Raw genomic sequence first — 115,343 nt, forward strand, 5'->3', positions numbered from 1 at the left:
GCGACTCAATCTGCTTGCTCTCGGGCATCTGGCTCAGCACGTATTCAACGCTGGTGTAGCCAATTTTCAGCGGTGCGGCCGTTTGAGCCATAGAAGCCGTAGCCGTGGTGAAAGTAAGAGCGGCAACAGCCAGTGCAACGCGGAATTTGTTCATGATGGTCATTAAAAGAAAAAAGGTCAGAGAGTAAGATAGTACAAAGTTACTTTTTCCGGCTTGCCGGACGCGTGGTGGTGCGAGCGGGGGCTTTGGGCCGAACAGGAGCATCATCGGTTACTGTTTCTTCTGCACCAGCGGGGGCCTGTGGCGTAGTAACAGAATTCACCGTGCCTTTCTGAGCTGCTTGATTACGCTCAGGAGAAGCTAGGCCTAGCTCTTCCAACACAAACTCCGTGTAATCGTGAGCAGGGTTGGTATACAGCATGGTTAAGTCACCTGACTTATCAAATACAATGGCCAGCTGCTTCTTCTTGGCCACCTTCTCAATGGCTTCAAATACTTGGTCCTGCACTGGCTTTGTCAGCTCTTGCCGCTTCTTAAAAAGCTGCCCTTCAAAACCGAAGATCTTGTTCTGGTAGGCCTTGATATCCTGCTCCTTCTTCAAGATTTCGTCTTGTCGCTTCTTCTTCATCGGCTCTGTCAGAACGACTTCTTCGGCCTGATAATTCCGGTAAAGCTTATCTAAGTCTTTTTTCTGACTTTCAATGTCTTTCTGCCAATTCGCCGACAACGTATTTAGCTCCTGCTGAGCCTGTCCATACGCTGGCAACTTGCCCATAATGAACTCAGAGTCAACATACCCAAACTTCTGGGCCTGAGCCACCGGAGCCACTACACACAGCAGCAAGGCTGCCATCATCCACGTCAGTAACTTACGCATTGAGAAATGAAGGATAGAGAGCCAGCTGCTGTTTCGCCGGGCTTAGCGAATCTGCTGACCGATGATGAAGTGAAAGCGCCCTGATGTCTGCTTCTGACCAGAGGAGTAGACGGGTACATTATCGAAGCCCCAGCCGTAGTCAAAGCCAAGCAAACCAAATGCCGACATGAAGATACGAGCTCCTAGGCCAGCTGAACGGTACAACTTGTAAGGATTGTAGTCGGTGTACTTCTCAAATGAGTTGCCTGCCTCCGCAAAGCCTAGAACATAGACCGTTGCAGCAGGGTTCAAGCTCACAGGATAACGCATTTCCAGCACGTACTTATTGTACACTACGCCACCATTCGAGGTCTGCCGCGAGGCGGGCAATGACTCAGTACCGTTAGGATCATCATAACCACGCAAGCCGACGTATTCGGTACCTACCAAGAAGTTGGAAGCTCCGCCATATCCTAGGCCAGAACCGCCCAACTTAAAGCGCTCGAATGGACCAATCTGACGGCTGCTGTTGTAGCTGCCGATGAAACCGAAATGCGCCCGTGTATTCAGCACCAGTTTGCCAACCAACGGCGAGAACCATGAGGCATCGAACATCCACTTATGGAATTCAACCCATTCGTTTACGCTTGGGTGAGAACCCTTAAAAATGGAATATGGCGGCGTTAGGTTCACGCTCAAGGAAAGCGTTGAGCCCCGACGAGTAAAGGTGGGGTTGTCAATGCTATTGCGCGCCAGCGTGGTATTGAACGTGAAGTTATTCGCGTTACCGTTGTTGAAATTCTCGAAGTAGGTGTAGTTCTGCAGCTTGTACTGACTGAACGACAGCGAGTTGCTGAGCGTAAAGTAGTCATCTGGCCAGCGCAAGCGCCGCCCCAGACTTACTGAAGCACTGTTCACCTTGATGGAGCTACCCGTCTTGGGGTCAAAGTTGGTACCCAGACGCTGAATGCTTTTGTTCAGGCTGAAGGAGAATGAGTTTGGCTTGCGGCCACCCAACCAAGGCTCCGTGAAAGAGAATGAATATGCTTGGTACTGCAGACCGTTGGCTTGCACGTTAAGTGCCAACCGTTGCCCATCACCGGCCGGTACTGGTGTCCAGTTACGCAGGCTGCTGGCTTTACGGAGAGAGAAGTTATTAAACACCAAGCCTACGGTGCCAATAAATCCAGCGTAGCCACCCCAACCGCCCGAAAGGGTAATCTGATCGGAAGGCTTTTCCTCAACCGTGTAATTGATATCTACCGTACCGTCGGCCTGGTTTGGTACGGGGTTCATACCAATCTTCTCCGGGTCAAAATAGCCGAGAGTAGCAATTTCACGCTGAGAGCGAATCAGTTGCTCCCGGCTAAACTTGTCGCCAGGCAGCGTATACAGCGCCCGACGCACTACGTGGTCAGACGTTTTGGTATTGCCGGCAATGTTAATCTCTTTGATCCGAGCCTGCACCCCCTCAGTGATGCGCATCTCAATATCAATTGAGTCGCCTTCTACCTTGGTTTCTACAGGCTCGATCTGGAAGAACAAGTAACCATCATTCATGTAGAGCGACGTTACGTCCTGACCCGTAGGGTTGTAGTTCAACCGCTTATCCAGCGTCTCCTTACTGTATACGCTGCCTTCTTTGATGGCAAGCACCGAGGCCAGCGTTTTGTCATCGTAGAGGTAGTTACCGTTCCAGGTGATGTGGCGGAAATAATACTTCGGCCCTTCATCTACCCGTACCGTCAAAGTAAGGCCCTTATCGTCACGCGCCAAAGAGTCGGATACTACGACAGCATCACGGTAGCCCTGCGCATTGTAGAAGTCAATAAGCTTCTTCTTATCCTCTTCAAACTCCGTACGCTGGAATTTGCCTGAGTTAAAAAACTTCGGAAACTTCTTCTCTTTAGTCTTTTTGAATTTTCCTTTCAGCGTACCGTCTTTGAAAGCCTCATTGCCTTCAAACACAATATCATGAATGCGGACCTTCGCTCCCTTATCTACGTTGATGTTGAGGAGTACGCTATTAGACAACGATGAATCGGGCACCTGCACAATATTCACCTTCGCGTCCAGGAAGCCTTTGTTCGTGTAGAACTTACGCACCTGCGACTTGGTGTTGCTAAGCAGAGCATCCGTTACCACCTTACCCCGAATAAGCTTGATCTTATTCTTTAGCTCGTCTGCTTGGCTTTTACCAATGCCAGTGAATTCAAACTTCGACAGGCGTGGCCGTTCTTTCAGATTGAAATCAAGGAATACCCGTTGCCCTTCAATGTGGTCGATGCTCACACTTACGTCGCCCAGAATGCCTTGGTCCCACAGCTTACGAATAGCTTTTCCTACCTCTTCGCCAGGAATTGTAATTGGGTCGCCGATCTTAAGCCCAGTTAAACCAATAAGTGTGTTTGCATCGAGGTAACGTGCTCCACTAATTGTAATTCCGCCCAACGTATAGCGCTTAGCATCTCCTTCAGCCGCTGCCCCAGGTGTAGTCTGCGCCAAGGCAGCTTCACTGGCAGCTACTCCTAAGGAGAGGGTTATAGCTAAGGCCCGAAAAATCTTATGGTACGAAGAACTCATTTTCTGCTATTACGAAACGGTTAGCTGCTCACTGGTTTTGCCGAAGCGTCGCTCGCGCTGCTGATACGCCAGTAGAGCGTCGTAGAAGTGCTCACGCCGGAAGTCAGGCCACAGCAAATCCGTGATGTATAATTCGGTGTAGGCCAGTTGCCACAGCAAAAAGTTACTAATGCGCTGCTCACCGCTCGTACGGATAAGCAACTCCGGATCGGGAATGCCAGAGGTAGAGAGGTAACCTGCTATGGTTTGCTCCGTAATACCAGAGGCCTCTACCCTACCGGCTGCCACATCGGCAGCTAGCTTCTGCGCGGCCTGGGTAAGATCCCAGCGCCCACTGTAGCTAAGAGCCAGTACCAAGGTCATTTGGTTGCCTGCCTTAGTTAATTCAATTGCTTCTGCTAGTTCGCGCTGGCAGGAATCAGGCAAGCTGTCAATCTGCCCAATGGCTTGCAGCCGAATATTATTCTTTAGTAGCGTAGCAGTTTCCTGGCGAATGGTATGCACCAGCAACTGCATCAGGGCCATAACCTCATGGGCCGGACGAGCCCAGTTTTCCGTAGAAAACGCATAGAGGGTAAGGTACTGCACACCTATTTCAGCCGCAGATTCTACGGTTTCACGTACTGCCTTAATAGCGCTCTGGTGGCCGAAAATACGGAGACCACCTTTCTGCTTGGCCCAACGACCATTGCCATCCATGATGACGGCAACGTGCACGGGAATATTCTGGGAGTTAATCTCGGACCGAGAGGCCATTGTTACTTTTTGCGTAAAGAGGCTGCAAGGTACGCAAATGGTTGCATAAGCTTGGGCCCTTCCTATAAACGTTAACTGTATCTATCACATTGCACTAAAGCCCCTGACACTTCAGCATTGATTGCTGCATGTCAGGGGCTTTAGTTTATGCGCTTCTTACGAGGCCTATTTATTCTTCTTGTTCTTCTGGATGTCTAGCGTACCCTCTGGGCACCGTATTTTATAGAAAGTATAGGAGACGGTCACACCATTGTAGAAGTACCAGTCTTTGTCGTTCGGGTTGCCAAGAACCCGCACATCTGTACTGGCTGCAGGCAAGTCTTTGCCATTATACCGGTCGATGTCGTCCGTGAATGCTTTACGAGCTCCGGCCTCTAGCCCAAGGTTCCAATGCCGGGACAGTGCATACTTAAAGCCTAGGCCAGCAGGTATAGCTATTCCTACCAAGCTATTGTACTCACTATTGGTGATGCCGCGGCCTATTACTCGTGTGTTTGCATAAAAGCCCGCAATTCCTACAAACACGTAGGGAGTAAAATGTACTTTGTCTTTCCGATTATGAAAGTCAAAGAAGTTATACTCTAGCGCCCCCGAAAGCTCCCATAGACTACCCTTCAAGTTAGCATTTCGATACGCGGCTAGGGGGGCTGTATTGTCATTTACCCCTTTGACTGTTTCATCGGCTGCGCGCAACAAGCCGCCGGTAAAAGCCCCTCGCAGTGTAACGGGCGCCGAAATATCCTTGCGGTAAAACGCGGTGAAGGCCGGCCGATTGTTTTGGAACTGGTATTTGGGAGCCAGTTCTCCCTTATAGCTGAGTCCGCCGATACCTATACCTACTTCACTGGTATTTTGTGCTTGAGCTGATTGAACAAAAAAAACACTCCCTGCTTGCGCTAGGCAAACAAGGAGTGTTTTGAAAGGAGTCGATTGCGTCATTAGACTGGCTGTTGGTTGAGTAGGACAGCCAGTATCTGCTGGCTATCGGAATTTGGGGCTTTTTACTTTCGGAGCCAAGATATAGTTTACTGATACACCCAAAGTAGTGTACCAGTCCTTCTCGTTGCTCTTACCGCGCATCTGGCCAACTTGCTGGAACTCATCATACGTGCCTGGTACTTGGGCGGTGCCCTTCGTGATAGTGCTACCGAAGTAGAGAGCATCTGCCGAACCAAGTTTTGAAGGATCCGTGTAGTTGCCGCTTACATCATCGAGGTAATCAGTGAATGTCTTGCGGAAACCCAGTTCGAGACCGATATCAAAGCTTCTGTTGAGCTTATACCGCGCTCCAGCACCGAAAGGAATTACGATTTGAGTTAGGCTGTACCCGCTAGCCTGCCCTTCTGTCTTTAACGGCTGAAGAGCTACATAATTGCCTGCTTCATTAAGTCCTTTAGGATTGTGGTGAATAACACCCACACCACCAAATAGGTACGGAACGAAGTCAGGGCGCTTCAAATAGTTGTTCCGATTCTCAATCAGGTCGAAGATACCAACTGCCGACAGTTCCAAGATGTCGTTGCGGAAGTTCATATTCCGGTTAAAACGAAATTTTGCATCCGAGTCGTTCTGATCAGCAGCTTTAGAGTCGTCACCAGTGATACGGCCATAGGCCAGTGCAGCGCGCACCGAAATACGGGGAGCAAAACGGCGAGTGAACGATAGGCCTAGGTTAGGACGAGTAGCACCCGCACGGAAGCTAGGAATGCTGGGCTTCGGCGTAATGTCGCCGAAGTAGTTCATAGCGTTAAGGCTAACTCCAACGGAGTTGTACTGCTTCCGCTTACTGAATTGCTGCGCACTCGCATCCGTAGCTACCAGTGCCAAGACCAGTAACAGGGCCAAAGTGTGTGTGAAGAATTGCTTCATATTGAGCGAGAGTTAGAAATATTCTGAGGTAGCTGAAAGCAAGTTGTCAATTGGACACGGTCGCAGTCAGTGACAAAAGTAGAGGTTGAAGGGAACTAAAAAAATATTAAGATGAAAAACTATATTATTAAACCGGGATACCCGCCGGATTTCGGCGGTCTAGCCCCCAATTTAGCTTACTACGTAAGGTACTCAGGAAGTTGACATGGTTGAGCTTCACCAATCGGGCATTAAAATTCTCCCGGCGTACTGCAATCTGCACATTGGCTTCTACCGTGACGGAGCGTGAATCAAGTGAGAGCAAAAAGTTGTTGCTCCGACCTTCGATTTCGAAGGATATTACGCTACGGTCAGACACAATGAGAGGCCGGACGTTCAGATTGTGGGGGCATACGGGAGCAATGATAAAATTGTTCGTTTGCGGCAGCATTACCGGCCCTCCGCAACTCAAAGAATAGCCCGTTGAGCCGGTAGGTGTAGACACGATTAGTCCATCGGCCCAGTATGAATTAAGATACTCGCCGTCGATATACGTGTGCACAACGATCATGGACGAGGTGTCGCGCTTCAGGATACTGAACTCGTTGAGCCCAAAATTGATAGCACCAAAAGCTTCCGGATCAGTATCAACCCTAATGAGACTGCGATCTTCTAAGACAAAATGCCCTTTAAACAAGGAGTCAATAGCCTGTGGGATATTTTCCGGCGCAACAGTAGCCAGAAAGCCTAGCCGCCCGGTATTGATACCCAGTATGGGAATTTGGAGACTCCCGACGTAAGTAACGGTATCGAGCAGAGTGCCGTCGCCGCCAATACTTAGCACAAAGCGGACTCCGTGCAATGAGTCACCCCGACGGAAAGTGGTAATGCCCGCCGGTATTTGCACATGCTGGCTTAGGTAAGTGTAGAACGCTTCAACAATTATGACCTCCGATTGCCGCCGCACTAAGTCTTCTAACAGAGCTTGCAGAAACGGAGCCAGAGAATCATCGAACGGCTTACCAAGAATGGCTATTTTCATAACAGAAAGTTAACTCACCTACACCACGAGAGTTGAGTTATATCGGAAACTGGGTACGAAAGAAGAAGCCGCCTTGGCCTTGTATAGTGCGGGTGTACTCCAGCGTAAATACCCAGTCGTAATACGTGGCTACATGCACCCCTAGGCCACTAGAAGCCAGAGTACGGTTGGCTAGCCGGTTTGTGACAGAGGCTACGGACGGATTCCGGACGTACCCTACGTCAACAAAGGTATTTAAATACACCACCAACGGGATGGAATTGATTTTGGCATTGTTGATCCCACGTAGCTTTACTCGCCCCGCATCGAACAACCGGTAGGTTACGCCCTGTTGTATTAAGCCATACTGGCGCCCCTCAATTACGTAGGCGTCATAACCACGCACTAATACTTCATACCCAAAGGCGCGGTTATCCGCGTAGGCCACTTGTCGTGCTAAGCGGGCTCTCCCCTGTACCCCTACGCTATAATAAAATGGCCCACCAAGCGCTACGTATTTGGCGTACCGCCCCCACAGCGTAGTGATGGGTGGACTGCCGGCCGTCAAGAAACCTCGGTAGGCCACTCCCACTTCCGCAAACTGCCCGGTCAGCGGATAGGCAAATGTGTTGCGCTGGTTGAGCGTGCTCACAAGGCTGATTTCAATGTACTGGCGCCGTGGCCCGCCTAAGTAATAGCTAGGATTTCGGTCATAGAGGGAATCTGATACCCTTTCCCGGTGGTAGGATACGTCTAGCGCGGTACGATGCTGTACGGTACGGCGCCAGCGAATACCTGCTGTGGCATATTGGCGCTCAATTGGGAATCCATCTTCCTGCCGAAAGTTGACGAGCCGGTCGCGGAGCGTGATATAATCAAGGGCGTGGCTTTGATAGTACGATATACCTCCTCCAACCCCAATACGTCTGCGCTTGCCATAGCCGGGAGCCTCATAAAAGAGCTCATACTTGCGGTTGAAGCCCAGCTGTATGTTAGCAAGAACCTGCTCATTCCGGCCCCGAAAGTTGCGCCGAACAATATGCACGCCGTAGTCTAACCGGCTCCACCGGTCGGAGCGGTCGAGCCAAGAGCGGAAGTTGCGGTCGGCGAGGGAAAAGATGGGTATGGGGAATGTATACCACCGCTCCTGCATGCTGAATAGCACTGTAAGCGTGCCCTCCCGGCATACGGCCTGGACCAGCACCTGATGAAAAAGCTGCAGGTTGAACAACCGACGGCGGTTAAGTTCTAGCCGGCGGGCTAGCGCAACAGTAGTGAGCGTATCGCCTTCCTGAAAATCAAGCTCAGCCCGTAATACCCGCTCCTTGGTTACAGCATTGCCAACAAACAGAATGCTGCCAATGCGCACAGTGGTATACTCTGGGCACTGTACGCGAAGCAGGCTATCTAACGCGGTGCGACGTAATGAGTCGGGTGGTAGGCCACTACGGGCGCTAACCATGCCAACGCTTCCCAGCCAGAAAATAAGTAAGCACAACAGTCTTCTCACCCTGAAGAAGGAGTAGGCTGACGGAGGCTCTTCGGGCATTAGAGGCTCAGATACTTAAGCAAGGCATCGAAGCGTTCCTGCTCGTCTTCGCTAACTTCAGCAGTACCACTAAACTGAGCCGTGATGGAGTAGCCAAATCGTTCTAATGTGGCGATGATTCGGGTCAGATTAGGCGTATTGAGCTTCAGAGTCAGGCGGATCTTATATTGATCGTGCTCGTCCTGAGCGACGTGGGCGCTCATAATCTTGGCGTTGTTTTCCTCTACGTAGCGGCTGATTTGGCTGAGCGAGTAATCTCGCTCTTCCATGGCCAACACCAAGATTCCTTGCTGTCCGGTAGCCACGGGCACTTTACCAAAAGCCGCCAAGGAGTCACTTACAGTAACCACCCCTAAATACTCCTGCTGATCATCCAGCACCGGCACTAGCTGTACACGATTTTGAACGGCCACCTCTATGATGGAGTAAAAATGCTGGTCGCGCTGCACGTGCACCTCCGAGTAGCCGAAAGGCACATCAGACAGCAGCTGGTCAGGCCTGTCTTGGTCAATTAGGTCAGCTTCGGTAATAAGGCCCCGAAACTGGCGGTTTTCCAGTACGGGCAGTTGGCTTACGTGGAATTCTTCCAACCAGCGGGCAGCCTTTTCCGTCGAGTCCGTCAGCTTGAGTGGCGGAATCATCTGGTTAAGCAAGTCTTCGGCAATCATGGAGTGCATCGGGGCAGGCGGGAAGAGAACGGAAAACAAGAACCAAGTAGTATCTGCCTACAACGCGTTAGGAAGTTACTGAGAAGAGAAAAATAGACCAAGCCAACTAGAAGAGTAACGTAAGCGGCTGATGCGTTGCATGAGTCGCCCAAGATCTGGCACTGGCCTACCTGACTTTCCTAATCAACGACTTTTACTGAGGTCTGGTTTTTAACCAAGAACTGCCGCAGCAATTGGTTGAATTCCTGGGGGCGCTCCATCATGGGTGCGTGCCCACAATGGTCAAGAAAGCGCAGCTCAGCACTAGGCAACAGGCGGCTGAACTCATGGGCTACCACCGGCGGCGTGATGGTATCGTTTAGCCCCCACACAAGCAATGTGGGTACATGAATTTTATGCAGATCCTTGGCCAGGTTATGCCGCTGAGCTGAACGCGCAATACTGATAATACGCAAGCACTTAGCATTGGAATTCGTAACGTTAAATACCTCATCTACCAGCTCCCGGGTAGCTACGGCGGGGTCGTAGAAGGTGTAGGCCACTCGCTCCTGCACGTAGCTGTAGTTGCCTCGCTTAGGAAAAGAGCCGCCCATGCCATCTTCAAACAACCCGCTGCTTCCGGTGAGCACCAGCCGACTTACGCGGGCCTGATTGCGCAGGGCATACACCAGCGCAATGTGGCCGCCCAGGGAGTTGCCCAGCACCGTGCAAGGTTCTGATAGGCCTATTTCAGCCAAAAAATCTTCCACAAACTGCACCAGTCCTGGTACGCCGGCTTTGGTGAGCGGCATATCATAGATGGGGAGCAGCGGAATAATTACCCGGTAATCAGAGCTAAACTCAGTTACCACGTCTTGCCAGTTGCTTAGCGCGCCAAACAGCCCATGCAGGAGCAGAAGCACTTCACCAGTGCCTTCCTCCACGTACTGAAATTCGTTCTTTTGTTTTATCTGCAATTCCATCTGGTCAGGGGTGGCCGTTGGGGGGAACAGAGGCCGACCCGGTCTGTGCAATGATACAACTCTTGACCCAATTGCCGAGCAAAGCTAGGCCGTGGGGGGTGAGTAAGGCCTCGGGGTGAAACTGCACCCCGCACAAGGGTAAGTACCGATGGCGAAAAGCCATGATTTCCTCGTGTACGTCGGCGGTGCGTGCCAGGACGTCAAACGCGGCGGGCAGGTGCTGTAGTATCAGGGAGTGGTAGCGCGTTACGGGCATGCGCCGAGGTAGACCTTGCCAAAGCGCATCAGGGTGGGCCCACTCAATTTCGGACACTTTGCCGTGCATAGGCCTAGCGCCCCGCACCAGCTCAGCCCCGAAGAACTCCCCGAGTGCCTGATGCCCCAAACACACGCCCAGCATTGGCACGCGCTGGTGCCACGCCGCAATAACGGGCATCAGAATACCGGCCTGCTCTGGCGTACCAGGCCCTGGCGAAAGCACGATGCCATCAAAAGTCAGTTCCTCCAGTGATGCTAGCGGCACATCGTTGCGCCGAACAATTACTTCGCACCCAAGCTGCCGGAAGTAATCTAGCAGGTTGTAGGTAAAAGAATCGAAGTTATCGAGCAGCAACAGACGCATACACTTCTGGGCGGGCTGGTTTTGTACGGTGTAAGTTGACCAGGGCACTCAATGTTTAGGCCCTTAGGCTAAAACACCGCTCGTAGCTTTTCGAGCAGGGTACCGGCAAATGGCAGTACAAAGCCCACTATTTCCAAGGCTAGTGGTGTAGCTTGTTGCACCACGGGCAGTACCTGCGACTGTGCCACTAGTCCCGGAGAAATCAGGTTAAGCCCAGCTAGGCCTAGGCCGTGCAAGAGTAAACTCAGGCCCAACACCCACTTCAACACGCCACAAGCGGCTCCGCCCACATTATCTAGTAAGCCAAGTGGTGTAAGGTGCACGGCGGTCTTAATGAAAGTACTCACCAAGTGTACGCCCCACACAATGAGGGCAAACACCAGCAGAAACGACACCAACGGCAGCAGCCCGAAGGCTTCGCCCACGTAGTTCCGCACCAACGGAATGGCATCATTCAGGAGCGCTAGGCCCCCTATCACCCCCAGCACAAAAGCCAGCAGGGAGGCCACCTCTAGCACCAGCCCCCGGCGGAAGCCCTTCACAGCACCAACACCGAGCGCCAGCAACAGCAGCAAGTCGAACGCAGACATGCGGACAGAGACGAACCCGAGAAGAGAGGGCAGAAGTGAAGTGGGTAAACCAGCTCGGTCTAGGCCACCTACCTCCTCCCTTCTTCTCGCTTGTTCACCGTTTATACGTTAGTGTTGTTGAGCAGATTGTTCACGGTCTGCGAAATGGCACGGCCATCGGCTTGACCGGCTAGTTCGCGGGCGGCTACACCCATTACCTTGCCCAAATCTGAGGGGCCAGTGGCTCCTACCCGCTGAATGATGGACACCAGCTTCTCCACCAAATCGGCCTCGGAGAGCTGCTGCGGCAAGTACTCCTCAATAATGGCCAGCTCCGCCAACTCTACTTCTTCCAGGTCGGAGCGGAACTGCTTCTGGTAGGTTTCGGCGGCTTCGCGGCGCTGCTTGGCGGCTTTCGTCAGGAGCTTGATTTCGGCGTCGGGCGTGAGAGCCGCGCCATGCTGCCCTTCGGCGGTTTCGGCCAGCATAATCTGCGACTTAATGCTGCGCAGGGCCGTCAGCCGTACTTTATCCTTGGCCAGCATGGCCTTTTTAATATCTGCGTCGATGTTTTCTTTCAGAGCCATAATATAAGGAAGAATGGAGGTGCAAGATTACGGGTAATTCCCGACTCTGGCAGCGCTAGGCCACCCTGGCGCAGGTCAGGAAGCAGCGAATAGATGAAGGAGTTTATCAGACCTACTATACCCGTCGTATCCTTTTAAGGTACGAAATAAGCCAGAGCAGTGTCGCAGCAAGTTGTCGCAAGCCAGCACAGAGCGGATAACCGGAAAGTGAGGCAGCCTGTTTGAGAGTGTATCTTTGACACCTAACCTCCCGTTCAGCTCACCCCAAGATATGACGAAGCTCAGCGTTAACATAAATAAAATAGCCACTCTGCGGAACGCCCGCGGCCACAACCGCCCCGATTTGCTGCAAGCTGCCCGCGACTGTGAGCGGTTCGGGGCCCAAGGCATTACGGTGCACCCGCGGCCCGATGAACGCCACATTCGTTACCAAGATGTGCGCGACCTGAAAGCAGTGGTAACGACGGAGTTTAACATTGAGGGCAACCCCACTCCTGATTTCCTGGACTTGGTGCGCGAAGTACGGCCCGAGCAGGTTACGCTAGTGCCCGATGCCCCCGACGCCATTACCTCCAACGCCGGCTGGGATACCATTCGGAACCAAGAGTACTTGCAAGGCGTGGTGCGAGACTTGAAAGAGTTAGGCTGCCGCGTGAGCATTTTCCTCGACCCAGACCTGGAAATGGTGCGCGCTGCCGCTACTACCGGCACCGACCGCATTGAGCTTTACACCGAAGATTACGCCCGCCAGTATTCCCAAGACCCCGCCGCCGCTATCCGGAGCTACCGCGCCGCCGCTGAGCTGGCTCAAGAGCTAGGCCTGGGGCTTAACGCCGGCCACGACCTCGACCTTGACAACTTGGCTTACCTGCACCAGAACCTGCCGGGCCTAGCCGAAGTCAGCATTGGGCACGCCCTAATTTGCGACGCGCTCTATCTGGGCCTCGAAAACACTATTCAGCTTTACCGCCGCCAACTGACTGGCAGCCCTGCCCAGTAGTATTGAACAATGAGCCCCTGTTTGGCCGTTAATGCAGTGCGCTACCTGCACTAACGGTAGTTGCTCCTTGTTATACCCTTCCCATGCCCCGCCTCCCCCTACCCGACTTCCTGCAAAACCCCTCCGCCGCACCCATTCTGGATGTGCGGGCTCCCATTGAGTTTCAGCACGGTCATATCCCGGGGGCAGTGAGTTTTCCGCTGTTTACGGACGAGGAACGGGCCCGCATTGGCACTACCTACAAGCAAATCAGCCAGGATAAGGCCGTGCTGCTGGGGCTGGATTTCTTTGGCCCCAAAATGGGTGAGCTGGTAAGGCAGGCCAAGAAACTGGCCCCGAACAAGCAAGTGAGGGTGCATTGCTGGCGCGGGGGTATGCGCAGCGGAGCTGTGCTATGGCTGCTGGAGCTGGCCGGTTTTCAGGTGCAGCTTTTGGATAAAGGCTACAAAGACTACCGCCGGTGGGTGTTGCAAGAGTTTGAGCGGCCTAGGCCACTGCTGGTTCTGGGAGGCCTTACGGGTTCTGGCAAAACGGATGTGCTGCACGCGCTGGCCAGTCAGGGCCAGCCTATACTTGACTTAGAAGGATTAGCCCGGCACAAAGGCTCGGCGTTTGGTAACATTGGGTTGCCAGCGCAGCCTACCCAAGAGCAGTTTGAGAATGATTTGGCGGGCGTACTGGCGGGGTTGCCCGAGGCAGGTCCCATCTGGGTGGAAGACGAAAGCCGCACTATTGGTGGTGTGCACGTACCCTCTCCCTTGTTCGGGCATATGAGCACGGCCCCCTTACTTGTGCTGGATATTCCGCGGGAGGTACGGGTGCGCAAGCTGGCCGAAGAATACGGCCGCCAAGACCCTGCCGCGCTGGCTGCCGCTATTCTGAAGATCCGGAAGCGCTTGGGTGGCCTAGTGACCAAGGACGCCCTAGCCGCTATTGGCGAGGACGACATGGAGAAAATGGTAAGCTTGGTGCTCGACTACTACGACAAAACGTATAGCCATGGCATTGAGAGCCGCCAGATTACCCGCGTATCTTCATCTACTTGCGACCCGGTGGTGAATGCAGAGCTGGTATTACATACACTGGCTACTTCTGGCTTGGCCAGCATCTTTCAAACCGTGGCACATGGTTCCTAAGCTAAGGGTGGCGCGGCCCACTTCTGACTTGGCTCCGCTAGTGCGGTTTTATTGCAATGGGCTCGGTCTTACTGAGCTAAGCTCATTTACCAATCATGACGGATTTGATGGTGTAATACTAGGCCACCCTCACGCGCCGTACCACCTTGAGTTCACAGTGCAGCAGGGTCATCTGCTGGTCTCCTTCCCCACTCCCGAGCATCTGCTCGTGTTTTACATACCCGAGCATTCGCAGTGGCTTTCGGCCGTTGAGCGAATGCAGGCACACGGCTACGACCCGGTAGTGGCCTCCAACCCTTACTGGGACCGGCTGGGCCGCACCTACGAAGACCCCGATGGGTACCGCGTAGTGCTGCAAAATGCCGCCTGGGAATACTAATTATCTGTAACATCTTTCTGCCCTATGTCCCTTGCCCCCGACTCTACCGACCAAATTCGCCTAACCCAGTACAGCCACGGCGCTGGCTGCGGCTGTAAAATTGCGCCCAAGGTCCTCGATCAGATTCTACACACCAGCATTCCGCAGCCCCATGATGCGCAGCTGCTGGTAGGTAACTCCTCCCGCGACGATGCGGCCGTGTACGATATCGGCGGCGGGCAGGCCATCATCAGCACCACCGACTTCTTCATGCCGATTGTGGATGATGCTTACGATTTCGGTCGGATTGCCTCTGCCAACGCCATTTCCGACGTGTATGCCATGGGCGGGCGGCCCGTTATGGCTATTGCTGTGCTGGGCTGGCCTATTGATAAGCTAGCGCCTGAGGTAGCCCGCCGCGTAATTGAGGGCAGCCGCAGCATATGCGCCGAAGCCGGGATTCCGCTGGCCGGCGGCCACAGCATCGACTCACCCGAGCCAATTTTCGGGCTGGCCGTAACGGGCCTGCTCGACATCAACAACCTCAAGCAAAACGATACTGCCACAGCTGGCTGTGAGCTGTACCTAACCAAGCCCTTGGGCGTGGGCATGCTCACAACGGCGCAAAAACGCGGCATTTTGCGCCCCGAGCACGAGCAATTGGCCCCCCAAAGCATGATGCAGCTCAACAAAATTGGGCAGGAGCTAGGCCAGGTAGCTGCCGTGCGCGCCATGACTGACGTTACGGGGTTTGGGCTGCTAGGCCACCTTTCTGAAGTATGCGAAGGCAGCAACCTCACGGCGGAGGTTGAGTTCAGCCAAGTACCCCTGATTGCCGCAGCCGAAGAGTACCGCGCGCAAGGGGCCGTGCCCGGCGGCACCGTCCGCAACTGGGACTCGTACGGGCACAAGATTGGCAACGTAACCGATGAGCAACGCCAGTGGCTCTGCGATCCGCAGACCTCTGGCGGGCTGTTGGTGTGCGTGGAGCCCAGCGGCCGCGATGAGGTGCTAGCCATCTTTGAGCGCCATGGTCTACACTTGGAGCCCTTCGGGCGGCTGCGTGAGCATGAAGCCGGTGAACCTTGGATTTCTGTGCGCTAGGCCTCTGTGAAGCTACTTCCGTTTTTGCGGCCGCTGCTGGAAGCAGCGGCCGCTATTGCGCTCATGGTGGTAGGCTTGCGCTTTATCACCAACTTCTTTGCCAGCAAAAGCCGTGTGTACCGGCCTACGTTTCTGCGGCAATTTGCCCTGGCATTCTGGCCGCTGCTGTGCTTGGGAGTAGGCCTGCCTTTTCTGGCCTCCTTCTTCTACCTGGGTGCTATTCCCGCTTACGAACAGGTATTGCTGGCGGCTCTGACCCTATTGATACTAGGGTTTTCAATGCCGGCCCTGGTACTGCACGCGCAATACTATGCTCGCAACTTCCATACTACCCTTGTGTTTGACCCCAAGCACAATGTGCTGGAAGTGTACGAAGGGCGAGTCCGGATTCCTTTTGGCAAGAGCGATTTGGTTCGGGTCGAGCACGTGACGTGTAAATCGCGGCGCATGTTCTGGAGTAACTACAACTACATCAAGCTTCATCTGCGCACGGGCGAAGTGCTGACGCTCACTTCCCTGCTTACCCGTCTTCAGCCAGTGGCAGAATTTCTTCGTAACACCCCACTAGAGCATCAGCAGCGGTGGTTTTGCGTTGCGTAGGCCTGTACGCAGCGCTGTAAGAGTTTCCTAGCCGTTGGTCGCATACTACTGTTCAGGTATCGGCGTTAGGTAAGCAGCTATATGCGTAGTTCGCTGCATAAGTATTCGATCAAACTAGTTTTATACCCGGTAAAGCTCGGAATCAGGCATTTACCTTTGCTTTTTCTATGGGCTTTATCTAAGCTAATGCAGCGAATAGTGCTTTTATGGTTGCTGCTGGCTGCATTCCCCGTCTTCGGACAGACAAATGAGGAGCAAGCCGAAGTAGAGTTACTTCGACAAGTAGCCACCCAACCCGCCGATACCGGCCGGGTGCGACTGCTGGCCTCACTGTGTTACGTTTTGCACGACTCGGCCCCCACCAAAGCCATTCCGTACGGCGAACAAGCTGTTCGCCTAGCTCGTCGGTTACATGATGATCGGGGCTTGTTGCGCAGCTTGCTAGTGCTCAGCAGCTCGTACGCGAACATTTCTGACGGGCCCCACGCGCTACAGCTGCAACGCCAAGCCCTGGTATTAGCGCGGCGCTTGCACGATACTAATGGCATCGTTCGGAGCTATACGGGCATGGGAGGCGTGCACCATGAGCGCGGCGACACGGCTACTGCCCTGCTTAATTACCACCGCGCCCTCGACCTGGCCTACCGACCCGGCGTGCAGGTAAGCACCCAGATAATGCTGTTTGGTAACCTGGGCAACCTGTATTTCTACCTCCAGAAGCACCAAGATGGCTTGTTGTTTACCCGCCGGGCGCTGCAACTGGCCCGTCACACCCACGATGTGGCCGGCGAGTCGTTGTACCTCGCTGAGCTGGGCTCCTATTATTTGCAGTTGAATCAGCTTGGCACGGCCGAAGGCCTGTTACGGCAGGCCCTTACTCTGGTACAGCCACTCCATCAGCCCCGGTTTGAGGCGAGCCATTTGCAGCAACTAGCAACTGTTCTGTACCGGCAAGGCAACCTCCACGAAGCTGAGGAGCTGACGCTACAGGCAATAGGCCTAGCCCGCCCAATCAAGTACTACGAGCAGGTACTGGAGGCCTACAGCCTGCTGACTGATATTTACACCAAACGCAAAGAGTATCAGCAAGCCCTCACTTGGCAACAGCGATTCCGTACGCTGAATGATAGCATCAATAACCTCTCCCGCCTGCAGGCGCTCACGGCCTTACAGGCCCGGTATGAGACAGCGGAAAAAGAAAATCAGATTCGGTTTCTGACTGAGCGCAGCTATATGGCGCAGCACCGCAACCGGGAGCTCTGGACGGTGGTAGCCCTGCTTCTGTTGGCACTGGGCGGCATGGGCATCATGTATGGGCAGTTGCGGCGCAGCCGGGCGGCTCTGGCCGAAAACAATGCTACGTTACAAGAAGCCACACTGGAGCTGCGGCAGTTGGCCGCCTCCAAAGACCGCCTGTATTCCATTGTAGCGCACGATTTACGGGGCCCGGTAACCTCTTTTGCTGGGGTGACAGAGTTGATTGATTTTTATCTGCAGCGCGGCGACGAGGAAGGTCTGCGCCGCCTGCCTGACATTGTGCGGCAAGCAGCCCAAAACCTTAATAGCCTCCTTGACAATCTGTTGAACTGGGCCGTTAGCCAGACCGGTGAGTTGGCTTTTCAGCCCGAGCGGTTGCCCGTTCTCGACCTGCTCACTGAGCTGGCTGGCCTCTATAGCACGTCGGCTGAAGCCAAGCAAATTACCATTCAGGTCGACTGCGCCCCCACCTTAGCTATCTGGGCCGATCCGCACATGACGCGTACCATCCTGCGTAACCTCATCAGTAATGCCCTCAAGTTTACGCCCACGGGTGGTACTATTTACCTGAAGGCTGAAGCCCTTCCCAAAGGGCTTGTGCAGCTAAGCATTACGGATACTGGCCTAGGAATGCCTCCCAACCAAGTAGCAGCTCTACTTGACCCTGCCAGCCTGGTCATGCCTACTCATGGTCCTCGTTCGGGCACTGGCCTAGGCCTGTTGCTATGCCGGGCCTTCACGCAACGCCAGGGCGGCACGCTGCAGATTGAAAGCACCGAACAGCAGGGCACTACTATTTCGGTTACGCTGCCTAACGCCCAGCGCTGAACCTAACCGCGCGCATGTGGCGCCATCTTCCGACCTTTGCCGAATTCATCACTTGTACTTTCGGCTATGCTTCTTCACTTCCGCGAAATGGGCCAGGGCGCGCCTCTGGTAATTCTCCACGGCTTGTTCGGCAACTCTGACAACTGGCAGACGCTGGCTCGGCGCTGGTCAGAAGCGGGCCACCGGGTAATTGTAGCCGATTTGCGTAACCACGGCCGCTCTTTCCACACCCCTGAGCATTCCTACGAGTTGATGTCGGAAGACATCCTAGGCCTGTTTAACCACCTGCAGCTTGATGCCGCTACTACTACCCTGCTTGGTCACAGCATGGGCGGCAAAGCCTCCATGCGCTTCGCCCTCGACCATCCCGAGCGGCTGGCTCGACTGGTGGTGGTAGATATTGCTCCTCGCGCCTCCGACATGGCCCACCAAGACGATATTCTGGCTGGCCTGAATGCCGTGCCCGTCTCAGCTTTGGAAACCCGGCAACAAGCTGAGGATGCGCTTGCCCAGCATATTCCGCAGCCCAGTGTTCGGCAGTTCTTGCTGAAAAACCTCTACCGACTAGAAGACAACTCGTTTGCTTGGCGGCAGAATCTGGCTGCCCTCAATGAGCACATGCAGGCCATTGGCGCCGAGATTACCAGCGAGCAGCCTTTCCTCAAGCCTGCCCTGTTCATTCGCGGCGGCAAGTCTGACTACATTTCCACGGAGGACAAGCTCTACGGAATTCCCGCACTCTTCCCTAATTCACAAGTAGAAACTATCGTGAATGCGGGCCATTGGGTCCACGCCGAAGCTCCCGATGCGGTGTTTGGGTTGGTAGATGCCTTCGCCACGCAAGGTTAACTTCTGGTCAGTAGCGCTAGCGCTAAGTACAGGCCTAGCGTAGGCCTGTACTTAGCCTGTTTTCACTTCTTACTCTTCTGCTTTGAAAGGCACGCTGTTTCTCATCCCCACCATTCTAGCCGATGATACTGCCGCGCAAGTGCTGCCACCGCAAATAGGACGGCACGTGGCTGCCCTCTCCTATTTCTTGGTGGAGAATGCGCGCACCGCACGGCGCTTCATTAAAAGTGTCGCTCCCCAGCACGTCATTGAGGAATTACGCATCAGTGTGATTGATAAGGACAGCACGGAGGCTCAGATTCAGGCGGCCCTCGAGCCAGTGCTTACTGGTCAGGATGCGGGGGTGATTTCGGAGGCGGGCTGCCCCGGCATTGCCGACCCTGGCGCCGAGCTGGCCCGCCGTGCCCACCAGCTCGGTATACGAGTAGTGCCCTTGGTAGGCCCCTCCTCTCTGTTGCTGGCCCTGATGGCATCGGGTATGAACGGGCAAAGCTTCGCCTTCCATGGCTATTTGCCCATTGAGCGGGCCAAGCGCGTAGCAGCACTCAAGAATCTGGAGAAACAAGCGCTGGCGCAGCACCAAACCCAGCTATTCATCGAGACGCCCTACCGCAACATGCAGCTACTCGAAGACTTGCTCACGACTTTGCATCCCGGTACTCGCTTATGTATTGCGGCAAGCTTAACCGCCGAGAATGAGTATGTGCGCACCGACACAGTAGCTGGCTGGAAGGGTAAGCTACCAGAAATTCATAAGCAGCCAGCTGTCTTCTTAATCGGCAAATAGCCCCACCAGCATAACATCAAAAATTCGCAGAGCGCGTACCAACACTAGCCGAAGTGGCCTACGTGTGGTACGCGCTCTGCGAGTTTTTGGCCTTCTGGCACTTCCCCTTACTTCATTAATTGATACACCAGCAGTGCTGAGAAATACGCTAGGCCAGTCATGTACAACAGCTGCATCAGGGGCCACTTCCAGCCCTTGGTTTCGCGGTAGGTGGCAGCCAGTGTACTCATGCATTGCATGGCAAACACGTAGAACACGAGCAGAGAAAAGGACCGGGCCGGAGTGAAAAAAGGTTGGCCGTTGGCGTCTTTTTCAGAGGCCAGCTTTTGCTGCACCGTCTGCTGGTCAGCATCCTGGCCTACGCTATAGATGGTCGACATTGTCCCCACAAAAACTTCCCGGGCCGCAAAAGACGTAAGCAGCGAAATCCCGATTTTCCAGTCGAAGCCCAACGGCCGGATGGCTGGCTCAATCAGATGGCCAAAGTGTCCTGCGTACGAGCTTTCTAGCTTTTCCGAGGCTATGTGCGAGTCAACCTCAGCCGCGGTGAGGCCTTTTGCTTCTGCTTCCGTCTTAGCCCGCTCTTCCGCCTGCTGCATGGCCTCTGAGGGGCCGTAAGACGCCAGCACCCACAGCAGAATAGAAATGGCCAGAATAACTTTACCGGCCTGAAAAACGAAGGCTTTGACTTTTTCTACAATGGTGATGCCCACGTTTTTCCAGCGCGGCCAGCGGTACACCGGAAACTCCATAATGAAGTAACTCCGCTCCTTGGTTTTCATCAGCACTTTCATAGCCCAAGCCGACAAAATAGCCGCTACAAAGCCAAGCAAATACAGCCCCATCAGAGCAAAGCCGCGCAGGTTGAAGATGCCCAAAATCGGCTGATCTGGTACCACCAACCCAATCAGCACCGTGTAGACCGGAATTCGGGCTGAGCAGCTCATCAACGGCGTGACGAAGATGGTAATCATCCGGTCTTTCCAGTTCTCAATGGTGCGAGCACTCATGATGGCTGGCACGGCGCAGGCTACCCCCGAAATCAGAGGTACCACGCTTTTTCCGTTCAAGCCAAATTTGCGCATGATGCGGTCCATCATGAACGTAACTCGTGCCATGTAGCCGGTTTCCTCTAGCACAGCAATGAAGGCGAAGAGCAAAGCAATCTGAGGAATGAAGATCAACACACCGCCTAGGCCTGCGAGCACCCCTTCCGTAAGCAGGTTGATGAGAGGCCCATCAAAATTGCTTTGAATGAGGCTATTGATCCAGGCTACACCCTGGTCAATCAGGTCCATGGGGTAGCTGGCCCAGGCAAACACCGCCTGAAACATCAAAAACAGGACCCCCAGGAAAATAAGGTACCCCCACACCTTGTGAGTCAATACCTTGTCGAGGCGGTTGCTATATGGCTCGTTGCGCTGGGTGCGCGTCACCGACACGGTGTTGAGCAATATGTCGTTGATGCTGGCGTAACGGGCAATGGTTTCCTGGGCTTGCTGGGGCGTCGCCTCAAACCCATATTCCTGCACCAGTTCCCCGATGTAGGCCCGGTCGTCGGGCGACAAGAAGCCTATCTGGCGGTACTGGTGCGCGTAGTGCAGGGCCAGGTAATCGTTGTGCAGGTTGAAGTAATAGCGGATCTGCCGGATCATGGGCAGCAGCTCCTCCTCAATCTCGTAGAAGTGCGTAGTGGGCGCATCTAGCATCTGCGCCATCACAATCTTGAGGGCCGCAATACCAATGCCTTTGCGAGCATTCATCGGGATAATGGGCACGCCCAATTCCCGCTGCAACGCTGCAATATCAATGTTGACGCCGTGCTGGGCCGCCACATCCATCATATTGAGCGCTAGTACTGCCGGCAGGCCTAGGTCAGCTAGTTGGGTAAACAGCAACAGGTTCCGACGCAGGTTACTAGCATCGGCCGTTACCACCACAAAGTCGGGGTATTGGTCGCTCGACCGGTCGTAGAGTAGGTCGGTAATTACCTTCTCGTCGAGGCTCTTTGGGTAAAGCGAGTAAGTGCCGGGCAGGTCGATAATTTCAGCCCGAAGTTGCGGTGTCAGCTGACTAACGCCGGTTTTACGGTCAACGGTAACGCCCGGAAAGTTGCCAACCTTTTGATTAAGCCCAGTGAGCTGATTAAATAAAGAAGTCTTACCCGAGTTAGGGTTGCCAATCAGCGCAATTCGGGTGAGGGCACCAGGGTGCCGAGGGGCAGCGGCTTCTAGTATCGCGGCCGATGCGCCCGCGCCGGCTCGACCGGCAACAAATTCCACCCCTGCCATTCGCCTAGGTTATTTCAAAACAATAGTTGCTGCCTCGCTCACCCGCAACGACAGCGTGTAATCCTCACTTTCCCCTACTACCACCGTAATGGGGCAGCCAAGTGGGGCCCGGCTGTTGAGCCGCACCTGAGTGCCGGGTATGCAGCCCATTTCCAAGAGCTTGAGCGCCATTTCAGGATCTTTCAAGCAGCAGATAGTCCCACTCTCGCCTAAGCGTAAATCTTTCACGCTACGAGGCATGGCGGGCGAAGCAGTAGTGGGACGGATGGACACGGGCAGGTGGGATTATTTAGATTCTCTTTAAACAAAGGTACCACCCTTTTAGGTTTCGGCCAAAGTCCATAAATGTCTACTTCGGGTGCATAGAAAATCGTCACAATCAACCTTATAACTATTCTTCCAACAAATTGCACAATTATAAATATTCTATGAGGTATTGCTTTTAGTGCCCAAAATGATTGTAATTTTGGCATAGTCTTACTTGTCTGTCTATGCTCCAACGCGTACTCTCACTTCTCTTCTTGGCCTTGCTTCTCCCAGCCTTAGGTTTTGCTCAGGAGAATAAAATATCAGGCCGCATCGTGGACGAAAAGTCCAAAGAGCCCATTCCATTTGCCTCGATAGGCCTAAGGGAAGAACAAACGGGTGCTCTTACCAACGAGTATGGGTACTTCCAGCTGGCTATGCCAGAGAAGAACCCTCAAGACTCTCTCATAATCAATGCGTTGGGCTACTTCCGTAAGGCGGTACTCATCAAGCCCGGCATTAAGGTGCAGGATATGATCATCGAGGTTCCGAAGCGTGCCATCGCGCTGAAGGAAGTGAAGGTGGTGAGCAGCGCCAAAATCAAGAATATGGAAATGGGCTCGAAATCTTCCACTCCGGGAGAGGGAATGATTCAGGGGATGCCCGGCAGCCAGTACGCCTTCTTCGTAAAGAATGACAAGAACAAAAACCTGGGCAATGTGCGCTCAGTGTCGTTTTACATTGGTGAAAATGGCTTCCCGCGCGAACCATTCCGGGTGCGCCTGTATAAAGCCGATGGCAACTACAACTCGCCCAATACCGATTTGCTAACCGATAACATTGTGGTATCGGCTCCTAAAGGCGGCGAGTGGTATACCATTGATCTGACGCAGTACAATATTGAAGCACCAAAAGAGGGCTTCTTTGTAGCCATGGAATGGATTGTGAGTGGTGACAAGTTTTACACCACCAACTTCATGGATAACTACACGCCTTACGGTCAGATTCTGCGTCCTACGTTCGAATTCAAAGAAAGCCGCACCTGGAACTACACCATTGGCCGTGGCTGGAGCCTGATTACCCTCGCCAGCAACGGGCAGCGCTACAACGCCATGATTCGGGCCGAGGTTGATATGATTAAAGACTAAGTCTTTACCTATATAACTGGAGCAAGCTTGTGCTAGGCCAGTTTCCCGTAAAACCAAATCGGCCGACCCTGTTTAAGGGTCGGCCGATTTGGTTTTACAGCTACTCTTATGCAGCTCAGCAAAGGCAGCTAAACAGCTCAGGTGGCCTAGATGACCACGCCGCTTGAGCCGAAGAACTACTTACGCACGGCAATTTCTACCCGGCGGTTTTCCTGGCGGCCAGATGCAGTGGCATTAGAGGCCACCGGCGCCGATTCGCCAAACGACTCGATGCTCACGTTGGCGGCGTTCATCTGCCCATTGGTAGTCAGCCAATTTTTAACGGCTGCGGCGCGCTTAGCCGCCAATTCCCGGTTGTATGACTTGTCGCCGCGCGAATCAGCAAAGCCCAGAACGCGCACCTCTTTACCACGGAAACGTTGTGCCACGGAAGCACTAATTTCAGACAAGGCACGCGTAGCGGAAGGCTTGATTTCAGCTTTATCAGTATCAAATAGAATCTTTTCTTCGATACCATACACGTTGTACTGGTCGTCGCTGCGTACGGAAACTTCCGGCAGGTCAATCTCTTCCAGCTTCACGTCAGACAGCTTAGCCTTGGTCATGTCCCAGGCATTGCTAACGGCTGCACCTGCTTTGTCAGCAGCATTTTCAATTTTGTCGCCGGCCGTACCCGCCGCATCAGCAGCAGTTTCGCCGTTGCGGTACACTACAGCCGTATCGGCAGTGGCCTCTTGTGGCTGGTCTTTGGTCTCGGGGTTCTTTAGGTCGCCGCAGGCAGTAAGTAGGGCCGTGGCAGCCAGAACAGAGAACAGTTGCTTTTTCATAGAGAAAAGGGAGAAAAGATGAGTTTTTCGCTTACGCAAAAGGGGGCCGAATGGCTAAGCTCATTCGGCCCCCTTTGCTGATGTTACGAGATTAAAAAGTCTACTTTTTGACTTTATCTTGTTGAGTTTGCTGCACTACCCATTCGCGAATGGCTTCTTGGGCTACCGGCGAAAACGTAGGCTTCTGCTGCCCATTCACCAGCGGCCATTCCTTCGGGTCGGGTTGGAATAGGTGGTTAACCCCGAGCAGCTTACGTGGCGTCACGCTGCTGCTACCCTTCAGGCATTTGGTGAGTACAGCCAGATTAGCATCAGCGCCTACATCTAAATCAGCCGTGCCGTTGAGGAGCAATACTGGGCACTTTACGTCACCGAGTTTAGCAGTGGGGTCGAAGCTCAGGAATGCTTTGTAGCGGGGTGATGTAATGTCGGCGGCAGCAAGTTTTACAGCAGTAGAATCCAGCGTCGGATTGCTTTGGCGGATCATGCTGGCAATAACTGCTTTCGCCTGGGAGGGGTCTGGCGTTTGCGCAATAAAGTCAAACAGAGCCTGTTGATTCTTCAAAGCCACCTCAATCTTGGCAGCATCGGTGCCGGCTGCTTTCAAGATGTTTGCCTGCTGCTGAGCCTGCAGCACCTTGCCGGGTAAGCCAGGGGCAGCCATTGCTACCACAAAGCTCGGTGGCAATGGCTGGGCTGCCGTGAGTAGCGCAACGTTACCGCCCTCCCCGTGCCCAATCACACCCAGGTGCTCCAGATCAATCTCCGGCCGGGTACGCAGAAAGTTAAGGGCTGCCTGCACGTCGGATACCAAGTTAGGAACAGTGACTGTGCCAGCATCGCCGCCAGATTTGCCAATTCCACGGTCGTCGAAACGCAATACAGCAATACCACGACGCGTCAGATAGTCGCCCAACGCGCCCAGCACATGATAGTCGCCCACGGTTCCTTCGCGGTCATGAGCGCCAGCATCTGAAACTAGCACCACGGCCGGAAAAGGGCCTTTGCCCGCCGGAATGGTGAGCATGCCGGCTAAGCGTAAATCAACCGGGATGTTGGTAAACAATACTTCTTCTTCGCGGTACGGGGGCGTAAGGCGGGCTTTGGGGTTTGTGTCAATGGTGGCGGGCACAAACTCCAGCAGCATGGGAACGGTAAAGCCCGGCTGCGTCCAGGTCCCATCTATTTTCTTTCCGTCAGCCGTAATCCGGCCCATGAAACGGCTGCCCGCTTCTTCAGCCGCCAGAGAAACAGTGTCGCCGTGCACAGTAACGGCGACCGGCATGCGGTTCACCTTTTGCAGGGGCACATCCATGGCAGCGAAGTAGGTTCCGTCGCTCAGCTTTACCAAGCGGAAGATTACTTCCAGCTTTCCGCCAGGAACCTGCAATGGGCCTTTCCAGTAGCCATCGAGGGAGTTTTGCGTTTCCCCGGCTACGCTACGACCGCAAGTCAACATCAACAGCAGCAGGTACGCAATTGCGTGCCGCCACCAAGGCAAGTGTACAAGTTTAATCATGCAGTAGGGTGGTAAGAACTAGTAGCAGAAAACTTAAAAGAACAAGTAGTACAATCAGCGACAGTAGTTATCTACTGCCATTGATTGGTGGGTAAGAGAATAAGTTACCAGGTTTGAAATAGATGACCTATTAACTAGTAAGCACTTAAATTCCTGGCAGTTAAATAAAAACAAACGAAGCCGTTATCCCCTATCAAGTAAGGAGACGAATGTGCTTACGTCTTCCTAGAATGAAATACTCCCGGCAACTTTTAAGGGGTCAAAATTATCACCTGATGATCTATAAACCATCATAGAAGCTATAATTATTTCTATACAATTACTTATAACCTCCTTTTAAGCCCCATTATAACCTATTTCGAATCAACTATTTGCTAAAAATCTCTCCTGTTAAGTCCTGCATTATTCGGTGATGAATATGCGCTTAACCCGTTCGCTTACGTTGGTGAGCAGTTCATAAGGAATAGTACCAACCCTGCTAGCTAGTTCTGGGAGCGGTACACCATCCCCGAATATAACGGCAGTGTCGCCGGCTTGCACCTCCGGAACGTGCGTTACGTCTACCATGCACATATCCATGCACACGTTGCCCACCAGAGGAACCCGCTGCCCCCGAATAAGCACTTCGCCTGCTCCGTTACCAAACCGACGGTCGTAGCCGTCGGCGTACCCGATGGCCAGGGTAGCAATGCGTCGGTCGTGGTCCACGGCCTGCCCGCGGCGGCCGTATCCTACGGTGTGGTTTGCGGGCAGCGTTTTCACTTGCGAAATGGTGGTTCGCAGAGTGCTAACAGACCGTAGGGCATCCTGCTCCTGCCCTGTAGCCTCCACTCCATACAAGCCAATGCCCAAGCGAACCATATCCAACTGCGATTCAGGGAAGCGCACAATGCCGGCCGAGTTGAGGGCATGTTTAATGATGGAGTGGCCTAGCGCCGCTTCCAGGTGGGGTGTCATGCGGTGGAAGGCGGCGAGTTGTTGCCGTGAGAACTCGTTATGCTGCTCCTCATCGGCGCCGGCCAAATGGGTTAGGGCGCTGGCAACGCGCAGGTGGCCTAGGTTGCGCTGCAAAATCTGGCAGAGCGCCGGCACGTCTTCCTCGGCAAAACCCAGGCGGCGCATCCCAGTATCAAGCTTAAGATGGATGGCCGGCAATGGTCCTTCCTGGGCGGCTGCCAGGTAGGCATCCAGCAACTCAAACGAATAGATTTCCGGCTCCAGATGATACTGCCGCAGCTTCTGGAACGCATCCGGCGACGGGTTCATCACCATGATGGGCAGGCTGATGCCGTGTTGGCGCAGGTCAACGCCCTCATCGGTGTAGGCCACAGCCAAGTAGTCGACGCGGTGGAACTGGAGTAGGTTGGCGACTTCGTAGGAGCCGCTGCCGTACGCAAAGGCCTTCACCATCACCATCAGCCGGACGCCGGGCTGCAAGCGGCGGCGGTAGAAATTGAGGTTGTGCACCAGCGCATCGAGGTTCACTTCCAACACCGTTCCGTGAATCTTCTGCTGGAAACCGGCTACAATCCGCTCAAACCCGTACCGCCGGGCCCCCTTTACCAGAATGGTCTCGTGACGGAATTGGTCGGGTTGGAAGCTGGCCAGGAAGGCTTCCGTGTCGGCGTGAAAGGAGGTTTCTAGGCCAGTAAAAGCGCTTTGGTTTTGGCTAATTTCAGGACCAATGCCAATAAGCCGCTCTACACCATGAGCCGTAGCCTGAGCCGCCACACGCGCATAGAGCTCAGCAGTAGGCAAGCCCGATTCCAACACATCGGAGAGAATGAGGGTCCGGCGGCCCCGGCGCGGCTGACGGGCCAGAGCATCCAGAGCTAAGCTGAGGCCCGCCAGGTCGTTGTTATAGGTATCGTCGAGGACGTAGCAATCGTTCAGAGCCTGTTTCATCTCCAGACGCATGGCCACCGGCTGTAAGCGGTCGAGGCGGCGCTGAATTTCAGCTGGGGCCACTTGGCGCCACAGTAGAACTGAGAGGCCGTGGAGAGCATTTTCCACCGAGGGCTCATCGGCGAAGGGCAGCGTAAAGGTGTGCTCCTGGGGCAGTGGCCTAGCGCGCTCCACGCGCACTACGGTACGCTCGGCAGAGGCTTCATGGATGGTCACCAGTACATCGGCCTGCTGGCTGTCGAAGAGAGTACGCTGGCGCGTCCAAGGGAAGCGCACGGTGCGGCGACTATCAAGCTGGGTCTTTGCCACCTCATGAATTAGGGCATGGTCGGCGCAGTAGAAGAGCGTATCCACGTTCTGAAACAGCTGCATCTTCACTTCGGTCTTTTCCCGCGCAGAGGCAAAGCCCGCATCGTGGGCCGTGCCGAGGTTGGTGAACAGGCCTAACGTGGGCTGAATGACGCGGGCCAGCCGGGCCATTTCACCGGGTTCCGAGATGCCAGCTTCGAAAATACCCAAGGTATGGGTGGGGTTCAGTTCCCACACGCTCAGTGGCACTCCTACTTGTGAGTTGAAACTCAGCGGGCTTTTGCAGATCAGCTCATCGGGGCTAAGTAATTGGGCCAGCCACTCCTTCACGATGGTTTTCCCATTGGAACCGGTGATGCCGAACACCGGCAAGCGGTACTGCTGTCGGTGACAGGCAGCCACGGCCTGCAGCGCGGTTAGCACCTCGGGCACCAATAGGAAACCAGCTTCGGGAAAGGCGGCTAGGCCACCTTCCAACGCCGCTTCCGCGTCAATCACAAACAGCCGCACGCCCCGGCCATACAGCTCCGCCAAGTAGCGGTGCCCATCGTGGCGGGGGCCGCGCAGGGCGAAGAACAGGGCGCCGGCCGGCTGCCCCACCCGACGGCTATCAATGAGCAGCTGGTGGATGGACGCGGCCACGGCGGGCGTTTGGAGCAAGGTGCCACCCGTGCAGGCAGGCAGATCAGTGAACTGAAGCATAGCGCTGCAAAGGTACAAGGAGTGGCCTAGGCCGCCCAATGATACTGAGGGCGACGTCCGACCAGCTCATGGTAGGTTTCTGAGCCACCAACGTGAAAGGTTTCTATGCGCGTTTGGGTACCCAACTGTTGCCCCGAAGCCGCAGGTTGTACTTTTGCAGCGCCAATCTTTTTCCTGGCTTTTGCTTTTGAAACTTTCGCGTCATCACCTGGCTGCCTTAGCGGCCTTCCTCATCTGGGGCTTCTTCCCAATTCCGCTACGCTGGCTAGCGGGTTATGCCAGCGGCCAGATTCTGTTTTTTCGCATTCTGCTTTCTCTGCTTATTCTGCTGTTGCTGCATGGCCTGGCTCGGCGCGCGACCGTGCGGCAGGTGTGGGCACAGTGGCAAGCTGCCCCAAGTGAAGAGCGCCGGGTGGTAGGCCTCGCCACGGTGGTGGGCGGTGTGCTGCTGACTTCTAACTGGCTGTTGTTCATTTATGTTATCAACCAGGTGAGCGTGCAGGCGGGGTCGTTTGCTTATCTTATCTGTCCTATTCTGACGGCTTTGCTGGGCTTTGTAGTGCTGGGAGAAAAACTGCGCCCCAACCAATGGCTAGCCATTGCGCTGAGTGCGCTAAGCTGTTTGCTACTGGGGGCCGGGGAACTGCGCAGCCTGCTGATGAGCTTGGTGGTAGCCGCTACCTATGCCGCCTACCTGATCAGCCAGCGCCGCCTGCAGGGCTACGACCGGCTGGTGCTGCTCACGGTGCAACTGGTGCTGGCCGCCCTGGTTATTTTGCCCCTGGCTCCGCTACTGGGCGCCGAGCCCGCGGCGGGTTTTCAGGACCTCCGGTTGCTGAGCGTAGTGTTCGTCTTGAGCTCTTTGTTTACGGTAATTCCGCTATTTCTCAATCTGTACGCGCTCAATGCCCTGCCCTCGGGCACGGTGGGCATTATGATGTACACCAACCCAATTGTAAGCTTCGCGCTGGCTTTTCTGTATTTCGGCGAAGCAGCAACGGGTGTGCAGGGAGTGGCCTACGCCATAATTTTTTGCTCGGTAGTGCTGTACAACAGCAGCTTGCAGCTGGGGCGGCGCTAGTAGAGCCTCGCTGCTGGTTGATTGAGGCCAAGTGAAAGTTGATTGACGAAGAAACCCAAGCGCTGCGCCCTTACGCTACGCCGTACCGTCTGCTACTAGCCTAGAAGTGTTCTGCACAGGCAGCTAGAAACTCTGAAAACGGCTACCTTCGGGCTGCTTTGCCGGGCCAAGTGGCCTAGCAGATCGTTTTCCGACTTTCCTTAAGCCGAATGACCACACTTTCCCGTCCGGCCGATGCGCCCCTGTGGCGGCGGGTGCTACCGCACCTGCTGGCCGTTTTATTCTTCTTGGTGCTGGCCGCCGTCTACTTTTCCCCCATCCTATTCGATGGCAAGACCCTAGCCCAGCACGACATAGTGCAGTTCAACGGGGGTGCCCATGAGGCCGCCGAGTGGCGGGCCAAAACGGGTCAAGAAGCCCTCTGGACGAACTCCATGTTCTCGGGGATGCCGACCTACCTCATCAGCACCCGCTTCCCCGGCGACCTGAGCATTTACCTACACCACCTATTCACGCTTGGACTGCCCGCAGTTGTAGCTAACCTGTTTCTGGCTCTGGTGTGCGGCTATGCCCTGTTTATAGCGCTGGGGCTGCGGCCGCTGCTGGCTGTGGTGGGCGCCATTGCTCTGGGTTTCACGAGCTACAACATTGTTATTCTGGCGGCGGGGCACAATACCAAGTCGCTGGCCCTGGCCTACGCGCCGCTGGTGTTGGGTGGCTTGCTAGTGGCGTTCCGGCGTAACCAATGGCTGGGGGCCGCGCTGTTCACGCTGGGCCTGACCATGAACGTGCGCTCCAATCACCTCCAAATTACCTACTACCTGCTGCTGCTTGTGCTGGTGTTTGGGGTGGTGGAGCTAGTGTTTGCCGTTCGGGAAAACCGCCTGCCCGATTTTCTGAAGCGTACGGCCTTATTGGGAGCGGCGGCATTGGTGGCCGTGGGCGTGAGCTTTGGCCGCCTATACGTGACGGCCGAGTACGGCAAGTATTCCATCCGGGGGAAATCGGAACTAACCAAATCGGCACCCACGGCGCCGGGCCAAACCGCAGCGGCTTCCGAGGAAGGCGGCTCGGGCCTGGAGCGCGACTATGCCTTTAACTGGAGCTATGGCGTGGGCGAAACCATCACCCTACTGGTTCCTAACTTCTACGGCGGTGCCTCGCAGGGCAAGCTCAGCGACAACTCTGAAACTGGTAAAGCCCTAGCCGCGGCCGGCGTACCGCCCGTGCAGCTCAGCGACTACCTGGCCCAGATGCCACTTTACTGGGGCGACCAGCCTAGCACGAGTGGGCCCGTGTACGTGGGTGCCGTGGTGTGCTTCTTGTTTGTGCTAGGCCTATTGATTGCTGACCGCCGCATCCGCATCTGGCTGTTGGTGGGCACCATTCTATCTATCATGCTGGCCTGGGGTAAGAACTTCGAGGTGTTCAATAACCTGATGTTCGATTACTTTCCCGGCTATAACAAGTTCCGCTCGGTGAGCATGGCCTTGGTTATTGCGCAGCTAGCCATGCCGCTGCTGGCCGTACTAGCCCTGGCCCGCGTCTTGCAAGGCCGCGCCACTACGGCCCCCACTGCCCCGAGCACCACGCACCCCAGTCTGGCAGCCCTCACCGGCAAACCCACTGATGATGCCACCACGGCCCTGCTCAAGCGGCAGGTGCTGATGGCTTTGGGTATTACGGCGGGTATTTGCGCACTGGCATTTATGGCCGGTCTGGTTTCTGATTTTGCGGCTCCTGTTGATGCGCAGCTGCAGCAGCAGGGCTTCCCACTGGATGCCCTGCGGGCCGACCGAGCCTCGCTCATGCGCACCGATATTTTCCGTTCCCTGGTATTCATTGCCTTGGCGGGCGGCGTGTTGTGGTTCTACCTGCAGCGCAAACTTTCCATGAGCATGGCCGCGGCTCTGGTAGGCCTGCTCACGCTGGCTGACTTGTGGATGGTAGACAAGCGCTACCTCAACGATGCTAATTTCCAGAATGAAACAGTGGCCGAGCAATTCGTACCCTCTCCTACCGACCAGCAGATTCTGCAGGATAAGGACCTGAGTTACCGGGTGCTCAACCTGGCCAGCCCATTCCAGGAGGCGAATACTTCTTACTTCCACAAGAGTATTGGGGGCTACCACGGTGCCAAGCTGCGCCGCTACCAAGAGCTGTTCGACTGGCAGATGCAGCCCCAACTGCAACAGATTTTTGCCCAGAGCAAGCCCGATGCGGCGCCAGTGCTCAACATGCTGAACATGCGCTACCTCATTGTGCCGGCCAACCCGCAGGCCAAACAGCCGGAGCAGGCCGTGCGTAACCCCGGCGCGCTGGGCAACGCTTGGTTTGTGCAGAATGTGCAAAAAGTACAGAACCCCGATCAGGAGATCCAGGCGCTGGGTGCGCTCAACCCCGCTACCACGGCGGTAGTGGACGCGTCTAAATTCCCGCTGCCCACCACTAGCTTCTCGGCTGCCGGCTCTACCATTGCCCTCACCGCATATGAGCCCGATAAACTGACTTACCGCGCTACTGCTGCTCAGAACGGCTTTGTGGTCTTCTCCGAAATCTATTACAAAGACGGCTGGAACGCTTACCTCGATGGCAAGCAGGTGCCTTACGTACGCGCCAACTACGTGCTACGCGCCATGCAAGTACCCGCTGGTCAGCACACCATTGAGTTCCGCTTCGAGCCACGGGAGTACGCCTTGGGCAACACCATCTCTATGGTTGCTTCCATCATCCTGTTTGCCTTGCTGCTAGCCGCTCTCTACTACGCCATCAAGCGTCGTCCTGAGCCGCATTCTATTCAGGACACCTTGCTCGCGGCCTGATGTGAGAGCAAGCGGTGATGTAGAAATAAAGTGAAAGGTGGCTTAGCGTGTCGTTGCAAGCAGGCTTACCGCACTTGCAAAGCTACATCTCTACTTTCTACTTAATCCCTGCAATGAGCTATTCGAAAGCCCTTACTACCGCGCGGCAGTAAGGGCTTTTGTTTATAATGACAACAGGCCTAGGCACCTCGTTACCTCATTTTTCTATCACCTCCTCACTCTAGCCTCTATGCTTTTGCAGCCCCTACATGAGCCAGCAGCAGACCGTGCCGGGGTACAACTCCTGCTCCTGCGCGACGATCTGACGCATCCGGAGCTACCGGGCAATAAATGGCGCAAGCTTAAGTACAACCTGCAGGAAGCTCGCCGGCTAGGCCACCATACGCTGCTCACATTTGGGGGTGCCTACTCCAACCACCTGGCCGCTGTAGCCACCGCCGGCCGCCTGACTGGCCTACGGACCGTGGGCGTAGTGCGGGGCGAGGAGCTAGGCCAGTTGCCCCTCAACCCCACCTTGGCCCAGGCCCGCGCCGATGGCATGGAACTGCACTTCCTCGACCGTGCAACCTACCGCCGTAAGCATGAGCCCGCAGTGTTAGATCAGTTACTGCACACGCTGGGTCCAGCCTATATTCTTCCCGAAGGTGGCTCTAATACCCTAGCGCTACCGGGCTGTGCTGAGCTAGTGCAAGAGCTAAAAGCCGATTTTGACTACCTGTGCGTGGCTTGCGGCACCGGCGGCACGCTGGCCGGACTGCTCACTGGCCTAGGTGGTCAGCACGAAGCCCTGGGTGTTGCAGCCCTTAAAGGCGCTGACTTTCTGCGGGATGATATTAACCAGCTTACCCAGCAAGCCACCGGCACTACCTACACAAACTGGACACTGCACACCGCTTACCACGGCGGCGGATACGCGCGCCTCTCGCCAGAATTACTACACTTTGTGCGGGAGTTTGAGCAGCGGCACGGTGTATTGCTCGACCCAATTTATACCAGCAAACTACTTGTGGGAGTGCTTGATTTGTTGGAGCGAGGCTACTTCCGCCGCGGCAGCACGGTGGTAGCCGTGCACACGGGTGGCCTACAGGCCTGGGCTGGTTTTCGGGAGCGGCTTACTCTGCCGCTGTAAGTGTACTTGGCTTCTGGGCGCGTGGCAGCAGCGTAACTAGCCGCAAGCCGGCCAGCGCAAATACGCAAGGCAGCAATGGCAGCAGGAAGCGTACGTCCCAGTCTTCTACCGTCATCATCACCACAGCTCCTTGTATCAAAATCACGGCCACCAGAAACACGCGAGCCGGCAGCCAGGCCCAGGTAGCGCGAGCACCCTGCCAAGCCAACCAATAGCAAGGGTAGATGAATACCACAATCATTATAATGTGCGACCAGGAATAGTAACTCTTTACATAGCTGAAGAACAACCCGCCTTTCAGCAGAGCCAGCTTAGTGGAATACACTGGGTTACACAGAATAAAATATCCTAACCGCAATACTGGTGGCAGACCGGTGGGTGGGAACAATAGAGGCTCGGTGGGTTCTACCACCCAATGCGTATAGCCGTAGATAATTTCCCCCCGCAGATAGGTTTCTACTAGTGTGAAGGTGAGCAGCAGCTTGTTCAGGATTATCCAGAGCAAGGGTGCCAGTAGCAAGAGGCCTAGCCACGCCCGCCGATAAGCTTGTTGCCCCGGCTGCTGGCGCACCTCTACGAACGCCGCTACAGCGCCCGCTGCCGCCACTACAAATCCATTTGGGCGTACAATGCCCGTAAGCAAGGCCAGCACCCCAAACAGCAGCCAGCCCCTAGGTCCGCCCTTGTTCGCCCGGCATAGCGCCCAGAACGAGAGAATAGTCAGGCTGGCAAACAACGACTCAGTAAGGATGTACACATTAAACTGTTGGGCATCGCGCCAGCCTACCAGCGCGGCTGTGGCCAGCGCGGCGGGGCGCCAGTCGAGAGCATTGGGCGTTAGGCGGCGTAGCGTGGTATAAAAGGCGCGGGCAGCCAATCCGGCCACGGCCATCTGCCCCAGGGCAATGCCCCACCAGCCAGCACCCACCGTCAGCCAAAAGCTGATAAACAACGGATACCCCACGTACCGCAAATTATGGTCGCGCTCGAAGTGCCATTCTTGAGCAATGCGCGTGCCGTAGGCCAAGTACCGACCACTGTCGTTGACGTAGCGCGGGCCGTGATGCTGCCAAAGCAATGAAAGCTGCACCAACACCCACAGCCCCACCAGCAACCAGCTGTGCCACCGGCGCAGCCAAGAGGGCCCCGGTGCTACTTCGTGGGCAACTGAAGGCGCCCCAATAGCTGACGTAAGTGGTGGAGTAACGAGCATAAGCAAGGCAAAGGTACTGGCAAAAAACGCACCCCAACCGGCGGCGGCCCGTAAGTTGTATACTCGTGCTTAACTTACTTTATGCCGCTTACTCGTTTGCTCCGTCGTTTGCTGCCTCTGGCTTTCTTGCTAGGCCTAGGGTGGTTTCTGTGGACGAAAGTCCGCCCCACGCTGCTGGAAAACCCGCTGAACCCCGAGCCTCGTATCACGGTGACGCATAATACGGTGCTGGAAAAGGTAGAAGACCTCGGCCGGCTGGAGCTAGTGCAATATCAATTCAAGGACGTAGTAGAATACAAGAAGAGCACATACCGCTTTCTGCCCGATGCCAAAGTGGCCCTCATTGTGGCTGGTCACGCCGTGGGCTGCCTCGATTTGCGCAAGGTGCGCGCCCAAGACGTGGTGCTGGAAGGTGACTCCATTGTACGGGTGGCGCTACCCGCTCCGGAACTTTGCACCTGGCAGGTTGACCACGACAAAAGCCGAGTGTATAGTGTAGAAAACGGCTTTTTCCAGGATGCTGAGCTGGTAGATGCTGGGTATAAGTACGCCGAAGCCAACGTGCGCACCGCCGCCTTGCAGTCAGGTATCTTAGCGCAAACTCAGCAAAACGCTGAGAAAATTTTACGTCCTATGCTAGAAACCCTCACGGGTCGGCGCGTGGTGCTAGTGCAGCAAATGCAGAACCCCCAACGCCCGGCGCGGCGCTAACTTATTAACCAACAATATGAAAGTTGTTGAATACGAGCGCAGCCTGCAGTGGGTAGGCCACCTGCATTGCCCCACCTGCCAGCACGATAACCTAAGCTGGCGATCCAGCAGCATGAGCGAAGCTTTTCCGCACTTCTACTGCTCTCACTGCTCCAATGTGTACCTAGAACGCCAAGTTCAGGAGTTGGTGTATTATGAAGCCACTCCGGCGCTGCTTGCCCAAATTGGCGCTACCCTGCCACCCTGCATATGCGGCGGTCATTTCACACCCACTGCTAGCCCTAAATGCACCGTGTGCCATCACGAGGTTCCTTTGGTACTCGACCCCGTTCAGCACTTGCAAGACCCTAACATGGTAGTACTCGATGGCGCCTGCGTGCTTTACGACCAAGGTGAGCCGTATCAGGTACGCATTATTTCGTAACGCAGCGTGGCTTAGTCCTCGTCTTCCTCCGGCACTTTGCCCATATCATCGAGGGCCATTTTGATGAGATCCTGCTCGTAACCTTTGTTCATCAGGAACACCTGAATTTTCTGGCGGCGGACCCGAGGGTTCTTTTCTTTCTCTAAGCGGTCTTTTTTTTCCAGCACGTCTACCAGGTTTTGGTAGTACTCGTCGCCGTCAATTTCCTTGAGGCCTGCCTTGATGCAGTACTCTGATATACCTTTTTGCTTTAGCTCCTGCACAATGCGGCGGCGGCCCCATTTTTTATGCCGGTAATGTCCCCTCACGAAGCTTTTGGCGTACCGCTCCTCATCTAGCAGCTTCTCACGGCTCAAGCGAATAATGATTTCGCCAGCCTCATCCTCGTCTAGGCCATACTCCCGCAACTTAGCCTCTACCTCTTTTTGGTTACGCTCTTGGTACGCGCAAAACGCAGCAATTTTCTGGAGCGCTTCAGTGGGGGTATAAAACTTCTTCTTGGCGGGTTGCATCATAGGGGAAACCTAAAAATAGGGGCTTGTGACTAGGCCACATAACACGACGTTGCCCACCTCTAAATCGTTCGGTGGTGTGCAACTCTTGGGTGGCTAACACGCCATGCGTATCAGTAGCATTTACAAGTCGCAATGACCAGCATACCGTTTCTATTTGCGCGGTCATTTCGTCATTCATATTCATGAATGCAGAAAAGGTTTAAACAAAATTTTATCATTTTATCTAATTATCAACGACTTACAAAATACCAAGTAATACGTAATTCTGCAGTACTAATACGTAAAAATTGCTCTATACTGGTCAGATAAGTACTCACGGGACGTAAGAAGCAAAGGAATTTTCACCCTTATTATTCATACTTCCTTATGTCAAAACTTCACGATTCGGGCGTGACCGATCAAGGGCCTACTGCCCTAGTACAGCCCATCCAACGTCGGTCCTTCCTAAAGTACACTGGAGCTAGCATGGCCATTTCAGGTCTTCTATTAGCTGGCTGCGATGATGACGACGACCCCAATAACTCAGGCAATTTACTAGATGTAGGGAGTGGCGACAACGGCGTGCTAAACTATGCTTACGCGCTGGAGCAGTTAGAAGCCGCTTTCTATGCGCAAGTGAAAACGGGCACGTATTACTCTAACCTAGGTGCCGCCACTTCCGAGAAGCAAATCCTCGATGATTTGGCTTTGCACGAGAAGGCGCACGCTGAGTTCTTTAAAACTGCTCTGTCTACCAATGCTATTAAAGCACTGGAACCCGATTTCTCGAGCATCAACTTCAACGACCGCACGAGCGTGCTTACTGCAGCTCAGACGTTTGAAGACTTGGGCGTAGCGGCCTATAACGGCGCTGGACGGTACATTCAGACGGCAGCTTACTTAGTTATTGCTGGCAAAATCGTGTCAGTGGAAGCGCGTCACGCTGCTCTGATTCGAGACCTGCTTAGCTACAACCGCTTCGTCGATAACGATGTGGTAGACCTGTTTACGCCTACTGGCAATGCCTCCACTCCTGGCGTGGGCAACGGCACTGGCCTAGAGCGCTCTATGAAACCCAATGATGTATTGGCCAAGGCTAATGGCTTCTTGAAAGAAGGATCTAAACTCAGCGCTAACAACCTGAAGTAACCTTCCTAAGCCTCTCATTTCACTATTCATCTTCGCCTTTCGTCATGGACCTCTTCAAAATAATTTCAGATATCGAAAAAGTAGACCCGGAAATTTACGAGCGCCTCGATTCGCGCCGCCGGGTGTTTAAACATTTTGGGCTGGCAGGCAAAGCCGTAACGGGCGCTATGCTGCCGGGCCTGGTAAGCGGGTTGTTCCAGCGTGCATACGGCCAGACCAATTCCCTACCAGCCGATATTGTAGCCGTTCTGAACCTCGCGCTCAGCCTGGAGTACCTCGAGTTTTACTTCTATGATTCAGGCCTCGCCGCTCCTAACCTCATTCCCAGCGCCGACCGTCCTGCATTTGAGAAAATTCGCAATGATGAGTCGGGTCACATTAAAGTGCTGCGTGGTGCCTTGGGCTCTGCTGCTATTCCCGATCCTACTCGTAACGCATTTGACTATAGCGGTGGCCGCGGCACTGGTGTAGGCCCCTTCGCTACTGCCCTCGTTAACAACTACGCGTTGTTCTTAGGCTCTTCGCAGGCATTCGTTGATACGGGTGTTCGGGCATACAAAGGTGGTGCCCCTACCCTCATGCCAAATAAGGATATTCTGGAAGCTGCCCTCAATATTCACTCAGTAGAAGCACGTCATTCCTCACACGTACGCACCGTGCGCCGGGGCTTAGCCGCATCACAAAGCGGACAGGGGGCTACTGGCGTTGCTGGAGACTTAAGCAACCTGAATGCTCGGCCAAAAAGCTGGATTTCAGGGACGGATAACGGTGGCCCTTCGCCAAGTACGAATCCTTCTACTGCTCCCGTTTATGGGGCCGGCAATCCTGCTACGGGTGCTCCTACAGCTATCTTCTTCCCTGCTGAAAACAACATATCGCAGGCCGGAGTAGACATTTCCACTATCGCCGGCTTGAATGCCACGGCCGCTTCGGAAGCATTTGATGAGCCGCTAGACCCAGCTACAGTGAAGTCAATCGCCCGGAACTTTGTTAACGCGGCTGTAGCACCCAATCTGTTCGTGTAAACAGCTTAAAACAAACTTAGCTTCAAAAGGACAGCCCGTAGGCTGTCCTTTTTTGTTTACCGCAGACGCAGACAACCTTACAGGCCTAGATTATATCTATCTTGACCAGACTGTGGCTTCTATCCTTATGCGTTCTGTTTTATTTCTGACTTGCTTTTTCTTCTTCGCCCTTGTAGCGCAGGCCGGCATTGTACGGGGCTTAGTTTCTGACCCCAAGGGTCAGGCTTTGGCTTTTGCTAATGTGGCGGTGCGGGGCACGACTACCAGCACTGCCACCAACGAGCAGGGGAATTACCAGCTGCGTTTGGCGCCGGGCAACTACGAGTTGGTATTTCAGTACGTGGGGTACAAGCCCCAGCAAATTGCGGTTAGCGTGGCAGGAGGTGATACTGTCAAGGTGCTGAATGTTACGCTGGTGCCGGAAAGCTACCAGTTGCGGGAAGTAGTGGTGCGCTCTACTGACAAAGACCCGGCCTATACCATTGTGCAGCAGGCCATTCAGTGGCGCAATTACCACCAGCGTGAAGTGGCCGCATTTAAAGCCCGAACTTACATCAAGACGCTAGCACGCTTTACCGACGTACCGGGCAAGATTATGGGTTTGGTGAAAGTAGGCCCCGACTTCAAGCCCGGCATCTTCTACCTGTCAGAAACGGTATCTGAAATGAGTTTCCGACAGCCCAACGTGGTGCAGGAGCGCATGATTTCCTCCCGCGTAAGCGGTGATACCAAGGGTATCAGCTTCAACCGTGCCAGCGCCGGGCGCGGCCTCAATTTTTACCAGAACGTGCTGAAAAGTGGCTTTTCGGAGCGAGGCTTTGTATCCCCGATTGCCGCGAATGGGCCACTTTTTTACCGCTACGAGCTAGAGGGCAGCACCCAACAGGGTAGCCTGCTCATCCACAAAATCAAAGTAACTCCGCGCCGCCGCTCCGACCCAGTTTTCTCGGGCCACATCTATATTGTAGATGGCACTTGGCGCCTGCATTCCGTGTCCCTGGACCTGACCAAGGACGCTCAGCTTGACTACGTCGACAACCTGCACATCGAGCAGATCTTTGCCCCTGCTCCTGGGCCTTCCGATGTGTGGGTTATGCAGTCGCAGAAGGTAACGGTTGGCTTTACGGCTCTTGGGTTCAAAGGCAATGGCTACATCACGGCTATTCTGTCGAATTACAAGGTAACGCCTACCTACCCCAACCGCCCCGCCCCTACCGTTGCAGCCCCTGCCCCCACCACCAAGGACCCCGCCGATGCTCCCGTTACCCGCGAAACCGTGGCCGATGTGAAAAAGCAGAAGCCCAAGCTCCAGGGGCTTAGCGCCGCAGTACGCCGCCAGTCGAAGCAAGCAGCCCGCGATACCAGTGGCCTAGGCCTGGGTAAGCTGAAGCGCGGCGAGGTGATGCTAGTAGAGAAAGGCGTGAATGAGCGTGATACAAGCTACTGGTCGTCGGTGCGGCCTATTCCACTCACGGCCGAGGAAGAAAAGGACTACCAAGTAAAGGATAGCACGGAGGTAATCCGGAAGTCGCGGCCATACCAAGATTCGTTGGACCGTAAGCGCAATGAACTGGAAGTAGGCAAGCTCCTGCTTACAGGTTATGTCTATAACCAAACCTACTATAAGCGGCAGTGGTACGTTGCGCCAGTGTTCAACATCTTGAACTACAACACGGTGGAGGGCGTGGTAATTAACCCTCAGGCGACCTTCACCCAACGCACCGACGACCGCCGGGTGTGGTCCGTAACGCCTTCCTTACGCTACGGAGTTAGCAATAAACTTTTGAGCCCCAGCCTTTCGGCCTACTGGCAGTTTGATGCCGTAAAGTTGTCTCGGGTGAGTGTACGAGTGGGCCGCACCATCGAAAACTTCGACCCCAGTAGTCAGCTCACGCCCTTTATTAACTCGTACTACACGCTGCTCAAAAACCGTAACTATGCCAAGCTTTACCGCCGCGATGGGCTGGAGCTGGGCTACCAATGGGAGCCGGTAAACGGCCTCACGGTACAAGCTACGGCCAGCTATTTCGATAGGCGGGAGCTATATAACACCACCAACAAGCTGTTCGTCGACAAACCAGAGATAGGGTTCACACCCAACGCTCCCGTTAATGCAGAGCGCCCTACGGGCTTCGGTCGCAGTCAGGCCCTCACTACGGAACTGAGCGCTTCCTTCCGGCCAGGTCAGCGCTTCATCACTCGTCCTGATGGCAAGTTTAACCTGGGCTCCAAATACCCAACGTTCTTGTTCCGGTGGCGCCAGGGTGTGGGCAGCATGCTGGGGTCTGATGTACGGTATACCTTGCTGGAGGCAGGTCTCCGTCACTCTCTAAGCCTAGGCCTGTTGGGTACCAGCAACTACCGCGTTGCCGCTGGTTTCTTCCCCAGTTCGCCCCGCCTCGATTTCATGGATTTCCGGCACTTCAGCGGCAACCGCACTTATCTGGCCAGCGACTTCAGTCAGTTTCAACTTCTCGATTATTACCGCTTCAGCACCCAAGACCGTTTCCTGGAGGCCCACTACAATCACCATTTCAATGGCTTCCTGCTCAATAAGATTCCGCTGCTGCGCCGCCTGAAGTGGCAGGAGGTAGCTTCCGTAAATTACCTCACTACGCCCGCCGCCAATCACTACGTAGAGCTGGGCGTAGGCGTAGAACACGTATTCAAAATCCTGCGCGTCGACTTCTACACTGGCCTACAGTCGGGCGAGCGAGTAGGTACTGGCCTACGCGTAGGGCTGGGGTTCTAGAGCAACGGCTCCGCATGCAAAAGGCCGCCATCCTCTAGTAGGATGGCGGCCTTTTGCATGCGGAGCTAGGTGTGCGTATTACTTTACTTCTTCAAAATCTACGTAGTCGCCCCCCTTAAACTCTTTGGGCTGAGGCTTCTGGCGGGGTGGCACATAATCGACGTGTACCTCACCGGTTGAGCCGTTGCTGCGGGGTTGCGCTGGCTCGAAAGGAGCACCGAAGGGGTTGCCACCCGCAGCCTGCCCGTAGCGTCGGGCCTGCTTCTTAATAAAGTTGCCAACTACCATTCGCAACACTACGGGCAACACGAAGCGGGCGATGAAAAAGATGATGAGAAGAGTGAGCAGGAATGTAGCCATTAACGGGTAGCCTCGGGGAGAGCAGGGGAAATGGGTTGAAAGTAAAAGTCGGCCGTGACGGCGCTGGTTAGCTGCGCCTCAGAGCAGGGTACCAATTCAGAACGCTCAGAAAGTATAAATGGTTTGTACCCCAGCTCCGCCAGCAAGTTTACCACTCCCAGGCGGTTCTCTAGGCCATTTAGCTCGGTTTGAATCAGGGGCTGGAAGCGCCGTAAGGTAGCCTGCATGTGCCGGAATACCTCGTACTCGAAGCCTTCCACATCACACTTCACAAAATCGAGCCGCTCTAAGTGGCCGAACAGCTCATCAGGTACCCGCATCGGCACGTCGTAGGTGCGGGCATAGTGCTCCTGTGTGTTGCTAGCGGCTACTTTGGTCATACCATGGTGCAGTAGGCCGTCGCGCTCGGGGGTGCCCATTTGCACGGTAGTATTCTCCCCACCAAGTGCGTAGGGCAGCAGCGTCAGATTCTGGAAGTGGCTCAAGCGCACATTGTCTTTCCAGATGGCCTGAAAGTCAGGAATAGGCTCTACGGCCAGCACTTTCCCTTCCGCTCCTACCAGCCGGGACAACGCCACGGAATAGTAACCCAGGTTAGCGCCAATATCCACGCAGGTAAAGCCAGGCTTCACTAGTTTTTCCAGGAAAAACAGCTCCGGATACTTCTGGCGCCCCCAACCCATGCCCACCAACCGCAGATACACGCGGCTCACCAGACGGATATACGACTCGAAACCAAGCGCGCGGACCAACAGCTTACGGAATTGCTTCATCATAACGGCGCAAAGGTAGCACGCCGGGCCGCGTTCGTGCGTACTAGGCTCTGGTCAGCCGTTGAGGTGGTGCCCGCCCGCTTATTTGCGCGTTTTACTCCAGGCCCGCGAAAAGCCCGCCGTGGCCAGGCCACCTAGCAAGTACCAAGCTACCGTCATGGCCTTGGTTTGGGGTGTGCGGTTACTGGGCGCTTCGCCCAAGCCCATGGGCCCCGGCAATACCACGCCGCCTACCCCGGCAGCCAAGCCGAGCGCTGCTCCCCGCACCCACACCCCACGGCCCGTACCTACCAAGCTATAGTACAGGCCATTGCTAACCAGATCGCCGAGCATGGTTAAACCATAGGCCGTGTCCTCGTTGGGTTGGGGGGCTCCAGCTTTTCGAAGCAGCTTGCGTAGGCCACGCTCCCCAAGCACATCCATGCGCGGCGCATCAGCGGGCCGCAGATGCCGTACGGTTTCGTGGAGGATATTGAGTGCTACAGCCCCGGCTAGGCCACTGCCTAATGCCTGCAAAACAGAAGATGATTTTTTCATAAGTATTGTCGGAATATAGATCAGGCCATGCCCACTTCGGTATACGGAGTGTCGTCAGGGGCTTGGCAGGATCTTGCAAAAAAGTGTTGTTTGTGCTTGCGTATTGTTTCTTGGGCTGCCTATCTTTGCTGCCCCCGACGGATACGCCGCCGCGGAATATGCCTCTTTAGCTCAGTTGGTAGAGCAGCTCATTCGTAATGAGCAGGTCGTTGGTTCGAGTCCAATAAGGGGCTCCAATAGAAAAGGCCCCGTGTATACATTATACACGGGGCCTTTTTCTGTTCTAATATTACTGGCCTTTACAGGTCGCTGGCGTAGTCGTCGTCGTAGCTGCGGGTAGCGCCGCGGTACACTGAGTCGCTGCTGCTATTCCACTTTGAGTCGCCACTGTTGCTCTTCCATTTTGAGCTGGAGCCGCTCTCCGAAGAGCCACGGTATGAGCGGTAAGTTTCGCCTTTTGAAGCGCTGCTCTTCGAGCGTAATGCCAGCCAGCTTAGTCCGCTCACCAGCAAGGCGCCACCTACTACTTTTTGGGTAGGCGTGAGCTTGTTTACCTGGTCAACTGCTTTGCTGCTCAGGTCTTTAATTTGCTGGGGCAGCTGGTTTACATCAATATTTTTGAGCCACTGCTGCTGGTCTAGCCATGATTTCTGCTGGCCACCTTGGCCTTGCTGCTCACGCTGGCTTTGCTCTCCTTGCTGGCTGCTGCCTTGCGCAGATGAGGCCGAGGCGCTGTTCTGGCTGCTATTGCTGCTGCCGCTGTTGCGCGACGATGAGTTCTTGTCCGATGAAGCGGATGCGCCGCTAGCAGATGCGTTCTGCGAGCTTTGGCTGGAGGCCGAAGCGCTGCCGCTTGCGCTTTTACCAGAGGCCTGCTGGCGATTGGTTTCCGAATCCATAGCCGAAGCAGAGTTGCCTGGCGCAGGAGTACCAGCGGCACCGGCCGACATAGGAGCACCGGAAATATTTTTATTGGAGGAGTTCGAGTTCTGGTTGGAGCCGTTATTAGGCTGGTTCTGCTTGTTTTCCATGGTAGGGAGGGATTTTCGTGATAGAGAAACACCAAAGGCTGAGCTGAATAGCTTACCTACCCCCTATTCGTGAAAAGGAGTTAAAAAGTTATATAAAGACCAAATAAATACACCAACAAGCTCCAGCGTACCCCCCTACGTCAACATCGCTTACTGGCCTATAACATCCAAAATATGCTTTCCTAGCTTATCGAGCAGCTCTATATAAGTAAATGTTGCCTAGCACAAGTGGCACTTACACATATATCTATTAAGCCAATTCCCCTTATAGCTATAGGCTACTAGTTCTCTAAGTTTTCAGTGCACTGTAAAACAGACTGCTAGTTTAGGCTCTGTTTCCTTTCGGAGTAGGGTGACGCTGGTCGGATGGAGGTAAAGGCATGCCTTGCGCGTAAAGCACGGCATCTCGCTCTCCGGCTTCGCGGGCAGCTACCTCAAATGGTATGTTGTAGTACCCATGCCGAATCCAGCCCAGCAGGTAGCGCCACAAAAAGCCAAAGCGCCCATACTGTTTAAACTGCCGGATGTGTTCCATCTCGTGCGCCACCCAGTGCGGATCGCGCAGAAACTGCTCACGTGAGGCTCCACTCAGATGGATACTATTGCCGAGTACCATGGCCACACTCTTGGCTTTCAATTTAGTGCGGGCTACCCGGGCAAAAGGAGAATTTTCGATGATGCGTGGCAGCTCCATATGGTTCAGCAAAACAGGGCGGAGTATACGCACCTTTTAACCAAGCAGTTGAGTTTTGATGCTTGATTTTTTCACGATATAGTTGGCCTTTAAGAAGAACTTTTACCTATTTGGGGTACTAAAGTTGGTCTTCCCCAATTTTTGGGCCTAGCTTTAAGAATCGGTACAACAAACTGTTCAGCTTGTTATGCCGCTGTAAGTTGCTCTTTCTACCTCTCACTTTTTCGTTTTCCAGGTTTCTCGCCTATCGAAAAAAGCTCAACGCGTCAGGTTAGCCGGTTGCCCCGGTTACCTATTTTGCCACCTCCCGACGGACAATGAAAAACAGCATCCTGTATTGCCTCGCCGCGGCCTCGATGGTCCTCTCCTTTTTCTTCGAAAGAACTCCCGCAACACTTCAGCCTTCATCAGCTGTTTCAGCTACCCAGGAAGCATCCTTCCTCAGCGGTCTGCTCGACACCGATGATCCGCACTCCAACTTGCTGCGTACTTCTTCTGATTCAACGGAATATAGCAAATATGCGCAGCGCCTGGGTATTGAGCCCAGCTTTGATGAGAATAAAGACTTGCTGGCCACTGTGGTATCCTGGTTGGGTACTCCTTACCGCTACGGCAGCAACAGCAAAAGCGGCACCGACTGCTCGGGCTTCGTGACCCGCGTATTTAAAGAGGTATATGGCATTACCCTGCAGCGCAGTTCCCGCTCCATGTTTGAGAAGGTGAAGCACGTGCAAAAAGACGAAATGCAGACCGGCGACTTGGTATTCTTCCGTCGCGGACCCGGCCAACCCATTTACCATGTGGGCATCTACCTGAAAGATGGCAAGTTTGCCCACTCAGCTACCAACGGTGGCGTGATGGTGAGCTCCTTGCACCAGGCCTACTACAGCCGTAATTTCTACGCCGCTGGCCGCGTAGAAAACGACTAGGCTACATAGCCCTTCATACTAGCACTCAGAAGCCTCATTCTCCAGAATGAGGCTTTTTTTGTTGATTTGTGGCCTACGAAACCCGAAAACTATTTCGGCCTGAAACAGTATAGCAAAGCGCTGGTCATCTGCTGATGACCTTCCTATTTACTCCTTCCTACCGCTTACTCATATGGCTAACGAAACCCCCAAAGGCGAAAGCATTGCTTCCTCGCCCCTCTTCAAAAAATTCGTCGGTAAAGCCGAAGAATACATCAAGAAGCCCACGCGCATGAAGCAATTGCTGAATGACGCGTATCAGAAAGCAAGCGAAAAGAATGATGTTGGTTCCCTGGCTCATGAAGCCTGGGAAACGCTCCAGACGCTGTTCCGCCTCATTCGCACTTCTATCTCGGGTGAGTACACTGGCCTACCTACCAGCACGGTAATTGCGGCCGTGGCCGTGACCATTTACTTCTTGAGCCCCATTGACGTTATTCCGGACTTTATTCCGGTGCTAGGCCTGCTAGATGACGTAGCACTGGTGGCTTGGTTTAGCACTACCATCAAGGAAGAGCTAGACAAATTTGCGGAGTGGGAGAAAACTCGCCCCACGGTAGTAGAGGATGACGAGCCAGTAGCTGCGTCGGCCTCAACGGCTGCTACCTCTCACATCACCCCCGTAGAAACTCCAGCCGCCGACCGCCCCACGGCAGTTGATACCGACAAACAAGCGGCCGAAGCTAAGCTGCACGCTGATACGGCGGCCAATACCACTGACAGCAGCCGCGAGCCTAACATGACCACTGAGTCACGCCCCAGCGGCGGTAATCCAGGTGGCAACGTTCGCTAGGCCTATTTAGCCCCCATAAAAAAGCCCGGAACGCACGTTCCGGGCTTTTTTATGGGGGTATTACATCGTCGTGAGCTGTGGCCCTAGGCCGCCTTGGCGTGCGAGGCTACATAGTTTACAAAGTCGCCCACGGTAGCGAGAGGAACCTCATCGGGGATGACAATGTGAAAATTACGCTCCAGCTCCAAAATAATATCTACCACATCAACCGTGTCAAAGCCCAGCTCGTTGCTAAGGCTGCTCCCAATACGCAGGCGTCGGGCTTTGATAGCCTTACGCTTGCTGATAATCCGCAGTACTTGCTGCTCAATGGTTTTGGATGGGGAAGTCGTCGAAATGTTCATAGGGGAAACGACAAAGAACGGGGTACTAAACAGGTAGTGGCGGTGGTTCTGGCACTCCCCCGCCCTTCGGGCGAAGGAGTACCAAAGCCTGCTAATGGGTTGCAAGCTCCACCTGAAAAATTCACTTAGTATTCGGCCAGAACTGGCGGACGTGCAGCTTCAACTTCGGTTTCTGTAGGAGCCTCATCTTTCTTCAAGCGCAGCTTCAGACTCTCGCTCAGCAGGTACATCACCGGCACTACCAACAGGGTAATGGCTGTCGCAAACACTAGGCCGAAGATGATGGTCCAGGCTAGCGGGCCCCAGAACACTACCGATTCACCACCGATGAAGAAGTGTGGGTTACCAGAAGCAAACAGCTCGTAGAAGTCCACGTTCAGGCCAATAGCCAGCGGAATCAGACCCAGCGTGGCGGCCGTAGCCGTCAGGATTACGGGGTTGAGGCGGGTACGGCCAGCCAGCACAATGGCTTCACGCAGTGGCATACCCTGGGCGCGCAGAATGTCGGTGAATTCCACTAGCAGAATACCGTTTTTCACCACAATGCCGGCCAGCGCAATAATACCCACGCCCGTCATTACAATACTGATGTTCATGCCCGTAATGGCTAGGCCCCAGAACACCCCCGCAATAGAGAATAGAACCTCCGAGAGAATGATAACTGGCTTGCTGAACGAGTTGAACTGCGTAACCAGAATCAAGAAGATGAGTGCCAGAGCCCCTAGGCCTGCCATGGGCAGGAAGTCGGTGGTTTCTTTCTGATCTTCCTCGGCACCACCCATTTTGATGGTGTAACCCGCCGGCGTGGGGAACGACTTGAGCGCCGTCCGAATGTTGGCTACCACGTCGGGTCCGGTATAGCCGTTCAGCACGTTGGAGGAAATGGTGATAACGCGCTTGGTGTCTTTGCGCCGGATACCGCCGTAGGTGGAGCCGTAGCTCACCTGGGCAATAGATGAAATAGGCACCTGGCGCACGGCACCAGTAGCGTCGCGGAACGTGAGCGGGGAGTTGATGATGGCATCTACGTCGTTGCGGTAGGGCTTGGCGTAGCGCACCTGCACGGGGTACTCATCATCAGGGGTCTTGAATTTGCTGGCCTCCGAGCCGTAGATAGCAGTACGCACCTCTAGGCCTATCTGACCAGTGCTGATGCCCTCACGGTTAGCCCGAGTCCGGTCGATGTTCACGGCAATTTCGGGGTTGCGGTCTTCCAAGTTAGAGCGCAGAGCTTCCACACCACCAATGTTGAGCGAATCAACGTAGCGAGTTACTTTCTTGCTCAGCTTAGCCAACGTGGGATAATCGTCACCAATCACCTCAATGGCAATGGGCTTCTGCTGGGGCGGACCGCTAGCTTCTTGGTCAACCGAGATTTCGGCGCCAGGGATACCCTTCACCACTTCCCGGATTTTATCCATGTAGGTACCAGTGGCGGGGCCGGTCCGGTCGCTCAGCTCCTTGAAGGCTACGGCAACCTTACCCATGTTCGACATGGCCGTTCCGCTCGACGAAGAGGCGTCGCTGGGGTCGCCAGCGCCAATGGCCACGTTGGTAATCACCGATTCTACGTCGGGGTTCTTACGCCCAATAACACCATAGATCCGGTTTTCCAGCACTTTCGTGATAGAGTCCGTAATTTCTACGCGGGTACCCACCGGCATTTTCAGGTAGGTGTAGATGAACTTGGGGTCGCCTTTAGGGAAGAAGTCCACCTTGGGCCCACGCATGCCAATGGCCACAAATGAGCCAATGAACAGCACAATAACGCCTACCATTACCAAGGCTGGGTGGCTGATAGCCCACCGCACCAAGCTGGCATAACCGTTCTGGAACTTGGGCAGGGCGCGCGTCTGGAACCAGGCAATCATCTTCACCAGCACGAACTTATCGAGCAGGATGAAGCCAGCCAAGGCCAAGCAGATATTGCCAACGAAGTGGCCTAGCAGGCCGCTGGTTTCACCGTCGGGGCCCACCTCGGGGGTAGCCCCCAGGGCCAGCACGTTGAACAGGATACCCAGCACCACCAGCACACCTATGGCAATCTTGAGACCCTTGCTTAGCTTGGGCTTGCTGTGCAGATCTTCTTCGAAGTGCTCTTCGCGCTCCATGAAGCTCACGGCAAACACCGGGTTCATAATAAAGGCCACCACCAGCGACGACATCAGGGTAATGATGAGCGTTACGGGCAGATAGTACATAAAGGAGCCCACAATGCCAGGCCAGAACATTAGCGGCACGAAGGGCGCCACAGTAGTCAGCGTACCAGCCAATACAGGCACGAATACCTCACCGGCGGCAAACTTGGCGGCCTTTTCGGTCGTCAGCTCGGGGTGCTCGTGCAGCAGACGGTGTGTGTTTTCGATTACCACAATGGCGTCGTCCACCACAATACCCAGCGCCAGCAGGAAGGCGAAGAGCACAATCATGTTTAAGGAGAAGTCGAAGCCCGGGATAATCAGGAAGGCCAGGAACATCGAAATCGGCACGGACAGGCCTACGAACATAGCGTTGGTAGTGCCCATGAAGAACAACAGGATGGCCGTTACCAGCAGGAAGCCAATAACGATGGTGTTGATCAGGTCGTGCAGGGTTACGCGGGTGTCGTTGGAACTATCACCGGTGATGGTAACTTTCAGCTCCTTGGGCAGCGTTTTCTCGGCATCACTCACCAACGCCTTGATTTTGTCGGAGGCGTCAATCAGGTTTTCGCCCTGGCGCTTTACCACGTTCAGGGTAATGGCAGGCTTGCCATCGAGGCGAGCGTACGACTCCCGATCCTTGAAGCCATCTTGCACGGTAGCAATGTCGCCGAGGCGTACGGCGGCTCCGTTCAGGTTCTTTACCTGAATATCAGCAATGTCTTCGGCACGCACGTACTGACCAGCCACACGCACGGCTCGCTTCTGCGCCCCTACGTCAACAGAACCACCCGAAATGGTTACGTTTTCCCGAGCAATAGCATTGCTGATGTCGGAAAAGCTCAGGCGGGAGGCGCGCAGCTTGTTTAGGTCTACGTCCACGTTCACCTGCTGATCGAGGGCACCCACAATATCTACCCGAGTAATTTCGGGCAGGGCCTCAATCTTGTCCTGGAAGTCGTCGGCGTACTTCTTCAGCTGTACCGCCGGCAGGTTGCCGCTCAGGTTCACGAACATGATGGGCTGCTCTGAGATGTTGATTTCCTTCACCGTAGGCGGCGAGGGCAAATCATTGGGCAGCTCAGGTGCAGCCTTATCTACGGCATCCTTCACCAGTTGCTTGGCATATTGCACGTCCACGCCCGAGTTAAACTCGATGTCAACAATACAGTAGTCCTGGTTGGAGGTGGAGTTGATTTTCTTTACCCCGTTTACACTCTTCAGCTCCTTTTCGAGCTGGCGCGTCACCAAGTTCTCGATGTCGGCGGGTGAGGTACCGGGGTAGATGGTAGCCACGATGATGCGCGGAATAACGATGTCGGGGAATTTCTCTTTGCCCAGCTTGATGTAGGCAAAAATCCCCGCCACGCACAGCAGCACCGTGATGATGTAAATGCTGGTTTTGTTGTTAATGGACCAACTGGTAGGCCCAAACTCTTTCTCTATATCCTGCATGGCTTTGGGAGTTGACGTTGGGGGCAACGCTGATTACAGCGTTACTACTTGGCCTTCGTTCAGGGTTTGGTAGCCGGCGGAGATTACCTGGTCGCCGGGTTGTAGGCCACTGGTTACTTCTACCTTGCCGTTGTAAGTATTGCCGGTCTGGATAACGCGTTTGGTGGCTACTTTCTTACCACCTTTCTCATTCACTACCAGCACGTAGCTGTTTTGCTCATCTTTCTGCACCAAGTCTACGGGCAGTACGGTAGCGTTCTGGCGGTCGTAGTTCTGGATGCGCACGTTGGCTACCATGTTGGGGCGCAGCTGGCCGGCCTTGCTGCTGTTCAGGCGCAGCTCCGTAGTGAAGGTGCGGCTGGTAGGGTTAATAGTGCTGGACACCACGCGCACCGTGGCGGGCAGTTCCTCGGCACCTAGGTCAGGAATAGTTACCAGGGCTTTGTCGCCGGCTTTAATGCGAGAAGCGTAGGCCTCCGACACATCGGCCAAGATTTTACCGGTGCCGCTGCTGCTGATCAGTCGCACCACGGGGGCGCCAGGGGCTACGGTTTCACCCAACTTAGGCAATACATCGTCTACAGTACCGGCAAAGGGGGCTACTACGCTGTAGAGGGCGCGCTGCTGGTTTAGAGAAGCCAGGTTGCGCTGCAGGGCCTGGTAGTTGTTCTTGGCCTGCAGGTACTGGATTTCCGTTCCGATTTCCTGCTTCCAGAGGCGTTCCTGCTTTTCGTACACCACGCGGGCCAGGTCCATACGGGTCCGCAGCTCGGCAATGCTGGCATCAAGCACAGAAGCATCTACAGTGGCTAAGGTCTGGCCTTTGCGCACCTGGTCGCCGCGCTGCACGCGCAAGCTGGTGAGCGTGCCAGCGGCCCGGGCGGCCACGTTGGCGTTCTGGTCGAAATCAACCCGGCCCTGCAGCTCCAAATAGCTCTTGAAGCTTTCGGGCGCTACTTTAATAACGGAGACGGGCGTAGTCTGGGCAGCTTCACCTTCGGCTTTAGCGCCGGTTTTGGCTTCCAGCTCAGCAATCTTTGCCTGATTGGCGGCTTGTTCTTGTTTCAACTTGGCCAACTCAGCCTTGGGGTCTTTGTCGCCGCAGGCGGTCAGCAGGCCCAGAGTCAGGAGTAAGGCAGAAGCAGCGTATTTCATTTGAGGAGAAGCTAGTAGCTTATAGCAAGGAGTTAGGGAGCTAGTCGTTGATGGCAGTGCGGCTGGGTCAGAAGCTGCTAGCTCCTAGCTTCTGACGCCTAGCTTCTATTTCTGGGCTTGGTTGTACAGCTCTCCTGTTGCTTTGTCGCGGTCTACTTTAGCCACCAGCACATCGTAGAGGGCAGCGTAGTAGTTGGTTTGCGCTTCACGCAGAGAGGTTTCAGCCGTCACCACTTCAATGTTGGAGCCTACACCCTCTTTGAACTTGATGCGCGACACGCGGGCCACTTCATCAGCCAGGTCGAGGTTGGCGCGCTGGTTATCCAGCACATCCAGGGCGTTGATGAGGGTGGTGCGGCTTTGGGCATCCTGGAGGTCAATGCTCTGGCGCAAGGTTTCGAAGCCACGCTCAATGGTCTGCTGCGCAATACGCGCCTGCTGCACCTGATACTTGCGGCGGAAGCCATCAAACACCGGAATCTGCAGACTCAGGCCCACGTTGCCGAAGCCAAACCAGTTCTGGTTAGGGAAGCCATTCGAATTGCGAGAGTCAGGGCCACGGAAGGCAAATAAGTCGCTCCGGGTTTTCGCTGAGCCCGTAAAACCGTAGGCAGCCGTAGCTACGAGGCGCGGGTAAGCGCCAGCCCGGCGGTTAGCCAGGTCTAGGCCAGCCAGAGCCTGCTGGGTCTCCAGCGTTGAAAACTCGATGCGGTTGTTGTAGTTGAATGCCGCGGCCAGCTGCCCGGTGCGGGCACCACTAAGGGCCGTTTGCTGGTCCTGGCGGTTTTGCTCAAGCGTATTGGTTGAAGCAGGCACAGGGGCGTTAGGTACTCCCCCTAGGCCAGTCACGCCAGCCCCGGTTGCCAAGTTAGCCACGCCCAGGCGCTGACGCAGAGCTCCGGCATCAACAACCGCTGCGCTCAGCGAATCGGTTAGCTGTACGGCTTGTTCCTGGGGTAGGCCCATCTGGAATTTGAGCAGGGCTACGCTCAGCTCCGTGAGGCGCTGGGCCTTCTGCTGCTCCACCACCAAGTTGTTGCGCTGCACCTGCAGGCGCTGCACATCCAACTTCTCAGCAAAACCAGCTTTGAACGTCTGGTTGGTTTGGAATAGAATCGTGTCGAGGCGCTGTACGTTGCGGCTCAGCAACTGCAGCCGCTCACGGGCTACCAGCGTGCTGTAGTAGGCTTTGCTTACCTGCTCCACCACATCAATTTCAGCCTGCTGGGTTTGCTTCTGAGCCAGTTGCTCATAGACTTTTGCTGCCTTTAGGCCAATCAGGTAAGAGCCATCAAACAGCAGCTGCGATACGGAAGCGCTGGTGTTGCCCGCGTGGCGCAGTCCGAATGCCAGTGCTTGTGGAGGCACCGGATCAGAGGGTACCGTAACGGGGGCAATGTTCACGGTTTGGCCGGCCTGGGCTGCCGCTACGTCGGCGGCGGTCAGGGGCGTCACGGTTGACCCACCAGCAAAGGCACCAAAGTCTACCAGACTCTTCTGGAGCTTGAAGTTGTCGGCGAGGTTAGCGGCTACGTTTACCTGGGGCAAGCCCGCCGACCGAATTTCTCCTACCCGCGCTTTGGCCGTCTGCTCGCCTAAGCGCGTGGCCAGCAACGACGACTTGTTCTTAATAGCATAATCAACGGCCTGCTGCAGCGACAAGGGCATATTGTCTACTATAGCTGCCTGGTTGTTTAGTGCCGGCTGCGAGGCCGTGGGCGTTTGCGCCAGGGTAGCGCCAGCGGGGGCCAACAGGCCCGGCCCGGCGGCCAGTAGCAAAACGCGGAGGTTCTTTTTCATATGGAAAGCAAACTCTGGTGTCGGAGCGGTTATTCTTCTTCCGTCACGTGACGGTATTCATTAATCAACTTGTGGCCCTTCAGCGTCACCATCCCTAGCAGGAAGTGCTCGTTGCACACCATTTGCACGCGGCTCTGGTTGAACTGGGTGTGGGGGAACAGAGTAGGATCGAAAAGGATATCAATTTGAGCCAGGCGCAGGCGCGAAAGCACCTCAATGTCGAGGTCGGCGCGGTAGAGGCCCTCCGCCACGCCGCGGCGCAGGTTGTCCTGAATCTGGCTCAGGATGTATTTATTCTTGTGCGCGTGGAACAGGTTCCAGGCCTCAGGGTAGTATTTGCGCAGGTCGTGGATGGCATTGGGGTTTACTTCCGCGAACTGGCGTTCCGCCCAGTCCATCATCTGCACCATCTCATCCACCGCGTTCTGGGTTTTGCCGATGATGCCTTCGCACTCCCCTTGTACCCCGTTTAAATGGTTGGCAATAACGGCCGATACAATCTGGTCTTTGTTCTCAAACCATTTATAGAGCGTTTTCTTGGAGATGCCTAAATGCGTGGCAATGTCATCCATCGACACGCTTTTGATGCCGTTGCGGGTAAAGAGCCCCAGGGCAGCTTGCAGGATTCTGTCTTTCACTTCCATCACTTCGAGGACAAAGGTACTATGGAAACTTTAAATGATTCCTAAGTTTCCATTAGTATTTTGCTATCAATTTTTGTGACGGATAGTTCCCCCATTGTCTGACGATTAGTCCGACTGAATACTTTAGCTGGTGATAACTTTTTTCTTGCGAGCTTTCTGCTGTGGGCTGGTTTGCGGCGTTGGCGTACCTTGCCACTCTGTTCTTCAAATTTTGCCTTTATGAAAATCCGTACCGGCTTCGGCTACGACGTTCACCAACTCAAGGAAGGCTTACCGTTCTGGCTGGGCGGCATTCAGGTTCCGCATACCCACGGCGCGCTAGGCCACTCCGATGCCGACGTACTCATTCACGTTATCTGCGACGCTCTGCTGGGCGCGGCTAACCTGCGCGACATCGGCTTCCACTTCCCCGATACCGATCCGCAATACAAAGGCATTGACAGCAAGCGTTTGCTGGCCGAAGTGGTGCGCCTGCTCACGGAGCGCGGCTACAGCATTTCTAACATCGACTCTACCATTTGCCTGGAGGCGCCCAAGGTGAACCCGCACATTCCGGAAATGCAGCGGGTATTGGCCGAGGTAATGGGCATTGAAGAAAACGACATCAGCATCAAGGCCACCACCACCGAAAAGCTCGGTTTTGTGGGGCGCCGGGAAGGCGTGGCGGCTTACGCTTCGGTGCTCATCATGCAACCCTAGGCCACTAACCCTGACTTTCCCATCGGTTTTTCCATTCCGCCCACCATCCATACTCCTTTATGTACAAACCTTCCCTCCTAGCCCTGCTGCTCGCGGCTAGCTGTATGACCTCGGCGGTGGCCCAAGATGCCCCCGAGAAGATCAAAGTCAAGACCAAGCGTAAGAATAAAACGGAAGCTCCGGCCGCTACTTCCGAGGCTACCAAGCAGGCCCCGGTTGACGCTGACTGGGCCCTGAACTACGGCCAGACCATCACCCAGGCCGATCTGCGGCAGCACCTAACTGTGCTAGCATCGGATGCCTACGAGGGCCGCGAAACCGGCGAGAAAGGTCAGAAAATGGCGGCTGAGTACATCAGCCAACAGTTTAAGGCGCTAGGCCTCACCGGCCCCGTACAGGGCTCTGACAACCCTTACCTGCAGCACTTCACCATGGAGCGCAGCACCTGGGCCGACGGCGCTACCCTGAAAGTAGGTGGCCAAACCTTTAAGTGGCTGACCGATTTCTATGGTGCCGGCAACTCGCCCTTCGAGAACGAAACGGCTCTGCAGCCGGTGTTTGCGGGCTACGGCATCGAGCAAGACGGTTACTCCGACTACAGTGGCCTAGGCGACGTGAAAGGCAAGGACCTGATTATTCTGCTGGGTGAGCCCATGAACGACAAGGGCACTGCCACGCTAGGCAAAGACGGCCAACCCAGCAAATGGGGCACCGACTACCGCGCCAAATCTGCACTAGCTTCGCAGAAAGGAGCCCGCTCGGTGTTCTTCGTAGATTTCAGCCCCAATGCGAATTTCGAGAAGCTAGCGGCTCGCATGACGCCTTATATCAGTCGGCCTAGCATCAGCTTCAAGGATGCGCAGCAGGCACCCCGCACGACGGCTTTCTTCGTGTCGCCGGCGGTGGGCTACAAAATGCTGGGCACTACGGCGGCTAACGTAACCAAGTACGCGGCCGCTACTGGCAAAGCCGGTAAGCCCACGGCCAGCGGCTTCAAGCCGGCGAAGGTGATGCTGAAAGCAGCTAAAAAGCGTGAGGACTTCACCACCGAAAACGTGCTTGGCTTCCTGGAAGGCTCTGACCTGAAAAATGAGGTACTGGTGCTGTCGGCTCACTACGACCACATTGGCGTAATCAATGGTGAGGTGCACAACGGCGCCGACGACGATGGTTCGGGTACAGTTTCGGTGATTGAAATGGCCCAGGCCTTCACGAAGGCAAAAGCTGAAGGCCACGGCCCGCGCCGCAGCATTCTATTCCTGACCGTGACGGGTGAGGAGAAAGGTCTGCTGGGCTCAGAATACTACACTGACCACCCCATCTTCCCGCTGGAAAGCACCATTGCCGACTTGAACACCGACATGGTGGGCCGTACCGATAAGGACCACGAAGGCAAGGGCGACTACGTGTACGTGATTGGCTCGGATAAGCTCTCTTCAGAGCTGCACACCATTCTGCAGGGGGCCAACCAGAAGTACACCCAGATGGACCTCGACTTCCGCTACAACGACCCGGAAGACCCGAACCGTTTCTATTACCGCTCCGACCACTACAACTTTGCCAAGCACCGCATTCCGGTGGCGTTCTTCTTCAACGGCGTGCATGCTGACTACCACGGCGCCGGCGACGAAGTAGAGAAGATTGAGTTTCCGAAGATGGAGAAGCGCGCCCGTTTGGTGTTCTTCACTGCCTGGGACCTCGCCAACCGCGACCAGCGCATTGTAGTTGACTCCAACAAGAAGTAAGTAACCCAATAAAAGCCGTCATTCCGGGTCCAGTGAAGCAGGAGCCTGCCAGAACGCCGTTGCACAGACAACTCGTTTGGCTACCTTTTCCCTGGCCTAGAATGACGGCTTTTTGTGTCTTGCCCATTCCTACTGCTCCGTGAACAGATTTTTACTTTCCGCTATCCTTCTTATGGGCTCCGTTTCAGGGGCCTGGGCCCAGAAAGAGGCCACACCCGCCGCTGCTGACCCGGCGGCGCGGTTTGCCGCCGTCGTTACGGCCACCGAGCTGCGCCGCCACCTTACTGAGCTGGCCTCGGATGCTTACCAGGGCCGCGAAACCGGCCAGCCCGGCCAGAAGAAAGCCGCCGAGTACATTGCCCAGCAGTTCACTGGCCTAGGCTTGCGGGGCCCGGTTACCACGAGCAGCAACCCCTATTGGCAGCCGTTTAGCCTGGTAAAGACCACGCCCAACGGCTACGCGTCCATCAGCATCAATGGCCGCTACTTCGACCAGATGCGCGATTTTATTGGGTTTGGCACCTCGCCCTTTACTACGCCCACCCCAGCCGACCCAGTCTTTCTGGGTTTTGGCATTGAGACGGAGCGTTATAATGATTATGCCAATAAGCCCGACATCCGGGGCAAAGACGTACTTGTGCTCCAGGGTGAGCCCACTGACGGGCGGGGCCGTTATTTGCTGTCGGGCTCAAGCCAGGAGAGTTCCTGGGGCTCTGGTTACCGCAAGGCAGCCCTGGCTCGCGACAAAGGCGCCCGCAGCGTGGTGGTCATTACGTTTGCCGGTACCTCGCAGTTTGAAGCCATGGGGGCTGGAGTGGCGGAACAGTTGGCCGAACCGTCCTTCACGCTGGTGGCCCCCGTGCCCCAGCCCCAGGATGAAAGCTCCCTGGCCGAAACCCCACCGGAAGGCATTAGTCTGTATGTAACCTCCTTCGACCTAGGCCTAGCCCTACTTGGTGCCCAGGCCGAAGCCCTGCAAAACTACGTGCTGAGCAGCTACAGCACGGGCAAACCGCCCAAGCCCCTGCAGCCAGTACCGTTCACATTTTCCATCCCACAGAAACAAGAAACCGTCACGTCGGAGAACGTGCTAGGCTTTCTGGAAGGAACCGATAAAAAGGATGAGCTAGTGGTTATATCTGCTCACTACGACCACCTAGGCGTGCAGCACGACACTATTTACAACGGAGCTGACGATGATGGCTCGGGCACTAGCGCCGTGCTGACCTTGGCTCAGGCCTTCGCCAAAGCAAAAGCCGAAGGGCAAGGCCCGCGGCGCAGTATTCTGTTTCTGCTGAACACCGGCGAAGAAAAAGGGCTGTTGGGCTCTCAGTATTACACTACTCACCCAGTGGTGCCACTAGAAATCACCATTGCCGACCTCAACATTGATATGGTAGGTCGTACCGACCAGCGCCACGCCAGCAAGAGCGAGTATGTGTACATCATCGGCTCCGACCGGCTTAGCCCCGAGCTACACGCCCTGAATGAGGCCGCTAACAAGCGCTACACGCACCTCAAGCTCGACTACAAATACAACGAGCCCAACGACCCCGAGCAGCTTTATACCCGCTCCGACCACTATAACTTCGCCCGATACCGCATTCCCGTCATCTTCTACACCAGTGGCCTACACCAAGATTACCACAAGGCCACCGACGACGTAGAGCACATTGAATTTGACAAGCTAGAGCAGCGCGCCCGCCTGGTGTTTTATACCGCCTGGGACCTCGCCAACCGCCCCCAGCGCCCCGCCGTGACGGTGAAGTAGAGGTGCGTTGAGTGGCCTAGGCCACTCGCTTCCCGAAACTAATTGCTAGCGGTAGGTTTTATCTTTGCCCGTACCTGCTGATTTATCTGTGCTGCTATGAACCCGACGACCTCCTCCCCTTCCAAGTCCAGGCAATTTCTGGCCGATGCTGATGCTAAGGCCTTCGACCTGGAGCACCGGCGCAAAATTCGGTTCAACATTGGCAAGTACAACGCGGCCGTGCAGACTGGCCTAGGCTTCTACGAAGACCATGAGCTGGCGCGCGCGCGGGCTTCGTATTTAAAGGCCCAGGTCATCAACAACCTCGATCAGTACCTATTGCAGTGGGAGGAGAACTTTACGGCGCGGGGTGGCAAGGTTATCTGGGCGCAGAACGCGGAGGAGGCCTTATTTGAGATTGGGAAGATTATGCAGCGGCGCAAGGCCCGCACCGTGGTGAAGGCCAAGAGCATGACCACCGAGGAAATTCACCTCAACAAATACCTCGAAAAGAATGGTATTGAGTCGGTGGAGACGGACTTGGGCGAGTTTATTGTGCAGCTGAACGGGGAGCGGCCTTACCACATCGTGACGCCGGCCATGCACCTGAGCAAGCTCGATATTGCCGACATTTTCGTGAAGCACCTCGGCATTGAGTATACTGACGATGCCCAGAAGCTGGTACTCACGGCCCGCCATTTGCTGCGCGACAAATACACGGCGGCGGAAGTGGGCATTACGGGCGGCAACTTTCTCATTGCCGACAGCGGGGCCATTGCCGTGACCGAGAATGAGGGCAATGCTCGCCTTTCTGCGGCCTTCCCCAAAACTCACATTGCCATTGTGGGCATCGAGAAGATGATTCCGCGTTTGCAGGACCTCGATTTATTCTGGCCCCTGCTCAGCACCAGCGGCACTGGCCAGCAGGTTACGGTATACAACACTATCTACACCGGTCCGCGCCAGCCCCTGGAAAAAGACGGCCCCGAGGAAATGTTCGTGGTGCTGCTCGACAACGGCCGCACTAACCTGCTGGCCCAGCCCGACAAGCGCGAGGCCCTGCACTGCATCCGGTGCGGTGCTTGCCTTAACGTGTGCCCAGTGTACAAGAACATTGGTGGCCACACCTATGAGGCCACCTACTCCGGCCCCATTGGCTCTGTGATTACGCCCCACCTGAGCGGCATGGCCGAAAACAAGCATCTGAGCTTTGCCAGCAGTCTGTGCGGGGCCTGTTCATCGGTGTGCCCGGTCAAGATCAACATTCATAACCTGCTGCTCAAAAACCGCCAGCAAAGCGTGCAGGAGGGCCACTCTGATAAGGAAGAGCAGCGCGCCATTACGCTGTGGCTGCACGGCATGAAGCGGCGCTGGGTATGGGATTTGGCACCGGCCTCGGCGAAGAACTGGGTACTGAGTCGCCTGCTGGGCCAAACCGGTTGGAGCAAGCGCCGCGAAGCCGTGCAGATTGCGCCTAAATCGTTCAAGCAGCTCTGGAAGGCCCGCAAGTAGACTTTCTAGGCCAGTAACTCAACCTCCATCTACCCAACAAAGTACAAGGCAGGCGGTGCCTCTGCCGCGGGTTGCTACGGGTACATGCTGGATGTAGGTATTAGTGGGCTGGCCTTCGCGGCCGGCTCGTTTATGGTGGGTATCACCGTGTTATCGGCTATTCGGTCGTTTGTGCTGCCCCGCAACGAATCGGTGCTGCTCAATAGCTGGGTGTTTCAAGGCATTCGTAAAGTCTTTGCAGCCCTAGCTATACTAGGCAGAACCTACGAGCAGCGTGATAAGGTAATGGCCTTGTATGCGCCAGTTGCGCTGGTGGCGTTGCCCATTGTGTGGCTAGGAGTGGTCAGCTTCGGCTATTCCTTCATCTACTGGGCGCTGGGCGAAGGCGACATGGAACGCTGCTACCGCATCAGCAACAGCTCCTTGCTGACGCTAGGCTCGGAAGAGCCCAGCAAGCACGGGCTGGCCAACATTATGTCGTACTCGGAGGCTACGCTAGGCCTGTTGCTGCTCACGCTGCTCATCTCCTACTTGCCAACCATCTACCAAGCTTTCTCGCGACGGGAGCTGACGGTGGCGCGGCTAGAGATGCGGGCCGGCCCCAAGGCCTCCGCCGTTGAGTTGCTACTCTGGCTGTATGAAGCTGACTTGCTGAAGCACGGCCCCCAATGGCAGCACTGGGAAGAGTGGTTTATCGAGATTGAAGAGACGCATACCTCGCTGCCCATCCTGTCTTTTTTCCGCTCGCCGCAGCCCGGCCGCTCCTGGGTAACGGCCGCCGATCTTATTCTGGATGCCGCCGCGCTCATCATCAGCGCGGTAGATACGCCCCGCGACCCTCATATGGTAATGTGCCTCAAAGCGGGCACCGTATCGGTCAATCGGGTTTCGCGCTTCTTTAAAGAATCCGCTAAAACCAAACCCGACGAGTCATTAACGGAGCAGCAATCCGGCAACAATCCGCAGCGCTCTGATTTTCAGGATGCGTATCAGAAAATGCAGGAAGCAGGCATTCCGCTGCAACCCGATGAGCAAGCTGCTTGGCAGAAATATCAGGAGCTTCGCTCTCACTACAAACGCGCCATAGAATTCCTAGCTAAGCTCACCATGGCACCGGAAATCAAGCCGATATAGCTTGCCCCTGACTGGCCTAGGCTGCATAGATAGCTGACAAAAGAATGTCATGCTGAGCTGGCCGAAGCAGCTCTACTACTGGCTACTCCCAAGCATGCCGAGGAAGTAATAAAGCTGCTTCGGTATTTATTGCGCGTCTTCGTCGGGCAGGATTTGTACGTCCTGCACCAGCACCATCTTCTCAATCTCACGGCCGCGGGTGGTATTGGCCAGGCCCCCCAGGGCAGTTTCTTTGTAGCGGGTTTCCATACTCTGGCCCACTTCCCCGAGCGCGGCCACGCACTGGTCAACCGGAATAACCGGGTCGACGCCAGCAATGGCAATCTGAGCAGAACTGAAGGCAATAGCTGCCGCTGAGGCGTTGCGTACCACGCAGGGCACCTCCACTAGGCCGGCCACCGGGTCGCAGACGAGGCCGAGCATGCACTGAATGGTGATGGCCACGGCTGCAAATACTTCTTCTATCGAGCCACCTAGGCAGTACACAATGGCGCCCGAGCCCATAGCTGCCGCCGAACCAGTTTCGGCCTGGCAACCTCCTACAGCGCCGGCCAGGGAAGCGTTCTGCTCAATGATAAGGGCAATACCGGCGGCCACCAGCAAGCCTTCCAGAATCTTACGGTCGTCGAGTTTGTGCAAGTCCTGCAGCGTGACCAGCACACCGGGCAGGATACCCGAGGCGCCGGCCGTGGGCGCGGCCACTACCCGGCCCATGCACGAGTTTACTTCCTTGGCACCCAAAGCGCGCGTCACGAGTTGCTTGAACTCCGGCGACAGTACAGTAACGGGCGAGGCGGCAATTTTCTTGGCCCCGTTGTTCACCATGCCCGAGCGCGAGGTCATGTTTTGGGTGAGGCCGGTATGCACGGCGTCGCGCATCACGTCGTAAGCTCGCTGTAGACCACTCCAGATTTCTTCCTCCGTGCGGCCTTTCTGCTCAATCTCGTAGGCCAGTACCGGCTGGTATAAGGGCTCTTGGGTGGTGGCACAATGGGCCTGCCAGCTGGCAAAATCAGTAAAAAGTAACGACATGGGTGGGGCGGGCGATGGATGGGAGAAACGGGTGGACTTGCCTGTAACAAGGAATGGCAAAGTGGGGTGCAAAAATCAGCATTAAAATGGTATCCTCTCAGGAAATAGAGAACATAGCAAGTTACGGCTGAAAAGCCCGGCTCCATACAATAGCGTTTCACTGGAAGCAGTCCTCCTTATTGCAGGTTACAGCCTGAAGCACGGCGCTCTGCGTCAGGGCTTCGCATCATCAGTTTGCCGCCCACGAAAGTATCCTTCACCACTCATCTAGGCCACCAACTTGAAGGGTTACTTCGTTCGGCGCGCGAGCAGAGCTTGTAGCTAGATATCCACCCTAGAGGCACGCCCTGCCTTGGCGATAAGTTGGGCTCACTTTAGGTTTCGTCAAGTACTAGGGCGCGTAGGCCGTTAGCGCTCCATGCCCTGGTTAAGGCCTAGGGCTGTAGCTGAACCTTATAACGCTGCAGCTTCCTATCGGTGGGCCGTACGGTGAGGTGGTAGAGTCCTGGGGCAGTGTCTGGTACCTTCACTCGCACTTGGTTAAGGCCGGCTTGCAATTCCAGGGCCTGCTGCATTACTACCCGGCCCAGCGCATCAGTCAACATGAGCTGGGCGTTTTGCGCCTGAGAACTCTGATAGTTCAATGTGAACGTGCCGGCACTGGGGTTGGGGTATACGCCTAGCTCAGGCTGAGGAAGCGCCGGTGGAGCGAACGGCGCAGGGCGGCGTACCTGGGCCACGCTGGTCCCACCCAGAGGGAGCACCTCTAGAGCCGACAGCTTAGGCTGATCCAAGCCACCATCAGCGGCCAAAGAACTTAGCTCCAGGTTGAGCACTCCATCCGTGACCTTAACAGCGAAAGACTCAGTGGTAGCTACGTTGGCGCCCACCTTGCTGAAGATGTCGTAGTTGTCGAGAACCTTCTGGCCTTCCAGACTTACATCAAACAGCCGCTCGCCTGTGTTGTGCCAGTAAATTTCGGCGAAATGCAGCACTACCTGGTAAGAACCATTGGACAGAGGCAGTGCGTAGCTCAACTGCCCCGCTGAGCCGTAGCGCTCGGTTTGGTAAAGGGCATCATCTTGCGTGCCGGCAATAGCCATTGTGGTAGAATAGGTGTTACCGGGTGATGGAGAGTAGGCAGTATCGGCGGCGAACAGGCCTAACGACGTGCTCAGTTGCGGGCCGCCGCTGTTAAGCCGATACTCTTGCTGCAGACGCAGCACTTCCAGCGCCGAGAGCTTAGGATAGTCTACCCCTCCATCTTGAGGGAGAGAACTCATATCCAGGGCCAAAATACCGTCGGTAACGGTGGCGGTGAACGACTCGGTAGTGGCGGTGTTAGTGCCCACTTTGCCGAAGATGTCGTAGTTGTCGAGGACCTTCTGCCCCTGCAGGCTCACGTCGAACAGCCGCTGCTTCGGGGCCGACCAGTAGATCTCGGCGAAGTGCAGCACGACCTGATAGGTGCCATTTTCTACCGGTAAGGCGTAGCGCAACTGGCCGGTATTGCTATAGCGCTCGGTTTGGTAAAGGGCGTCGTCGTTAGTGCCCTCAATAGGGACCGTGGTGGCATAGGTGTTACCGGGTGATGGAGAGTAGGCGGTATCGGCGGCGAACAGGCCTAGTGAGGTGCTCAGTTGCGGGCCGCCGCTGTTAAGCCGGTAAGTGCCGGGGCTGCTGTTCTGGTTCAGGCGCACGCTCACCGTGTTACTGCCCATGTTCACAGTTACCAGATCCAGGTTTCCATCGTTGTTCATGTCGCCTAGCACTAGCCCGCGAGGCATGAGGCCTACTGCTACCTCTTGACTGCCGCTAAACACCCCCCGCCCGTTGTTGAGGCGTACACTTACCGAGTTGCTGCTGCTGTTAGGGGTGAGCAGGTCCAGGTCTCCATCACCGTCTACGTCCCCTAGTACAACCTTCTCGGGGTTCAGGCCTACGAGTATTTCCTGCGCACTGCCAAATGTGCCGGTACCGTCGTTGAGCAGCAAGATGGCCTGCCTGCTGCCGGGGTTGGCTAAGAGCAAGTCCAAATCCCCGTCCGCGTCCACGTCGCCCAGCGCCAGACTGCGCGGGTCAAAGCTCGCCGCTGCTTCCTGCGTAGGATTAAACACCCCCCGGCCATTATTGAGGTATACCCGGGCAGAGTTAAATGCCACCACGAAATCAACGTCTCCATCGGCATCTAAGTCGCCGGCAGCAGTACCATACGCCGAGGATAGAACATCAGTAATACCCGAAAACACCCCATTGCCATCATTCAAGTACGCTCGTGCACGAAAAATCGCTTGGCCATCCATGCTGGAAAAGCCCTGAGTTAACAGATCCAGGTCACCATCCCCTTCCACATCACCAAAGGCAATACTAATTCTGTCGCCGCTGCCTAGAAATATCCGTGGCAATATAGAACGGAATGAGCCTGTGCCATCATTACGCAAGATGTCTACCCCGCCCCTACTAAATCTGTCATTATAACTCACTACCAGATCCAGAGAACCGTTGCCATCTAAATCCTGCAGGAATACTTCGTTTAAGACAGTACGGGTGAAAGTAACGGCCTCCTTCCCATCCTTAAACCCACCCGTGCCATCATTAAGGCGCAGACTCACAGTGCTCGTGCCATCTGCAGCTTGGGCGTTAGCCGTCAGCAAGTCTAGGTCACCGTCGCCATCCACGTCGCCCACGGCTACACTACGCGGCCGGAAACCAACCGGCACCTCTGGGCCTCCCCCAAAAGAGCCCGCAGAAGGGGCCGTGGCAGTGGTAAAGCGCAGCACCTGCGGCACGGCCAGGGGAGTGCCGCCGCTGCTGCGCACTTCCCTCGTTACGGTAGCCAGTATTGTTTCGCCCGGCTTAAAAGCGGCAGCAGGAGTAAAGCGCAGCGTATTGCCGCTTACCGTAGTGGTACCAGCTAGCCGCCCGCCCGCCTGGGCGCTGAATACGCGCAGGGCTGAGAGGGTAGCAGAGTCACTGCGCAAAGGCTGGTCAAAACTGACTGCTAGCGGCAACGTGCGTGGTACTGCTAAAGCATTGCGCGCGGGCTGCAGGCTTGTCACTACCAGGGAGGGCGTAACCGTGAAGAGAAACGAGTTGCTGGAGCCGGTTGGGGTGGTCACGACTACGGGGCCGGTAGTTGCTCCGGGAGGAACCTTCACTAGAATCTCATTGCCCGCTGGCGCCAGAACCTGGAAAGCTGGATTCTCTACCCCATTGAAGGTTACCTTAGTAGCTCCCAAAAAGTAAGTGCCGCTGATTACTACGCTCTCACCAACTGCTCCGCTAGCAGGCGACACGCTGGTAATAACGGGTGGGGGTTGAAGTTGATTCAGCCGTACGCTGGCTGTCCTATTACTCGAATTAACTGTGAACAAATCCAGGTCGTTGTCGGCATCAGCATCGCCTAGTACCAAGCCCACTGGGATGGCGCTTACAGCAACCTGCCCACTGCTAGTGAAGGTCCCCTGCCCATCATTTAAGCGTACTCTCACGGAAAAGCTGCGGTCTGTTGTAAGCAGGTCTAGGTCGCCGTCGCCGTCTAAGTCGCCTACGGCCATATCGAAGGCTCCATCTTCCAGTGCTCGGCCGCCCGAGAAGGTGCCGTGCCCATCGTTGAAGGTTATGACTACCATATTATCCGCAGCGCCCGTCAGGAGGTCTAGGTCTCCATCGCCATCCAGGTCTGCGAGGGTCACATTGACAGGGTTACCCTCCCTGACTATCTTCTGACTCTTCGAAAACAGGCCCTGGCCATCATTCTGGTAGATGCTGACCGTATTGTCATACGTATTGGCCACTACCAAATCCAAATCCCCATCACTGTCCAAATCACCCAGAGACAGATCGGCAACCCTGCTTCTATCGGGGTCTTCCAACTCCTGGGTACCACTAAAGCGGCCCTGCCCGTCGTTCAGGCGTATACTCACGGACAAGCTGCCGCTGTTAGATGCCAGAAGGTCCAGATCTCCGTCGCCGTCAATATCGCCTAGCACAATACGCTCCAAGTCGACTCCCAAGGGTACCTGCTGTCCAACCTGGAAGGTGCCATCGCCATTATTCAAGCGAATGCTGGCCGTGCTAACGGGGGAATTATAGCGGTTGCCAGTTACCACATCCAAGTCTTCATCCCCATCCACATCCCCCAGTAGCACATTCGTAGGAGCTGTTCCCACGGGTATTGCGGCTCCGGGGGCGAAGGCCCCTTTTCCGTCGCCCAAGTACACGCTCACGGTAGAACCGCTGGCGGCGCCGTAGTTGGCCGTGAGCAGATCTATATGACCATCTCCCGTAATGTCGCCTACAGCTATATCCTGAGGGCCCGCTCCTACCGCATAGTCTTGAGTACCACTAAACGCACCTAATGCGGGCACTGTAGCCGTGGTAAACTGCCAAACCTGGGGCTTGGCCAGGGACGTACCACCACTGCTCTGCAAAGCGGTAGTGAGAGTGGCCCAGATTTGCTCCCCAGCCCGGAAAGGAGTGGTAGGCGTGAAGGTCAGCGTGGAGCCGTTAGTAGAGAGGGTACCAGAGCGCTGGCCACCTTGCTGAGCACTAAACACGCGTAGCGCCCCCGCTGGCAACTCTGCTGGCAACGCCTGATCAAAGTCTAGCACCAGGGCCGTGGAGCGTGGAACAGCCAATGCGTTGCGCGTCGGCAAGAGCCGAGTGAGGACGGGAGCCTGGGCCTGGGCGGTGCTACTGCACAAGCTCTGGAGTGCAAGAAACAGTACGGGCGTAAGCCCTCTCAAAAGACGTGGCCAAGACGAGTAAAGAGTAGGAGCTAGCATGACAATACGGCTTAATAGATTCAGCTGCGCTTGCTCCCTGCCCAGGCAAGGCAGGCCGGGCATCCCGGCACCTGACCAGCGCAGATGAATCTATCAAAAAGGCCCCTTTAATCATAGTAACTCATTGAACATTAGTATCATATATAAAACATCATACTATCATAAGCACTTCCTTAGCTCTTGTTAGCAGCCGGCTGGTTATACGTTTTCTCTAGCTCAGCTAAGTACTTCATTGTCAGCTGCGAAAACTGGGGCGGATGTGTGGCATCTTTCCGGGCGGCCTTCTGATAGAGTCGGACAAATTCAAACGGGTTATCAATGCGCGCAATCAGCTCTTTGCGGTAGCCGTTTGCCACAATAACCCGGGCCATATAGCAGCCTGGCACGTGCCCGGCGAAGTGCAGTACCCGCTGGTAGTAGGCTACCGGTTTTTTGGCTGGGGTTCCCTGCGTTGCTACGGCCTGAATCACAGAATCGAGCCGCTGAATTACCTGGGGCGCGGGCTGCAGAAACTGCGCTTGCACGCGGTGCGGGTCTCCGGGCACTTGGTGCATGGGCGCTTTGTCAATCAGGTCGGCAATACCTTCGCTGCGCATGCCGCGTAGCGTCCACATCAGGCCCTTGTCTTCTTCCGCCACCGGGCTGAAGCTTTTGGTGGGCATCAGCTGGTGGTACATTTCGTGGGCCTCCACAATGCCGGGCTTTGCCTTGTCGTGGTCAACTACCGCTTTCAGGCTGTAGAAGATACCATCTGCCTGGGAGGTAGCCCCGTCGCCGATGGCCGTGTAGTACATCTTCAGCTCCGGCACGGTTGTCTGCGCCGACTTGGGTAGGTACTCGTAGGCCAGGGTGTACATCAGGGGCACGTACTGGGGGCTCTGGATGGTCGTCTGGATGTACTGCCGGTATTCTGCTTCTCGCTCTTTGTACTCGTAGGCCAGTACATAGGAGGCCACCTTATCACGCAGCTTTACGCGCAGCAAGGAATCGTGCTGGGGCATGTACACGGTTTCCAGAGCTCGGCGGTAGTTCTCCAAGGAGTACACCGACTGCGGATCAGGATGAAACGTGTTGCGGATGTACGTCTTGTTGCCGGGCAGATTGATGAAGGCATCCCAGTCTTTATCCGAAATCGGGTGGTTTTGGCGAAGCTCGTCCGTAAGCTGCCAGAACCGCGTCACGGCGTCGGTGTTGATGGTTTGCGCCCGGGCGCTGGCGCACATCAGCAGGCCTAGCAGCCACAAGCAACTGGCTATTCTACGCCCAACAGCTACTACGGAGGTCTTCATATCTGCTTCGTTAGTTAGTGAGCATGAAGTACCTCAACCCGTATTGCACCCGGAAAGAATTTCGACCAAGCGCCGGCGCTACACCACCAAACCTCATAACCGTCTCCCGTTTCGGGTGGCCTAGCCCAGGAGCCGTAAGCCAGTTTGGGCCATCAACAGAACAGCCCCGCTGCACGAAACAACGGGGCTGCTAGTACTAGTACGCTGACTGGCCTAGGCCACTTTTTCTGGCTCGCTCACCAGCTTAATGGAAGCGGAGTTGATGCACAGGCGGAGACCACTCGGCGGCGGACCGTCGGGGAAAACGTGGCCCTGGTGAGCGTCGCAGGTGTTGCAGAGCACCTCTACGCGGGTCATGCCGTAACTGGTGTCTTTCTTGTACTTGAGGGCGTTTTCCTTCACCGGCTGTGTGAAGCTAGGCCACCCCGTGCCCGACTCAAACTTGGTGCGCGAGTCGTAGAGCGGCGTACCGCAGCATACGCAGGCGTAGAGGCCGGCTTCGTGGGCTTCGCAGTACTCGCCGGTGAAGGCCCGCTCAGTGCCGTGTTCACGCGTAACGTGATACTGCTGGGGCGTGAGCTGGGCGCGCCATTCGGCGTCGGTTTTTTCTACTCGTTTATCGGGGGCCGGGCTGCCGTGGTTGGCCAGCCGGATTACATCATTCCAGGTTTGCATGGGTTGTGAAGCTTGGTTCTTGAGGGCAGATATACTGCAAACGCGACAGGCCGACGGGAAGTTTATCCTAGCTCTGTTTCGAGACTGGCTAAAACTGCTCAAACTCGTCTCGCACCGACCACTTGCGCCACTGCTGCCGGGCAAATGGTAAGAACGCCGCCGGCGCTTTCCGAAACTCCTTTTCCGTTTCGTAGCGTCCAGCCAGCAGTTCGTACCCATCAGGAGCGTCCAGCTGCTGTTTGCTGATGGTATCGAGGCAGCACGGGTTAGTGGGGGCCCGCTGGCTTACCGGCACCGAGTCGTAGGCCACTACCATTTGACCGCGCAGAGCATATTTAGCCGCACCCTCGTGCATGATGAGCTTCAGGTCCGATGGGCTTACGTCGCTGCGGCAGGTGAGCTTGTAAATAAGCGTCGTTTCCGACTGCCCGTTGTCGTCGAGGTCAGTAACGGAGGTAGAGCCGGGAAGAGGGCCTAGCCACAAATCAAACGGACAGTTATGCACCGCATCTTGCAGGCGCCATAGTTCCTGCCAACTGCCGGCACGCTGCACATATTGGCGGGCAAACAGCTCCACGTACGCTTCTTCGTCGGTATACTTAGTCGTTTTCTCCGCGGAAGGCCCCTTGCGAAACACCACCAGTAGGTTCTGCCCATTAGCATCGGTCCAGCGCCAGGCTTCCAGCAGCTTGCCTGGTAAGCGCAAGGCCGCGGGCACCTGCGCCAGTGGCACCGGCTGCCGGCTGATGCTGTCTGCTGAGGTAGCGGCCGGAATGTTGGAAGTAGAGGCTTTAGCTGGTAAGGCTTTCTTTTCCTTCTCTCCAGTTTTCTGCTCCGAGCAACTTACTCCGAGCAAGGTTAGTAAGCTTAGTGCGTATAGTCGCTTCATACAACGCATCTCCTGGCTAGCGGATATCAGCCGCCAAGCTACTTGTTATTCGCTGAACGATGAAAATCCTCTCCGCCGACCAAACTCGCCAAGCTGACCAAGCCACCATCCAAGCCGAAGGCATCCGCTCCGATGAGCTAATGGAGCGGGCTGCTACCGCCCTCAGCACTTGGCTTATGGAACGCGTGGAGCCCGAGGAGCCCGGTGAAATCCATGTTTTCTGCGGCCCCGGCAACAACGGCGGCGACGGACTGGCAGCGGCACGCCACCTACACGGGGCTGGTTACGCCGTGCGCGTGTGGCTGCTGCCCGCAACCAAGTACTCCTCTGATTTCACCACTAACCGCCAGCGCTTACCCGCGGAGCTGCCCTGCGCCGAGCTGAACCCTCAGAAGCTGCCGCGCCTGCCCCCGCACAGCATTGTGGTGGATGCGCTATTCGGGACTGGCCTAGGCCGCCCATTAGCCGACGAGGCAGCGGCGGTGGTAAAGCACCTGAATAAGGCACACGTTCGTATGGTGTCGGTTGATGTGCCGTCTGGACTCTTTACTGATGCTCCTCAGCCCGCCAACAGCGTGGTAGTCCAAGCTCGCCATACTATCAGCTTCGAGTTGCCTAAGCTGGCCTTCCTACTGCCGCAGAACGCGCCTTTTGTAGGCCAGTGGCATGTGCTGCCAATTGGATTGAATAGTGAGTTTATCCACAACGCTCCTGTGGATAACTATTTTGTAGACGCCGTTTTCCTGGCCGGCCGACTTCCGCAACGGGCTCAATTCAGCCACAAAGGCACCTTTGGGCATGCCTTGTTGCTGGCGGGCAGCCGCGGTAAAATAGGGGCGGCCGTGCTAGCTTCCCGGGCTTGCCTGCACGGGGGCGTGGGGCTGCTCACGGTACGCGTGCCGGCCATCGGTTACGACATTCTACAGACCTCGGCGCCGGAAGCTATGGCCCTTACCGATCCGGCTACCGACTTTGTAACGGAGCTACCCGACCTGAAACCTTACGCCGCCATTGGTATTGGGCCAGGCCTAGGCCAGGAAGCTGCTACGCGCGACGTGCTGGAGCAGCTACTTAAAGCGGCTACGGTGCCCTTGGTTATTGATGCCGACGCCCTAAATATTTTGGGGGCTAACCGGGAGCTGCTAGACCTACTGCCACCTGATACCTTGCTTACGCCTCATCCCAAAGAGTTCGAGCGCCTCACTGAGCCCGCCCGCGACGACTATCACCGCCTAGAACTGCTGCGGGATTTTGCCCGGCAGCGTCGCTGCTACTGCGTGCTTAAGGGTGCCTACACGGCTCTGGCTACTCCCGATGGCGTGCTTTACTTCAATAGCACCGGCAACCCTGGTATGGCCACAGGCGGCAGCGGCGACGTGCTGACGGGCCTACTGCTGGCACTACGTGCCGACCAGCGCCTTTCCCCGCTCGATGCGACGTTGCTAGGCCTCTACGCGCACGGCCGTGCCGGCGACCTAGCTGCTGAAGAAACTGGGCAAGCAGGCCTGACGGCCGGCGATATTGCCCGGTTTATTGGCCCTGCCCTGCACAAGCTCACCACACTACCGGCACGGCTCTAACAACAATACCTCAACAGAAGCAGTTTACTACTCCGCTCTCTAGTGGCTACAACAAGAATTTACTAGCCAGCCAAACTACCAAGAACTGCACCACCATTACTCCATCGGCCAGCAGGGCAAAGTAGTAATCTGAGCGCGACTCGTCGGCGAACCAGATGACGCCAGCCGCTAGTAGTAGCGGCAGCAGAAATACGGTTTGGTGGTGTACGGGCATTCCGATAGGTACCAGCACTGCGGCCCCCACCAGCGCAGCTAAAGCAACTAGTTTAGTGGCTTTTACCCCAAAAACCCCCGGAAAAGTGCGGGTCCCAATTAGGAGGTCTTTGCTGTAGTCGCGGATATCAAAAACAAAGGCCAGTGCCAGTATGAACAGAAAGCGGCGGGCAAACAATACCCCCACCACCGGATCTAGCAGTGACCGGTGCAGGTAAAGCGCCGGAATCCAGACGGTGACGGCGGCCCACACATAGGCAATCAGAAACACCTTTAGCAGCGGAAAATCACGCAGGGCCCACCACCGCCCCTTCACTTTCGCAATGGGCAGGGAATAGAGCAGCGAGATGACGGCCAAATGCCCAATAAACCCAATCAGGTGCTGCCAGCCGTCCCACAAAAACAAGGCCCCCGCCACGGCCAGCGCTACCATAGCCAGGAAAAACAATCCGCGCCGGTGGGCCCGCATCCAGCTTTTGCGCCCCGAGAGAGCCACCGGCTGGCTATGCTTGTAAGGAAGCACGCTGTCGAGGTTGTAGAGGAACAGCGTGGCCGTGAAAATCATGATGCCCAGCCGCCATGGAATGTGCACCTGCCAGAACAGAAACGTGGCCCATGTGAGGCCTAGCGCCGCCAAGGCCAGCCAAGTGCTACTATAGAGCACCGCATCAAGCCCACCCTTCAGCCACGAAGGGCTGAGCGCAGGCGTTGGGGCGGAACCTGATGAACGAGCAAAGGGCATGATCTTACTACGTGGCTACTACCGAGGCGTAGTGTGCCAGCGCGAAGATAGAAGCCCCCAGTACTTATTTGCCGGTTTCGTCGTGCGCCGCATCTACCGGCTTCGACTCTGGTGACCCGTGCTGGCGCAGAAAAATGGAGAGGCCTACAAGGGAAATAATGGATATAAATTCGCTCTGCCAGTTCTGCAACGACTCAAACCAGAACCGTGAGGTTTGCATGTACTCAAGCATAGTTACTGTGGGCTTGCCCTCGTGTTGCTGCTCAATGCTATACACCTCAGCTCCGCCCTTAGCATGCAGCCAAAATGACCCAAAAAACAACAGAAAGAACATTAAGCTCAGGGAGCGACGGTACAATGCCAGTTGCCAGCCACCGTGTTTCACCGGGCTGGGGGCATCTTGCTTGGTAGGGTCGGGCTCTTTGTCTACTTCTTCCTCCTCGTACAGTTTTTTGGACTCCGAAGAGCCACGCTGTCGCAGCCAGATGGTCAGCACCACGTACAGGCCCATTTGCAAAAACTCGCTTTCCCAGTTCTCAAAAGTGGCTTCCAGAAAATGCCCCGACCCCAAGTACTGGCCTAGGGTAAGCGGTAGCAGTCCCATTTCCTCCAAGTCACTGTTATTATCCAGCCACCCGGTGAAAATCTGACCAGCTAATGTTCCAATCACCAGCACACTACCAACCAGCAACAGGCTGTTTTCATACAGCCAGCGCAACAAGGGTGAGGAATAGGGTTTTTTCGGCATAGTGGCCTAAATACGATGGCGCTACTACAAAGGCTGCTACACTTGAGCTTTTGGCCCACTGGGTACTTAACAAAACAGCCTCCCGGAGTCCACGAAAGACTCTGGGAGGCTGCCTGTTATCTAGCAACGAATACGTCGCTAGGCCACTTAGCTGATAATTTCCTGTTGCACGCTTGCCGCGCTCTGCTCGTTACCGTTAGGGAAAGTTTCGTTGTAGAGCTTGATGCTGTCCTCGATGATGCGGTAGGCATCTTCACGGCCCATGAAGCGCTCTACGCTCACGTGCTTGTGTTCCAGCGCTTTGTAATCTTCAAAGAAGCGCTGCATTTCCAGCAGCGTGTGGGGCGGCAGGTCTGCAATATCGTTGTAGTGGTTTACCGACACATCGTTGGCAGCCACGGCAATGATCTTGTCGTCCTCCTCATCCTGGTCAATCATTTGCATCACGCCAATTACCTTGGCTTCTACCAAGCACATGGGCACGATATCAACCGAGCAAAGCACCAGAATATCCAGGGGGTCTTTGTCGTCGCAATACGTCTTCGGGATAAAGCCATAGGCGGCGGGATAATGCACTGCCGAGAACAGTACGCGGTCCAGCTTCAGCAGGCCGCTGTCTTTGTCCAGCTCATATTTACCCTTAGAGCCTTTAGGAATTTCGATAATGCCGTTGACAACAGCAGGAGCGTTTTCGCCACGCTCAACGTCGTGCCAGGGGTTAAAATGAGCCATGTGTGAGAGAAGTAGGCGCGGCCGTGCGCCGCGTAGGAAGAATAGGTTGTAAAAGAAGTGTGCATGCGCCGCTCGGGCGCTTGATGGTAGGAGTTGGCAAGAGGCCTACGTAGTTTTCCAAATTACGTTGCCTGCGTTACTTCTGCGACAAAACTTCTAGCAGCGGCTGCCCCGTGCACCCATCGGGCTCTTGGATGTGCAGCCAGCGTGCCAAGGTAGCTGCAATATCGGTGATTTTAGCCGGAGCTGATGACTCGCCGTGCTTTACGTGCCAGCCCCAGAACACAACCGGAATATGCGTGTCGTAATTGCCCGATGAGCCGTGGGTTGTGCCTTTGTTAACTGGGTATTGATACGACTCAAGCCAGCCGGGCTCCAGCACCACCATTACGTCGCCGGAGCGCTTGGGGAAGTAGCCGTTTTCCAGGTACATCAGCATACCACTTTCCCAGTGTGATTTCTGCAGGTCTTCAGCCGTAATAGCGCGCGTAACGCCAGCAAAGCCCGTCATAAGCTTGGCCACTTCGCGCTGCATCTGGTAGAGATCTAGCTTTTTCTCCTCAATCAGCGGACGATTCAGGTATACCTGCTGATTTTCGTAGCTAAGCACCCACTTGCCAGCGCCATGCAGTTGCACCAGCTTACGCTGCAGAGAGTCGCGCATTAGGCCCGGCCCAACTGAGCCCGCTGGAATGCGCTTGTCGCGGAGAAAATCAGGTGAGTGCGCCGCGCCATGGTCGGCACTTAAAAACACCAGCACCTGCTTCTTGCCCACTTTCTTATCCAAGTACTGAAACAGCCGCTCCAGCTCCTGGTCGAGGCGCAGGTAGGTGTCTTCCGTCTCAATGGCATTGGGCCCAAACTGGTGGCCTACGTAGTCGGTGCTGGAAAAGCTCAGGGCTAGAAAGTCGGTCTGCCCGCGCTGGCCTAGCTGTTCTGCCCGAAGCGCCTCCAGGGCAAAGTCCAGCGTGAGGGTATTCCCAAATGGCGTCGAGCGGATCAGATCAAGGTTGCGCGGCGTAGCTACCGGAGGCTTCTCCCCTTCCGTCTGTATGTTCTGCTTAACGGGTGTAATGGGAGCGGCGCTCAGGGTTGGTAAGTCGTGCGGAAAAACGGGCTTGGCCTCACCCTTAAACACTCCTTCCCAAGCCACGTCATCCGCGGAGCTTTCGGTGTACTGCCCAATGGGTAGTAGCGTTTCCCAGGGCTTGCTCAGGTATTGCGCTGCCAGCTGCCGCTGGTTGAACTTCTGCACCCACTCCGGTAGCGTGGTCTGGTAGAATGTGCTGGAGATGAAAGCCCCATTCGAGCCATCGTACCAGTAGGCGGCATTGGCCGCGTGCCCAGCCGGCAGAATGGAGCCCCGGTCCTTGATGCACACCCCAATTACTTTGCTCTGGAAGTTCGTAGCCAGACGCAGCTCGTCGGTGATGGTGCTGGTGAGCATGTGACGCGGCGACTGCTGCCCGGCAGCAGCCGTTCCACCTACTGCCTGTACGGTTTTGTCTTCGGTTACATACGTGCCCTTGCCTTCTTCGCGCACCAGCCAGTTGTTGCCTACAATCCCGTGCACTGAGGGCGTCGTACCGGTGTAAATGCTGGCGTGGCCCGGTCCAGTGTAAGTGGGCACGTAGTTATAATGAGCATTTTCATAGCTGAAGCCTTCGCCCAGCAGTCGGCGGAAACCACCTTTGCCGTATTTATTCCAGTAGCGGTAGAGGTAATCGTAGCGCATCTGGTCTACTACAATACCCACGACCAACTTGGGGCGGTCCAGTGATTTGGAAGCTTTCTGGGCGAAAGCAGGCAGAGCCAACGTGGCTGCCAGCAACAGGCTCAGGTGTTTTTTCAAAGCGGAAGGAAGTTTATGAGCCAGAGCAAGCTCCGGCTACGCACGAGTGCTCAAAGATAGGCCGCAACCACGGGAATAACCTCGTCCGCAGCCTTATTAGCCCTTCGCCGTACAGCTATGCTAGGCCAGTTACGGTCCTATATCCGTTGCATTCTCCTTCGCTTTAAGCTTACTTCTATGGCAGAACAGAACTCGTATGCCCTAATTTTTGATATGGATGGCGTTCTGATCGATAACACCGCCTTCCAAGCCCGCGCCTTCCAGTTTCTGTTTCGCGACCTAGGCCTTACTACCAACGCGCTACAACTACTGCGCCGGCTCAATGGCATGCCGGCCACTAAAATACTGGAAACCGTATTCACCAATCCTGTCCCTAAGAAGCAGCTTGAGAGTTATGCTGATCAACGCGAGTTTCTCTACCGCGTGCTCTACTGGGAGAAGCGCCGAGAAGTAGCCGGCTTAACTTCCTTTCTGGAAGCAGCTCGGGCGGCTGGTTTCAAGATAGGCCTAGGCACTGGCTCCATCAACGATACCATCAGTTACATCATCGACCATCTTGATCTGCGTCGGCATTTCGACGTGATAGTGGGCAAAGACGATGTGGACCGCGGTAAGCCTCACGCCGATACCTACACCGTTACGGCCCGCGAGCTAGGTGTACCACCAGAGCGCTGCTTGGTCTTTGAAGATGCGCTAATGGGTGAACAAGCGGCCTATAAAGCTGGTATGCGCTGCATCGCCCTCAGCACATCCATCAAGTCCGACAAGTTTCAGGCCCCATTAAAAGTTGTCAAAGACTTTACAGAAATCACCCCATCGCAAGTGCTAGAACTACTCGAGCAAAACCCACCTATTCCGAAGCCTAGTAAACAGCTGGCTAAGCGAGAATACATGAAGCTCTGACGCTGCTCTACAGATTAGCCATAAAATAACGAGGCCCAATTCCAATTGGAACCGGGCCTCGTTTGCTTTTGGTGAAACTGCTTTAGCGGTTGGAAGCAAGTGCTTCGGCACCACCTACAATTTCAAGAATTTCAGTGGTAATAGCGGCCTGACGCGTACGGTTGTACGTCAGCTTCAACTGCTTAAGGAGCTCGCCGGCGTTTTCCGTCGCCTTTTCCATTGCCGTCATGCGGGCGCCGTGCTCCGAAGCGTTGCTTTCGAGTACAGCCTTATAAAGCTGCACCTTAATCGACTGCGGAATCAGGGTCTGCACGATTTGCTCTTTCGAGGGCTCAAAGATGTAATCCACGTTCGAGGTGGCCTGAGCGTTGGCGGGCAGCTCGGCGGGCACCAGCGGCAGCAACTGCTCGGTGCGCACAATCTGCGTAGCTACGTTCCGGAACTCGTTGTAGACCATTACTACCTCGTCGTACTGACCGGCCCGGAAACCTTCCATTGCCTGCTCGGCCGCTTCACGCACCGTGTCAAACGACAACTTGCCAAATACGTGTGAGTAGTTGCCTAGCAGTGGCAGACGCTTGCCGTAATACTCGTGTGCCTTGCGGCCGATGGCCAGCACCGTTACGTTACCAGCCGCAGCCTGCGCAGCATAACGCTCCTGAATAGTAGCGTTAACACCTTTGAAGATGTTGCTGTTGAAGGCACCCGCTAGGCCACGGTCAGAAGTAATGGCAATAATCAGGACGCGGTTCACGTCGCGCACTACGCCGTACTCGCTTACTACGTCATCGCCAGCCAGAGCCGTCAGGTTGCCCAGAATGTTGTTGAGCCGTTGCGCGTAAGGGCGCAGGCGCAGGATGTTGTCCTGAGCCCGACGCAGCTTAGCCGCGGCCACCATTTTCATGGCTTTCGTGATTTGCTGCGTGCTCTGCACCGACGTAATGCGGCTCCGGACTTCTTTTAAGCTAGCCATTTATCGATTGTTGATTGTTAGTTGCTGATTGTTGATTGCTGGACGAGCTTCCTGAAAAGCGAATCATCCAACAACCAACAACCAACAATCAACCAGTTACTTAGAAGCGTATACTGCCGACAGGTCTTTGGCAACCTGACGGATGGCACCCGTTACGGTGTCGTCCAGCTTGCCAGCCTTCAGTGCCTGCAGCACTTCGGGGTGACGAGTGTTCATTACTTGCACGAACTCCTTCTCGAACTCACGCACCTTGTTAACAGGCACTTGGTCGAGCAGACCGTTGGTAGCGGCGTAGATTACGGCTACCTGATCCTCTACCTTCTGGGGCGAGAACTGGGGCTGCTTCAGGATTTCGAGGTTACGACGGCCACGCTCAATAGTCAGTTTGGTCGAAGCGTCAAGGTCAGAACCGAACTTAGCGAAGGCCTCGAGTTCACGGAACTGAGCCTGGTCAAGCTTCAGCGTACCCGATACTTTCTTCATCGACTTGATCTGCGCGTTACCACCTACGCGTGATACCGAGATACCTACGTTAATGGCGGGGCGGATACCCGAGTTAAAGAGGTTGGTCTCGAGGAAGATCTGACCGTCGGTAATCGAAATTACGTTCGTGGGGATGTACGCCGAAACGTCACCAGCCTGGGTCTCGATGAGCGGCAGAGCTGTCAGCGAACCACCACCTTTCACCAAGTGCTTGATGCTCTCGGGCAGGTCGTTCATGTCGCGCGCGATGGTGTCCGAAGCGTTAATCTTCGCGGCACGCTCGAGCAGGCGGCTGTGCAGGTAGAATACGTCACCGGGATAAGCCTCACGTCCGGGAGGACGACGCAGCAACAGCGACACCTCACGGTAGGCCACTGCCTGCTTCGACAAGTCGTCGTACACTACCAGGGCCGGACGGCCAGTGTCACGGAAGAACTCGCCGATGGCGGCACCTGTGAAGGGCGCGAAGAACTGCATTGGAGCAGGGTCAGAAGCCGAAGCCGACACTACCACGGTGTAGTCCATGGCACCACCTTTGGTCAGGGCGTTTACTACCTGGGCTACCGTAGAGGCTTTCTGGCCTACGGCTACGTAGATGCAGAAAACAGGCTCGCCGCGGTCGTAGAACTCGCGCTGGTTCAGGATGGTGTCGATAGCTACCGTTGACTTACCCGTCTGACGGTCGCCGATGATCAGTTCGCGCTGACCACGGCCGATTGGAATCATGGCGTCGATAGCCTTGATACCCGTCTGCATGGGCTCGTTTACGGGCTGGCGGTAGATTACACCAGGAGCCTTACGCTCCAGGGGCATATCGTACAGCTCACCAGCAATGGGGCCACGGCCGTCGATGGGCTGACCGAGCGTGTTTACCACGCGGCCTACGATGCCTTCGCCAACTTTGATAGAAGCAATTTTATTGGTACGACGTACCGTAGCACCTTCCCGGATATCAGAGTAGTCGCCGAGCATTACGGCACCTACGTTGTCTTCTTCCAGGTTAAGCACGAGGGCCTGCAGGCCATTTTCAAATTCGAGCAATTCCCCCGACTGGGCTTTGCCCAGACCGTAGATGCGGGCTACACCGTCACCTACCTGCAGAACCGTACCAACCTCTTCGAGTTCGGCTTCGGTTTTGAAGTTAGACAGCTGCTCCCGCAGAATGGCGGATACTTCATCCGGACGTACTTCTGCCATGACGCTTATAGTTGAGATTGGTAGGGGTTCTTCGAGAATTCGGTGCGCAGTTTGCGCAACCGGTAGCTAACCGAGTCGTCGATGAGCCGGTCGCCCACGCGCAGCACGAAGCCACCAATGAGTTCCGGATCAATTTTCTCGGTAAGCGTGACTTGCTGTAGGCCAGTTTGCTGGCGAACCAGGTTGGTCACGTGCAAGCGAGTGATGGCGTTGAGCGGCGTAGCGGTAGTAACCTCAGCCAGCTGCACGCCACGCAGCAAATTGTATTGGGTCAGAAACTCAGCACCGATGTACTCTAGGGCGCTTTCACGGTTCTTCTGCGTAATGATGGTAAAGAACTTCTCCGTGAGGTTCGATACCTTGCCGCCGAACACGGCGTGCAGAATAGCTAGTTTCTTGTCGTGCTTGACGATGGGGTTGCGCAGCAATAAGCGCAGATCCCGGTTCTCACTCAACACTTGGTTGAACAAGTCCATGTCTTGCTTTACTTGCTCCAGCGTACCCTGCTCCTCGGCCAAATCCAGCAGGGATTTGGCATAGCGGGAGGCAACTCGTAGTTCAGACATTAATGTAGGGGCTTAGGGTCTTGGGGGCCTAGGGTCTTGGATTGATTGGCCTCGTCGGGAAATCCCGATCAAGCACCAGAGAGAACTTGATTCTTTAAGAAACAAAGACCCTACATCCCCAAGACCCCAACAACCTAATTCAGTTTTACTTCCTGCAAGTACGAGTCCACGAGTTGCTGCTGGGCTGGCTGGTCGGCCAGTTCGCGGCGCAGGATGCGCTCGGCAATATCGATGGAGAGCTTGGCGGCGGTGCCTTTCACCTCAGCCAGTGCTGCATTTTTCTCGTTCTGAATAGCTTCGCGAGCTTGCTCAATCATGCGGGCACCTTCTTCGGTAGCCTTGGTTTTGGCTTGCTCAATCAGCTGATTGGAAACAGCGGTGGCTTCTTTCAGAATCCGGTCGCGCTCCATACGGGCTTCGGCCAGCAGTTTTTCGTTGCCAGCTTTCAGCTCCTGCATTTCCAGCTTGGCTTGGTCAGCCATGCGCAGGGCACCTTCGATAGAGCTTTCACGCTCCTTCAAAGAAGACAAGATGGGCTTCCAGGCAAACGTGCGCAGCAATAGCAGCACAATGCCGAAAATCACCACTTGCCAGAAAATCAGGCCTAATTCGGGATTTACTATGGGAGGCATGAGATAGAAGTGAGTAGTGAATACTATTACTCAAAGTGGTGGCTGAGCAGAGTGGCCTAGGCCTGTACTACTCAGTACCAGAAAGCCAAGGCAGCCCGCTGCGCCGTGCGCTGAAGCGACGCGCAGCGGGCTGCTCCTGTACTATCTCAATGCTTACAGATTGAACGAAATCAGCAAGCAAACTACTACTGCGAACAGAGCCAGACCTTCGATCAGAGCCGCTACAATCAGCATGGCAGTTTGGATTTTGCCTGAAGCCTCCGGCTGACGGCCAATGGCTTCCATAGCCTGACCACCGATACGACCGATGCCCAGACCGGCACCCAAAGCAACCAGACCAGCACCAATAGCAGCACCGAATACGGCCAGACCAGCGGAATTAGTAATGGCCTGCAACAACAGAGAAAGAAGCATAAAACAAAGGTTTGGGGAAGTGAAAAACGAAAAAATCAGGAGGGGAAAACTACTTAGTGAGCAGCGTGGGCGTTATCTGCACCGTCGCCACCACCCATTTGGTAATCAGCATCATGGTGCTCTTCAACTGCGCCACCAATGTACATGGCCGTGAGGAGCGTGAAGATGTAGGCCTGTAGGATAGCTACCAGCAGCTCCAGCATGTTGATGAACAAGCCAAAGGCAATAGACACTGGGCTAACGGCTACACTTTTGAAAATGAAGATGAGCGAGATAAAGCTCAGAATTACAATGTGCCCCGCCGTGATGTTGGCGAACAGACGAACCATCAAGGAGAACGGCTTTACAAAGATGCCGATAACCTCCACGGGAATCATGATGGGCAACAAAGCCTTCGGTACGCCCGGCGTAGCGAAGATGTGGTGCCAGTAATTTTTGTTGGAGCTGAACAACGTTACGAGCAGCGTGATAATGGCCATGGTGAGCGTCACAGCAATGTTGCCGGTGAGGTTAGCAGCGCCGGGTAGCAGGCCCAACAGGTTATTGAACCAGATAAAGAAGAACACCGTCAGCAAGTAAGGCATATAGCGCTCATACTTCGGGCCGATAGACTTCTTGGCAACCTCGTCACGGATGAACACAATAAGAGGCTCGAAGAAAGACTGAATACCGCGAGGAGCACCAGTGCCACGCTTGGCATAGCCACGAGCTACTGCCGTGAATACTAGCAGCAGAATAGCTGCGCTCAGCATCAGTGATGCAACGTTCTTGGTAATAGAGAAGTCATATACCTTGCTGCCATCTTCAGCTTCCAAGTGCTCATGCTCCAGCTTCAGGCCATCGTACACCTTGCCTTCAGCCAGATTACGCGATGAGAACACGGACAAACCTTTGCCGGGGCGGAAGGCAATAATGGGCAGGTACGTGGTGAAATGATCGTTGTCTGTGGAGAACCAGTGCCACTCGTGCGAGTCACCAATGTGGTGCAAAATCATGTCGCCGGGACGGAACTCCTCCGTCTTGGCACCCTCCGCATTAGCGGAGCCATGCTCTTGAGCAAAAACGGGAAGCGAAAGAATGCAAAAGAGAGCTATCAGTAAACGCTTCATTCAGTGGGATTTAGGATGCACTTCACAAAAAACTCATTTTGTGGTTTCACCCGGTTTTGAAAACGGGCGCAAGTTACTCAGAACAGCCCACACTTCAAACCCAGCAAAGAGAAAATACAGGATGAAGAAGCTCCCTAGGAACGCCCAGCGAGCGTCGCCTTCTTTTCCACCGCCCTTAAAAAGGTATACTAGCACTAAAACCAGTGATAAAAGTAACCTCACGACCATCGTGCCGAAGTAGGCCACTAAAAAATTATCAGGGTTGGCCTGCACCAGCTTTGCCGTTATCCGGTAGGTCACGAATGTGAGGATAGCGAAGAAGCCGAACGTGTAGGGCGTAAAGGGATGAATAATGCGCGACCCGAATTGGCTGTACAGTGCATACAGCACAAACCCGATGAGCAGGCAGAAAATTAGATAGGAGCGGAGAAATGCTTTCACGGAGTGGAGCTATTGGTCGTTTGTGACAGAGCGAATCACATTATATAAGGCAGCAAACAGGCCTAGCAGCATCAGACCTATTGTGAACCAGGGTGTTTTGGTATGAAAATGCCCATCAAGCCAATACCCTGCCCACGTGCTTAGGCCAATGGTAGCCAGCATTTGGATTCCGATGCCGGAATATCGGGCGAAACTGCGGAGCCGGTCAGACGAGGAGTCGGTCTCGGTGGGCTTGTGAGGTTCAGGGGTGGGAGTAGGCATGGCGAAGAACTACCAAATGGGGGAAGCAAAAATACGAGGATGCGTGCAGGTAGTTGGTGCATCTGCTCTAGGCCACTACTACAACCCGGAAAAATCTGAAAATCTGCGACCAACAATGGTCAGGAATTAATGCCGTAATTTTACCCGTAGTGCCGCGTTACTGGAAAGAATGCCACTACCCCGAACGAACTGGGGCAGGTGGCGCGTTTTCCGTTTGCTCTCCCTCCCGAGCCTTTAAGCTGCCTTGTGACGAACCCGACGACTTTTTCGCTTCTCCGTCTTTTCTCCGCTCCCACTGCGGCCCTGCTGTTGCTGGCGGGCGTGGTGGGCTGTTCCTCCGAGCGTCGCTCTTTAGTAGGACACGCTTACGACAACGTAGTGGCCCGCGACAATGCCTATTTCTTGGCTCGCGAAAAAATGCGCGCTACGGAATATGCCTTATATAAAGCTCGCGTCAACGACTACAATCGGGTGCTGCCGCTCTTCCCCACTCTCAATGAAGCCACCGTGGGACGGATTGCGGCAGATATGGAAGATATTATCAAGAAGTCGTCGTTGCCGATCCAGCACCGCCCAGGTTCTGATTGGACCGATGACAGCTACATACTAGTAGGCAAGGCTCGCTTCTATAAGGCAGAGTATGAAGACGCGGCCAAGACGTTCAAATACATTAATACTACTAGCATCGACCCCAATGTCCGCCATGAGGCCCTTATTTGGCTGATGCGTACTTTCTTGGCCACGAAGGAGCTGGAAAGCGCCTCGGCGGTGTCCAGTATTCTGGATAAGGAACAGGGCACGCCTCTAAACGCGCGCGAGTTGTTTCTGACCCGGGCCGAATACTACTTGCTCACCGGCGACCAGCCCAAAGCCATAGAACAATTGGAGCGGGCCATACCGCTCATTACGCCTAAGAATGAGCAGTCGCGTACCCGATACATCTTGGCGCAGCTGTACCAAGCTCAGGGCGATGATAAGAAAGCGTATGCCGAGCTGAATCAGATTCTAAAGAAGAACCCGCCCTACGAGCTAGACTTTTTTAGCAAGCTTATGCTAGGCCAGGTATCTGACCTGAACCAGAACGATCGGACACGGCTAGACAAGTACTTCACCAAGCTGCTCAAGGATACCAAGAACAAGGAGTACCAGGACAAAATCTATTACGAGATGGCGCGGCTAAACTACCGGCAGCAGCGCTACCCAGAGGCGTTGGCGCTGCTGGAAAAGTCGGCCCGCACGCCTACTCCTAACCGCACGCAGAAACCCTACACTTATTTACTAGCAGGACGCATCTACTACGAGAACCTGCAGCGGTACCGATTAGCGGCAGCCTACTACGATAGTACTGTGCAGGCCATGCCCAAGGAAGCCCCGGAGTATGCAGCTATATCGGAGCGTGCGGCTACGCTGAAAGATTTTGCTCAGCAAATCAGCATCATTGAGACCCAAGACAGTTTGCAGGCGTTGGCCCGTTTAGATACAGCTACCCTTCGGACGCGCTTAGTGGCCTACGCCCAAGCTGAACTAGATGCTAAGCGCAAAGCAGAGGATGCGCTGGCTGCCCGACAGGCACAGGAAGCCCAACGCGACTTGCAAACCTCAACGGGCGTCAGCACCGCCCGCGACGGTCAACCTAATATCGACCCCATGGCCTTTACCGATATGAGCACTGGGGCTAAATGGTATTTTGATAACCCCACGGCCCTGAGCACGGCGCGCAGTGAGTTTATCCGCAAGTGGGGCGACCGTCCGCTACAGGACAATTGGCGTTTTGTGACGCAAGCCAGCAACTCCGCAGTTACTCAGCAGGGCGGTAACGTGCCCGTATCCATTGCTGGAGCTGGCAATACCAGTGTCAATGCCCCTGGCTTAGACGCGCCGGTGGGCGCCGCAAGTGGCGCCGATCAGGCGGCTGCGCTGGTGGCTAGTTATCGGCAGAACATTCCGCTCACTGAAGTGCAAATGCAGGCGTCTCAGGCGCAGGTGCAGGAAGCACTTTACCAATTAGGTGGGATTTATAATCAGCAGTTGCGAGAACCCATTCCAGCTGTGGAAACATATGAAAAGCTGCTGGCCCGCTTTCCTAAAGGCGCCCATACTGCCGAGACGCTGTACATTCTCTACCTGATTCATAAAAACCAGAATCAGTTGGATAAGGCCGAAGGCTACGCTGAACGGTTACGCCAAGCCTATCCAAATTCCTCCTACGCCCGCCTAGTGGCCGACCCAGAGTATCTGCGTCGTACTTCTATTGTTAATGCGCAAGTGAGCGTGCTAGTCGACTCGGCATTCACGTTTTACAAGAAGCAGGAGTTCACAAAGGCCTCAGCCGTATTAACCCGTGCTAAGAAGCAGTACCCGGAAAACGACCTCAACGACCGGGTAGCATTTCTTAACACGCTTCTCGCCATCCGTACCCAGCCGCCCGCTACGGCAAAGGCCGCAGTAGAGAAGTTTTCCAAGGATTATCCGGAGAGTTCCTTGGCTCCTCAGGCAGCCACACTCATGGCGGTGTACAAAGACTACGAGGCGGGGAAAATAACGGGGGCACTTGCCTCTATGGATAAACCAGTGGTTTCTGCTTTCAAGCCCGGAGAAGTAGAGAACCGGATGCGTATTTACTACGCCGAAAATGAGTCGCCGGCTTTGCCCAAAGTATCAACCCCGGCTGCGCCCGCTGTGTCTACTCCGCTCCCTACGCCGGGCAGTGCACCAGCCAGTAGCCCCTCCCGGCCGGGTGCTGTTACAACCAGCAAGGCAGTTCCCGACGTAACACCTGCACCAGCTAGCCCAGCTTCTGAGCCCGCAACCGTTCCCTCAGAAACCGCTCCGACTTCCGCTCCGGCTGTGACAGCGTCGCCAGTGGATCCCGCTAAGGCTGCTCGTATGGCAGCTGCGCAGGCCAGAGCCCGGGGCAAGAAGGTACCAGCTGCAGCCAAAACACCTAACACCCCAGCTCCCGCTGACGCTACTCCGTCCCCTACTACACCGGCTACTCCCACACCTTCGCCAACCACTCCTCAGCCATCAACCAGCGCCCCCACTCCGGTGACTCCAGCACCTGCTGCTCCGGCGGCCACACCAAGTAAACCAGTTACTCCTTATAAAGCCGAGCAGACCACTGCGCACGTCGTTGCGTTGGTGTTCCCGAAAGGAGCCGCACCTCTGCAAGAGCTACCCAACCAATTAGGTACCTATAACACGCGCTACTTTAAGGTTAACAACCTACAAGTAGCGCAACAAGGCCTAGGAGACGCGCAGGAAATGGTGCTGATTCAGAGTCTGCCGAATGCGAAAGTGGCGCAGAGTTACGCCACTAAACTTCGGGGTCCTCAGTCGCCCCTGAGTAAGCTGCGCGGGGCGGGTTACCAAACGCTTGTAATCAGTATTGATAACTTGCCGCTCCTTTTACAAACCAAGGACCTGGACGAATATCAGCGCTTCTTCCAGCAGAATTACCGATAACCTACGCGTGCAGCAGAACTGTAGTGGCCTAGCGCCCGGCAGTTCACCGGCCTATCCGATTCTGTCACGCATTCATCACCACGTATTGCACCAATGGCTTACCCCGCCACTAAGAAAGCTAAATCAACTGCCCGCAAGCCTAATTCCAGCGGCCGTTTTACGGGCATTACCCGCACCTTCTGGGTGTTGTTCGGCGCCGGTTTCCTGGGGCTGATTCTGTATGTATTAGCCGTTAGTGTCAACTTCCTCAATCTGTTTGGGCGCATGCCCAACCTGAAAACCCTTGAGAACCCTAAGAGCGAGTTAGCCTCTGAAATTTACTCGGCCGATGGGGTCCTGATGGGTAAGTACTTCCACGAAAACCGCACCCCTGCTGAGTACGAAGAGCTGCCCCAGCATCTCATTGATGCTCTCATAGCCACTGAAGATGCCCGCTTTGAGGAGCACTCTGGCATTGACTTGAAGGGTCTGGGGCGTGCTGCCATGGGTATTGTAACGTTCCGGAAAAGCGGCGGTGCTTCTACTCTTACGCAGCAGGTAGCCAAAATGCTCTTCCGCACGCGGGAAGATCTAAACGACGGCGTCTTGAATGATGTACCTGGCCTACGCATGATCATCATCAAGACCAAGGAATGGATCATGGCCGTGCGACTGGAACGCAACTATACCAAGCGCGAAATTCTGCGCATGTATCTTAACACTGCCGAATATGGGTCTAATGCTTTTGGCATTACGGTAGCATCCAAAACCTTCTTTAATAAGAAACCTGCTAACCTGAAGTTGGAAGAGGCAGCCCTGCTGGTGGGAGTGGTAAATGGCCCTTCCTGGTTCAATCCCGTCCGCAACCCCGAGCGCTCCAAGCGTCGGCGCGACTGGGTGTTGAGCCAGATGAACAAGTATCACTATATCGACGAGCCTACTTACCAAAAGGCCGTAGCTAGGCCTATCGCCCTCGATTATAAAGTAGAAAATCAAAACGAGGGCATTGCGCCTTACTTCCGGGTGGAGGTCAGCAAAATGCTGAAAGCGTGGGCCAAGGAAACTGACCACGACCTATACGCCGACGGTTTAAAGATTTACACCACCATCGACTCGCGCATGCAGAAGTATGCCGAAGGAGCTGTAGCCGAGCACATGAAGCTCCAGCAAAAATGGTTTGACCAACAGTGGAAGGGACAGCAACCGTGGCGTGACGAAAATGGCAAAGTGATTCCCAATTTTCTGAGCTCCAGCATCCAGCGTACTGAGCGATATAAGTCCTTATTTAACCGCTACGAGGGCAACAAGGACTCCATCAAGTACTACCTGAATAAGAAGTACAAGATGAAGGTATTTACATGGCAAGGAGGCGAGAAGGAGGTCCTTATGTCGCCAATGGACTCCCTCGCCTACTACAAGCGCATTCTGCACTCAGGCTTTATGGCTATGAACCCACTAAATGGGCAAGTAAAAGCCTGGGTTGGCGGCATCAATTTCAAGTACATCAAGTACGACCACGTGAAGCAGGGCAAACGCCAGCCGGGCTCTACATTTAAGCCGTTTGTGTATGTGGCGGCCATCGACCAGGGCTACTCTCCCTGCTATCAGCGCCCCGATGTACCTACCACCTTCCCTGCGGAGCGGGGTCGGCCAGCCTACACGCCCAAAAACTTTGAGGGAAGCTATTCTGGCCGCTCATTCACGCTACGCCAAGCGTTGGCCCGCTCCATGAACTCTATCACAGCGTGGCTGGTGCAGAAGCTAGAGCCCGAAACCATTGTGAGCTACGCCAAGCGGCTGGGTATTACGTCTCCCATTGAAGCCGTACCAGCGGTAGGATTTGGCTCTTCTGACGTGAGCATCTATGAACTGGCCGGCGCCTATAGCACCTTCGTAAACAAGGGTGTATGGACGTCTCCACTGATGGTCACGCGCATCGAGGATAAGAATGGCAACGTATTGCGCGACTTCATGCCCCAAACCCGGGAGGCTCTGAGTGAGGAAACCGCCTATCTGATGACCTATATGCTGCGCGGTGCTACTGAGGAGCAAGGCGGCACGTCTATCATCTTGAAGAACGGTTTTAAGTTTCCGTATGAAATGGGAGCCAAAACTGGTACCACCAGCAATTACTCCGATGGGTGGTTTATGGGCCTGACGCCCGATCTGGTGTGCGGTATGTGGGTAGGTGGTGAGGACCGTAGCGTGCACTTCCGCACGGGAGCTTATGGCCAAGGCTCGCGCTTAGCGCTGCCCATCTACGGCTTATTTATGCGAAAGGTGTATGCCGACAAAAGCATTGGCATTAATACGGGCCCCTTCCCGAAACCAGAGAAGCCGCTCAGCATTGAAATAGATTGTTCCCGCTACTACGGAGGATCTGCTCAGCGTGATACTATTCCCTACGACCAGAAGCTCAACCAAGTAGATCTGAATGACCTAAAAGACCAGGACATTTAATTCGATTTGTTGGCGCAAATTCAGGGTGGCAGGTGTTTTTCACCTGCCACTTTTTTGTTTTTGTTGAGTGTATTTCACTCACCATAGTGGCCTAGCCGAACAAAAGGCGCGTAACTGAGTACTCAGACAACACTCCCGATTCAAGCATAATGGCTGCCAAAGACCATCTACAGGATCAAATTCGCCAGCTCCCCCACCGGCCCGGCGTGTATAAATATTTCGACGTCACGGATACCATCATCTATGTGGGTAAAGCTATTGACCTGCGTAAGCGGGTAAGTAGCTATTTCACAAAGCAGGATCACAACAAGAAAACTCAGCAGCTGGTCAAGAATATTCATCGAATCGAGTTCACCATTGTTGATTCGGAGTCGGATGCTTTTCTGTTGGAAAACAACCTGATTAAGCAGCATCAGCCGAAATACAACATCCTGCTGAAGGATGGGAAAACGTACCCCTATTTGCTGCTTACCAATGAGCGTTTCCCGAGGCTTATCCCTACGCGCAACAAGAAGCCCGGCGACGGCCACTACTATGGCCCATATGCTAACGTGACGGGCATGAATCTGCTGCTGGAGCTTATTCGGTCTTTATATCCACTCCGCACTTGCACGTATAACCTTTCACCTCAGAACGTCGAGGCTGGGAAGTTTAAGGTGTGCTTGGAGTATCACCTAGGTAACTGCAAAGGCCCGTGTGAGGGTCTCCAGGACGAGGATACGTACAACCAGTACATCCAGCAGATCCGTCAGATTCTTAATGGCGACTTACGGCTACCTAAGCAGTATTTCCGGGAGAAAATGATGCAGGCTGCCCAAGAGCAGCAGTATGAGCTAGCCCATCAGTTTAAGCAGAAGCTCGACAAGCTCGATGAATTTCAGGCGAAGAGCACTATCGTTAATGCTTCGCTTTCAAACATTGATGTTTTCAGCATTGCTTCCAATGAGAAGTCAGCCTTCATCAACTACCTCAAAGTGATGAACGGCAGCATCATTCTCACCCAGTCGGTTGAAGTTCAAAAGAAACTAGACGAACCTGATGATGAAATTCTGACCTCGATGATCATGCAGATGCGAGAGGAGTTTGAAAGTCAGTCGAAGGAAATTCTGACGAACGTTCCTGTTCCTACGCTGCCCTTGCCTTCTGTAACTGTTACGCAGCCTCAAATCGGGGATAAACGCAAGCTGCTTGAGCTCAGTCTGAAAAACGTGCTTTACCTGCGCAAGGAAAAAGAAAGCATGAATGACCGGAGTAAAGACCTTAATGAAGTCCGGATCATGGAGACTATCAAGAAGGACTTACGCCTTACGGAGCTCCCTAAGCATATTGAGTGCTTCGACAACTCCAACTTCCAGGGCGACAATCCGGTGGCCGCTATGGTGTGCTTCCGCAATGCTAGACCTAGTAAGAAGGACTATCGGCACTACCACATCAAGACTGTAGTCGGCCCTAATGACTTTGACTCCATGTACGAGGTGGTTAGCCGCCGCTACCGTCGTTTAGTAGATGAGGGAGCTAGTTTACCTCAGCTTGTAATTGTAGATGGTGGCAAAGGCCAATTAAGCATGGCCGTAAAGGCGCTAAAGGACCTTAATCTGTGGGGTCAAATAGCCGTTATTGGTATTGCCAAGCGGCTGGAAGAAATCTATGTTCCGAACGATCCTCTGCCGCTCTATATTGATAAGAAGAGCGAGTCATTGCGGCTCTTTCAGCGCATGCGCGACGAAGTTCACCGCTTCGGAATAACCTTCCACCGCAGCCGCCGCGACGCAGCTACTCTTAAAACAGAGCTTACTGACGTGAAAGGGCTGGGCCCCATCACTGCTGACAAACTGCTCACAAAGTTTAAGTCAGTCAAAAAGATTAAGGAGCTTTCCGAGCCTGAACTGGTAGCTGAAGTAGGCAAAGCTAAAGCGCGTATCCTGCTTGAGTACTTCAGTCAAAATGAGTAGTTCACCACACTGAAAAATGCATAAAAAAAGCCCTCACAGGATATCTGTGAGGGCTTTCTCCTTTTACTTTACAGGCCTAGAAGCTCCATAGGTTGTACTCATACTCAATTAAGTCAGCGGCAGCTTGCTGCGAAGCAAGAATACCTTCCCGCTCACCACCGTAGATGTCCGATAGGCGGGCATCATTGGGGTTAGAAACTTTCACGATATATGAGTTGAACAACCAGAGTTCGAAAGCGTCTGCTAAGTTCTTATGCTGAGCGTCGTTCTGCGGATTGAACCAAATAGCCTTGTCCGGATTAGCACGGAACACTTTCACCAAGTCGCTATACTTAAACGTCCCGATTGGTTTTTCAATACCGGATACGTTTGAGCTCAGCGTTGAAGGAACGAGCAACGTGATGCACTTGATATCGTGATACATCCGCGACCGTTTCTTGTCGAAGATCATATCTTCCTTCAATTCCATCTGATAGATGTCCTTGGGGCGATACTCATAGCTTGGCGCAGCAGCAGGCGTTGCTGGGGCAGCAGCTACCGTTTCATAAATGATTCGGCCTTTGCTATCCTTCAATGGCTTGCCATTGGCACCCAGTTTAGGGCGCTTAGTAGCAGCAGGCTTAGGTCCCCAGTCGTCAGCTCCTGTGTCTTCCGTGAAACCGGCAGCTCTTTCTTCATCGCTCAGACCAGCATTAGCCTCAGCATATGATACGTTAGAGGTAACCTCCTTGGAAGAGAAAGTAGAAGTTAACGAATCGTTACGGTAGGCCTGCAATTCGCCCCGTTTAACGGCGTCTAAGATTACCTTGCTGATCTCCCGCCCTTCAGAGAACATTGGCTTGTTCTGCTTTTCGCGCAGGTCAATTGCACGCCAAATCGTTTTCCGGAACATGATGTCCGAGTTAGGAATTGGGCGATACGAGCCATTGCTGCTCGCGGTGGTAGCTTGTTCCTGAGCCGAAGCTGCCACCGACAGCGCTAGGCCAGCCGTCAGAGCGGCGAAGGAGAGGAATTTGTTCATACCAGGGTAATCAAAAAAACGTAGCGGTTAGTTCAGAACAATAACGCTTAGAGGAGCGGAATATTGAACTGCTTGGAAACGTTTACTTGCTCCGTGTTGCCTTGGAAGTTCATACGCTGTACTTCTTTCACTTCGATGTACAGACGGTCACCTTCCCGAGCCGAGTTTACTACGCTGCTCAGGTCTACATTCGGACCGTTGACAGGAATAGTTGGCATGGCAGGACGACGGCCGCGTACCAGAGTTACTTCGTAGCGTGTTACGCGGAAGCGAGCATCATCGGGCAGGAAGGTAGAGAAGCCAGCATCAGCCACTGCGCGCAGCTGCATATTGCGTACTGCTGTAATAGGGGTACCCTGCTTCTCGTTAGCCTCGCGGCCACCTACGATGCACTTAATCTCGGGCTTAGGAATTGGACGAACTTCGAACGTCTGCGAACCGATAGCGTTACCACCGCTGCTAACGCTTAGAGTTACCTGCTTAGAGTTAGGCACCAGAGTTACCTCACCTTTAGCAGAACCTTTGATAGTACTTGCTCCTGAAGCTGAGAAGCTAGGATCATACTGAGCACCCAGCGCGGGTACTTGTACGCTCAGCTTGTTACCGCACTTGAAGTACAAAGCTTGAACCGAAGCAGACTGGATCTGCATTACGGGCTTCGTAACGGTATAAGGAACCGTTACGTTGAACGTAGTATCGCGGCCGTTCTGCTTGAAACGGATAGTACCTTTCCAGCTAGCCTTGGCATTACCAGCAGCGTCGAAACTACCGGGGCGGGCCGTGAATTCTACTTTACCTTTGCCATCTGGGCCAACTGCCAGGGGCGAGCCGTTCAGCGTCATGCTGGGGTTCAAGCCCGAAGCAGAAGCCGTCAGAAACAATTCAGCCTTGTATTTCGTACCAGCAGCAACAGTGTTCGACTCAGCGCTAGCGAAGGCACCAATCTTGTCGAATACGATAACGCTACCACCTACTTTAGCAGCCTGAGCAGCCAGAGCATCTGATTCATACTTCAGCACTTCAGCCTCTTTTTGAGAGAGTACAGCTAAAGCTGCTACTACTGGAGTGTTTTCGAAGTTCAATTCAGCAAAGTTCTTGCTCTTCTGCTCTGGGTCAGTTACCATAGCGTCCTCACGAGCGTCCAGTGCTAGGGGACCAGCGTTAGGAACGAATTGTTTGATGTAAGCGGAGTATTTGTTCAACTCCTCTTTCATCTTATATGCTTCGCCGTTACGAGTGCCACCTAACATGGTGATGGCAACCTTGTCTTCGGCGCTCATATTCTTGAACTCGTTTTTGCCTTTATTCTCAGTAGCGCTTAGCAGTTTGCTCCGTACTTCGTCCAAATACGAAACCATCTGCTTCGTACGATCCCGAATTTCTTGGCTCTGCTTCAGTACTGCAAGGTCGCGGGCCTGGTTACGGTTCTTTTCAACTTGAGCTTGAATTCCCTTTACTGCTCCTTCGTTCGCATTCGATACTTTATCGTTGATGGAACCAAGGCTTTCGTCAAGGAACTTGAATTTAAGCAGAATTGCTGAGTTTACTTGAAGGGCTAGAAGAGCGGTGAGTACCAAGTACATCATCCCAATCATCTTCTGCCGTGGAGTCTCTTTACCTCCCGCCATCTTGTCTTACCTATCTATATGGGGTGAACTAAACCTGAAGTTATCAAGGAAGACTAACCTTAGCTGGTAGCGCGCATAGCGTTCAGCATGTTGCCGTACACGCGGTTGAGAGAGCTGAGGTTGGTGGTCAGGCTGGTAACTTCCTGCTTGAACTGCTCGGTTTCTTTGCCAGCCTCAGTCAGGTTTTCCATAGCCTGCGACAGGGTGCCGTAGAACTTGTTCATAGACTTGAGGTGCGTGTTAGCATCCTGCAGTTCCATCTCATACACTGCGTTCAGAGCGCCCAGGTTCTTGGTTACGTTCTGCACTTGCAGGTGGTATTCCTTAGCATCGCTCGTAGCGTCGGCCATAGCCGTCATAGCCTGAGCAGTTTTGCCGTAAGCCTCGTTGATACGCTCGAGCGACTGAGCAGCAGAACGAACTTTCGTCGTGTACTCATCAGTAGCGCTCGTAGCATCACCTAGCGTCGAAAGTTGCTGGGTAGTAGTGCTCAGGCGGTTCAGGCCCTGCCCTAGCGAAGCAATAGCTTCAGGAGTTACGTTGGCATCTTTCAGCATGTCGTCTAGCTTACGGGTCAGGCCCGTGCCAGTGCTGCCTTGCTCAACAAACTTATTGCTGTTAGTAGAGGGGTCGTAACCTTCGCTCAGTTCGGGATATACCAGTGACCAATCTACCTCTTTTGCATTCGGCTGGAATGCGCTTAAGAAGAAGATCAGGGCTTCGGTACCTAGTCCAACCATCAGCATTACGTCAGCACCTTTCCAGTGCAGAATTTTAAACAATGCCCCGATGATTACGACTGCGGCCCCGATGCCATACACCTTGGGCATAACCACGTCATACATGAAGTTACCGCCTTTTGCTGCCATGTTAGTAAGAAATTAAAAAAGAGAAGTTGGTGAGTTGATTAATTAAAAAATGCAGAAGGTGTAAGTAGGGGGTTCAGAGTGTTGAGAACGAAGCTGTATAATTGTGTGACTGAGCTTAGTTCAGGCTGCTATTGGTTCCCATGCCAATTTGAATCATAGCAGTGCGGAAGCCAATGTAAGAGCGGGCGGAATCTTGGTATTCGAAGTTACGAGTACCCGTTTCCAAGAAGTAGGCAATGTCTTTCCATGAGCCACCGCGTACCACTTTGCGGGGTTCGTTGTCATCGGGGTTTGTAGGGTTCATGTCCCACACTACCGGTACAGATGCTTCCATGTAAGCGTCATCACACCATTCGGCTACGTTGCCCGACATATCGTACAGGCCGAAGTCGTTGGGGAAGAAAGCGCCTACTGGCGAAGTGTAAGCGTAGCCGTCGGAAGCGTAATCACCACGACCTGGCTTGAAGTTAGCCAGCATACAGCCTTTCGAGTTACGCAGGTAAGGACCACCCCAAGGATATGTGGCCAGGTCACGACCACCCCGAGCAGCGTATTCCCATTCAGCTTCAGAGGGCAGGCGGAAGTTAGGAGTGGGAGCTAGGCCAGCTTCTTCGTTGGCGGCGTTCTTGTGCTTAGTGCGCCAGTTGCAGAAATACTTGGCAGCGAACCAGTCAACACCAACCACTGGATAATCGTCGAAAGCGGGGTGAGTATAGTAGTACTCCATCAGCGGGTCACCCATGTGGTAGGTGAAGTCGCGTACCCACACCGTGGTGTCGGGATAGAGTTCCGTCATTACGTACTCTTCGCCCAGTACATCAATTGAGTCTTGGCGAATAGCGTTCATAAATTGACGGTATTCGTTGTTGGTAATCTCGGTCTCGTCCATGTAAAAGCCGGCAATAGTTACCTGCTTATTCATGTTGACCATAGAGGCCGAAATGTCTTGGTCGGTCTGTCCCATATGGAACGTACCGCCGGGGCATGGAACCATACCGTAAGGAACCTCCTGTGGGTTGAACTCAGGACGATCCTCAGCTCCGACTAGGTCGCCTTGCGGTCCTTTGCCAAAACCACAGCCTCCCAGCAAGAGCGTTGAAAACGCAACGAGAGGCAAAATGAGAAACTTGTTCATGTGAGGAAGAGAAAAAGACTTTTCAGGCGGCGATACCCAAAGATTACAATTTTGTGAGCCGGCAAATCTAGCTATTTGTACGTTCGTACGCAAGCCTTTTGCTCAATGCATTCCGAATGTTTTTAAACCAAAGCTTACGTTGGTTAAACGATGGAAGGCAAGGAGTTAGTACAGACAAGCCAAAATTCATAGTCGACACATACTCAGGACGCCCCGTAGCCCTGTTTTTAGCTTTTTATTTAAAAGCTGTAGCGTGGAGTGCGAATTGCGGGTCTTACCGACAGGCCTGGCTTGGGCAGACGGTAAGACAGCAAAATCTCAAACGAGCTGAGAGCACGCGCATCTGAGTTAAATGCAACTAAGTCGTAGGCCAGTCCCACGCGCATGGCGTTGTCCTTAGCAAAACTTAGGCCAGCCATCCCCGTGAACGACTCGTCGTAGCGATACCCAATTCCTCCCCAAAAACGGTCGTTGAAAGTGGCGCGTGCACCAACCTCGTAAGAATTATTCTTCAGCGAGAATTTGTCGTTGTCTCCAAACTTGCCCGGCAGCACCATTTTCACCAACACAGTAGGGGTCACAACAACGGAAGACGAAGCCTCAATATTGTAACCAGCAGTAAGATACGCATGGTTTTCATTGATATACTCCGCCGTTTTTCCTCCTGCTACTTCACTCTTGAACTTATAGCCGGCGCGCAAGAGGTTGTTAAAGCTAAGCCCGGCATATAGCTTTTCGGATTCGTACCATGCTCCAACGCCGACGTCAAACTTTTGATCCGACCCTTCCCGTGGTATTTTGACATCACCCTCATCTACAAAGCGGTATGTACCCTGATAGATATTATTAAATATACCCTGCACGCCTAGGCCTAGACGGCCTTCGCCCACTTTGATATGTTTGGAATACGAAAGTTGCGCGTTCGTGGTAGATAGCTGTGCTACCTTATCACGATAAACGCCGATTCCTAGGCCACCGCCAATCGCAGCTATTGGTAAAGAAGCAGTTAGCGAAGCTGTTTGAAGGGCTCCCCCACTATCAAATGTGGCATCGTAGCCGTAGTACTGAGACCTACCAATAGCCGTTATTTCACCCTGCCCTTTTATCCCGGCATAAGCCGGATTGAGATACATCCCGTTGAAGCCGTAGTGGCTAAACTGAGGTTGCTGCTGAGCCATTACGGAGCCAGCACCAGCAAACAATAAGAAAGCAGGAAGTAAAATCTTCTTCATAGAAGCGGCTGACTTCGCGTATGTTACACAGGATTTAGGAAGACGGCTGCTTCCAAATGTATACAAAAAACCTCTGCAACCAATCCTGGGTAAAGATCAAACGGGAAAACCACCAAGGTAGTTCTCCCGCTCTTGAGATCATGCACTCTGCTTACCGCTTTTGTTCTTTTCCTTACTACTATCCGCTCCGTGATGCAATCGGATGTAGGCCTCAATGGCTCCCGTCATGGACGGCGCATTTGGTTGAGGGGCTTCAATATCTAGCTCTAGGCCAGCATCTAAAACTGCTTTTGCCGTGGTAGGCCCAAAGGCGGCAATGCGGGTACCGTTTTGCTCGAAATCAGGAAAGTTGATGAAAAGCGAGCTGATACCTGAGGGACTGAAGAACGCAATACAGTCGTACTTCACATCAGATAGATCGGACAGGTCGCTGGCGACGGTCCGGTAGATTACTGCTTCCGTGAACTTGAAGCCGTTCGCCCGCATGAACTCCGGGATATCATCCTTCCGGATGTCAGAGCATGGATACAGGAACTTCTCGCTCTTATGCTTCTTGATTACCTCGAACAAATCGACGGCAGTGCGCTGCCCTACGAATAGCTTTCGCTTACGCAGCACGATGTACTTCTGCAAATAATTGGCCGTCTGCTCTGAGATGCAGAAATACTTCATCTCAGCAGGCATCTCGATCTTAGCTTCCTGACAGGTACGAAAGAAATGATCTACGGCATTCCGGCTCGTGAATATTACAGCCGTATGGTCGAGAATGTTGATTTTCTCTTTACGGAAGTCCTTGTAGGAAACCGGCTGTACCTCAATAAACTCACGAAAATCTACTTTGATGCCATACTTATCGGCAATAGCAAAGTAGGGGGAGACGTCGTTCGTGGGCTTAGGCTGGGTGACAAGAATGCTGGAGATACGCTTGGCATGACGGCCCGTCCCCGGTTTGTCGTTGCTTTCGGCCATAAGTAGAAAAGTAAGTCTAGGGCAATAAGTCGGCTTTGCGGACACTACTGAAGGGCAGCGCCGACAGTAATGTATTGTTCAGTAAGTAAAAACGATCAGCTTGAGCAGAATGACCAAGGGTATCACTTCTGTGGCGCAAAGGTACGAAAACAAATGTAGATTCAGTAGGGATGCCCTGCTATGCAGTGTACGAGCAACTCGGATAACTGAACCAATCAACAGCAAGGAAACCACCCCGTTGGATACCCACAATACCGTTTCAGGCAGCCGTTGGTTAAGCCCTAGGTACAGGAATATCACTAGAGGTAAGAACAGCCCCATAAATAGAATAGTGCGAATAAACTCCCGGTATTGTACCATGACTAGGTCAGTTACATCAAAAATGTAGCCCATGAGCTCTAGAAACAAGTACTTCCCGATTACGAAGCCAGCTATCAGGCCAGTGTAAAGCAGAACTCGTAGTACAATGGCGGACTCCGGCACATCAAACAGACGGCGCAGAATAACGATACTCTGAATATTAGTATGAATAGCGACTAATAGCAGAGCAAAGGATAACGAGAATATAAGAACTAGGCCTAGGTTGAGCCACGTAATAGTAGGCTTTGTTAGGAAGTCTTGTTCAGCCGCAGCTTTTCCCCATAAACCTTCTACTTGATAAATGCGTGCGAAGCCTGGTTGATACGTGGCGCGAATACCTCCGTAGGCCAGCCCAATAACTAGCAGAAAACACAGGAATACTGTCTGGCCCTGGTGTCCCCGGGGACGAGGTTGGGCTAACAAGGGTGTGGCCGCCGGCTTACCTTTGGGAGTTACGGGTGAGGAAGCTACGTTGCTAAAGGAAGCCAAATTAGGAGTTGCTTCTCCTTGCCATACGCAAAGCAGATGAGAGCCACCAGCAACCCCGGCCGGTAACAGTTGAGCCAAATCAACAGTGTAGGAGGCTGGGGTACGGGCAGTAAATACTAGACGGTTGTCTATGAATAAGCTCAGCCCTTGTCGAGCCGTGAAGCTAATTGGTAGCGGCTTACTAGGCCGAATAGTCAGCCACTGGTAGTAGGCATGCGCTGGCGTATGGTAGTCTGGCAGATAAAGAACCAACCGGTTCGTCTGCTCACCATGAATCAACCAGTCAGAGGTTAGGCCACCACGCGGCGCCGTTGGTAAGGGCCGGTACTCTACTGCCCAGGTAGCTTGACCACTGCACAGGATCAGCCCCAATAACAGCAAAAAAGCACGTAATCTAGCGTAGCGCACAACCATCAAATGGTAAAAGCAGGTGGCCTAGGAAGCTACCCGCTGCTGGGCAGTACGGCTCTGATACACCCCTAGTAAGAAGCTCAGCAGTACAGAGAAAACCACTAGGCCCAGAATGAGGAGCGTGTTGCCCAGATAGGCAAAGTTGATGACGAAGAGAATCACTACTAAGTTGAGTGCCCCCAGTAGCATTACAGTGCTGATTTGCTGAAAGCCCATGGCCAGAATGCGGTGATGGACGTGGTTTTTGTCGGGGGAAAAGGGGGAACGGCCGGCCAGCATGCGCACAATGAATACCCGTAGCGTATCAAACAAGGGCACAAAGAGAATACCTACCGCCACGGAAGGCGCCGAAGAAGCAAAGGGTTGCCCCACCTTCAGGCCCATCTCAATGAACTGAATGGTGAGGATAGAGACAATAAAGCCACACAGCAAGGAACCTGTGTCGCCCATGAAGATACTGGCTTTATGGAAGTTGTATCGCAGAAAGCCCAGCATCCCTCCTATCACGCAGACTGAGACGAACACATAGTTCTGAAAATTGGGCCCGCCGTACTCATAAAAGTAATAGCCGAAGGTGCTCACAATAATCAGCACAATGGTACCGGCAAGACCATCCAAGCCGTCGATCAGATTGATAGCGTTGGTAATGCCTACGATTACTAGAAAGGTGAAAGCATAGCTAATACCAACGGGAAGCTCCTGAATACCCAGGATACCCTGAAAGCTAGTGATGCGCACATCCGCCATAATCATGACAATGCCGGTAGCCAACAACTGGCCTACAAACTTCTTCGCGACGGAAATTGTAACGAGGTCGTCCTTGAGCCCCACGAAGAATAGCACGATGCAGCCAGCCAGCAGTTGCTGAATGCCATGCGACAAATCGGCGAAGATGGTGAGGGCCGACATAAAGCCCGCGAATACTGCAACACCACCGAGACGAGGTGTTAGGGACTCATGCACGGTTCGCACGTTGGGCGTGTCGAGCATGTTCTTCAGGTGGGCGATGTAGATGATGGATGGTACCGCAAACATTGATACCAGAAATGCCCAAAGAGAGGACAGGCCCAACTGAATTCCAAGGTGACTCATGGTGGTTCGGCTCAAGCAAAAACTACGCTCAGCCGGTTATTTCCGACCGCAGCAATGAAAGTATAGGCCTAGCTATGCAACACCCCCGAGCGGTTGAGCATAGCTATATGGATCAGGTTATCGGCCACGATAGAATCGGGCACGAAGATGAATTTTTTATCGAAGATATGTTGGTCGCGGTAGTAGCTTACCCAGTACTGGTTGTTTAAGTGAAACAGGGCTGGGTCAATGGGCTCGATAGGTACGGCGGTGTGCGGTTCCACCTCAAGCAGCACATGCCGCAACGTAGACGTACGAATGGTACTGCCGTCGGCCAGATCTAGGCCATAGCCATTAGAGCTGACGATGACGTTGCTGATAGGGTACTCATTATGATTGAGCAGGTATACCAGCCAACCGGGCTTGCCTTCCTCCGTAGCAGCAGCATCTTCTGGCACAATAGCCACGGATACACCCTCTACCGGATCAAATGAAATGTCTTTCTTCATGCTAAAAACTCAAGAGCCTAGTTCGGCGCCCAATAATCCGGCCAAATGCAGTAGTAAGCGCTCCTGAACTTCAGCAACTGGCACTACCTGGCCTAGCTCCTGCTGCAAAGACGTAACTGCTTTATCAGTAATACCGCAGGGCACAATATGCCCGAAATACGATAAGTCGGTATTTACGTTTAGGGCAAAGCCGTGCATGGTTACCCAGCGGCTACACTTCACGCCCATAGCGCAAATTTTCCGAGGATTAGTGGCTCCTTCCTCAAAGTCAAGCCATACACCGGTAAGTCCATCAATACGTCCGGCGCGCAGCTTATAGTCGGCCAGCGTCAGGATAACGGCCTCCTCTAACACCCGCAGGTAACGATGAATGTCGGTAAAGAAGTTATCGAGGTCGAGGATGGGGTAGCCCACCAGCTGGCCGGGGCCATGGTAGGTAATGTCGCCCCCGCGGTTGATACGGTGGAAGGTAGCCTCGTGAGCGGCTAGGCCACTCTCATCGAGCAACAAATGCTCTGGCTTGCCACTCTTGCCCAAGGTATACACATGAGGGTGCTCACAAAGCAGCAAGTAGTTGGGCGTAGGCTCAACAGGCTCGCCGGCTTCAACAGCGGCGCGATTGCGGGTTTTGATTGCCAGCGTGTCAGCTAGCAGTTGCTCCTGTAGCTCCCAAGTAGGTACGTACTCCACCAAGCCCAACCGCCGCACCTGAATTTGTCGGTTCTGTCCCGGTTGCATAGGCGCCGCTGCTAGAGCGGGCGCAACTGGAGTGGTGGGTGCTACGCAGGCCGAAAGAAAGTCCATGAGCAGTTAAAATAAGCAGCGAAAGAGCCCTAGTGGAAAGACGTCAGTTAGTTTAGAAACCCAACTATTTCTGCCTTTATCATCAAGCAATTTAGCTATTTAGCGCAAAGAAACGATGCTGACACAGCAATGACAGAAGCTCGGCAGTTGGCTTAGCATCACGTCATTTTTCTCTCTCCTACGCCTGAGGAAAACTGAACTGACAAGGAAGCGAGCTGGCTTTCTATTGCTGTTCAGAAAGCGCGCAAAGGTACCATTTTTACTTCCAACCTCAACGAAAGAGCTATCATTAAACGGAGTTACCTAATGGCCACTGCTCGCACTTACCATACTCAGTAGCATATATTTTGCGCATATTGATCTGGATATGATGCCCACCACCGCACATGCTATTGGCCAAGCTGGTGAAGATGCTGCCCTCGACTATTTACTAGCTTCAGGCTATGAATTGGTGCATCGAAATTACCGCTACCGGCGCGCCGAAGTCGATCTAATTGTCCGCCTAGGCCAGGAGCTTCTAGTGTTTGTTGAGGTCAAGACGCGTACGACGGTTCGCTTTGGTTACCCCGAGGAATTTGTGACCTCGCGCAAACAAGAGCTCTTTCGTCGCGCGGCAGAACAGGTACAGGAAGAGTTAGCCTGGGCCGGTGATATTCGGTTTGACATTTTGGCGCTTACGCCCGATAGCAGTGGCCTACGAGTAGAGCATTTTCAAGATGCCTTCTTTTAATCCATTACTTAGGAAGGCAAAGGGGCGCAGCCTGATAGGCTGCGCCCCTTTGCACTTATGCAGCGCTGTTTATTTCTTCATACCGGGGCGGGCTGTATCTGCTTCACCACGCTTGTCGAGTTTATCTTTCTCATAAATCAGCACGCCATTGCGGTTATATTCTTTCACCAACACTGGCTCGGTTACTTCGGGGTCGTACCCGGTTTCTCCATACTGATATTCATAGCGAAGGCGGTTGCGCGCGTTGCGGAAGCCCCAGTACCGGTTCCAAGTCCCGATGCGCTTTCCGTTTTCAAATTGCCCATCCCACTCCAACTGGCCATTTTCGTTGTAGCGCACGTAGTCGCCTTCCAGCTTCCCATTCACGAAAGGAATAACTTCCTTCACTTGTTTCTGAGCACCATCATAGTACGTTATGTTGGCATCGCGCGGAAAACCCATTTCATAATGCGTCTTCGTGAGCAGGATATTATCACGATTGAATGTTTCCCAGCGTAAGTGCTTGGTGCCAACAGCGTAGTACCCGGTTTCTACTACTTTGCCTCCTTCTGTTTTCTTGTAGGGGCCATGTAGCACCCGAAACAGGTTTCCGTCAATATCCCCATTCGCCTTTATGATACGACGCTTTTTGGGGTCATACACGTAACGAGCCGGGGCATACGGGTTAGGCTGTTGGAAAGTGCGCAGGTAATAAAACGTTTCGATGCGTTGATTTTTGCCCTTACCACCCGACTTCACATAGGCCTTCTTAATTCGCTCCCCGAGGAAGATGTTTTTCTTCTTCTTGGGTTTACGCTGGGCGGCTTTCTCCTTTTCCTTAGCAGCTCGCTCCTGTTCTTTGGTGAGCGTGGTACGCTTGGCGATGAGTGAAGGTGCCTTAGTAGTATCCTGAGCAGTAGTGAGTGTATCACCACTTAAGGCTAGGCCACCGGTGTCAGGCTTGCTGTTAAATGAAACTGTTTTCTTGGAGCAGGCCGCCAGCGACAACAGCAGGCTAACCAATAGAAACAGGGGTAGGCGGAACAGACGCATCGGGAGTAAAGGCAGAATTCGCAGCATCGAACGTAAATATAAACGCATTTGGTGCCCTCTACTTTGCCCACCCCAAACCATGAATCAGCAAGCAGGCCATTCTAGCGGACACTAACAAGCAAAAAGCCCTGACTATTGAAGCCAGGGCTTTGTACTACTTTAAACTATTAAGACTTTTTTATGCTACTCAGTAGCTAGTAAATCAGCGCTACGCTTCACAAAGGCTGTTAACGCTTCGCCTTTCAGCATACCTTGCGCCAACAGAGCGAGGTCGTAGGCTTGCCGGGCTAGCTTGCTGCCGGCTTCGCCTTCAGCTTTCAGCACGCGCTGCGCAATGGGGTGATTGGCATTCACACTCACCGTGTAGCTATCTGGGAGGCTACCAAACATCTGCATGCCTCCTCCCCCACCGGTGCGTTGCATATCCTTCATGCGGCGCATGAACTCAGGCAAGGTAATAACAACCGGCGCATCCTGGGGCGAGAGAGCTTCTACTTGCACGTGCATGTGCTCGTTGCTGATGGCACCTTTATACAGCTCTTGCAGCTTGGTTTTATCGTCGTCGCTGAGGACACTTTCCTGCTGCTCGTCTTTCTCGATAAGTTTGCCAACCGTGTCGGCATCCACGCGCTTGAAGGTGGTTTTCTCCAGCTTTTGCTCCAACTGCCCGATAAAGTGCGGGTCGAGCACGGCATCCAGCTTCAGCACATCATAGCCACGGTCTTGAGCGGCCTGTACGAAGGCGTGCTGCGACTCAGGGTCAGTGGTGTAGAGCACCACGGTCTGGTCGTTCTTGTCCTTCTGGTTGGCCTGTACAAACTCTTGGTATTCCTTCAGGGTAAAGAACTTGCCACCTACGTTCTGCACCAACGCGAAGTCCTTGGCCTTCTCATAGAACTTCTCATCGGAGAGCATGCCGTACTTCACGAACAGCCCAATGTCCGACCATTTCTCCTCGAAGCCCATGCGGTCTTTGCGGAACAGCTCGGCCAGCTTGTCGGCTACCTTCTTGGTGATGTAGGTGTTGATTTTCTTCACCGCTGCATCAGCCTGCAGGAAGCTGCGCGACACGTTCAGCGGAATGTCGGGCGAGTCGATGACGCCGTGGAGCAGCATTAGGAATTCGGGCACCACGTCCTTCACCTCGTCGGTGATGAATACCTGGCGCGAGTAGAGCTGGATTTTGTTGCGCTGGAACTGCAGCTCGTCCTTCACCTTCGGGAAGTAAAGAATGCCCGTCAGGTTGAAGGGATAATCTACGTTGAGGTGAATCCAGAACAGCGGAGCCTCCGAGAAGGGATACAGCTCCTGGTAGAATTTGGTGTAGTCTTCGTCGGTCAGCTCAGAGGGCTGCTTGGTCCAGATCGGAGCCGTTTGGTTGATTACCTCTCCCTCGAACTCAATTTCGATGGGCAGGAACTTGCAGTACTTGGTCAGGATGGTACGCAGGCGAGCAGCTTCCAGAAACTCATCAGAGTCTTCGGCTACGTGCAGTACCACATCGGTGCCACGGTCGGCCTTCTCAGCAGTTTCGAGGCTGAACTCGGTGCTGCCGTCGCACACCCAGTGGGCGGCCTCGGTATCTTCCTTGTAGCTCTTCGAGAAGATTTCTACCTCATTGGCTACCATGAAGGCCGAGTAGAAGCCTAAGCCAAACTGACCGATAATCTGGTCTTTGGCGGCGGCATCCTTCTCCTTATACTTCTCTACAAACTCAGAAGCTCCGGAAAAGGCAATCTGATTGATATACTTCTTGATTTCTTCGCCCGTCATGCCCAGGCCGCGGTCGGAGATGGTGATGGTGCGGGCTTCCTTGTCCACACTTACCTTCACTTTCAGCTCACCCAGCTCACCTTTAAACTCACCCAGCTGGGCCAAGCTCTTCAGCTTTTGCGTGGCATCTACGGCATTGCTGACCAGTTCCCGCAGGAAGATTTCGTGGTCAGAATACAGGAACTTCTTGATGATGGGAAAGATATTCTCGGTGTGAATCGAGATGCTGCCTTTCTCTTGCATAGCGCGTTGGAAAAGAGGAGTTAAAAACAGGAATGCAGACGAATTGCCAGCCGATTTCTTGCTGGCTGGCGAAATTCTCGGCTTTCAAACCGTATTCCAGTTCCTCTTTAGCTGTCAGTTTGACAGCGCTTTCGCATGCTGACCCCGTAGGCTAGCCACCTTAGTGAATCGGCAGTGGCCTAGCGACCTACTTCCCATAGCTGACGCATAGCATTGCGGTAAATGCGCTGAGAAGGCGGCAAAGCCGCCTGCCATTCGCGCTCCAAACTATCAATGAGGGGCGTGGCTGAACGAGTGAGCCAATCGAGGGCGGCGGGAATATCAGAGAAGAACTGAAAGTTGATGCGAGCGTGGCGCTGGGCTTCACTGAGAATATTCTCCACAATCAACTGGTTATGCAAGTTAGGTGGCTCAATAAAGGCCAAATGCTCTACTCCCAACGCCAAAAATTGCTCTAACCACTTGTCACTGAGCCATGCTTGCTCTTCCATGCCTAGCAAAGGCATAGTGCTACTGTCAACCAACCACTGCGTTATCTGATGATCCTGGGATATTACCAGTAATTGTTGCAGCGACTGCTCAAATTCTTTAAACTCCAGGGGCCCACGCCATTCCCAACGCAACAACCGCGACTGCGGCGAAACCTGCACAAACAATGAATTAACTACGCATATCATAGTACTACCAACTTATGTAAGCCGAGAAATTGGCTTACTCTGAAGGCAAAGCTATAATACAGTATTCTTAGCTCGATTCTATTTCGCTAGGCCTATCCAATACCTCGTTGAATGTTGGATTATCTTGGCTGAGTTCTACCTGAACAGATTTAGGCAGCCAGTTGCCCTGCGGCTATAGGCTCCGTTGTTGAGGCCACTAGGGCAGTTGTGGCGACCTTTTGAGTGGGGTGCATTTCGTGCGTTACTACTGGTCTAGCAACGGCTCGGTGCGACAACCGATAGTGAAAGCGCGCTGGACGAAATGAAAATGATTGTTTGGCACTGCCACTCATACAAATAGCACCTCGGTGGTACCTAGAGCGGAGCCTTTCCTAGTGGGACGCAGCACGGCCGCTAGGCGGCGTAGTAGACGAAAAGTGATGGTTTTCATAGCTAATGAAATGATGTGAAAGAACAGCACAAAGGTCTCATCTGCGTATTGACTACACGTTGTCAGAGCGTTATGCTTTCGTGAATCTGACGCGCCATTTTCGTTGCCCGCAAAGGATTACAATATTTCCCTTTACATTTGTCTCTCAACTGACACAATGTTGCAAATGCGTACCCTACGGTCTCGTCTGGCTCTTGTGCTGCTCCTGTGCTTTGTGCGGGTGCTGCTGCCCGATGCGTGGGTACTGGCCCTGCACTCCCACGAACATACCACCGAGGAGCCTACGCAATCGGTGAAGTGGCCTAAGGGTAAGGCGTTGCTCTCAGCCAAGCACCAGCACTGCGATGTTGATCAGTTTTTCAAGGAAGCTTTCCAAACTCCGGAGCCCCTTGCGCTGCCAGCTGAAGCTACTAGCTATTTGCCCGTAACGGCAACTCTCAGGCTGCTGACGGGCGTATCTGCCTTCACTCCTACTGCTGGCCTGCGCGGGCCGCCTAGCCACTGCTAAACCCATAGTAGGCCACTCGTAGCCACGCCTTGCCCTCTTTGTGGCATAAGCAACGCGTGTACTTTGCAGGAGAGCTACGCCTCTCTCCGCCCCATTGCGGGGCTGCTACGCGGGCCGGTTTAGTATTCCGGCGTCTTCCGTTTCCTTTATGCTTTTCCGTGTTCCGGGCGCACCGGACCGGTTTAGGTGTGCGTGGCTGTTGCTCTTCCTATTGAGCTCGGCTGCCGCAGCCCTAGGCCAGTCGGGTACGTGCGCCTCGTCGCTGAGCGGCCGCATCTCCGACCACGAGAGTCGGGAGTCGTTGGCCAGCGCGACGGTGGTGGTGCTGGAAACCCAGCAGGCCATCCAAACCGAGGCCGATGGCCATTATCATTTTGAGTTATGCCCGGGCACGTACCACGTGCAGGTTTCCTTTGTGGGCTATGCCTCCGAAACCGCCGAGGTGCGCCTGGGCTCCGCCGTGGTGCGCGACTTCAAGCTGCACCCCGATGCTGTTCTACTGCAAGGTGCCACGGTGAACGGTCAGCACGTGGAGGCTCCTACTACCCAAGCTACCGCCACCCTAAGCGGACAAGCTCTGCAACAGACCCGGGGGCAAACGCTGGGCGAGGCATTACAGAAAGTGTCCGGTGTAACGGCCATCCAAACTGGCCCGAGCATCTTCAAGCCCATGATTCATGGGCTGCATTCCAACCGCGTGACCATTCTCAACAATGGCGTGCGGCAGGAAGGGCAGCAGTGGGGCCAGGAGCACGGCCCGGAAATTGACCCATTTATTGCCTCCCAACTGACGGTGGTGAAGGGCGCCGCCAGCGTCCGGTATGGCTCCGATGCCATTGGCGGCGTAGTGCTGGTGCAGCCCAAACCTCTGCGCGATTCTGTGGGCACTGGGGGCGAGCTGAACCTGGTAGGCATGAGCAACAATGGCCTGGGCGCAGCTTCGGGCACGGTGGAGGGCAACCTGGCCAAGCTGCCGGCCCTGAGCTGGCGCGTGCAGGGTACAGCCAAACGCGCCGGTACTATGCGGGCCCCTGGCTATTACCTGAAAAACTCAGGCTTTGAGGAGTACGACTACTCCGGGGCAGTGAGCTGGCGTAAAGACACGTATGGCTTCGAGGCGTTCTATAGCCAGTTCAGCACGAAGCTGGGCATTTTGCCGGCGGCCCACGCAGAGAGTCCTTCTGACCTGGCTGCTGCCATTGCCCGGCCCCGGCCCCTGGAAACTACCAGTTTCAACTACGATATCAATCGAGCTTACCAGCAGGTCAGCCACGAGCTGCTGAAACTGTCGGGGTTTATCAAGACGGGCACGGTGGGGCGCCTGACGGCCACCCTAGGCCAGCAGACAGACTTCCGTGACGAGTATGACCTGTATTCAGCTCGCAACGCCGAACGGGCGGCGCGGAACCGGCCGGCCCTAAGCTATTCCAACCGCACCACCACGGGGGAACTGATTTGGGAGCACAAGCCGCTAGGCCACTTCACTGGAAGCGTAGGGCTGGCTGGCACGTACCAGTTCAACCGCTACGCCGATGGCACGAGGGGCTTCATCCCCTTCTACAACAACTACGTGGCCGGCGCCTTTGCCATTGAGCGCTGGCAGCAGGGCAAGTGGCAGCTGGAGGGTGGCCTACGCGCCGACTACCGCCACCTGCAGACCCGCCGCGGCACCCGCAATGAGCTGGGGGTATATTACGTAGACCGGCGTGAGTTTACCTACGTGACGCCCGCCGCCTCGCTGGGCGCCATCTATGACCAGGGGGCTCACCTTACCCTGAGCCTGACATCTAGCCTCACTGAGCGCGCGCCCGCGCCCAACGAGCGGTTCAGCGACGGGGTGCACAACGCCCAGTATGAGCTTGGCTATGACTTAGTACCCGGCAACGGAGCCCTGCGGCCCGAAACGGCTTACCACACCGCCCTAACGGCCAATTGGCACGATAACCCGCGCCTGAATGGAGAGCTGACGGTGTATCAAACGACCATCAACGGCTTCATCTACCAACAGCCCATTCTGCCACCAGTTATCAATATCCGGGGTACGCTCATCAGCTGGCAGTACTACCAGACCAACGCCACCTTGCGCGGCCTGGACCTAGGCCTGACATATCGCTTGGCACCGCAGTGGCAACTGGCGGGCAAGGCCTCGGTGGTGCGCGGCCGTGATACCAAGGCCGACCAGTGGCAGGTGTTTATGCCCGCTGATCGGGCCGAGCTTTCGGTGCGCTACGAGGCGCCCGATGGCAGTGGCCGCCTTACTGGGCGCTACGTGAACCTGGGTGGCTACGCCGTGGCCCGCCAAACCCGTGTGCCAGATAACTACGCCGCCAAAGATTACGCCCTGCCGCCGGCCGGCTACGCCCTACTAGGCCTAGAAACCGGCGCTACCGTGCACTGGGGCCGCTTGCCCTTAGAGGTGAGCGTGGCGGGCTCCAACCTACTCAACCAGCGCTACCGCGACTACCTCAACCGCTACCGCTACTTCGCCGACGAAATGGGCCGCAACGTGACACTTCGCGTGCGGGCGCCCTTGGAGTTTGGCCGCAGTCGGCAGTAGCGCTTTTCTCTACATCCATTCACATCCTTCCTTACCTCTTTTCCATGCAGAACCCCGTTTTTCTCCGCCCTGCCCTCCTGGCCCTGTTGGCTTCCGCCACTGTTTTCTCGGCTTGCAAAAAAGACAACGACGACCCCACGCCCGACGACGACAACGAGCAAATTACAACGGTAACCTATACCCTAACCCCCCAGAGCGGTGGTGCGGCCGTTACCATTCAGTACCGCGACATTGATGGTGACGGCGGACAGGCCGGAGTAATTACGCCCGCTACGCTGGTACTGGCGCCTAATACCACCTATACCGGCACCCTGACTCTGTCCGATGAAACCAAAACCCCAGCCGAAAACACCACTGCTGAAATTTTGGAAAAGGGCGACGAGCACCTGTTCGTATTTACCCCCAGCAACGTCAACCTGACTGTTACGGCCACCGACAAGGACAAGAACAACCTCCCGATAGGCCTAGCCACCCAAGCCGTAACGGGCGCTGCTAATGCCACCGGCACTACTGGTACCTTAAAAGTGGTGCTGCGCCACCAGCCCGGCTCTAAAAACGGCACTGCCACCCCCGGCAGCACCGACGTGGAAGTAGATTTCCCGACGGCTGTGCGCTAGAGCGGTGAATGATTGAGTGAAGTGGCCTAGTCGCCGCTTTCAGCAGCACCGATGAAGCTACTAGTGGCAGTTCTGAAGTTGCTGATAGCCGGAATATTTAGGGCAGACCAATACCTACGCCCCTAGGCCACTTCACTCAGTCACTCAATCATTAATTAACAGATATAGGGGAAGCTGGCTGCAAACGGCTTCTCCACCCTCTTTCTCCCTGTTTGGTTGTGGAGAATTTTTGGGAAGGCACCGGCTATTAGTCGGTGCTTTCTTTGGTTTTGCGCGGTGGTGCAGCCTTTCTGCCTCATCCCTCGTTCATTGGCTTCCGCATAAATTGCCTTCCATGTCCCGACTTCTCCTCTCAACTGGCCTACTGCTCCTAGCGGGCGGGGCGTTTGCTCAATCTCCGGCTCCGGCGGCAGTCCGCTCAGTGCGGGCGGCAGCAGCCGTTCCCGTGCGGGGGCGCGTTACTGATGCCGCTTCTGGCGACGCCCTGCCCGGCGCTACTGTGGTATTCCCCGACCTGCGTCAGGCCACCTCCACCGATGCCAATGGCAACTTCCAGTTTGCCAACCTACCCAAAGGTCGCTTCCTGATGCAGGTACGCTTCGTGGGTTTTACCACCGTGGCCCGCACCGTAGATACCAGCACCGGACAGCCGCTGGAAGTGGCCCTCACGCCCGCCGAGACGGAAATTGGGCAGGTAGTGGTAACGGGCGTGTCGGCCAGCACGGAAATGCGCCGCTCCCCCATCCCGACCAGCGTTATTGACCAGACGCGCCTGCGCCAGACGGCCGCCACCAATGCCGTGGATGCCATTGCCCACACGCCCGGTCTCAACCAAATTACCACGGGCGCGGCCATCAGCAAGCCGGTTATCCGGGGCTTGAGCTCTAACCGGGTTATCACCCTTAATAACGGCGCTAAGCAGGAAGGCCAGCAGTGGGGCGATGAGCACGGCATCGAGATTGACGAGTTCAGCATTGACCGGGCGGAGGTAATCAAAGGTCCCGGTTCCTTGCTCTACGGCTCTGATGGCCTGGCCGGGGTTATCAACTTTCTGCCCGCCGACCCGGTGGAGGACGGCCGCATCATTGGCTCGGTAGCCGCTAACTACCAGACCAACAACTACCAGCAGGGCTACTCCCTGATGAATGCGGGCAACCTGAACGGCTTCAATTGGCAGGTGCGCGGCTCGGGCAAGGTAGCTGCCGACTACCGCAACCGCTACGACGGCCGCGTGTACAACTCGGGCTTCCGGGAGCTGAACAGCAACGGCTACGTGGGCTTCAATAAAAGCTGGGGCTACTCCCACCTCACCTACAACAGCTTTAATCAGATTCTAGGCCTCATTGAGGGCGAGCGGGATTCTACATCGGGCCGCTTCTTGCGCACCAATGGCTTCGGCGACACTGAAATAGTAACTGGCCGTGGCTTTTCGGGCTATGGCCTTGACGTACCGCGCCAGCAGATCAACCACCTGCGCATCGGCACCGACAACAACTTCATCCTGGGCCAGCACCGGCTTACCGTGAATGTGGGCTGGCAGCAAAACCTACGCCGCGAGTTTGGCAACCCACTTGATTACTACGAACGGTCGTTGTTTTTCCAGCTGCGGACTGTTGACTACGCCGTGCGCTGGTTTTTGCCAGAAATGCAGGGCTGGAACACCACCTTTGGGGTGAGCGGCATGCAGCAGCAGAACCAGAACAAGGGCGTTGAATTCCTTATTCCGGCTTATAAACTACTGGATGGTGGCTTGTTTGGCGTCACGAAGAAGTCGTTTGGCAAGCTAGACTTGAGCGGTGGCCTACGCTATGATATCCGCCGCATCAATGCCGATGCACTGTACCTGAACGAAGAAGAAAAGCCGGTGCCGGCTGGCCAAGGTGAAGCTAAGTTTTCAGGCTTCAAGAGCACCTTCCGCAACGTAAGCGGCAGCGTAGGCGGAGCGTATAACTTCAACGACAAGTGGCTGATTAAGGCAAATGTAGCCCGTGGCTTCCGGGCTCCTAACATTGCCGAGCTGGGCTCAAATGGCGTACACGAGGGCACCACGCGCTACGAGGTAGGTGAACCCAACCTGAAGGCTGAAACCAGCTTCCAGCTTGATGGTGGCGTGAGCTACATCTCCGACCACGTGAGCCTCTCGGTAGATGCCTTCCGCAACCGCATCAGCAACTACATTTTCCCGCGCCGCATTGCCAACGCCGCCGGCGAAGACTCCATTGCCGTAACCGGCGACCGGCTGTTCCGCTACGGGCAGGGCGATGCCCGCCTAGCGGGCGGCGAGGTAAGCATCGACCTGCACCCCCACCCCCTCGACTGGCTGCACTTTGAGAACTCATTCTCCATGGTGCGGGCCATTGAGTACGACCAACCCGAGGGCCAGAAATACCTACCCTTTATTCCCGCCGACCGGCTGCAGTCGGAGTTGCGGGTAAACTTCCGGAAGGTGGGTACCACGCGCCTGCACAATCTGTACGCCCGGGGTGGCGTGGAGCACAACTTCGCCCAAAACCGCATCTTCTCCGCCTTCGATACCGAAACCCGCACCCCGGGTTACACGCTGGTAAATGTGGGCGTTGGCACCGAAGTCACAAATAGCCAGGACAAGACGCTGTTTTCGCTCTACTTAGCCGCCAATAACCTGTTTGATGTAGCCTACCAGAACCACTTGAGCCGCCTGAAGTACACCGATGTAAACTATGCCACCGGCCGGGTGGGCGTGTATAACATGGGCCGCACCATAAGCGTAAAGCTGGTGGTACCGCTGAGCTTTAAGTAGTCGGTGGTGTGGCAGAGCCTTACTATAACTTGAACGAGTGGCCTAGGGCAAGTTGTTTGCTCAGGAACACACAAGTAGCTCTCGGCTTTCTGCCAACGTACAACTTCAGCCGTACCTACCATGGCCCACGACCACCACGGACACGACCACGCGCACCATCATCATGGCCCGCCCGCCGATGGCAATTTCAGCCAGGCCTTCAAGTGGGGCATTGTGCTGAACCTTGCGTTTGTGGCGGGCGAAGCGGCGGGTGGCCTATGGGCCAACTCGGCGGCCTTGCTTTCTGATGCGGGCCACAACCTTTCCGATGTGCTGAGTCTGGCGCTGGCCTGGGCGGCCTCGCTTCTGGCCACCCGCCGCCCCACGGAGCGCTACACCTACGGCTACAAAGGCGCCACCATTCAGGCGGCCCTGCTGAACGCGGCCTTGCTGTATCTGGCGCTGGGCTTTATTCTCTGGGAAACCATTGACCACCTGCGCCACCCCGAGCCCGTGAATGGTCCCGTGGTCATGCTGCTGGCCGGCCTCGGTATTCTGATAAATGGCTTCACGGCTTGGCTGTTCCGTCGGGGCCAGAAAGGCGACGTGAACGTGCGCGGCGCGTACCTGCACATGCTGACCGACATGCTAGTATCGGTGGGCGTGGTGGTAGGCGGCGCGCTGGTGTACTTCACGGGTTGGCAGTGGCTTGACCCGGCTATCAGCTTCATTATTCTGGCCGTAGTGAGCGTGAGCTCCTGGGGCTTGCTGCGCGAAACGGTACAGCTTAGCCTGCAGGCCGCCCCTGAAAGCATTGACGTGGCCGCAGTCCGGCAGTTCCTGCTCTCGCGTCCCGGCGTTACGCAAGTCCACGACCTTCACATTTGGCCCCTGAGCACCAGCGACACCGCCCTCACGGCGCATCTGGTGCGCCCCGGCAGCGAAAACGGCAACCTGTTCCTGCGCGACTTGCAGCACGACCTGCAGCACGAGTTTAATATCAGCCACTCCACGGTGCAGCTAGAAGATGAGCTGCCATTGATGGGCGCCCACGGCTGCTGCGACGAGCAGGTGGCCTAGCCGGTGGCGTGGGCTGGAAGAGAACCAGAAAATTGCGTAATCTGCATTTCGCAATTCCTTCCCACGTTTCATGCAGCCCACCGTTCCTACCTCACCTCCCAAAACTGCCCGCCTATTTAGTGCCATTGTGGTGGTAGCTGCCCTCGGCTACTTCGTGGATATCTACGACCTGATTCTGTTCAGCATTGTGCGGGTAAAGAGCCTGAACGATCTAGGTATTACGGCTAAAGACGCCGTTACCAGTGAGGGCCTGTTCCTCATTAACATGCAGATGGGCGGAATGCTGCTTGGCGGCATTCTGTGGGGAATTTTGGGAGATAAGCGCGGCCGGTTGTCGGTGCTGTTTGGCTCTATTCTGATTTACTCGTTGGCAAACATTGCCAACGGCTTTGTACAGACGCTAGAGCAGTATGCCTGGCTTCGCCTCATTGCGGGTATAGGCCTAGCGGGCGAGCTGGGCGCGGGCATCACCTTGGTATCAGAAACCTTACCTAAAGAAAAGCGCGGCTACGGTACTATGATTGTAGCTACCGTGGGTGTATCGGGGGCCATGCTGGCCTACTGGGTGGGCGAGCGGTTTGGCTGGCGCAACGCTTACTTCGTGGGAGGTGGCCTAGGCCTAGCTCTGCTCGCGTTGCGGGTGGGCGTATATGAGTCGGGGATGTTTGAGCAGGCGAAGAAGTCGCAGGTAGAGCGTGGTAATTTCTTCGCGCTGTTTACCAACGGCCCGCGACTGGTGCGTTACCTCAAGTGCCTGCTCATTGGAGTGCCGCTGTGGTTCGTGGTGGGCATCTTGATTACGCTGGCGCCTGAGTTTGGCGAAGCACTCGGCATTACGGGCCCCGTTACCGCTGGGCTGGGCGTATTCTGGTGCTACTTCGGGCTGGTATTTGGTGATTTTATCAGCGGCAGCCTCAGCCAGTTGCTGCGGAGCCGCACCCGGGCCCTGCAGCTGTTCCTAACATTTTGTGCCATCATGGTGGGTGTGTACCTATTTGCCCTAAGGGGTGCTTCGCCCACGGCCTTCTACACCGTGTGCTTTGTTTTAGGCGTCTCGGTAGGATTTTGGGCTCTGTTTGTGACGGTGGCCGCCGAACAGTTTGGCACCAACTTGCGGGCTACCGTGGCTACTACGGCTCCCAACTTTGCCCGTGGTTCAGTGGTGGCCTTAGTGCCCATATTCAATGGCGTAGCAACCGCCTTGGGCACCACCGCTGGGCCTAACCGCATCAGTAGCGGCGCTATTGTTGGTGGGGTGTCGCTGTTGATTGCTTTCTGGGCCGTTACTACCCTACCCGAAACCTTTGGGAAGGACCTCGACTACGTGGAGGAGTGAAAGCCGAGATAAAAACTAACCCACAGGGTATTAGCAACGTTAAACCTGGACAGTACCTTACTATCCAGACCATGAAACATGTTGCAGTATTAACGGCAATGGCCGTGTTTGCCCTCGGTGGCCAAGCTGCCCAGGCCCAGACCGCCGACTCCACGCAGGCCCGCCTCCAGATGCAACAACAGCGCGCGGCCGATGCTAAGGCGACGCTGGAAGCGCAGAAACAACAAAGCGCCGCTTCTCGCAGCAGCGTAGATCAAACCAAGTCTCAACTCAGAGAACAGGAAACCGCCATGCGCGAGCAGAAGCGGCAGATGAAGGAGCAGAAGCTGGAGCTCCGGCGCCAGCAAGACGCGGCCAAGGAAGCCCGCCGCCAAGAAAGCGCCGCTAAAGCAGCCCTGCGTGATGAAAAGCGCAAAGCCCGCGAAGCAAAGAAGGCCAGCAAACTATAGCTTTGCATAGCATTTCCGCTATATGATTAATTAAAACTCCAGCCACTGGCTGGAGTTT

96 protein-coding genes, 1 tRNA gene and 1 pseudogene (1 of these 98 only partly in view) are annotated in these 115,343 nt (G+C 54.7%); 38 read left to right on the plus strand and 60 right to left on the minus strand.

What is annotated here, in order from left to right:
* The 13 genes from EU556_RS18300 to EU556_RS18360 all read right to left on the minus strand — a co-directional run.
* A protein-coding gene (locus EU556_RS18300; protein ID WP_245327783.1) for an OmpH family outer membrane protein crosses the window boundary here: on the minus strand, positions 1–154 show its start. Its footprint begins 476 nt before the window's first position; only the first 154 of its 630 coding nucleotides appear in the window; its start codon is at positions 152–154; its stop codon lies beyond the left edge, outside the window.
* A 46-nt stretch (positions 155–200) separates the two neighbouring features.
* A complete protein-coding gene (locus EU556_RS18305) occupies positions 201–878 on the minus strand; it encodes an OmpH family outer membrane protein (RefSeq protein WP_135435591.1) in 678 nt (225 codons plus the stop codon).
* A gap of 42 nt (positions 879–920) precedes the next feature.
* Positions 921–3,440, minus strand: coding sequence for an outer membrane protein assembly factor BamA (bamA, locus tag EU556_RS18310; RefSeq protein ID WP_135435592.1), 2,520 nt, complete (start codon positions 3,438–3,440; stop codon positions 921–923).
* 9 nt (positions 3,441–3,449) lie between these two features.
* The gene (locus EU556_RS18315) at positions 3,450–4,196 is read right to left on the minus strand and encodes an isoprenyl transferase (RefSeq protein ID WP_135435593.1); all 747 of its coding nucleotides are present in this window, start codon (positions 4,194–4,196) and stop codon (positions 3,450–3,452) included.
* Between the two features lie 165 nt (positions 4,197–4,361).
* On the minus strand, positions 4,362–5,135 hold the full coding sequence (porG, locus tag EU556_RS18320) for a type IX secretion system protein PorG (RefSeq protein WP_135435594.1): 774 nt from the start codon (positions 5,133–5,135) through the stop codon (positions 4,362–4,364).
* 42 nt (positions 5,136–5,177) lie between these two features.
* Complete coding sequence (locus tag EU556_RS18325; protein WP_135435595.1) at positions 5,178–6,065, minus strand: DUF6089 family protein; 888 nt, start codon at positions 6,063–6,065, stop codon at positions 5,178–5,180.
* A gap of 127 nt (positions 6,066–6,192) precedes the next feature.
* A complete protein-coding gene (locus EU556_RS18330) occupies positions 6,193–7,086 on the minus strand; it encodes an NAD kinase (RefSeq protein ID WP_135435596.1) in 894 nt (297 codons plus the stop codon).
* Between the two features lie 37 nt (positions 7,087–7,123).
* Positions 7,124–8,527 carry a POTRA domain-containing protein gene (locus tag EU556_RS18335; protein ID WP_167855630.1) on the minus strand — a complete coding sequence of 468 codons (1,404 nt, stop codon included), beginning with the start codon at positions 8,525–8,527 and terminating at the stop codon, positions 7,124–7,126.
* Between the two features lie 86 nt (positions 8,528–8,613).
* Positions 8,614–9,321: a CBS domain-containing protein gene (locus EU556_RS18340; RefSeq protein WP_245327792.1), complete on the minus strand. Its 708-nt coding sequence runs from the start codon at positions 9,319–9,321 to the stop codon at positions 8,614–8,616.
* A gap of 140 nt (positions 9,322–9,461) precedes the next feature.
* The gene (locus EU556_RS18345) at positions 9,462–10,244 is read right to left on the minus strand and encodes an alpha/beta fold hydrolase (protein ID WP_135435598.1); all 783 of its coding nucleotides are present in this window, start codon (positions 10,242–10,244) and stop codon (positions 9,462–9,464) included.
* 4 nt (positions 10,245–10,248) lie between these two features.
* A complete protein-coding gene (locus tag EU556_RS18350; protein ID WP_135435599.1) occupies positions 10,249–10,866 on the minus strand; it encodes an anthranilate synthase component II in 618 nt (205 codons plus the stop codon).
* Between the two features lie 68 nt (positions 10,867–10,934).
* On the minus strand, positions 10,935–11,456 hold the full coding sequence (locus EU556_RS18355; protein WP_135435600.1) for a CvpA family protein: 522 nt from the start codon (positions 11,454–11,456) through the stop codon (positions 10,935–10,937).
* Positions 11,457–11,557: 101 nt separating this feature from the next.
* A complete protein-coding gene (locus EU556_RS18360) occupies positions 11,558–12,022 on the minus strand; it encodes a GatB/YqeY domain-containing protein (RefSeq protein WP_135435601.1) in 465 nt (154 codons plus the stop codon).
* Positions 12,023–12,293: 271 nt separating this feature from the next.
* Here EU556_RS18360 and EU556_RS18365 point away from each other — a divergent pair, with 271 nt between their 5' ends.
* From EU556_RS18365 to EU556_RS18400, 8 genes are all read left to right on the plus strand, one after another.
* A complete protein-coding gene (locus tag EU556_RS18365) occupies positions 12,294–13,022 on the plus strand; it encodes a pyridoxine 5'-phosphate synthase (RefSeq protein WP_135435602.1) in 729 nt (242 codons plus the stop codon).
* Positions 13,023–13,105: 83 nt separating this feature from the next.
* Positions 13,106–14,158, plus strand: a complete 1,053-nt coding sequence (mnmH, locus tag EU556_RS18370; protein ID WP_135435603.1) for a tRNA 2-selenouridine(34) synthase MnmH — start codon at positions 13,106–13,108, stop codon at positions 14,156–14,158.
* Positions 14,148–14,537 (plus strand): VOC family protein, encoded by a 390-nt coding sequence (locus EU556_RS18375; protein ID WP_135435604.1) that lies wholly within the window; start codon positions 14,148–14,150, stop codon positions 14,535–14,537. Before mnmH ends, EU556_RS18375 begins: the two co-directional genes overlap by 11 nt.
* Before the next feature lie 24 nt (positions 14,538–14,561).
* Positions 14,562–15,620 carry a selenide, water dikinase SelD gene (selD, locus tag EU556_RS18380; RefSeq protein ID WP_135435605.1) on the plus strand — a complete coding sequence of 353 codons (1,059 nt, stop codon included), beginning with the start codon at positions 14,562–14,564 and terminating at the stop codon, positions 15,618–15,620.
* Positions 15,621–15,626: 6 nt separating this feature from the next.
* Positions 15,627–16,220, plus strand: a complete 594-nt coding sequence (locus EU556_RS18385; protein WP_135435606.1) for a hypothetical protein — start codon at positions 15,627–15,629, stop codon at positions 16,218–16,220.
* 198 nt (positions 16,221–16,418) lie between these two features.
* On the plus strand, positions 16,419–18,305 hold the full coding sequence (locus tag EU556_RS18390; RefSeq protein WP_210116328.1) for a tetratricopeptide repeat-containing sensor histidine kinase: 1,887 nt from the start codon (positions 16,419–16,421) through the stop codon (positions 18,303–18,305).
* Positions 18,306–18,371: 66 nt separating this feature from the next.
* Entirely contained in the window at positions 18,372–19,154 is a 783-nt protein-coding gene (locus EU556_RS18395; RefSeq protein ID WP_135435608.1) for an alpha/beta fold hydrolase, read from the plus strand.
* Positions 19,155–19,236: 82 nt separating this feature from the next.
* Positions 19,237–19,941, plus strand: a complete 705-nt coding sequence (locus tag EU556_RS18400) for an SAM-dependent methyltransferase (RefSeq protein ID WP_135435609.1) — start codon at positions 19,237–19,239, stop codon at positions 19,939–19,941.
* Positions 19,942–20,048: 107 nt separating this feature from the next.
* On the opposite strand, the gene feoB is transcribed toward EU556_RS18400, so the two are convergent.
* Both feoB and EU556_RS18410 read right to left on the minus strand, forming a co-directional pair.
* Positions 20,049–22,223, minus strand: a complete 2,175-nt coding sequence (gene feoB, locus EU556_RS18405) for a ferrous iron transport protein B (RefSeq protein ID WP_394346118.1) — start codon at positions 22,221–22,223, stop codon at positions 20,049–20,051.
* Positions 22,224–22,241: 18 nt separating this feature from the next.
* A complete protein-coding gene (locus EU556_RS18410) occupies positions 22,242–22,505 on the minus strand; it encodes a FeoA family protein (RefSeq protein WP_394346119.1) in 264 nt (87 codons plus the stop codon).
* Between the two features lie 218 nt (positions 22,506–22,723).
* On the opposite strand from EU556_RS18410, the gene EU556_RS18415 reads away from it, so the two are divergent.
* Positions 22,724–23,626 carry a carboxypeptidase-like regulatory domain-containing protein gene (locus EU556_RS18415; protein WP_135435611.1) on the plus strand — a complete coding sequence of 301 codons (903 nt, stop codon included), beginning with the start codon at positions 22,724–22,726 and terminating at the stop codon, positions 23,624–23,626.
* A gap of 176 nt (positions 23,627–23,802) precedes the next feature.
* Here the strand turns inward: EU556_RS18415 and EU556_RS18420 are convergent, their stop codons facing one another.
* The 3 genes from EU556_RS18420 to EU556_RS18430 all read right to left on the minus strand — a co-directional run bounded on the left by EU556_RS18420 (position 23,803) and on the right by EU556_RS18430 (position 28,888).
* Positions 23,803–24,453: an OmpA family protein gene (locus tag EU556_RS18420; RefSeq protein WP_135435612.1), complete on the minus strand. Its 651-nt coding sequence runs from the start codon at positions 24,451–24,453 to the stop codon at positions 23,803–23,805.
* A 100-nt stretch (positions 24,454–24,553) separates the two neighbouring features.
* Positions 24,554–25,972, minus strand: a complete 1,419-nt coding sequence (locus EU556_RS18425; RefSeq protein ID WP_135435613.1) for an alpha/beta hydrolase family protein — start codon at positions 25,970–25,972, stop codon at positions 24,554–24,556.
* Positions 25,973–26,374: 402 nt separating this feature from the next.
* Positions 26,375–28,888 (minus strand): bifunctional UDP-N-acetylmuramoyl-tripeptide:D-alanyl-D-alanine ligase/alanine racemase, encoded by a 2,514-nt coding sequence (locus EU556_RS18430; RefSeq protein ID WP_135435614.1) that lies wholly within the window; start codon positions 28,886–28,888, stop codon positions 26,375–26,377.
* A 181-nt stretch (positions 28,889–29,069) separates the two neighbouring features.
* Between EU556_RS18430 and EU556_RS18435 the strand changes: the two genes are divergently transcribed.
* The 3 genes from EU556_RS18435 to EU556_RS18445 all read left to right on the plus strand — a co-directional run bounded on the left by EU556_RS18435 (position 29,070) and on the right by EU556_RS18445 (position 33,920).
* Complete coding sequence (locus tag EU556_RS18435; protein WP_135435615.1) at positions 29,070–29,969, plus strand: EamA family transporter; 900 nt, start codon at positions 29,070–29,072, stop codon at positions 29,967–29,969.
* A 209-nt stretch (positions 29,970–30,178) separates the two neighbouring features.
* Positions 30,179–32,791, plus strand: coding sequence for a YfhO family protein (locus tag EU556_RS18440; protein WP_135435616.1), 2,613 nt, complete (start codon positions 30,179–30,181; stop codon positions 32,789–32,791).
* 229 nt (positions 32,792–33,020) lie between these two features.
* Positions 33,021–33,920: a 1-aminocyclopropane-1-carboxylate deaminase/D-cysteine desulfhydrase gene (locus EU556_RS18445; RefSeq protein WP_135435617.1), complete on the plus strand. Its 900-nt coding sequence runs from the start codon at positions 33,021–33,023 to the stop codon at positions 33,918–33,920.
* Here EU556_RS18445 and EU556_RS18450 read toward each other — a convergent pair.
* Positions 33,904–35,133 carry a hypothetical protein gene (locus EU556_RS18450; protein WP_135435618.1) on the minus strand — a complete coding sequence of 410 codons (1,230 nt, stop codon included), beginning with the start codon at positions 35,131–35,133 and terminating at the stop codon, positions 33,904–33,906. The two genes, EU556_RS18445 and EU556_RS18450, sit on opposite strands and share 17 nt — an antisense overlap.
* Before the next feature lie 81 nt (positions 35,134–35,214).
* On the opposite strand from EU556_RS18450, the gene EU556_RS18455 reads away from it, so the two are divergent.
* Together EU556_RS18455 and EU556_RS18460 are read left to right on the plus strand one after the other, a co-directional pair.
* Positions 35,215–35,844, plus strand: coding sequence for a DUF4230 domain-containing protein (locus EU556_RS18455; protein ID WP_135435619.1), 630 nt, complete (start codon positions 35,215–35,217; stop codon positions 35,842–35,844).
* 16 nt (positions 35,845–35,860) lie between these two features.
* Positions 35,861–36,268: a hypothetical protein gene (locus EU556_RS18460; RefSeq protein WP_135435620.1), complete on the plus strand. Its 408-nt coding sequence runs from the start codon at positions 35,861–35,863 to the stop codon at positions 36,266–36,268.
* An 11-nt stretch (positions 36,269–36,279) separates the two neighbouring features.
* On the opposite strand, the gene EU556_RS18465 is transcribed toward EU556_RS18460, so the two are convergent.
* On the minus strand, positions 36,280–36,783 hold the full coding sequence (locus EU556_RS18465) for a regulatory protein RecX (protein WP_135435621.1): 504 nt from the start codon (positions 36,781–36,783) through the stop codon (positions 36,280–36,282).
* Positions 36,784–37,149: 366 nt separating this feature from the next.
* Here EU556_RS18465 and EU556_RS18470 point away from each other — a divergent pair, with 366 nt between their 5' ends.
* The 3 genes from EU556_RS18470 (at position 37,150) to EU556_RS18480 (ending at position 41,688) form a co-directional block, all read left to right on the plus strand.
* Entirely contained in the window at positions 37,150–37,911 is a 762-nt protein-coding gene (locus EU556_RS18470) for a ferritin-like domain-containing protein (RefSeq protein WP_135435622.1), read from the plus strand.
* A 44-nt stretch (positions 37,912–37,955) separates the two neighbouring features.
* Positions 37,956–38,936 carry a ferritin-like domain-containing protein gene (locus EU556_RS18475; RefSeq protein ID WP_135435623.1) on the plus strand — a complete coding sequence of 327 codons (981 nt, stop codon included), beginning with the start codon at positions 37,956–37,958 and terminating at the stop codon, positions 38,934–38,936.
* Between the two features lie 127 nt (positions 38,937–39,063).
* On the plus strand, positions 39,064–41,688 hold the full coding sequence (locus EU556_RS18480; protein WP_135435624.1) for a DUF5686 and carboxypeptidase regulatory-like domain-containing protein: 2,625 nt from the start codon (positions 39,064–39,066) through the stop codon (positions 41,686–41,688).
* A gap of 78 nt (positions 41,689–41,766) precedes the next feature.
* Here the strand turns inward: EU556_RS18480 and EU556_RS18485 are convergent, their stop codons facing one another.
* The 3 genes from EU556_RS18485 to EU556_RS18495 all read right to left on the minus strand — a co-directional run bounded on the left by EU556_RS18485 (position 41,767) and on the right by EU556_RS18495 (position 43,358).
* Entirely contained in the window at positions 41,767–42,048 is a 282-nt protein-coding gene (locus EU556_RS18485) for a DUF4834 family protein (protein ID WP_135435625.1), read from the minus strand.
* The gene (locus tag EU556_RS18490; protein ID WP_135435626.1) at positions 42,048–42,824 is read right to left on the minus strand and encodes an FkbM family methyltransferase; all 777 of its coding nucleotides are present in this window, start codon (positions 42,822–42,824) and stop codon (positions 42,048–42,050) included. Before EU556_RS18490 ends, EU556_RS18485 begins: the two co-directional genes overlap by 1 nt.
* 78 nt (positions 42,825–42,902) lie before the next feature.
* Entirely contained in the window at positions 42,903–43,358 is a 456-nt protein-coding gene (locus tag EU556_RS18495; protein ID WP_135435627.1) for a hypothetical protein, read from the minus strand.
* A gap of 160 nt (positions 43,359–43,518) precedes the next feature.
* Between EU556_RS18495 and EU556_RS18500 the strand changes: the two genes are divergently transcribed.
* Positions 43,519–43,594, plus strand: a tRNA-Thr gene (locus EU556_RS18500).
* 63 nt (positions 43,595–43,657) lie between these two features.
* Here EU556_RS18500 and EU556_RS18505 read toward each other — a convergent pair.
* Positions 43,658–44,389, minus strand: a complete 732-nt coding sequence (locus tag EU556_RS18505) for a hypothetical protein (protein WP_135435628.1) — start codon at positions 44,387–44,389, stop codon at positions 43,658–43,660.
* Between the two features lie 325 nt (positions 44,390–44,714).
* The gene (locus tag EU556_RS18510; protein WP_245327793.1) at positions 44,715–45,116 is read right to left on the minus strand and encodes a hypothetical protein; all 402 of its coding nucleotides are present in this window, start codon (positions 45,114–45,116) and stop codon (positions 44,715–44,717) included.
* A gap of 284 nt (positions 45,117–45,400) precedes the next feature.
* Here EU556_RS18510 and EU556_RS18515 point away from each other — a divergent pair, with 284 nt between their 5' ends.
* On the plus strand, positions 45,401–46,012 hold the full coding sequence (locus EU556_RS18515; RefSeq protein ID WP_135435630.1) for a C40 family peptidase: 612 nt from the start codon (positions 45,401–45,403) through the stop codon (positions 46,010–46,012).
* Between the two features lie 271 nt (positions 46,013–46,283).
* A pseudogene (locus EU556_RS26680) lies at positions 46,284–46,538 on the plus strand (YkvA family protein); the annotation flags it as partial.
* Between the two features lie 389 nt (positions 46,539–46,927).
* On the opposite strand, the gene EU556_RS18525 reads toward EU556_RS26680, so the two are convergent.
* The 5 genes from EU556_RS18525 to EU556_RS18545 all read right to left on the minus strand — a co-directional run bounded on the left by EU556_RS18525 (position 46,928) and on the right by EU556_RS18545 (position 54,383).
* A complete protein-coding gene (locus EU556_RS18525; protein ID WP_135435631.1) occupies positions 46,928–47,188 on the minus strand; it encodes an acyl carrier protein in 261 nt (86 codons plus the stop codon).
* 125 nt (positions 47,189–47,313) lie between these two features.
* Positions 47,314–50,784: an efflux RND transporter permease subunit gene (locus EU556_RS18530; protein WP_135435632.1), complete on the minus strand. Its 3,471-nt coding sequence runs from the start codon at positions 50,782–50,784 to the stop codon at positions 47,314–47,316.
* A gap of 33 nt (positions 50,785–50,817) precedes the next feature.
* On the minus strand, positions 50,818–51,939 hold the full coding sequence (locus tag EU556_RS18535) for an efflux RND transporter periplasmic adaptor subunit (protein ID WP_135435633.1): 1,122 nt from the start codon (positions 51,937–51,939) through the stop codon (positions 50,818–50,820).
* Between the two features lie 105 nt (positions 51,940–52,044).
* A complete protein-coding gene (locus EU556_RS18540) occupies positions 52,045–53,739 on the minus strand; it encodes a TolC family protein (protein WP_135435634.1) in 1,695 nt (564 codons plus the stop codon).
* A 29-nt stretch (positions 53,740–53,768) separates the two neighbouring features.
* A complete protein-coding gene (locus EU556_RS18545; protein ID WP_135435635.1) occupies positions 53,769–54,383 on the minus strand; it encodes a TetR/AcrR family transcriptional regulator in 615 nt (204 codons plus the stop codon).
* A 219-nt stretch (positions 54,384–54,602) separates the two neighbouring features.
* Between EU556_RS18545 and ispF the strand changes: the two genes are divergently transcribed.
* The 5 genes from ispF (at position 54,603) to EU556_RS18570 (ending at position 61,223) form a co-directional block, all read left to right on the plus strand.
* Positions 54,603–55,082 carry a 2-C-methyl-D-erythritol 2,4-cyclodiphosphate synthase gene (ispF, locus tag EU556_RS18550; protein WP_135435636.1) on the plus strand — a complete coding sequence of 160 codons (480 nt, stop codon included), beginning with the start codon at positions 54,603–54,605 and terminating at the stop codon, positions 55,080–55,082.
* Between the two features lie 59 nt (positions 55,083–55,141).
* Positions 55,142–56,827 (plus strand): M28 family peptidase, encoded by a 1,686-nt coding sequence (locus tag EU556_RS18555; RefSeq protein ID WP_135435637.1) that lies wholly within the window; start codon positions 55,142–55,144, stop codon positions 56,825–56,827.
* A gap of 172 nt (positions 56,828–56,999) precedes the next feature.
* Positions 57,000–58,598, plus strand: a complete 1,599-nt coding sequence (locus EU556_RS18560) for a M28 family peptidase (protein ID WP_135435638.1) — start codon at positions 57,000–57,002, stop codon at positions 58,596–58,598.
* A gap of 96 nt (positions 58,599–58,694) precedes the next feature.
* Positions 58,695–60,089 (plus strand): LutB/LldF family L-lactate oxidation iron-sulfur protein, encoded by a 1,395-nt coding sequence (locus EU556_RS18565; RefSeq protein ID WP_135435639.1) that lies wholly within the window; start codon positions 58,695–58,697, stop codon positions 60,087–60,089.
* 84 nt (positions 60,090–60,173) lie between these two features.
* Positions 60,174–61,223, plus strand: coding sequence for a hypothetical protein (locus tag EU556_RS18570; RefSeq protein WP_135435640.1), 1,050 nt, complete (start codon positions 60,174–60,176; stop codon positions 61,221–61,223).
* Positions 61,224–61,349: 126 nt separating this feature from the next.
* Here EU556_RS18570 and sdaAA read toward each other — a convergent pair whose 3' ends face one another.
* The 5 genes from sdaAA to EU556_RS18595 form a co-directional block, all read right to left on the minus strand.
* Positions 61,350–62,255: an L-serine ammonia-lyase, iron-sulfur-dependent, subunit alpha gene (gene sdaAA, locus EU556_RS18575; RefSeq protein ID WP_135435641.1), complete on the minus strand. Its 906-nt coding sequence runs from the start codon at positions 62,253–62,255 to the stop codon at positions 61,350–61,352.
* Between the two features lie 434 nt (positions 62,256–62,689).
* Positions 62,690–67,105: an FG-GAP-like repeat-containing protein gene (locus EU556_RS18580; RefSeq protein WP_135435642.1), complete on the minus strand. Its 4,416-nt coding sequence runs from the start codon at positions 67,103–67,105 to the stop codon at positions 62,690–62,692.
* Positions 67,106–67,215: 110 nt separating this feature from the next.
* Complete coding sequence (locus EU556_RS18585; protein WP_135435643.1) at positions 67,216–68,331, minus strand: DUF5700 domain-containing putative Zn-dependent protease; 1,116 nt, start codon at positions 68,329–68,331, stop codon at positions 67,216–67,218.
* A gap of 213 nt (positions 68,332–68,544) precedes the next feature.
* Complete coding sequence (gene msrB / locus EU556_RS18590; RefSeq protein ID WP_135435644.1) at positions 68,545–69,006, minus strand: peptide-methionine (R)-S-oxide reductase MsrB; 462 nt, start codon at positions 69,004–69,006, stop codon at positions 68,545–68,547.
* A gap of 88 nt (positions 69,007–69,094) precedes the next feature.
* Positions 69,095–69,895, minus strand: coding sequence for a M949_RS01915 family surface polysaccharide biosynthesis protein (locus EU556_RS18595; protein WP_135435645.1), 801 nt, complete (start codon positions 69,893–69,895; stop codon positions 69,095–69,097).
* A 59-nt stretch (positions 69,896–69,954) separates the two neighbouring features.
* On the opposite strand from EU556_RS18595, the gene EU556_RS18600 reads away from it, so the two are divergent.
* Entirely contained in the window at positions 69,955–71,475 is a 1,521-nt protein-coding gene (locus EU556_RS18600; protein ID WP_135435646.1) for an NAD(P)H-hydrate dehydratase, read from the plus strand.
* Between the two features lie 46 nt (positions 71,476–71,521).
* Here EU556_RS18600 and EU556_RS18605 read toward each other — a convergent pair whose 3' ends face one another.
* The 4 genes from EU556_RS18605 to pafA all read right to left on the minus strand — a co-directional run bounded on the left by EU556_RS18605 (position 71,522) and on the right by pafA (position 75,762).
* On the minus strand, positions 71,522–72,430 hold the full coding sequence (locus tag EU556_RS18605) for a UbiA family prenyltransferase (RefSeq protein ID WP_135435647.1): 909 nt from the start codon (positions 72,428–72,430) through the stop codon (positions 71,522–71,524).
* A gap of 64 nt (positions 72,431–72,494) precedes the next feature.
* Positions 72,495–73,178 carry a DUF6766 family protein gene (locus tag EU556_RS18610; RefSeq protein WP_245327794.1) on the minus strand — a complete coding sequence of 228 codons (684 nt, stop codon included), beginning with the start codon at positions 73,176–73,178 and terminating at the stop codon, positions 72,495–72,497.
* 147 nt (positions 73,179–73,325) lie between these two features.
* On the minus strand, positions 73,326–73,910 hold the full coding sequence (locus tag EU556_RS18615) for an inorganic diphosphatase (protein WP_135435648.1): 585 nt from the start codon (positions 73,908–73,910) through the stop codon (positions 73,326–73,328).
* A 136-nt stretch (positions 73,911–74,046) separates the two neighbouring features.
* A complete protein-coding gene (gene pafA, locus EU556_RS18620) occupies positions 74,047–75,762 on the minus strand; it encodes an alkaline phosphatase PafA (RefSeq protein WP_135435649.1) in 1,716 nt (571 codons plus the stop codon).
* 177 nt (positions 75,763–75,939) lie between these two features.
* Here pafA and EU556_RS18625 point away from each other — a divergent pair, with 177 nt between their 5' ends.
* On the plus strand, positions 75,940–76,665 hold the full coding sequence (locus EU556_RS18625; RefSeq protein WP_167855633.1) for an HAD family hydrolase: 726 nt from the start codon (positions 75,940–75,942) through the stop codon (positions 76,663–76,665).
* A gap of 82 nt (positions 76,666–76,747) precedes the next feature.
* Here the strand turns inward: EU556_RS18625 and atpG are convergent, their stop codons facing one another.
* From atpG to EU556_RS18665, 8 genes are all read right to left on the minus strand, one after another.
* Entirely contained in the window at positions 76,748–77,638 is an 891-nt protein-coding gene (gene atpG / locus EU556_RS18630; RefSeq protein WP_135435651.1) for an ATP synthase F1 subunit gamma, read from the minus strand.
* 96 nt (positions 77,639–77,734) lie between these two features.
* A complete protein-coding gene (gene atpA, locus EU556_RS18635) occupies positions 77,735–79,318 on the minus strand; it encodes a F0F1 ATP synthase subunit alpha (protein ID WP_135435652.1) in 1,584 nt (527 codons plus the stop codon).
* A 5-nt stretch (positions 79,319–79,323) separates the two neighbouring features.
* Positions 79,324–79,884 (minus strand): ATP synthase F1 subunit delta, encoded by a 561-nt coding sequence (atpH, locus tag EU556_RS18640; RefSeq protein ID WP_135435653.1) that lies wholly within the window; start codon positions 79,882–79,884, stop codon positions 79,324–79,326.
* 134 nt (positions 79,885–80,018) lie between these two features.
* Positions 80,019–80,516, minus strand: coding sequence for a F0F1 ATP synthase subunit B (locus tag EU556_RS18645; RefSeq protein WP_135435654.1), 498 nt, complete (start codon positions 80,514–80,516; stop codon positions 80,019–80,021).
* A gap of 153 nt (positions 80,517–80,669) precedes the next feature.
* Positions 80,670–80,930: an ATP synthase F0 subunit C gene (gene atpE / locus EU556_RS18650; protein ID WP_019946527.1), complete on the minus strand. Its 261-nt coding sequence runs from the start codon at positions 80,928–80,930 to the stop codon at positions 80,670–80,672.
* A 53-nt stretch (positions 80,931–80,983) separates the two neighbouring features.
* A complete protein-coding gene (atpB, locus tag EU556_RS18655; RefSeq protein ID WP_135435655.1) occupies positions 80,984–82,039 on the minus strand; it encodes a F0F1 ATP synthase subunit A in 1,056 nt (351 codons plus the stop codon).
* 33 nt (positions 82,040–82,072) lie between these two features.
* Positions 82,073–82,480, minus strand: a complete 408-nt coding sequence (locus EU556_RS18660) for a hypothetical protein (RefSeq protein WP_135435656.1) — start codon at positions 82,478–82,480, stop codon at positions 82,073–82,075.
* Between the two features lie 9 nt (positions 82,481–82,489).
* Entirely contained in the window at positions 82,490–82,741 is a 252-nt protein-coding gene (locus EU556_RS18665) for an AtpZ/AtpI family protein (protein WP_135435657.1), read from the minus strand.
* A 246-nt stretch (positions 82,742–82,987) separates the two neighbouring features.
* Between EU556_RS18665 and porW the strand changes: the two genes are divergently transcribed.
* From porW to uvrC, 3 genes are all read left to right on the plus strand, one after another.
* Positions 82,988–86,206, plus strand: coding sequence for a type IX secretion system periplasmic lipoprotein PorW/SprE (gene porW, locus EU556_RS18670; RefSeq protein ID WP_135435658.1), 3,219 nt, complete (start codon positions 82,988–82,990; stop codon positions 86,204–86,206).
* A 93-nt stretch (positions 86,207–86,299) separates the two neighbouring features.
* Positions 86,300–88,645, plus strand: coding sequence for a penicillin-binding protein 1A (locus EU556_RS18675; protein ID WP_135435659.1), 2,346 nt, complete (start codon positions 86,300–86,302; stop codon positions 88,643–88,645).
* 149 nt (positions 88,646–88,794) lie between these two features.
* Complete coding sequence (uvrC, locus tag EU556_RS18680; protein ID WP_135435660.1) at positions 88,795–90,597, plus strand: excinuclease ABC subunit UvrC; 1,803 nt, start codon at positions 88,795–88,797, stop codon at positions 90,595–90,597.
* A 76-nt stretch (positions 90,598–90,673) separates the two neighbouring features.
* On the opposite strand, the gene porN is transcribed toward uvrC, so the two are convergent.
* The 10 genes from porN to lipB all read right to left on the minus strand — a co-directional run bounded on the left by porN (position 90,674) and on the right by lipB (position 101,029).
* Positions 90,674–91,618 (minus strand): type IX secretion system ring subunit PorN/GldN, encoded by a 945-nt coding sequence (gene porN / locus EU556_RS18685; RefSeq protein ID WP_135435661.1) that lies wholly within the window; start codon positions 91,616–91,618, stop codon positions 90,674–90,676.
* 47 nt (positions 91,619–91,665) lie between these two features.
* Entirely contained in the window at positions 91,666–93,246 is a 1,581-nt protein-coding gene (gene porM, locus EU556_RS18690; protein WP_135435662.1) for a type IX secretion system motor protein PorM/GldM, read from the minus strand.
* A gap of 59 nt (positions 93,247–93,305) precedes the next feature.
* On the minus strand, positions 93,306–94,115 hold the full coding sequence (gene porL / locus EU556_RS18695; RefSeq protein WP_135435663.1) for a type IX secretion system motor protein PorL/GldL: 810 nt from the start codon (positions 94,113–94,115) through the stop codon (positions 93,306–93,308).
* Between the two features lie 115 nt (positions 94,116–94,230).
* Complete coding sequence (gene porK, locus EU556_RS18700) at positions 94,231–95,250, minus strand: T9SS ring complex lipoprotein PorK/GldK (RefSeq protein ID WP_135435664.1); 1,020 nt, start codon at positions 95,248–95,250, stop codon at positions 94,231–94,233.
* 239 nt (positions 95,251–95,489) lie between these two features.
* Positions 95,490–96,482 (minus strand): PorP/SprF family type IX secretion system membrane protein, encoded by a 993-nt coding sequence (locus EU556_RS18705; protein ID WP_135435665.1) that lies wholly within the window; start codon positions 96,480–96,482, stop codon positions 95,490–95,492.
* Positions 96,483–96,620: 138 nt separating this feature from the next.
* The gene (locus tag EU556_RS18710; RefSeq protein ID WP_135435666.1) at positions 96,621–97,451 is read right to left on the minus strand and encodes a uroporphyrinogen-III synthase; all 831 of its coding nucleotides are present in this window, start codon (positions 97,449–97,451) and stop codon (positions 96,621–96,623) included.
* 78 nt (positions 97,452–97,529) lie between these two features.
* Positions 97,530–98,714 (minus strand): DUF4271 domain-containing protein, encoded by a 1,185-nt coding sequence (locus EU556_RS26850; protein WP_135435667.1) that lies wholly within the window; start codon positions 98,712–98,714, stop codon positions 97,530–97,532.
* Between the two features lie 21 nt (positions 98,715–98,735).
* On the minus strand, positions 98,736–99,803 hold the full coding sequence (locus EU556_RS18720; RefSeq protein ID WP_245327795.1) for an MraY family glycosyltransferase: 1,068 nt from the start codon (positions 99,801–99,803) through the stop codon (positions 98,736–98,738).
* A gap of 68 nt (positions 99,804–99,871) precedes the next feature.
* Positions 99,872–100,291 carry a hypothetical protein gene (locus EU556_RS18725; protein WP_135435668.1) on the minus strand — a complete coding sequence of 140 codons (420 nt, stop codon included), beginning with the start codon at positions 100,289–100,291 and terminating at the stop codon, positions 99,872–99,874.
* A gap of 9 nt (positions 100,292–100,300) precedes the next feature.
* Entirely contained in the window at positions 100,301–101,029 is a 729-nt protein-coding gene (gene lipB, locus EU556_RS18730; RefSeq protein ID WP_135435960.1) for a lipoyl(octanoyl) transferase LipB, read from the minus strand.
* Between the two features lie 433 nt (positions 101,030–101,462).
* On the opposite strand from lipB, the gene EU556_RS18735 reads away from it, so the two are divergent.
* Positions 101,463–101,825, plus strand: a complete 363-nt coding sequence (locus tag EU556_RS18735; RefSeq protein WP_245327796.1) for a YraN family protein — start codon at positions 101,463–101,465, stop codon at positions 101,823–101,825.
* A 69-nt stretch (positions 101,826–101,894) separates the two neighbouring features.
* On the opposite strand, the gene EU556_RS18740 is transcribed toward EU556_RS18735, so the two are convergent.
* From EU556_RS18740 to EU556_RS18750, 3 genes are all read right to left on the minus strand, one after another.
* Positions 101,895–102,857, minus strand: a complete 963-nt coding sequence (locus EU556_RS18740; RefSeq protein WP_135435669.1) for a toxin-antitoxin system YwqK family antitoxin — start codon at positions 102,855–102,857, stop codon at positions 101,895–101,897.
* Between the two features lie 183 nt (positions 102,858–103,040).
* Complete coding sequence (gene htpG, locus EU556_RS18745; RefSeq protein ID WP_135435670.1) at positions 103,041–104,873, minus strand: molecular chaperone HtpG; 1,833 nt, start codon at positions 104,871–104,873, stop codon at positions 103,041–103,043.
* Positions 104,874–105,052: 179 nt separating this feature from the next.
* Positions 105,053–105,550: an STAS/SEC14 domain-containing protein gene (locus tag EU556_RS18750; protein ID WP_135435671.1), complete on the minus strand. Its 498-nt coding sequence runs from the start codon at positions 105,548–105,550 to the stop codon at positions 105,053–105,055.
* 596 nt (positions 105,551–106,146) lie between these two features.
* Between EU556_RS18750 and EU556_RS18755 the strand changes: the two genes are divergently transcribed.
* From EU556_RS18755 to EU556_RS18785, 7 genes are all read left to right on the plus strand, one after another.
* On the plus strand, positions 106,147–106,488 hold the full coding sequence (locus EU556_RS18755) for a hypothetical protein (RefSeq protein WP_167855635.1): 342 nt from the start codon (positions 106,147–106,149) through the stop codon (positions 106,486–106,488).
* A gap of 148 nt (positions 106,489–106,636) precedes the next feature.
* Positions 106,637–109,045, plus strand: coding sequence for a TonB-dependent receptor (locus EU556_RS18760; protein ID WP_135435673.1), 2,409 nt, complete (start codon positions 106,637–106,639; stop codon positions 109,043–109,045).
* Positions 109,046–109,089: 44 nt separating this feature from the next.
* Positions 109,090–109,662, plus strand: a complete 573-nt coding sequence (locus tag EU556_RS18765; protein WP_135435674.1) for a hypothetical protein — start codon at positions 109,090–109,092, stop codon at positions 109,660–109,662.
* A 334-nt stretch (positions 109,663–109,996) separates the two neighbouring features.
* A complete protein-coding gene (locus EU556_RS18770) occupies positions 109,997–112,441 on the plus strand; it encodes a TonB-dependent receptor (RefSeq protein WP_135435675.1) in 2,445 nt (814 codons plus the stop codon).
* 120 nt (positions 112,442–112,561) lie between these two features.
* A complete protein-coding gene (locus EU556_RS18775) occupies positions 112,562–113,500 on the plus strand; it encodes a cation diffusion facilitator family transporter (protein WP_135435676.1) in 939 nt (312 codons plus the stop codon).
* 70 nt (positions 113,501–113,570) lie between these two features.
* The gene (locus EU556_RS18780; RefSeq protein ID WP_135435677.1) at positions 113,571–114,836 is read left to right on the plus strand and encodes an MFS transporter; all 1,266 of its coding nucleotides are present in this window, start codon (positions 113,571–113,573) and stop codon (positions 114,834–114,836) included.
* 71 nt (positions 114,837–114,907) lie between these two features.
* Positions 114,908–115,285, plus strand: a complete 378-nt coding sequence (locus EU556_RS18785; RefSeq protein WP_135435678.1) for a hypothetical protein — start codon at positions 114,908–114,910, stop codon at positions 115,283–115,285.
* Positions 115,286–115,343 lie beyond the last annotated feature (58 nt).

This window comes from Hymenobacter fodinae, from assembly GCF_004745825.1.
GTDB lineage: Bacteria > Bacteroidota > Bacteroidia > Cytophagales > Hymenobacteraceae > Hymenobacter > Hymenobacter fodinae.

What these genes read in the sequence shown, in the direction of transcription:
- EU556_RS18725 (WP_135435668.1), bottom strand. Translation starts at nt 100,291, where the DNA reads ATGAAGAAAGACATTTCATTTGATCCGGTAGAGGGTGTATCCGTGGCT.
- EU556_RS18580 (WP_135435642.1), bottom strand. Translation starts at nt 67,105, where the DNA reads ATGCCCGGCCTGCCTTGCCTGGGCAGGGAGCAAGCGCAGCTGAATCTA.
- EU556_RS18735 (WP_245327796.1), top strand. Translation starts at nt 101,463, where the DNA reads ATGATGCCCACCACCGCACATGCTATTGGCCAAGCTGGTGAAGATGCT.
- EU556_RS18770 (WP_135435675.1), top strand. Translation starts at nt 109,997, where the DNA reads ATGTCCCGACTTCTCCTCTCAACTGGCCTACTGCTCCTAGCGGGCGGG.
- EU556_RS18335 (WP_167855630.1), bottom strand. Translation starts at nt 8,527, where the DNA reads ATGGTTAGCGCCCGTAGTGGCCTACCACCCGACTCATTACGTCGCACC.
- EU556_RS18430 (WP_135435614.1), bottom strand. Translation starts at nt 28,888, where the DNA reads ATGCTTCAGTTCACTGATCTGCCTGCCTGCACGGGTGGCACCTTGCTC.
- EU556_RS18440 (WP_135435616.1), top strand. Translation starts at nt 30,179, where the DNA reads ATGACCACACTTTCCCGTCCGGCCGATGCGCCCCTGTGGCGGCGGGTG.
- sdaAA (WP_135435641.1), bottom strand. Translation starts at nt 62,255, where the DNA reads ATGTCGTTACTTTTTACTGATTTTGCCAGCTGGCAGGCCCATTGTGCC.
- EU556_RS18600 (WP_135435646.1), top strand. Translation starts at nt 69,955, where the DNA reads ATGAAAATCCTCTCCGCCGACCAAACTCGCCAAGCTGACCAAGCCACC.
- htpG (WP_135435670.1), bottom strand. Translation starts at nt 104,873, where the DNA reads ATGCAAGAGAAAGGCAGCATCTCGATTCACACCGAGAATATCTTTCCC.
- EU556_RS18780 (WP_135435677.1), top strand. Translation starts at nt 113,571, where the DNA reads ATGCAGCCCACCGTTCCTACCTCACCTCCCAAAACTGCCCGCCTATTT.
- selD (WP_135435605.1), top strand. Translation starts at nt 14,562, where the DNA reads ATGTCCCTTGCCCCCGACTCTACCGACCAAATTCGCCTAACCCAGTAC.
- EU556_RS18610 (WP_245327794.1), bottom strand. Translation starts at nt 73,178, where the DNA reads ATGCCGAAAAAACCCTATTCCTCACCCTTGTTGCGCTGGCTGTATGAA.
- EU556_RS18555 (WP_135435637.1), top strand. Translation starts at nt 55,142, where the DNA reads ATGTACAAACCTTCCCTCCTAGCCCTGCTGCTCGCGGCTAGCTGTATG.
- EU556_RS18330 (WP_135435596.1), bottom strand. Translation starts at nt 7,086, where the DNA reads ATGAAAATAGCCATTCTTGGTAAGCCGTTCGATGATTCTCTGGCTCCG.
- EU556_RS18305 (WP_135435591.1), bottom strand. Translation starts at nt 878, where the DNA reads ATGCGTAAGTTACTGACGTGGATGATGGCAGCCTTGCTGCTGTGTGTA.
- EU556_RS18560 (WP_135435638.1), top strand. Translation starts at nt 57,000, where the DNA reads ATGGGCTCCGTTTCAGGGGCCTGGGCCCAGAAAGAGGCCACACCCGCC.
- EU556_RS18565 (WP_135435639.1), top strand. Translation starts at nt 58,695, where the DNA reads ATGAACCCGACGACCTCCTCCCCTTCCAAGTCCAGGCAATTTCTGGCC.
- EU556_RS18505 (WP_135435628.1), bottom strand. Translation starts at nt 44,389, where the DNA reads ATGGAAAACAAGCAGAACCAGCCTAATAACGGCTCCAACCAGAACTCG.
- EU556_RS18740 (WP_135435669.1), bottom strand. Translation starts at nt 102,857, where the DNA reads ATGCGTCTGTTCCGCCTACCCCTGTTTCTATTGGTTAGCCTGCTGTTG.
- EU556_RS18420 (WP_135435612.1), bottom strand. Translation starts at nt 24,453, where the DNA reads ATGAAAAAGCAACTGTTCTCTGTTCTGGCTGCCACGGCCCTACTTACT.
- uvrC (WP_135435660.1), top strand. Translation starts at nt 88,795, where the DNA reads ATGGCTGCCAAAGACCATCTACAGGATCAAATTCGCCAGCTCCCCCAC.
- mnmH (WP_135435603.1), top strand. Translation starts at nt 13,106, where the DNA reads ATGCCCCGCCTCCCCCTACCCGACTTCCTGCAAAACCCCTCCGCCGCA.
- EU556_RS18480 (WP_135435624.1), top strand. Translation starts at nt 39,064, where the DNA reads ATGCGTTCTGTTTTATTTCTGACTTGCTTTTTCTTCTTCGCCCTTGTA.
- EU556_RS18415 (WP_135435611.1), top strand. Translation starts at nt 22,724, where the DNA reads ATGCTCCAACGCGTACTCTCACTTCTCTTCTTGGCCTTGCTTCTCCCA.
- EU556_RS18625 (WP_167855633.1), top strand. Translation starts at nt 75,940, where the DNA reads ATGGCAGAACAGAACTCGTATGCCCTAATTTTTGATATGGATGGCGTT.
- EU556_RS18315 (WP_135435593.1), bottom strand. Translation starts at nt 4,196, where the DNA reads ATGGCCTCTCGGTCCGAGATTAACTCCCAGAATATTCCCGTGCACGTT.
- EU556_RS18455 (WP_135435619.1), top strand. Translation starts at nt 35,215, where the DNA reads ATGCCGCTTACTCGTTTGCTCCGTCGTTTGCTGCCTCTGGCTTTCTTG.
- EU556_RS18675 (WP_135435659.1), top strand. Translation starts at nt 86,300, where the DNA reads ATGGCTTACCCCGCCACTAAGAAAGCTAAATCAACTGCCCGCAAGCCT.
- EU556_RS18360 (WP_135435601.1), bottom strand. Translation starts at nt 12,022, where the DNA reads ATGGCTCTGAAAGAAAACATCGACGCAGATATTAAAAAGGCCATGCTG.
- EU556_RS18470 (WP_135435622.1), top strand. Translation starts at nt 37,150, where the DNA reads ATGTCAAAACTTCACGATTCGGGCGTGACCGATCAAGGGCCTACTGCC.
- EU556_RS18530 (WP_135435632.1), bottom strand. Translation starts at nt 50,784, where the DNA reads ATGCAGGATATAGAGAAAGAGTTTGGGCCTACCAGTTGGTCCATTAAC.
- EU556_RS18490 (WP_135435626.1), bottom strand. Translation starts at nt 42,824, where the DNA reads ATGATGAAGCAATTCCGTAAGCTGTTGGTCCGCGCGCTTGGTTTCGAG.
- EU556_RS18605 (WP_135435647.1), bottom strand. Translation starts at nt 72,430, where the DNA reads ATGCCCTTTGCTCGTTCATCAGGTTCCGCCCCAACGCCTGCGCTCAGC.
- EU556_RS18785 (WP_135435678.1), top strand. Translation starts at nt 114,908, where the DNA reads ATGAAACATGTTGCAGTATTAACGGCAATGGCCGTGTTTGCCCTCGGT.
- EU556_RS18395 (WP_135435608.1), top strand. Translation starts at nt 18,372, where the DNA reads ATGCTTCTTCACTTCCGCGAAATGGGCCAGGGCGCGCCTCTGGTAATT.
- EU556_RS18475 (WP_135435623.1), top strand. Translation starts at nt 37,956, where the DNA reads ATGGACCTCTTCAAAATAATTTCAGATATCGAAAAAGTAGACCCGGAA.
- EU556_RS18495 (WP_135435627.1), bottom strand. Translation starts at nt 43,358, where the DNA reads ATGAAAAAATCATCTTCTGTTTTGCAGGCATTAGGCAGTGGCCTAGCC.
- EU556_RS26850 (WP_135435667.1), bottom strand. Translation starts at nt 98,714, where the DNA reads ATGGTTGTGCGCTACGCTAGATTACGTGCTTTTTTGCTGTTATTGGGG.
- atpG (WP_135435651.1), bottom strand. Translation starts at nt 77,638, where the DNA reads ATGGCTAGCTTAAAAGAAGTCCGGAGCCGCATTACGTCGGTGCAGAGC.
- EU556_RS18755 (WP_167855635.1), top strand. Translation starts at nt 106,147, where the DNA reads ATGCGTACCCTACGGTCTCGTCTGGCTCTTGTGCTGCTCCTGTGCTTT.
- EU556_RS18465 (WP_135435621.1), bottom strand. Translation starts at nt 36,783, where the DNA reads ATGATGCAACCCGCCAAGAAGAAGTTTTATACCCCCACTGAAGCGCTC.
- EU556_RS18460 (WP_135435620.1), top strand. Translation starts at nt 35,861, where the DNA reads ATGAAAGTTGTTGAATACGAGCGCAGCCTGCAGTGGGTAGGCCACCTG.
- EU556_RS18540 (WP_135435634.1), bottom strand. Translation starts at nt 53,739, where the DNA reads ATGAAAAAGAACCTCCGCGTTTTGCTACTGGCCGCCGGGCCGGGCCTG.
- EU556_RS18585 (WP_135435643.1), bottom strand. Translation starts at nt 68,331, where the DNA reads ATGAAGACCTCCGTAGTAGCTGTTGGGCGTAGAATAGCCAGTTGCTTG.
- EU556_RS18615 (WP_135435648.1), bottom strand. Translation starts at nt 73,910, where the DNA reads ATGGCTCATTTTAACCCCTGGCACGACGTTGAGCGTGGCGAAAACGCT.
- porK (WP_135435664.1), bottom strand. Translation starts at nt 95,250, where the DNA reads ATGAACAAGTTTCTCATTTTGCCTCTCGTTGCGTTTTCAACGCTCTTG.
- atpB (WP_135435655.1), bottom strand. Translation starts at nt 82,039, where the DNA reads ATGAAGCGTTTACTGATAGCTCTCTTTTGCATTCTTTCGCTTCCCGTT.
- EU556_RS18710 (WP_135435666.1), bottom strand. Translation starts at nt 97,451, where the DNA reads ATGGCCGAAAGCAACGACAAACCGGGGACGGGCCGTCATGCCAAGCGT.
- porL (WP_135435663.1), bottom strand. Translation starts at nt 94,115, where the DNA reads ATGGCAGCAAAAGGCGGTAACTTCATGTATGACGTGGTTATGCCCAAG.
- porN (WP_135435661.1), bottom strand. Translation starts at nt 91,618, where the DNA reads ATGAACAAATTCCTCTCCTTCGCCGCTCTGACGGCTGGCCTAGCGCTG.
- EU556_RS18720 (WP_245327795.1), bottom strand. Translation starts at nt 99,803, where the DNA reads ATGAGTCACCTTGGAATTCAGTTGGGCCTGTCCTCTCTTTGGGCATTT.
- EU556_RS18595 (WP_135435645.1), bottom strand. Translation starts at nt 69,895, where the DNA reads ATGAAGCGACTATACGCACTAAGCTTACTAACCTTGCTCGGAGTAAGT.
- EU556_RS18345 (WP_135435598.1), bottom strand. Translation starts at nt 10,244, where the DNA reads ATGGAATTGCAGATAAAACAAAAGAACGAATTTCAGTACGTGGAGGAA.
- EU556_RS18350 (WP_135435599.1), bottom strand. Translation starts at nt 10,866, where the DNA reads ATGCGTCTGTTGCTGCTCGATAACTTCGATTCTTTTACCTACAACCTG.
- EU556_RS18325 (WP_135435595.1), bottom strand. Translation starts at nt 6,065, where the DNA reads ATGAAGCAATTCTTCACACACACTTTGGCCCTGTTACTGGTCTTGGCA.
- EU556_RS18570 (WP_135435640.1), top strand. Translation starts at nt 60,174, where the DNA reads ATGCTGGATGTAGGTATTAGTGGGCTGGCCTTCGCGGCCGGCTCGTTT.
- EU556_RS18425 (WP_135435613.1), bottom strand. Translation starts at nt 25,972, where the DNA reads ATGATTAAACTTGTACACTTGCCTTGGTGGCGGCACGCAATTGCGTAC.
- lipB (WP_135435960.1), bottom strand. Translation starts at nt 101,029, where the DNA reads ATGCAACCGGGACAGAACCGACAAATTCAGGTGCGGCGGTTGGGCTTG.
- EU556_RS18365 (WP_135435602.1), top strand. Translation starts at nt 12,294, where the DNA reads ATGACGAAGCTCAGCGTTAACATAAATAAAATAGCCACTCTGCGGAAC.
- porG (WP_135435594.1), bottom strand. Translation starts at nt 5,135, where the DNA reads ATGACGCAATCGACTCCTTTCAAAACACTCCTTGTTTGCCTAGCGCAA.
- atpE (WP_019946527.1), bottom strand. Translation starts at nt 80,930, where the DNA reads ATGCTTCTTTCTCTGTTGTTGCAGGCCATTACTAATTCCGCTGGTCTG.
- bamA (WP_135435592.1), bottom strand. Translation starts at nt 3,440, where the DNA reads ATGAGTTCTTCGTACCATAAGATTTTTCGGGCCTTAGCTATAACCCTC.
- EU556_RS18450 (WP_135435618.1), bottom strand. Translation starts at nt 35,133, where the DNA reads ATGCTCGTTACTCCACCACTTACGTCAGCTATTGGGGCGCCTTCAGTT.
- atpH (WP_135435653.1), bottom strand. Translation starts at nt 79,884, where the DNA reads ATGTCTGAACTACGAGTTGCCTCCCGCTATGCCAAATCCCTGCTGGAT.
- EU556_RS18665 (WP_135435657.1), bottom strand. Translation starts at nt 82,741, where the DNA reads ATGCCTACTCCCACCCCTGAACCTCACAAGCCCACCGAGACCGACTCC.
- EU556_RS18760 (WP_135435673.1), top strand. Translation starts at nt 106,637, where the DNA reads ATGCTTTTCCGTGTTCCGGGCGCACCGGACCGGTTTAGGTGTGCGTGG.
- EU556_RS18525 (WP_135435631.1), bottom strand. Translation starts at nt 47,188, where the DNA reads ATGAACATTTCGACGACTTCCCCATCCAAAACCATTGAGCAGCAAGTA.
- EU556_RS18705 (WP_135435665.1), bottom strand. Translation starts at nt 96,482, where the DNA reads ATGAAGAAGATTTTACTTCCTGCTTTCTTATTGTTTGCTGGTGCTGGC.
- EU556_RS18750 (WP_135435671.1), bottom strand. Translation starts at nt 105,550, where the DNA reads ATGATATGCGTAGTTAATTCATTGTTTGTGCAGGTTTCGCCGCAGTCG.
- atpA (WP_135435652.1), bottom strand. Translation starts at nt 79,318, where the DNA reads ATGGCAGAAGTACGTCCGGATGAAGTATCCGCCATTCTGCGGGAGCAG.
- msrB (WP_135435644.1), bottom strand. Translation starts at nt 69,006, where the DNA reads ATGCAAACCTGGAATGATGTAATCCGGCTGGCCAACCACGGCAGCCCG.
- EU556_RS18775 (WP_135435676.1), top strand. Translation starts at nt 112,562, where the DNA reads ATGGCCCACGACCACCACGGACACGACCACGCGCACCATCATCATGGC.
- EU556_RS18535 (WP_135435633.1), bottom strand. Translation starts at nt 51,939, where the DNA reads ATGAAATACGCTGCTTCTGCCTTACTCCTGACTCTGGGCCTGCTGACC.
- EU556_RS18765 (WP_135435674.1), top strand. Translation starts at nt 109,090, where the DNA reads ATGCAGAACCCCGTTTTTCTCCGCCCTGCCCTCCTGGCCCTGTTGGCT.
- EU556_RS18375 (WP_135435604.1), top strand. Translation starts at nt 14,148, where the DNA reads ATGGTTCCTAAGCTAAGGGTGGCGCGGCCCACTTCTGACTTGGCTCCG.
- EU556_RS18445 (WP_135435617.1), top strand. Translation starts at nt 33,021, where the DNA reads ATGCTTTTGCAGCCCCTACATGAGCCAGCAGCAGACCGTGCCGGGGTA.
- EU556_RS18645 (WP_135435654.1), bottom strand. Translation starts at nt 80,516, where the DNA reads ATGCCTCCCATAGTAAATCCCGAATTAGGCCTGATTTTCTGGCAAGTG.
- ispF (WP_135435636.1), top strand. Translation starts at nt 54,603, where the DNA reads ATGAAAATCCGTACCGGCTTCGGCTACGACGTTCACCAACTCAAGGAA.
- EU556_RS18545 (WP_135435635.1), bottom strand. Translation starts at nt 54,383, where the DNA reads ATGGAAGTGAAAGACAGAATCCTGCAAGCTGCCCTGGGGCTCTTTACC.
- EU556_RS18355 (WP_135435600.1), bottom strand. Translation starts at nt 11,456, where the DNA reads ATGTCTGCGTTCGACTTGCTGCTGTTGCTGGCGCTCGGTGTTGGTGCT.
- EU556_RS18485 (WP_135435625.1), bottom strand. Translation starts at nt 42,048, where the DNA reads ATGGCTACATTCCTGCTCACTCTTCTCATCATCTTTTTCATCGCCCGC.
- porM (WP_135435662.1), bottom strand. Translation starts at nt 93,246, where the DNA reads ATGGCGGGAGGTAAAGAGACTCCACGGCAGAAGATGATTGGGATGATG.
- EU556_RS18515 (WP_135435630.1), top strand. Translation starts at nt 45,401, where the DNA reads ATGAAAAACAGCATCCTGTATTGCCTCGCCGCGGCCTCGATGGTCCTC.